Genomic DNA, 115343 nt, shown 5'->3' on the forward strand with positions numbered 1-115343 from the left:
TTGGTTGTTGGGTGTGTGGTAACCTCAATTATCCAAAGAATTTAGGGGGTGGCAATTTTTTTGCCTATAAAGCCCTCTATGGAGATATTTTATAACCTATTTCTTATAGAAGTTTTGACAATACGGAAGAATCAAAAGGGGGAAAAAGAATGAAACCTTATACACATGAACCATTTACTAATTTTTCGATTGAAAAGAATAAACAAGACTTTCAAGAAGCACTAATTTATGTTCAAACACAATTAGGAAAAGATTACCCAGTGATCATTGGAAATGAAGAAATTACAACAGAAGAGAAAATTGTTTCAATTAATCCAGCGAATAAGGAAGAGATGATTGGAACCGTATCTATGGCCAATCAAGAACTAGCGGAGAAGGCAATGCAGGCTGCTTTGACAGCATTTGAAAGCTGGAAAAAGTGGAAACCTGAGCATCGTGCAAACATATTATTCCGTGCTGCTGCCATCATGCGCCGACGTAAACATGAATTTTCTAGCTATCTAGTAAAAGAAGCAGGTAAACCATGGAACGAAGCGGATGCGGACACAGCAGAAGCAATAGATTTTCTTGAGTATTACGCTCGTCAAATGCTGAAGCTGAAAAACGGCATGGATGTGCAAAGTCGTGACGGTGAGTACAATCAATTTCATTATATTCCACTTGGAGTAGGAGTCATTATTTCACCATTTAATTTTCCGCTTGCAATTATGGCGGGAACAACGGTTGCAGCGATTGTTACAGGAAATACGGTGTTATTAAAACCAGCCAATTCAACACCAGTCATTGCGGCAAAATTTGTAGAGTTAATGTATGAGGCGGGATTGCCTAAGGGAGTATTGAATTACGTACCTGGTAGTGGTGCGCAAATCGGAGATTATCTTGTTGATCATCCGAAAACTCGCTTTGTGTCGTTCACGGGTTCTCGTGAAGTAGGGTGCCGAATCAACGAGCGTGCAGCCAAAGTTCATCCTGGACAAATTTGGATCAAGCGAGTGATCGCTGAAATGGGTGGGAAAGACACGGTAGTCGTTGATAACGAGGCAGATTTAGATCTTGCTGCTGCTTCGATTGTTTACTCCGCATTTGGTTTTTCAGGACAAAAATGCTCTGCAGGATCACGAGCAGTAGTCCACCAAGATGTGTATGAGGAAGTGCTAGAAAAAGCGGTTGCCTTAACAGGTCAGCTGACGGTAGGAAGTCCAGAATTAAAAGAAACCTATATGGGACCTGTTATTGATGAAAAAGCATACAAAAAAATCATGGAGTATATTGAAATCGGCAAACAAGAGGGCATGTTAATGGCTGGTGGTGAAGGAGATGATTCTAAAGGTTTCTTCATTAAGCCAACCATATTTGCCGATGTAGATGAAAAAGCCCGCTTAATGCAAGAAGAAATCTTTGGTCCCGTTCTAGCATTCTGTAAAGCTCGTGACTTTGACCATATGATGGAGATCGCAAATAACACGGATTACGGACTAACTGGTGCCCTCATTTCCAACAACAGAGAGCATATCGAAAGAGCTAGAGAAGAATTTCATGTTGGAAATCTTTACTTCAACCGTACGTGTACAGGTGCTATTGTTGGCTATCAACCGTTTGGAGGTTTTAATATGTCAGGAACCGACTCTAAAGCTGGTGGCCCTGATTATTTACTATTGCATATGCAAGCAAAAACAACTTCAGAAACTCTATAAAATAAGGAGGCAACACAATGAATCAAACAACTTCAAAAACTACTAACATTATTGCACAAACTCAAAAATTTGGAGCAAACAACTATCACCCACTACCAATCGTTATTGAAAAGGCAGAAGGTGTATGGGTGGAAAATCCGGAAGGCGATCGTTATATGGATATGCTGAGTGCTTATTCAGCAGTGAATCAAGGTCATCGTCATCCGAAAATCATTCAAGCTCTAAAGGATCAAGCAGATAAAGTTACACTAACGTCACGTGCCTTTCATAATGATCAGTTAGGTCCTTGGTACGAAAAGATTTGTAAGATAACCAAAAAAGACATGGCACTTCCAATGAACACAGGGGCAGAGGCGGTGGAAACAGCTCTAAAAGCAGCACGTCGTTGGGGGTACGATGTAAAAGGGATTGTAGAGAATCAAGCAGAAATCATCGCTTGTACAGGCAACTTTCATGGAAGAACTCTTGGGGCAGTGTCCTTATCATCGGATCCAGAATACAAGCGTGGCTTCGGTCCGCTTTTACCAGGGATTAAGTTAATTCCTTACGGGGATCTAGAAGCTCTAAAGGAAGCCATCACTCCAAACACTGCTGCATTCTTAATGGAACCAATTCAAGGAGAAGCGGGAATTCTTTTACCACCAGAAGGATTCTTAAAGGCTGCATCAGATTTATGTAAAGAACAGAATGTATTGTTTATTGCAGACGAAATTCAAGTAGGATTAGCGCGTACAGGGAAAATGTTTGCATGTGATTGGGAGGAAGTAGATCCAGATATTCTTATTTTAGGAAAAGCACTTGGCGGCGGAGTATTCCCAATCTCTTGTGTGGTCGCGAACTCTGATGTACTAGGAGTATTCAACCCAGGTTCACACGGATCTACATTTGGAGGAAATCCTCTAGCTTGTGCTGTGTCGCTTGCTTCTCTTGAAGTAATTGAGGAAGAAAAACTAGCTGAACGTTCCCTAAAGTTAGGAGAGTATTTCCTGAATCAACTAAAAACAATCAACAATTCGAAGATAAAAGAAATTAGAGGAAAAGGATTGTTTATCGGTTTAGAACTTACTGAGGCTGCTAGACCATACTGTGAGCAACTAAAAGAAGCTGGTTTATTGTGTAAAGAAACGCATGAAACGGTGATTCGTTTTGCACCACCATTAATTATAACAAAGGAAGAAATCGATTGGGCGTTGGAAAAAATTCAAAACGTGTTAGGTTCTTAATTGTTAATCGGTAACTAAAATTATTAATTCGACGAGGGGTAGAATGATGCCTAATAATACTGTGGTAAATGCGATCGAAAAGGAACATCAAAAGGAACAAGAATCTCTTAACTTGTTTTACTCAACGCAAACGGTTATCCAAAAAGCCTTAAATAAGCTAGGCTATACACATGAAATGTATGAATTGTTAAAAGATCCAATCAGAATGCTAACAGTTCGTATTCCAGTCCGTATGGATGATGGGACGGTTCAAATTTTTACAGGATACCGTTCACAGCACAATGATGCCGTAGGACCGACAAAAGGTGGAGTTCGTTTTCATCCGGAAGTAGATGAGGAAGAGGTAAAAGCATTATCCATCTGGATGAGTTTGAAATGTGGGATCACGGATCTTCCTTATGGAGGCGGAAAAGGTGGAATTATTTGTGATCCACGAAAGATGTCCTTCAGAGAACTTGAGAGATTAAGTCGTGGGTATGTCCGTGCTATCAGCCAAATTGTTGGACCAACAAAGGATATTCCAGCACCAGATGTGTACACGAATTCTCAAATTATGGCGTGGATGATGGATGAGTATAGCCGTTTGCGTGAGTTTGATTCTCCCGGTTTTATCACAGGAAAACCAATCGTATTAGGCGGATCAAAGGGCAGAGAAACAGCTACTGCCCGAGGAGTAACGATTTGCGTCGAAGAAGCGGTAAAGAAAAAAGGCTTTGAATTACAAGGAGCAAGAGTGGTTATTCAAGGGTTTGGAAATGCAGGAAGCTATTTAGCGAAATTTATGCACGATGCTGGGGCAAAGGTGGTCGCCGTTTCAGATGTATATGGGGGAGTTCACGATCCAAATGGGCTCGATATCGATTATCTTCTCGATCGTCGCGATAGTTTTGGAACCTTTTCTAAAATCTTTGAAAACACGATAAGTAATTCTGAGTTATTAGAACTTGACTGTGATATTTTAGTACCTGCAGCTATTTCAAATCAAATTACCGCTCAAAATGCAGCCAATATTAAAGCGGAAATTGTGGTTGAAGCAGCTAATGGCCCAACCACTCTTGAAGCAACAACCATCTTAACAGAACGTGGAATATTGTTAGTGCCAGATATATTGGCAAGTGCAGGAGGAGTTACGGTTTCTTACTTTGAATGGGTGCAAAATAATCAAGGTTATTATTGGTCAGAAGAAGAGGTCGATGAAAAACTATCTAAGGTGATGATCCATTCCTTTGAAAATATATATCAAACAGCTGAGCTCCATCGAGTAGATATGCGCTTAGCAGCATATATGGTTGGAATTAAAAAGATGGCAGAAGCGGCTAGATTCCGTGGATGGGTATAAGGTGAGCAGTCTTTACATGTGAAAGAAGGCGAAGTTGTGGATCCTTTGACTGTTCTAGCTACCATTCAGGATGACCTAATAATTACCGGATCTGATTAGAATTCAAAACTCTTTCCGATCAAACGGAAAGAGTTTTTTTGCATCCCTAATGCAAAATTCAATTTTGAGGCAAAAATACTTGGCATAACAAGTTCGAAAAAAGTTCACAATTAAAGCTTTTCCATTTTGGCATAAAATTTGCATTGTATATATGTAAACGCATACTTACAAGGGGAAAAGGGGGATATAATGCATTTGTCGGAAAACAACACTTCTCATGAATTAAAAAGAACAATGAAGACTCGCCACTTATTTATGATCTCACTAGGAGGGGTAATAGGATCAGGATTGTTCTTAGGGTCTGGCTACACGATTAGTGAAGCGGGTCCGATGGGAGCAATACTATCTTATCTAGTGGGTGGATTTATTATGTTTTTAACGATGCTGTGCCTTGGAGAATTATCTGTCGCCATGCCAGTATCAGGCTCCTTTCAAACATACACGACCAAGTTTATCGGACCAGGAACGGGTTTTGCCCTTGGTTGGTTATATTGGCTCGGGTGGTCTGTAACGGTTGCGTTAGAGTTCCTAGCAGCAGGGCAGTTAATGGAGAGGTGGTTCCCAGATGTTCCGGTTTGGATATGGAGTGGGATCTTTGCTGTCGTCTTGTTCTCCTTGAATTCATTGTCAGCTAGAGTTTTTGCGGAAGCAGAATTCTGGTTTTCTAGTATTAAAATATTAGCCATTTTACTGTTCGTTGTGTTAGGTGGAGCAGCCTTGTTCGGATTCATCGATTTAAAAGGTGGACAAGAAGCACCGTTTTTATCTAATTTCACAGCTCATGGCTTGCTTCCGAACGGATTTTCCGCGTTAATTATAACGATGATCGCTGTGAACTTTTCTTTTCAAGGTACAGAATTAATTGGGATTGCTGCTGGGGAAAGTGAAAACCCAGAGAAAACCATTCCTAGATCGATCAAGCAAACGGTATGGAGAACTCTTGTATTCTTTGTCCTGGCAATTTTTGTGGTTGCTGGATTAATTCCGATGGAAAAAGCGGGAGTGATTGAGAGTCCGTTTGTTGTCGTCTTTGATAGCATCGGGATTCCATATGCGGCAGATATTATGAATTTTGTTATTTTAACAGCCTTACTGTCAGTTGGAAATTCAGGTTTGTATGCGGCTACTCGTATGTTATATGCGATGTCAAAAGAAAAAATGGCAAGTCCAATTTTAACAAAAGTAAACAAAAAGGGTGTACCGATGAATGCATTGATTTTAACAATGGGAATTTCTCTATTGTCACTTCTTTCAGGATTTTTCGCAGCAGAGACGGTGTTTGTATGGCTGCTTTCCATTGCTGGACTAGGTGCACAAGTTGGTTGGATTTCAATTACTGCTTCTCAAATTGCTTTCCGTAGAAAATACATGCGAGACGGAGGTAAGCTAGAGGATCTAAAATTTAAAACACCGTTTTTCCCAGTACTTCCAATCATCGCACTAACATTAAATATTATTGTCCTGGCTAGTTTAGCATTTGACTCAGAGCAACGATTAGCCCTATATCTAGGCGTTCCGTTTGTCATTTCATGCTACTTGATTTATCACTTTAAGATAAAAGATCAACATGAAAATAAGGAAGAAGCAAATTACCAAGTACGAAAAGTACAGTAATCATAAAAAAACAAGAAACCTTTATAATCCCTACACCGTATTTAATTGTAAGGAGCCAAAAATGCCGAGTCTTACAATGAAAGGGGAAAGTGTGATGGGTGTATACGTAGCTGTAGGGATTATAGGGGCTTATATTGTATTATCATTATTACTAGTACCGGTGCAGTATAAGTATATAAAACAATTAAAAGAGACTCAGAAAAGAAACAAGGAAAGAGGAGTTTCTGTAGAAGACCACTATGATCAAATGAGCTTTGAAACACAGCAGTTACATTTTAATGCGCAAGGAAATCTCTTGTTCATAGGAGCTAATCTGTTAGCAACCCTTGTTTATAATTTGAAGTCTAATGGAAAGAAGTAAAACAGCTCCATCACAGTGGATTATGTGCTGCCATTTTTGGCAGTTTTTTTAATTAGTTTGTACTATTCATAATATTAGAAATGAAAAAATACATTTTTTGCATTATACTAAACTTACTACGTATTGGTGAGGTATTTATGGAAAATAAAATTGTACCTTTAACGAATTTGATAGACTTAAAAAATCATGCACATATATTGTATACATACAATAAGGTTGATAATTATATTGAAAATGCCATCTCATATATCGTATCGGGGATTGACCAAGGTCATCACATCATTATGATTGAAAGCAAAGATACATATGAACATATGAAGGTAATATTAAAAGGGATGTTGACACAGGATGCTCTTGACTGTATCCATTTTCTTGATAATTATGAGTTTTATCGCCTATATGATGATTTTCATTGTGACTTAATCGTGAGTCATTTTTCAGATGTCATTACTCATTTTCAAGAAAAACATATGACCGTAAGAACGTGGGCAAATGTTTGCTGGAATAATGAAAGGGAAATTGAGTTGAAACTTGAGAGCTTTGAAAGAACCGCTGATCAATGTGTTCGACATTCCAATCTAATATCGGTCTGCGCGTATAACGGGAACAAAATAACCGCCTCTCTCCAAAACAGCATGCTAAAATCCCACGAGTACATTATGACCGATCAAGAATTAGTAAAATCTTATTTTTATAAAAATAATTCTGTTCCATTACCTTCTTTAACTATCGCAAAAGAAACCCAGCTAGAAGAAAAATTAATTGCTACAAAGCATCAATTGCAATCTTTTATCTTTCAAAATTTAGATCCAGTGGTCATCATGGATAAGAGCGACAAAGTCATTACAGTAAATGCTGCTTTTCAGACTACCTTTGGTTTCACTGCAAATGAAGTGTTAGGTCTAGACGCTAGTGAACTTCCTATCCTACCCGATGATAGAAAATTCGAAGTGATACTTAATAGAAGTTTTACTGTTCTCGGCGAAAAGGTAAAAGGGTATGAAACAATAAGAAAAACAAAAGATGGCAAAGTGCTTCAGGTTCAGTTGTCTTGTTTCCCCTTGCTTGATGAAAAGAATGAGTTGGATGGCTGGGCTGTAATCATACGGGATATTACCGAAAGAAAGCAAGCTCATGAGTTATTAATTAAGTCAGAAAAATTGTCCATTGCTGGAGAGCTAGCTGCTGGCATTGCACATGAGATTAGGAATCCAATTACTTCTATTAAAGGATTCCTTCAGTTGATGGAATCAAGTAACTTTGAAAAGCAGATTTATTATGACATTATGTCCTCTGAAATAACCCGGATAGAGCAAATTCTTAGTGAACTTCTTATGTTAGCAAAACCACAAGCCGTTCATTTTGCGCGCAAGGATGTTATGGTACTAATCAAAGATGTGGTTACGTTATTAGGACCTCAAGCAACGCTCAATAATGTTCAAATCATCATTGATATCAAAACAAAAGTAGCACAGATTATGTGTGAGGAAAATCAGATCAAACAGGTTTGTATCAATTTTATCAAAAATGCAATAGATGCGATGCCGGACGGAGGAAACTTAATCATACAACTGATTTCTAGTACAAAGCAGGAGTTAATTATTCGTTTTATAGATGAAGGGAACGGAATTCCTGATGAACTGATTTCAAAGCTTGGTCAACCATTCTATACGACAAAGGAAAAAGGGACAGGTCTTGGTTTTATGGTGAGTAAAAGGATTGTAGAGAATCATCTAGGTACTGTCACCATAAGTAGTGAAGTAGGGAAAGGGACTACCGTTGAAGTGAAATTGCCAATTTAACTAACATGATCGGACATATTTCGGATGCTGAACGAATCATGGGATATAGGCTATTATCTTTTGTTAGGGGTGAAAAAGCAGAGCTTCCAGGTTATGATGATAATAAATATGTAAAAAATGCTTCATTTAATTCACAACCCTTACGAGAATTGCTTGAAAACTTTAAAATCATTCGGAAATCTACCTTGCAGTTAATAAGAAGTTTACCGAGTGAAGCGATCCCAAGTAGGGGTAACGCTAATGGCTCAGCGGTTAGCGTTCGGGCTTTAATCTACATTATTGCTGGGCAGGAACTACATCATCGAAAACTTATTTTTGAGCGCTATTTGAGTTCTGATGGCTACCCTAATATCCTCTAAGTTATTACAAGGCATATTTTCGAACACAATGGGTAACGATACAGTTATTATTGTATTTTAAAGGATGATTCAATTGTCTAATGCCCGCCTTGAACAATTTGATAAAGCTGTACAACTCAGAGGAGATTCTACTGATTTATTTATTAAAATTTGGAAAGAGTATCATTTGTATTCTACTTTGGAGTTCTGGATAATGGTGTCGGTACTTGTCGTTCCATTATTTATATTATTTTTAAAAATTGATAAAAGTAAAATCTTTTTAATTGGATTTTATGGGTATAGTGTTCATGTAATTCTTGCTTATGGTGATATTTATGGTATGAATTCAGGTTATTGGCACTATCCATTTCAATTAGTACCTGCCTTGCCAAGTTTATCAGTGGATGCCAGTATTGTCCCGGTAGTTTGTATGCTTATGTACCAATGGACGTTAAATCATAATAAGAACTACTATTTATATGCTATTTTAACTGCAGGTGCTTTTGCACTTGTATTCAAACCATTACTTGTTGGCCTTGGATTATTTAAACTTTATGGAAAGGTTAATTATATCTATTTGTTTGTAGGGTACGTTTTAATCTTACTTACAGCAAAATTCATAACCAATGTATTTTTGTGGACCCAAAAAAAATATGGACCTCCAACTAAATAGCATTGACCAAACCTTTACAAAAAGTAAAGGTTTTTTTGTATGGGAAAGTGTGTAAAAGAAGGAATAATATACATCCCTGTAGAATTAGTTAAACTTGTGTTTCTGCAAACAATAAAAGAAGAGGAAAGGGAAGTTTATCATCCACTAGATAAAGTAGTGGAACTGTTAAATAGGGGGATTTAATAAATGGATGTATCATTATTGTTACAATATGGTTGGGTTTTGCTTATCTTGATTGTTCTAGAAGGATTATTATCTGCTGATAATGCCCTAGTTTTAGCGATTATGGCAAAGCATTTACCTGAAGAACAACAGAAAAAAGCGATAAATATTGGATTGCTTTTAGCATTTGTGTTTAGAATAGGAGCCATTTTCATCATTTCGTACCTGTTTCATGTGTGGCAAGTACAAGCAATTGGAGCAGCGTACTTAATTTATATTGCTTTAAAACATTTGTTCACGAAACACGAACGTGAAAAGGATGCGAAAGGGAAAAGTTATCGTGCAACTGTAGCTTCCATTGCTTTAGCCGATATTGCCTTTGCAGTGGATTCGATTTTGGCTGCCGTTGCTCTTGTTCTTGCGCTTCCAGACACGCCACTTGGAGATATTGGTGGAATGGACGCAGCTCAATTCATTGTAATCTTAATTGGTGCGATTGCTGGTTTAATTGTTATTCGATTTGCTGCAGCATTCTTTGTTAAGATCTTAACGGAACGTCCAAGTCTAGAGCGTGCTGCCATGCTACTAGTTGGTTGGGTAGGGATAAAACTCCTTATGCACACTCTTGCCCATCCATCGGTCCATATCATTTCACATGATTTTGTTGAAGGTCCGATTTGGAATACCATCTTTTGGTCTGTCATGTTAATAATCGCTCTTGGTGGTTGGTTCATGTCGGGCAAACAAAAAGCAGTTGGTCACTAAAATAAAGAGGTGCATGAATCCTTATTGGATTTGTGCACCTTTTACATGTATTAATGCAAGTGTTGAAAAGCTTCTTCTATGCTTACATATCCTTTTTTATCTTCGTAATTTGGTTCATCTGATTCAATGGTCCATTCCTTAGTAATGAGTGCAAATTGCCCATCAGAATTCGTCTTATATGTTTGATGAAGCATGTATGTCCCACCATTTTGATTAATGGTATAGCCCATATAATATTCTCCATTAGAACCTTGCTCTTCAAAAAGACCAATATCTTCCAACTGATATGTATTCATTAACGAGTGAAAAGATTGTTGTAATGTGTTCATGATCTCCTCACGTGTACCATATTCCAAATTAATCATCCTTTCGTGGTGTATGTAAAATAAATCCTCTATCAGTAGTAATATCCTACAAAGTTCAATTTATTAGGAAAAAAGTGAAATAACGAACCTTACCTAATAAATGCAATAGATATATGGAAAGATAAAATAACTACTCAAACATAAAGGGTGTTATGTGTAATGGATGACAAGACGAAAATCCGGTTAACTGCAGCAGAAATGGCAATGTTATGGACTCAATTCATCAACGATACAGCTTCCATTTGTGTACTTAGTTATTTTTTAGAAAAAGTAGAAGATCCGGAAGTTAAGCCTGTCATAGAATTTGCTTTAAACGGTTCAAAACATAATATCTCTTTTTTAAAGGAGCTGTTTACAAAAGAAAGTTTTCCGATCCCAATCGGTTTTACTGAAAGAGATGTACACGTAAGCGCACCGAGACTCTTCTCAGATACGTATTTTTTAATGTATTTAAGAAATATGTCTGTACTTGGTATGGCTGCGGGAGCCGTGTCTCTTGGTATTGCCACAAGACCAGAGGTTGTAAAATTTTTCAAAAGTGTTTTGAAAACGGCTGTAGGATTACAGGACTTAACACGAGATTTAATGCTAAAGCAGGGTACGTATGTCCGACCACCCTTTATCTCCACACCTGATAAAGTAGATTTTGTTGAAAGGCAGAGCTTTTTAACTGGATTTTTAGGAGAAAAAAGATCGCTTGTAGCACCAGAAATTACGATGTTATTTAATAATATCCAAACAAATGCGATTGGAAAAACATTAATTACAGGTTTTGCACAGACAGCTCAATCAAAAGAGGTAAAAGACTACTTTATTAGAGGTAAACGAATTGCTCAAAAGCATATCGATATATTTAGTGACATTCTAAAAAAGGAAGATTTACCTGCTCCGATGACTTGGGATACAGCTCTTTCGGATTCGACCATACCTGTTTTTTCAGAAAAGCTAATGATGTTCCATGTATCTGGGATGATTGCGGCTGGTATTGGAAATTATGGTGCTTCTATGTCAGGGAGCCCTCGAAGAGATTTAGGTTTAAAATATGCATCTCTTATTCCTGAAATCGCCCTGTATGCAGAGGATGGAGCAAATATCATGATTAAGCATGGCTGGTTAGAGGAACCGCCTCAATCGGACAATCGAGAGAAACTAATAAATGGGGAATAAAAAAGACCAAATGTAGGACCATACATTTGGTCTTTTGGTAGTTGTAGATTATTTACTACTTTTTTCAAAGTGAAAAAAGATATTTGTGACCCACTTGGATAATATCCCACCACTAATATACCAAAGGAACAAATGAAAGTAAGTAGAACCTTTTGATAGCTGAAATAAATCAAAATAAGATAAAATCGGTTTAAAAACAAATGCAAATAGAGCAGCAACAACCAATACAGCAATATAATAATTTTTTTTTCGATTTAATGTCCATTGATAAACCAGCATGATTACAACGGGGATTAAAGATGTATCCAGCCCCATATTTATTGGTAATAAAGGAATAATTTTATAAGGATACTCCCAGTGTCCAAATCTTGTTGAGTAACCATCGATATATGTAGACAATATATGAGCGCTGTATCCGAAAAAACCGATATGAAAGGCCTTTGAGCGATCGAGTTTAAAATAGAGAACGATTAAAGGAATAATTAAAAAGGCAATATTTAGCCAAAATTGCCATGTATCAAAACTAGAATACTCCTTCCAATAATCGACCCAATCGTGAGCTAACTTACTAGACGAACTTTTTAGATTTTCCAAACTTTTGGACTGTTCTTCATTCATGTAGATCCCTCATTATAGTTATATAATTACCATCAAGTATAGTTTGTTAATAAATGTAAATTAAAATACTAAAAATGAAAAAAGAAGTCGCGTGATTTGAAAAAAGGACCAGCCACTGGCATAGTCCTTTGAAAATTTATATAAGTGTCATGAGTGCTCCACCAATTACACCCGTCACAACAACGATCCATGGAGGTAGCTTCCAGTAAACAAGCATACTGAATAAAATAGCCGCAAATGCAAAATCAATTGGAGCTAATATGGAACTCGTCCAAATAGGTTGATAGAAGGCAGAAATTAGAATGCCTACCACGGCTGCATTCACCCCCATTAATGCTCCTTTTATTTTAGGGTTACGACGTAAGGAGTCCCAAAATGGTAAAGCTCCCAGCACTAGAAGAAAGGCAGGTAAGAAGATGGCAAAAGTGGCTAATAATCCACCTTGCGGGCCGCTTATAACCGTTCCTAAATAAGCAGCAAAGGTAAAGAGAGGACCAGGTACTGCTTGTGTAGCACCATAACCCGCTAAAAATGCCTCTTCCGTTAACATTCCAGTTGGAACAAATTCGCGTTCTAGTAGTGGTAACACCACATGTCCACCACCAAATACTAAAGAACCTGATCGATAAAAACTATCAAACATAGCAACCCAATGAAGTGATGTGGCCTCTCTTAAAATTGGGAGCAATAGTAAAAGACTAAAAAATACTAGTAAGGTAAGGACTCCAAAACGACGACTAATTGGAAATGCCATCTTTTGTTCATGTGTATCTGTTTGTTGTCTGTAAAGAAAAAAACCAAGAATTCCCGCAATGAAGATTACTCCAACCTGAGTAAAGGCTGTTTGCCAAAGGAGAGTTACAACAAGAGCAAATATTGCTAGTGCTTTTCTTTTTAAATCAGGAGTTAAATTGTTTGCCATACCTACTATCGCATGTGCAACGACTGCAACAGCAACAATTTTTAATCCATGTATCCAGCCTGCTTCACCCACTTCAAATTCACGAAGTAAAAGGGCAAATATCATAAGGGCTACAACCGAGGGAAGAGTAAAACCGATAAATGATACAATTCCTCCAAGAACTCCAGCCCTCATGACACCAATCCCAATACCAACTTGGCTACTTGCTGGACCAGGTAGGAATTGACATAGTGCGACTAAATCAGCATAACTTTTTTCATCCAGCCACTTTCTTTTGCGAATATATTCATTGTGGAAATAACCTAAATGGGCGATTGGCCCCCCAAAGGATGTTAATCCTAATTTGGTAGAAACAATTAGGATTTCCAATAATGATTTTAGTTGATTCATTATCTCACCTCTAAATTTAATCTTTGATTTCTTTGAATAATTCATAAGCCTTTTTTCTAGCTTCGTCTAAAATTTGTATGCCCTTCTCGGTTGTTGAATAATACTTTCGTATTTTCCCTTGAACGTTTTTCTCTTCTTTTGATAGTAATCCATCTTCTTCCATGGAATGAAGAATAGGGTAGAGAGTACCAGAGCTAATATTGTAGCCATGTTCCTTTAGCTCCTCTAGCATCCACACACCAAAGATAGGTTTTTCCTTGGCATGATGCAAAATATGAATGTGAATAAATCCAAGAAAAAGTTTCCTTAATACTTTGTCTTCCAAAGGTTCACCTCCAAATTATCAATATAGGAAACCGATATTGACTTTCGATACCGATTATAACAGTAATCCCTAGTATTTCTTTTCATCACAAATAATATTTACAAAATCTTAACATTGTTAGGATGCTTGCTAGCTTGATAAGTTATTATTTGCGGATAGGCAATGCCACACAAAATAACCAGAACACCTGACCATTGTATCCATGTCACTTGTTCTTGAAGTACCCAAACAGAAGCCATTACCGCTACAGGGAGTTCTCCTGCACTAAGAATACTAGTAAGTGTGGGGCTAATCTTAGGTGCACCTAAAGAGAAAAGTAGGATTGGAATAACTGTTCCGAAAGCACCTAAAAGGAAACTGTAATACCCTATACCATCACCGAATGAAGATAATAATATTTTAGGTGTGAAAATGGTTAATAGGATTAATAAACCACCAGTAGATATGTAGAAGCTTCGTGTAATTAAAGGGAGTTGAGTTTCAACTTTTCCACTTAATAATATAAATAAGGTCATCATTACAGCAGCAAGTAAACCAAAAAATATTCCTAGCATATTTATTTCATCAATATTACCTCCAACCATTCCACCTGCTAAAAAAGTGCCGGCTAATAATAATACGATAGATACAAGGGTGGATTTGGTCGGCCATTTTTTTGTGGCTATGGAATGAATCAATATTCCCATCCATGTGAATTGAAAAAGTAAAATAATTGCTATTGAGGCTGGAATCGTTTGTAGAGAATAGTAGTAAAAAACTCCAGTCAATGCCGTACATGCTCCAACTGCAGCCAGACGAATAAACTGTTTCAAACTTATTTTTTGTCTGGAGAAGATAATCATTAAGATAAGCATAATTGCCCACCCAAAACCATATTGGCCGGTTGTTACTTCACGAAAAGTAAACCCTTCTTTATAAGCCAATTTCACAATCGTTGATAATATACCGAAGGAACATGCTCCTAGAAAAACATAAACAGAATTCAGGACCAAACGTAACAAGTTAGAACCCCTCCTAAAAAAATATAAAGAACCCATCTTTATTGTTTTAGTTTCCAGAAAACAATAAAAATGGGTTCTTTGAGTTAACAAAATTATACTTTTTATATAGGGATTGTGACAAGGAATATACTTCTATTTTTATAGATTATGAGGAGGAAACAAGCTTTTATCATTCATATCAAACGGTAATTACTACTTTACCTTGTGCATGACCTTCAGAAAAATAATTAAAAGCATCAGTAATCTCACTTAACGTATATGTTCTATCGATAACTGGCTTCACGCTACCTGCTTCCAGTAATTTTTTCATATAGATTAAGTCGTTTTTATTGGCTCTCTGAAGCATATTTCCAACTTTCTTCTTTCCTATGATCGATGTCCAAGGTGCTTGTAGCATGGTTTGAAATAACTGTTCTTCAGAACCTCCGACATGAAGAAAGAAGCCTTGTGGATTCAATGCTCTCTTATATACAGATAAGGGTTGACCTCCATTCACACCTAATATCAAATCATACTTTTCCTGAGATTGGGAGAAATTCTCTTTCTGATAATCGATGACATGGTCAGCGCCTATCAACCGTAGAATTTCCACATTTCTTGAGCTACATACTCCGGTAACCTCTGCGCCAAGAGATTTTGCTAATTGCACAGCAAATGTTCCGACACCACCCGATGCACCGTAAATCAACACTTTTTGTCCGGGTTGAATTTTCCCTTTATTACGTAAAGCTTGCAAAGCAGTAACTCCAGCCATAGGAACTGCTGCTGCTTCCTCAAAGGTCATATTTTTCGGTTTTAACACAAGAGCTCCTTCAGGAACGCATACATATTCAGCAAATCCACCCCAGCCGTAGGCAGATAGATCACCGAACACCTCATCACCAGGTTGAAATTGTTTTACTCCAGTGCCTACAGACTCAACTACACCAGCAATGTCGCCTCCAGGTATGGAGTATTTCGGTTTGAATAAACCAAAAGCTAATCGAGCCAAATACGGTTCGCCTTTTAGAAGAACTAGGTTTCCATAATTTACGGAAGAGGCATGTATTTTCACTAACACTTCCTCGTCCTTAGGAACAGGTTTATGTACCTCTTTTAATAAAAGTACATCAGAGTCACCATATTTTGTACAAACAACTGCCTTCATATAAATTCCTCCCATTAATCAATCAAACAAACTAAGGTAAAAAATCTATAACTAAATGATATTCCAATAGAAAGGTATTAAAAACCAAACCGGTTCTTTTTAACAAACAAATGGAGCGGAATTAAAAAAATTCAAATTTTTATAAATCCCTAGTTTACAGGTAGGGATAGTGTGGATTATAGTATAGGAACTAAGTTACTTAAAAAAGTTGGAGGCTATGAAATGAAAAAATTTATTGTTTTTGCGTTTATTGGTTTATTTGCACAACTAATTGACGGCGCATTAGGAATGGCGTACGGGGTGACGTCCTCATCGATGTTACTTGCCTTTGGTATTGCACCAGCTGTTGCATCCGCATCGGTTCATTTAGCAGAAGTGGTAACAACGGCTGCATCTGGAGCTTCTCACATTAAATTTGGGAATGTTGATAAACAAACTGTAATCAGACTTGTCATACCTGGATCGATTGGAGCATTTTTAGGTGCTACATTTTTGAGTAATATTCCTGGTGACCTTGCAAAACCCTATATTTCTATTTTTTTACTTGCCCTAGGGGTATATGTTTTAGCTAGATTTCTATTTATGTTTAAAGTTGGAGAACAGAAAAATAATATTGGATTATCAAGAAAAAAATCCATTCCACTAGGATTGATCGCAGGTTTTGCTGATGCAACTGGTGGAGGAGGCTGGGGGCCCATTGCAACTCCTGTATTACTATCTCAAAAAGGAATCAGTGCACGTAAAGTAGTTGGTACAGTTGATACTAGTGAATTTGCAATTGCTGTATCTGCCACACTTGGATTTTTACTCTCTCTAGGATGGGAGCAAGTAAACTGGCTGTGGGTTGGAGCATTGATGTTGGGTGGATTAATTGCTGCACCGATTGCTGCCTGGTTAGTACAAAAAATACATGCGCAACTAATGGGTGTACTTGTAGGTGGATTTATTATCCTTGTTAACTCTAGAACTCTTGTAACAACATGGATTGATCAAACAAGTGTTTATCCATTTGTTTACGCAGGTATTTCTGGTATTTGGATTGCTTCTATTGTATATATCGTATATAAAATCAAAAATACAAATACAAATGCAAGTGAAGTATTAAATTAAGTTTTGTCCCCCTAAAAGACTACAAAGTATTCATTTTTATAGGCAAAAGTCGACTGATTTAATCAACAATTCATTTTTTATGATAATATGTTGACTAGAACACTCGACTATTTAAATGAATGAATAAGGATGAATGAGGGGGCAAACAGTATGAAAGTTTCAAGTAAGGGAGAATATGCCCTAAGAGCATTACTAGTTCTTGGAGAACATCATGGGAAAGTAATATCGATTCAAGAAATTTCAGATAAAACTCTAGTTACAGTAAGTTATTTAGAACAAATTTTATTAAAGCTAAAAAAATTAGGGTATTTAGAAAGTAAAAGAGGTACAAATGGCGGATATATCCTAAAACGGGAAACAAGGGACATAAACATTGGTGAAGTCATTCGGGTGTTAGAGGGGCCACTTTCTCCTATGGGATGTGCATCCATTACGAAATATGAACCATGTCAATTAGAACCTGCATGTCAACTAAAACCGCTCTGGTCGCTTGTAAGAGACACCATCGCGTACGTGTTAGATCAAACAACTTTAGAGGATTTATTGGAGAATCGATTAACTTTGAACAAAGGGGATGATTTTCTTGCTTTCAAAAGGACAAATTGATGAGCAAGTACTAGAAAAAGTGAAGATTTCACTCGAGAACCTATAAATACATGCCGATCGGACAACCGTAGGCTCCTGTTAGTTAACTGTTCATGAACATGGACGTTTCTAAGGGGGCTTTTTATTTTATTCATAAAAACTTCAGTTTAGTTTTCTAAAACACAGTAGTAAGACTTGTTGGTAAATGAATAAACTAAACTGGAGGTATGGAGGATGTCAAAACAATTAAGATTAGCAGTAGAAAAAAGAAAGAATTATTTAATTAATTATTTAATCAAAGCAGGAATCTACAAAAAGAACGAGCAACATTTATTTGAACTAACACTTACAGACTTAGAGTTAGAGTATAAAAAGTGGAACCGAAATCGTAAGGAATAAGTATGGACCTTCGTTAAGCGAAGGTCTATATTTTTTGAGATAACTCATTAGTGAATGATCATGGGTAACACGCCTATAGGAATTGAATATTATTTAATATACAACAGTAAGGAGTATGTTATGGACGATCAGGTTAAAGAAATATATGGAGCGGTGGTAGCGGCAATAGGTACCATACTGTCAGCGGTTGCAAGCTACCCATCGGAAAGCACTAGGATTATTGACTTATATAAAGATTTTGATATTGTTGGAAATACTCTACAAGCAGTGGGTAATGCACTTCAAGCAGATGGCCAAAAGGAGCCTTCTCTTGAGAAACTGGGAAATGAAATTCAGTCAATTGGAAATAGCACAGTACTTGCTGGACTTGTATGGAATATAGAAGATGATATTGAAGAGAAACTAGTCATTACAGGTAATTGGCTGCAAGCGCTAGGTGGGGCAGTGGCTTTGGGGGATGAATTTAAAGATCCAACTGCAGCTGGTCAAATTTACAATATAAATGGGAACTTACTACAGTCTATAGGGAACTCTCTTCAAGCTATCGGTGGTAGCATTAATCTTAAGGAAAAGCAGCTTTCAAAAGGGGAGGTGTCGACTTCCTCGGGAGATTCTATTATTTTTGCAGGAAGTTGGATTCAAGCAGTTGGTTCCGTTCTCTCGGTAATTGGTCAAGTAAAGGAGGAAAGTTAGAGAAATAAGATAAGGGGTGTTCAGTTAACTTGACACCCCCAGTATTTTTTGGGATTACCTACTTAAAAGTAGTAATTTAATCCCCAATCCAGCAAAAATAGTTCCTTTAAAGTAATTTATAATGTTAGATACCAAAGCATTTCCACTCAATTTGTCTCTTAAACGTGAAGAGAATAATGAAACAATAAAAAAGACAATAAAAGTTTCAATAATAAAGATCATCCCTAAGTAAAAGATTTGAAACGATTCATCCCCCGTACCTACGTGCACAAACTGTGGTAAAAAGGTTAAAAAGAAAATAGGCATTTTTGGATTAGCAATATTCGTTATAAAACCTTTTCTAAAAAAGCCCTTTAATGGAACACCATCAGGTTCCAATTGCGTAGGTTCACTTTTTTCACGAAAAGATTGAATAGCTAAGAATAGTAAATAAACGGCTCCACCATATTTGATTACCTCAAAAACAAAGGGTGATTTTTGAACAATAATGGACAAGCCAAACGCAGCAAGTAAGGTATGAATAAATGTTCCCGTTAAAGAACCTAATATCGTACGGACTCCTGCTTTTATACCTGATGAAATACTTTGTGTAAGAACAAAGATCATATCGGGACCAGGTATTAGAATGATAGATAACGACATGCAAATATAGAAAAACATCGTATTACTCCTTCAATTTTCTTTTTTACATATTAAAACATAGAAAAAGAAAATCTCTCAAGAGAGTCTACTAATGTGTTAGCAATCTACCAAACTAAAGAAAGTGTCTAGCTTTGCCTATGTACCTCACGTGCGAGAGATTCTAAAATATACACGACAGGCACTTGAGTGGTAATATTGGCTTTTTCATAAATTTCTTCTGTCACGTAATAGGCAATGTTTACATCAGATATTTTGGCAATCGTTGAACGTGTGTTATTAGTAAGGCTAATAATGGTACTTCCTTCTTGCTTTAATTGGTTCAAGTGTTCAATTGTAAAAAAGTTTTCACCAGACACGGATAGCGCGATCGTCACGCTTTTATCGTGGTGTTTGGAATGAAGCTGTAAGAAGGGATCCTTTATATAAAGTGAAAATTTCCCTAAACTCGAGAAATATCGAGCTCCATATTCAGCAACAATCCCTGAACTACCACTTCCGATAAAAAGAACATGATCCGCTTCTGCAATTAGCTTTGCTGCCTCGATAATTTTATCTTCTAAATCACGATTTAATGTCCGCTCGAAAAACTCAACTACTAAATGGTCTGAGTTCTTTAATGTTGCTTTTTTCTCTTCGCCTAGATGCATTTTAAGCTTCACTTTAAACTCTGAAAAACCTTCACAATGTAGTTTACGGCAAAAACGTAATATGGTTGCTGTAGAAACATGTGTTTCATCGGCTAATTCACGTATTCTCATATAGGCAACTTTCTCACCATGTTGGCAAACATAATTATATATAGATGTTTCTAATTCATTGAATGATTTAATGACCTCATTTGTAAACATGAAAGGGGACCTCTCCTTAGAAAAAGCAACTTTAAAATCATACTTTATTAAATGTAACATAGTGTTACAAGTTTGTAACGTTTAACAACCGTTGTTATTAAAAACTAGATACTCCACAAATATTTACTATCAGACTAATTAAAATTACTATATTCCTATAAACTAACTAATGTCATTTTAGAGAACAGGCTAGGAGGAACAATCATGAAAAACAATCAATTCCCAGAAGGGTTTTTATGGGGTGGAGCTACGGCTGCAAACCAATTAGAAGGTGCATACAACGAAGGTGGCAAAGGATTATCTATTTTTGATATGGTACAATTTGTACCAAAAGAAGAACGTGGTAATGATATCGAGATGGACGTGAAAAGCAAAAAAGAACTAGAAAATCTTTTATCAGGTAAAGGTGGAGATAACTTCCCTAAACGTCGTGGAATCGACTTCTACCATCGTTATAAAGAAGATATTGCTTTGTTTGCGGAAATGGGCTTTAAAACATTCCGTATGTCTATCTCTTGGCCTCGTATATTTCCAAACGGTGATGATAGAGAGCCAAATGAAGAAGGACTAGCTTTCTATGACAAGGTATTTGATGAGTTATTAAAGTATGGAATTGAGCCACTTGTCACTTTATCACATTACGAAATTCCACTTAGCTTAGTACAAAATTACAATGGTTGGGCAGATCGTCGTGTAGTTGATTTATTTGTAAATTATGCTGAAACTGTATTCAATCGTTATAAAGGAAAAGTAAAATACTGGTTAACTTTTAATGAGATCAATATCTCTACACTTTCTCCGTATATCGGAAGCGGAATCTTAATTGACGAAGTGGAGCATAAGGAACAAACGGTATATCAAGCTCTACATCATCAATTTGTTGCTAGTGCAAGAGCGGTTAAAGCATGTCATGAAATTATTCCTGAAGCTATGATTGGATGTATGTTAGCTCGTATGGAAGTATATCCTGAAACATGTAGTCCAGATGATGTGTTAGAAGCACAAAAAGAAGATCAAATGAACTTATTCTTCACTGATGTTCAAGTTCGTGGGTACTATCCAAGCTATATGTTGAGCTATTTTGAAGAAAATGATATTAAAATTAACATGCTTCCTGGAGACGAAGAAATTTTACTACAACATCCAGTAGACTACCTATCATTCAGCTACTATATGTCTATGGTTGCTAGTGGGGCACCAGGCAAGAAAAAGGAAAAAGGAAATTTCTTTAGTGGAGTGAAAAATCCTTACTTAGAGTCTTCGGATTGGGGATGGCAAATCGATCCTAAGGGCTTACGTATCACGTTAAAGAAAATGTACGATCGCTATCAGGTACCTTTATTTATTGTTGAGAATGGTCTTGGCGCATACGATAAAGTAGAAGAAGATGGTTCTATTAACGATGATTACCGTATTGATTATTTACGTGCTCATATTGAGCAAATGAAAGAAGCTATTAAAGAGGGCGTAGATCTAATTGGTTACACAAGCTGGGGCTGTATTGATTTAATTAGTGCAAGTACATCAGAAATGTCTAAACGATATGGTTTTATCTACGTAGACCAAGATGATTACGGCAATGGTACATTAGCAAGAAGCAAGAAGAAATCGTTTGATTGGTATAAAAAGGTGATTGCTTCCAATGGGGAACAATTATAAAACCAATACTATATTAAAGATAAGGCATCTCAATTTTGGGATGTCTATTTTTATATCATACATTCTTTTCTTTACTTTTATTCAGTGAAAGAACGTTTTTTGGGTATTATTTCATCTTATATATTATGAGCTTCTGCCAAAAATACTTTGTGACAGGATCAAAAGAAATAGGGGGATGTAAATGTTCTACCATATAAAAGAACTGCAATATAACGCAAAACCAAGTCAGCCAGACCCAGTTTATGCAAAAAAATTACAAGAGATACTCGGTGGACAATTTGGAGAAATCTCTGTTATGATGCAATATTTATTCCAAGGATGGAACTGTCGCGCAGAAAGTAAGTATCGAGATATGTTATTAGATATTGGAACCGAAGAAATTGCGCATGTAGAAATGATTGCAACAATGATTGCACAATTATTAGACGGCGCACCGGCACATGACCAGGAACAAGCAGCAAAGGATCCAGTAATAGAAGCTGTACTTGGTGGGATGAATCCTCAACATGCCATTGTAAATGGACTGGGCGCGCAACCAAACGACAGTGTCGGATATCCATGGACAGCTCGTTACACGATAGCAAGTGGAAACTTGTTAGCAGACTTTCGTGCAAACTTAAATGCAGAGTCACAAGGAAGGCTTCAGGTGTGCCGTCTGTACGAAATGACAACAGACCCTGGAGTCCGTGATATGCTATCTTTCTTGATTGCTCGTGATACCATGCACCAAAATCAATGGATGGCAGCAATTGAAGAGTTAGAAAAAACTCAGGGAGCAATAGTTCCAAGTACTTTTAATCAAGAATATGAAAAACAAGAAGTATCCTACTCATTCATGAACTTCTCTGAGGGAGAAGATAGTCGGTCAGGTAGATGGGCAAATGGCCCAACATTTGATGGACAGGCTAGTTTTGAATATGTTCAAAATCCGCAAGCAATGGGTCAAAAACCAGAACTTAAACCAGGACCAGCCTATATACATGGAACACCTCCACTAGATATGAGAATCATTCAAGGTGCCGGAAAAATGGAGCCAAACACCTTTATGAATAACCAACCTCTTCAGTAAAAGTACTAAGAATTAAACTTTATTTTAGCATGGGTCTGGTGTGACACCGGGCCCTTGCTTTTTATTTTGCCCAGAATATTACTATTTCTCATTTCAAAAAAGGAATAAAATGGTATGATAAAAGCGAATAATTAACCAAAAGGAGTAATGATGACATATCTTTTAGATCAAAAAAATAATGTATCAGCAGTTTTATTTCTTGTAGGTATTATTTTTATCTCATATGGTATGTGGCTTTGGACTGGAACAGTACTATTGCTGTTATTGATAGTTTCGAAGAACACAAATTTCCGGTTTTTAGCGTCCATTTTTATATGTTTTCTTGTTAGTTTAGTTATTTATCAATTAATGAATATGGTGATTGGCCAGTATGATTTTCAGAGTGAAACAAGAATTATTTTAAACCGGAGTTTATTGTTGATAATGGTAACGGGTTTATACACTGCTCATCGATTAAGTAAAAAGGAGTTCTTTTTTTACCATCACCGTCCTCAGTGGAGTCAAGTGATACAATTACCTTTTCACTCGATAAAGCTATCCAATTTATTGGTTGTCGTGGTTGTATCTTCTGGAGCAGCGTTTCTCCCATTTGTTTTACAAAAAGATCTGCTTACAAATAATTCATTCATTGTTTTTTGTATTTTATTTTCTCTTATTAACGCTACACTTGAGGAATGGATATGGAGGGGGATTTTATTATCATCCTTAGTTAAATATGTTGGGGTTTCTTATGCGCTGGTTGTTACAAGTATTGGATTTGGACTCATGCATCTGATCATTGGCATTCCATTTATTCTTTGTCTCTTCTTTTCATTAGGAGGACTTTTTTATGGAGTGATAGTTTTAAAAACAAATAGCCTTTTCCCATCTATTATTTTTCATATCGTGATCAATATAGGCATGGTGTTTAGTGGTTTTATTCTTTAATTTATTGGGGAATTTTATTAAAAAAGACTTTTAAATCGGATGGGCGATTGCTTATTGAGTAATCGTCTTTTTTTGTGAAATTATGGTAGAATAGTGGTGTTAAGTAAAAACTATTGGATTTGATAGTATTACATAGAAGAATTAAAACGGAGTGACAATATGACAACAATTGCAGATATTGCTCGTATCGCTGGTGTTGCGAAGAGTACTGTTTCACGTTATTTAAACGGTGGATCGATTGGAGATGCGACAAAACTGAAAATAGAGAGAGTGATAAACGAGACGGGGTATGTTCCGAATACGTTTGCTCAAAGTTTAAAAGCAAAGAAGACAAGTATTATTGGAACCGTTGTTCCTCGGTTAGATTCTTTTGCTTCTGCAAGAACACTTATTGGGATTGACGAACAACTCCGAGAAGCTGGATGCCAGTTGGTCATCTCGAACACAAGTCAAGATGAAGAAAGAGAAATAGAGAGTCTTTATAGCTTTGCAAGACAAAAGGTAGCAGGAGTTATTTTGTTGGCGACTAAAATAACCGATCAGCATCTAGAAGCTTTTGAAAAAATTGATATTCCGATCCTACTAGTAGGCCAACAGCATGATGAAGTTTATAGTATCATTCATCAAGATTACGAAGCAGCAAAAACAATGGGAAAGCATGTTTTGGAGAAGGGCCATAGAAAAATAGCTTATTTAGGTGTAACTCCGAAAGATATTTCTGTTGGAGTTCAACGGAGAGATGGCTTCAAAGATGCAGTTTCGGGTATTGAAGGGTGCGAGGTCAAATATTATGAAACAGGGTTTGGAATGGGTGATGCTCTTTACCAAGCCACGCGAATTATTGACGATTTTAAGCCATCAATCATTGTTTGTGCGACAGATAATATTGCCCTAGGTGTTTGTAAAGCAGCCTTTATAAAGGGATTAGATATTCCAAAGGATTTATCTGTTACGGGGTTTGGGGGATATGAGGTAACAGAGTACATTCATCCAAGCCTCACGACTGTCAAATACGAATTTAAACATGCAGGAAAAATAGCTGCACAAAAAATGCTTAAATTGATTGAAGGGGAACAAATAGAAAAAATCACATACACAAATTTTAAATTAATTTCTCGTGGAAGCGTTGACAGTTTCATAAAACATGAATTATAATCAACTCATCGGAACCGGTTCCAAAACAAACACCTAGGAACCGGTGAAATAATACTTAAAAAAGGAACCGGTTCCATATTTTTTTAATCAATATTGGAATCGGTTCCACAATAGAATAAGGAGGAAATACCAATGAATTATTCATTAATTGCTGAGGAAATTCTTAAAGCTATTGGCGGCAAAGAAAATGTTTCAGCTGCTGCACATTGTGCAACAAGACTTCGACTAGTATTAGAGGATGAAAGCTTAGTAGATACAAATGTTCTTGAAGAAATGGATGTAGTAAAGGGAACGTTCTCAACTGGAGGTCAGTATCAGATTATCCTTGGTTCCGGAACGGTAAATGAAGTATATAAGGAGTTTACTAGATTAACAAATATAGAAGAAATGTCTACTAGCGACGTAAAGGACGCTGGATCAAAGAAAATGAATCCGCTTCAACGTTTTGTAAAGATGCTTTCGGATATCTTTGTACCTATTATCCCAGCGATTGTAGCTGGCGGTTTATTGATGGGGATTAACAATCTATTAACGGCTCAAGACTTATTTATCGCTGGAAAATCGCTTGTTGAAGCAAAGCCTGAACTTGCTGATTTAGCCGCACTTATTAATACGTTTGCGAATGCTGCATTTGTTTTCTTACCAATTTTAATTGGATTTTCAGCCACAAAACGTTTTGGTGGGAATCAGTATTTAGGGGCAGCTCTTGGAATGCTGATGGTTCACCCAGATTTATTGAATGGGTATGGTTACGGAGATGCTTTGTTAAATGGAACGATTCCGGTTTGGAATATTTTTGGATTAGAAATTGAAAAGGTCGGTTATCAAGGAAGTGTTTTACCAGTTCTTGCAGCATCGTTTATTTTAGCAAAGATTGAAAACGGTTTACGAAAAGTCATTCCATCTGCATTAGATAACTTATTAACGCCATTATTAACGATATTTGTTACAGGACTTTTAACTTTCACAGCAGTTGGACCGATTACACGTTCAGCAGGGAACTTACTAACGGATGGGTTAATTTGGTTGTATGACACGACTGGATTTATCGGGGGTGCGATCTTTGGACTTCTGTATGCGCCGATCGTTATCACAGGTATGCACCATAGCTTTATTGCGGTAGAAACGCAACTTCTAGCAGATATGGCTAAAACAGGCGGTTCTTTTATCTTCGTTATTGCTGCCATGTCAAATATTGCTCAAGGTGCATCAACACTGGCGGTTCTGTTAATTACGAAAAATGCCAAGACAAAAGGTGTTGCTTCAGCTGCAGGTATCTCAGCGTTACTCGGAATTACTGAGCCTGCTATGTTCGGAGTGAATTTAAAGCTGCGTTTTCCGTTTATCGGTGCCATTATTGGTTCAGCAGTAGGAGCAGCGTTTGTGACTCTATTTAAAGTAAAAGCGGTTGCTCTTGGTGCGGCGGGACTTCCTGGCATTATCTCTATTAAGCCGGGATCCATTATCTCTTATATCATCGGTATGGCTATTGCCTTTTCAGTAGCCTTTGCTATGACCTATGTATTAGGGAAGCGTGAGGAAAAGAAAGAAAAGAAAAAAAACGGGCTTAAAGCAGCTTAAGAGTGAAAAATGAGGAGGGCGAATCACGATTCTGATTCCCCTCTGTTTGCATAAGGAGAAGACTAACATGGAATGGACAAAAGAACGAAGATATCGAACGTTAGAAGAAGCAAGCCAGGAAGAAGTACTTGAATTGGAACAAAAAGTGAATAATTCAGTCTGGCGACAAACTTTCCATATACAACCGAATACAGGATTGTTAAACGATCCAAACGGTTTTTCCTACTTTAACGGAGAATATCATTTATTTTATCAGTGGTTCCCATTAGGACCGGTACACGGGTTGAAATATTGGTATCATGTGAAATCAAAGGATTTGGTGAACTGGGAAGATGCAGGAATTGGGATCAAGCCAGGTGACTATTTTGATAGTCATGGTGCTTACTCTGGGAGTGCTATCGAACATGAGGGGAATTTATATTTACTTTATACAGGAAACACGCGTGATAAGGACTGGGGAAGGAACCCCTATCAATGTTTAGCCGTGATGAATCAAGAGGGGGAAATAACAAAACTCCCTCCGGTTCTCTCTGAGGTACCAGAAGGATATACCGATCATTTTCGTGATCCGAAAATATGGAAAAAAGACAATCAGTTTTTTATGGTGATTGGAGCGCAAAGAACAAATGAAACAGGGTGTATCATCCTTTATCAATCAAATGATTTATTGAGTTGGTCCTTTAAAGGTGAAATGAAAACAGAGCTTCCTCAATTCGGTTATATGTGGGAATGTCCCGATTATTTTGAACTGGGAGATCAAGGAATTCTAGTTTTTTCACCACAAGGAATTGCTCCAAATGGTGATTGGTATCAAAATATTTATCAATCTGGATACTTGATAGGAAATCCACTTGATGTGGAGAATGGTTTATTTTCCCACGGAGAGTTTCAAGAACTGGATCGTGGCTTTGATTTCTACGCACCACAAACGATGGAGGATCATAAAGGGAGACGTATCTTAGTTGGATGGGTGGGGCTTCCGGAAATCGACTATCCGACGGATGTGGATGGTTGGGCTCATTGTCTATCCTTACCAAGAGAGCTAACCGAAAAAAATGGGAAACTACTTCAAAATCCAGTAAAAGAATTACAAGAGTTAAGAAAAAATGAAAAAAATATAGAGGATAATCTTCATGATGAAGGTAAATCCTACGTTGGATTCACCGGGACGACTTATGAGCTAATTACTGAATTTCAAAACCAAGATGCAAAAACATTTGGGATTGAATTTCGATCAGGAAAAAATGAAAAAACGATCATTACTTATGATACGATAGAAAAGAAGCTAGTCCTCGATCGAACACATTCAGGAACATCCTTTGCTACGTCTTATGGGTCAGTGAGAAAATGTATGCTGGACAGTAAGAGAATAAAGCTTCAGATGTTTGTTGATGTGTCCTCAGTTGAAATTTTCGTTAATGATGGAGAAGAAGTTTTTACCAGTAGGATCTTTCCTAGCGAAAAGAGTCAGGGAATCCGCTTTTTTGCTACAGGAGGGAAGGTTTCTTTTCAGGCAAAGAAATGGGATTTACAAACAAATCAGTAGAAAGAGGTAGCAAAATGGGGAAGTTATTTTCTATCGGAGAAGTATTAATTGATTTTATCCCTTTGGAAAAAGGAAAAGCATTAAAGGATGTTATTTCTTTTGAACGTGCACCAGGAGGAGCTCCAGCTAACGTAGCGGCAGCCGTTGCGAAATATGGTGGTTCCTCTTCTATGATTACTAAGCTTGGAGTAGATGCGTTTGGTGATTTTTTAGTAGAGAAGTTGGAGGAAGCCGGCGTAGAGACAGATAAGGTCAGCAGGACGTCAGAGGCCAATACAGGTCTTGCCTTTGTTTCTCTTCGACTGGACGGAGAGAGGGATTTTTCTTTTTACCGTAATCCATCTGCTGATTTACTGTTAGATGAAGCAGAAATTGATGAAAAGTGGTTCAATAAGGGAGACATTCTCCATTTTTGTTCAGTTGACTTAGTTGAAAGCCCAATGAAGCTGGCGCATACGAAAGCAATTCGGGCGATGAAAGAAAAAGGCGGGCTTGTTAGTTTTGACCCTAATGTAAGACTTCCTCTCTGGAAGGATGCAGAAGAATGCAAAAATACCATTTTGGCATTTATTCCAGAGGCTCATATCGTCAAAATTTCGGATGAAGAGCTCGAATTCATAACAGGAATAGCTGACGAAAAAACGGCCATTTCTTCTCTATTTCAAGGAGAGGTAAAAGCGATTATTTATACAAAAGGTGCTAACGGTGCAGAACTTTATGTAAATGGCAAAAAGTATGAATCTCAGGGGTTTAAGGCAAATGTTCAAGATACAACAGGTGCTGGAGATGCTTTTATTGGTGGATTCTTATACAAGCTTTTAGAAAATAACGCAAGCATTGAAGAATTAGGACAACTACTTGAGACAAAAGCAGAGGAATTACTTACTTTTGCGAATGCAAGTGGGGCGTTAACTACAGAAGGAAAGGGAGCGATCTCTGCTCTTCCTACAGTAGAGGATATTAATAAATTAATCAATAATTAGCGAAAAGGAGCTTGCTGTGGAATAGCAAGCTCCTTTTTGAATAGTGATTGAACATATTAAATTATCGAGTAATGACGATCGGTCCATTCTTAGTAAGAATGATGGTATGCTCACATTGAGCAACAAAGCTTTTTTCTGTGACGTATGTCCAGTCATCTCCTTCGTTTTGGAACACTTCCTCTTCTTGTGTGGAGATGAATGGTTCAAAAGCGATAACCATTCCATCTTTTAATAGTTCATCATCCCAAGTTTCATTGTAATTATAAATATGATCTGGGGCTTCATGAATTCTCCGTCCGATGCCATGACCAGTAAGATTTTTAATAACTGTTAATCCGTTCTTTCTGGCTACAGACATTACTGCTTTTCCGAGTCCACTCTTCTTTGAGCCAGGTTTTGCTTTCTTCAAGCCCATTTCGAATGCTTCTTTTGCTGTTTCACAAATCTTCGTAAGAATAGGGTCTCCCTCACCAACAACAAAGGAAATACCTGTATCGGCGAAATAGCCATTTTTAGAGCCGGACACATCAATGTTAACAATATCTCCTTCTTGTATCACACGCTTGCCAGGAATTCCATGTGCCACTTCTTCATTCACACTTATGCAAGTGTAGCCAGGAAAGTTATATTCACCCTTTGGTGCAGAAATAGCTCCGAGCTCTTCAAAAAGAACACCAGCCATATCATCAAGTTCTTGTGTAGTAATCCCTGGAACCGTCTTTTTTACCAATTCCTCACGAATCAAAGAAACAATTCTCCCAATTTCCTTCAATCCATTTATATCTTGATCTGTTTTTGCAATCATAATAAATCCCCTTCGATAAGATTAAATAAAAGTTCGATTGTTCTAGAATACCCTTTTCTCGCGGGAAAATCCACTTTTACTAATCGGAAGGCTAGTGAAAAAAGTTCTCTAAGAATACATAAAGTTAGCACCAGATACTAATAGTTAGTTATAATGAGTGTATATCTATTAATGAGGTGAAGGAATGAACGACTCGAGAGCACAAATCACTGCAGTGGGTTCATACGTACCAGAGAAAATACTAACAAATGAAGATTTAGAGCGGATGGTTGACACAAACAATGAATGGATCGTCAAACGCACGGGTATTAAGGAAAGAAGAATTGCAAGCGAACATGAGTATACCAGTGATATTTGTGTAAAAGCGGTAGAAAATTTAATCGAAAAAAATAACAAGTCTGTTCATGATGTAGACATGATTATTGTATGTACCATGACTCCGGATTTTAAAACTCCTAGTGTTGCTGCATTAGTCCAAGCTAAGCTTGGAATTCCTCATACCGGAGCGATTGATTTGAATGCGGCATGCGCAGGATTTACCTATGGTTTACACGTTGCCAATGGTTTAGTTACCGCTGGTTTGAATAAAAAGGTGTTGGTTATTGGTGCCGAAACGATGTCAAAGATAACTGATTTTACTGATAGAACCACTTGTGTTTTATTTGGTGATGGTGGGGGAGCGGTTCTTGTGGAATATAATGAAGATAGTCCAAGTTTCCTCTCCTCACATTTAGGTTCACAAGGGGAACTAGGGAAGAACTTATACTGTACCGATCTATCTGAGAGTATAAACGGAGAAAGCCTAACGGCAACAGGAAACATTACACAAAATGGGCGAGAAGTATATAAATGGGCTGTTAATACGGTTCCAAAAGGGATGTTGTCCGTACTAGAAAAAACAGAAATAAGCTTACAAGAAATTGATTGGTTTGTACCACACAGTGCGAATCTTAGAATCATTGAGTCCATTTGTGAAAGAAGCCAATTTCCGATAGAAAAAACACTAAAAAGCTTAGTGGAATACGGGAATACTTCTGCAGCAACAATCCCTCTTGCACTGGATAAAGGGGTAACGGAGGGGAAAATTAAACAGGGTGACATAATTTTGTTATATGGCTTCGGTGGAGGATTAACTCACGCCGGGGTGTTATTGGAATGGACGATTTAACAGGTTTCAGTTTGGGACGTTAATCTTAGGAGCTATGTAATTACATGAATGCTTTATTATTATTGAGGGAAGATATGTTGTAGGATGTCGAATCCTATTTGAGCACATGCTTAATAAAATTAAAAGTAGCATGGAGGGATTAACATGGGAAAAAAACATCGTGCACAAGCGAATCGCCCGAAAAAAAATAACCATATTCCAGCTGAAGCTATCGTTGCTGAACACGAAGCACATGCAAAAGAAAATTCTGCAAAAGGCAGAAAAAATACGTAGGGAGGCAATAGCCTCCCCAACATAATTAATCATTTGCTTCTGAAGTAAGAATAACCAGTTCATCATGATCTTTACTAGTCAGGTTGTCTGAGTAGACAAGATTTGTATGAAATCGATAGGTAATATTACTTGTGGTTGGTTGGAATTTATCTGTTATGACAAAAGTGAAAGGAAATTCGAGCGTTTCATTTTCACTTAATTGTTTAGACATTAAGATGGTTGTCACTTCTTCAACCGTATCGAAGCTTCCATCGTCGTATTCTTTAACTAAACTACATTCAAGCCTCTTAATTTTTTGAGTTTTTCGGCCCCCATGTAAATAAAAACAACCTGATATCGTCTCACCGATTTGTGCAGATGGCTGCTTGATTTTTAGGTCAACAGTAGGTGAACCGGCTTTAAGTAGAGTAGTAAATATATTAAACAATTGATACCCTCCATTTTATGGATAAACTAAAGTAAATAAAAGCCTCTATCATAAATGATAAAGGCTGGGTTTCATATATTTCCTTTACCAGATGGCAAAGGTCTCGCAAACAACAAATTCGTTGCCAGTTAGGCCGGTGATTGTAATCACGTAATGTCGACATAACTGTTAGCTACTCCCCTTTGGAGTAAATAAATTATTGTTCAGTTGTAACTAAGATGACTGTATAAGTATGATAATATATCAACTTAATTCGCGTCAATAGGATTTATTTTAGTCTGACCAATACGGTTATATATAAATTGATCAATGTATAATTCTTTGTATGTTCATACGTTAGAAAAATAAATTAGTTTCATTAATTTCTAAAAAATATTAGTTTTGAGATTAGATAAGAAGCCTTTAAAAAAAGACCATCTTCCTACTTAGATGGTCTACTGTTGTAGTAATTGTTTTAAAAAGTCAGCATGTCTTCGATTAGTATCAATGACTTCTTTAACAATTTGTTTGCTTTCTGGATCTAAGTCTCCTCTTACAAGTTCTTCTGAATAGTGTACACCATAATCATCTACACCTTTTAAGGCATCCTCAAGGATATCTTTAGGGTCCTCTGAAAGCATCATGCGATGTAGATAGCCTTGCATGGCTCCTGTTATCCCTTCGCTATCAGCTGGTACACCACTTAAATTTTGAATCCGTTCAGCAAGTATTTGGGCATTGTGCTTTGTTTCCTGTTGCATTGACTGAAAATGCCTTCTGAGTTCCTCATCAGCGACCTTTTCAATATAGTGCTCCATCGAGCGGATCCCCATGTAAGAACCCTTTAATAGGGCATTTAGTTCTGCAATTACTGTCTCATTTTTCATAAAAGCACATCCTTTCATTCTATTTTTAGGAGTTCCTCTTGAAATATTCGTCTTTTTACTAAAAAAGGATAACTTATCCTTATCAACGAATTTGTGTGCTTTTATAGAATATATTTTAATAAGGTATTGGCAACTAGCTCCACTTCTTAATGCGTTCAATATTGTCTAAATAATGGGAGACAATGTCTAAAAACGAATAGCGAGAATCACCAATTAGGTATTCAATTGAGTTCTCATCTCCGATGTCATTGTTTCTTGTGTGACTGAAACGTGGCTTCACATGGTTATTTTGAATTAATGCTTTTGCAAGCTCAATGGCTAATTTTTTATTTTCGTTCACTCAAACCACCTCCAAGATAATAAATACCTATTAACGGGTTGTCCATTATATGACAGGTCAAAATATTTTATTAACTTGAATGATTGTGATACCCTAACAAAATAGATTTCAAGATAGATAGGGGGCTGAATATGGAAAAAGAATGTGAAATTGTTGATGAGCTCCTGTCCCATATAACTATTACTTCGAATCCAAATAATCAACCCGTTTCAATTCATGGGAATGTTAAAGAATTGAAGTGTATTGGTGTTGGTACGGATGCAGCTGTTTTTCAATATATTCAAGCACCAGCCTATGCATATAAACTGTTTGCTGATGATAAATTAGAAAAAATTCAGATAGAAGCAAAGGTGTATGAAAAACTGGGATCTTCTCCTTATTTTTCGACCTGCTATGAGGCTAGAGACCGGTATTTAGTTGTAAGTTATGAATCAGGCATCACACTTTACGAATGTCTTCAGCAAGGGATTCATATTCCATCACAGGTGATTCAAGAGGTGGATAAAGCGAGAGCTTACGCAAAAAACAAAGGATTAAATCCTCGAGATATTCACTTGAAAAATATTCTATTACAAGATGGTAAAGTAAAAATTATCGATGTATCTGAATATTTATTACCTGGAGATGATGGTCGTTGGGAGCATTTAAAAAGAGGATACGAGGAATATTATCGTTTAATAGATGGAAAAACCATTCCGGCCTGGTTGTTAGAAACGGTTAGAAAAAGCTATAACAATAGACAAACAACAAGTATTGAAGATTTCTTTAAGGATGTATTGAAGTTGAAGTGGTTTTAGGAGGAAGCATGAGCTTTCTCTTTTTTTATGAAGTAGTTTAAAAGAAATTTTGTGGAATATGAGTAAAATACGAACAATAAATGTTTACGGATGTTAAAAGTTCGTATATAATACATTTTGTTGTGATTTTTCATTCGTATATTCTTAGAAATATGGTCTAAGAGTCTCTACTAGGAACCGTTAATTCCTAACTACGAATGGGTAGGAGAAGTCTACCCATTTATAGTTAGGAATTTTTATTTTTTAGGAGGATTTATGGAACGCTTTTTTCAGTTAAAGGAATTAGGAACAAATGTAAAAACAGAGGTTCTCGCAGGAATCACTACCTTTTTTACGATGGTGTATATCATTTTTGTAAACCCTGCAATTCTCTCAGCGGCAGGAGTACCTTTTAATCAAGTGTTTGTGGCGACAATTGCCTCAGCCGTTATCGGTACGTTGATCATGGCTCTTTTTGCAAAATATCCTATCGCCATTGCTCCAGGGATGGGGATGAATGCTTACTTCACAAGTGTAGTAGCTGTTCATGGGATCAGTTATCAAGTTGTTTTTGGAACTGTGTTTTTAGCAGGTGTGTTATTTCTATTATTATCTTTTACGAAGTTGCGAGAAACATTAATTCATTCCATTCCGGCTTCTTTAAAATATGGGATTACATCAGGAATTGGTCTTTTCATTGCCTTTATCGGATTAAAAATGGCGGGAATTGTCGTTGCGAATCCAGGTAATTTAGTAGCTTTTGGGGATCTTCATCAACCGGTAACGATTTTATCTATCGTCGGATTGTTTGTAACACTTATTTTGATTGCACGAAAAGTGAATGGTGCATTGTTCATTGGAATGCTTGTAACAGCTGTGATTGGTTACTTTACAGGCGAATTAAAATTTGATGGAGTGGTTGCAACTCCACCACCAATGGTCTTTTTTGATATAGATATCATGGGTGTTTTCTCAAACGGATTGTATACGGTAGTTTTTGCCTTTTTACTTGTGACAATTTTTGATACAACTGGCACGATGATTGGTGTTGCAGAACAAGCTGGACTGATGAAGAACGGTAATCTTCCAAAGGTAAAATCTGCTCTAATGGCAGATGCGGTAGCTACAACAGTAGGATCAACCTTAGGAACAAGTCCATCAAGCGCGTATATTGAGTCATCAACTGGGGTAGCTGCTGGTGGGCGATCTGGTTTAACTTCAATGGTAGTGGCCATTCTGTTTTTATTGGCATTATTCTTTTCGCCTATTGTGTCTGCGATTTCATCACTACCTGCGATAACAGCTCCTACATTAATTATCGTTGGCTGTTATATGATGGAGGGGTTATCAAAAATCAACTGGAAGATCTTTGATGAAGCCTTTCCTGCGTTTGCCATCATTCTCACGATGCCATTAACAGCTAGTATTGCGACAGGGATCTCCATTGGATTCATTACGTATCCATTAATGAAATTGGTAAGCGGCAAAGGTAAAGAAGTTCATCCGATTTTATATGTTTTTGGAGTAATATTTATTGTGCAAATGATTTTCTTTCCTTCCCATTAATATACTAAATGAGTTGCTTTAGGTAACTCATTTTTGTGTTTCTAGTGAAAAAGGACGTTGAAATGATGGTTTAACGTCCTTTTTCAAATATAGGGCAAACACTTATTTTACACATCTGAAGAGTCATCATAATCATATCGGATACCATCTTCTTGTGCTGAAGTGTTTCGGTCGGTGTTTATTTCGTTTTTAGTTTGTAATTCTTGTTTATCATTGTTCAACGAAGAGTTTTGTTGATTTTTATTTTCATTCATCTAATTTTGCCTCCCATGCTTGATGATTCTTCACATATTGTTCCAGTATTTCTCTTTCTTATTCAGTTTAGAATCTTATGTTTAAACATAAAATTTGTACATTAAAGGAGTTTCTTTAGGTTAAACTGTGAACAAACACTTGAGAGGATAATGGGTATGCACGTTACTATTGCGATACTAACGATCTTGGCAGCGATGAAGTGGGGGAAAGGGAAAAATTGGCGTGAATATCATCCCAGTATGTTATTTGTTTCTACAGGTGGTTTGCTGTATGAATATATCGTACAAGAAAATACATTGTGGAAATTTCATCCTGATTTTCTTTATAGTCATGGAATGGTTGTCATTATTTATGCAATAAACACGATGCCTTTAAGTATCTTTTTATTTCTTTCCCACTTCCCTGAGAAATGGCTTCACCGTATCCTTTACATATTTGTTTGGTCAGGAATTTATATTTTCGTTGAATGGATTTTACACATGTTTGACAGAATATCGTATCAAAATGATTGGACCTTACTATATTCATTTCTATTTGACATTGTGATGTTTTCGGTTATTGCTTTACATCATAATAAACCACTTCCAGCATACATTATCTCTTTGTTAATTATCATTTTGTTAATTGCGCAGTTTGATATTCCATTTAAATACGCAAAATAGCCAAAGTTATATGAACTTTAGTTCAGTACATCTTTGGCTATTATGTTATAAAAGCTCTTGACTTAAAATATTTTCTATTTTATTATATCTTTAAATCGAGATATTTAATTTCAAGTTATTTTATCTGGTGGTAGTAGGTGACGGTCAAGTTGGGTTACTTCCTATGTAGTACATCGGTAACATGATTGATTTAAAACAAATACCAATTGGGCGTGGGCAAATGGGTACGACTTCCGTTTGAAGTAAGAGAGCTAAAATAAGACGAGGGGATTGATTACATGCTTTCCATTGATCCGTCAGCATTGTCCGAAAGGGAAAATTACAAGTTATTAATCGGTAGTATTATCCCAAGACCGATTGCATTTGTTACCTCATTATCGGAAAAGGGAGTGCTAAACGGTGCTCCTTTCAGCTACTTTAACATTGTATCCTCCAATCCTCCTATGATTTCCTTGTCGATACAAAGATCTGGTGGAAAACAAAAGGATACAGCAAGAAACATTCATCAATCAAAGGAATTTGTCATTCATGTGGTTGATGAAGAAAATGTACAAAAAATAAACGAAACTGCAGCATCTGTTCCTCCAGATGAAAGTGAAATTGAACTTGCTCAATTAACTCCAGTGAACAGTGTAAAAGTTGCTGTGCCAGGAATAACGGAGGCGAAAATCCGGTTCGAGTGTACGTTGGAGCAGTCGCTTGAGTTAGGGGGAGGAGAGGCACCTGGGTGTGATTTGATTATTGGAAAAATCGTTCAGTTTCACATCGATCCTGCCATTTATCACGAGGGGAAGATTGATCCACGAGCCCTGGGAGCGGTAAGTCGGCTAGCCGGAACCAATTATGCCAAAATAGGTGACATCTTTTCGATGGAAAGACCAAAATAACATGGTGTGTTGAAAGGAGAAAAACGAATGAAACATATTTATCAAAAAGGGAAAGACCCACAAAAACCAACTTTGTTATTGCTTCACGGTACAGGGGGAAATGAATTAGATTTACTGCCTATTGCTGGGATGATTGATGATTCTGCGGGTGTGTTAAGTGTGCGAGGAAATATTCTAGAGAATGGCATGCCCCGATTCTTTAAACGTTTAGCTGAAGGGGTTTTTGATATTGAAGATTTAATTTTTCGTACAAAAGAGTTAAAAGATTTCCTAGATGAAGCGGCTGAAAAATACGATTTTGACCGTAACAACATCGTAGCCATTGGATATTCAAATGGTGCGAACATTGCGGCCAGTATGTTATTCCACTATGAAAATGCCTTGAAGGCTGCCGTATTACACCATCCAATGGTCCCTCTTAGAGGAATCGAGCTTCCTAATTTGGAAGGAACATCGGTGTTTATCGGTGCGGGAACTAATGACCCTATTTGCTCACCGGAAGAATCAACTGAGCTTCAAAAGCTATTAGAAGGTGCAAATGCAAAAGTAGAGCTTCACTGGGAGAATCGTGGACACCAGCTTACGGCAGATGAAGTAGAAGCAGCGGCTGAATGGTATCGTAAATTGTAAAAATACGATAATCATTTTAAGGGGATACTAACGTATCGAACTTTGAGGAGTGAAGATATGTTTTTGAATGGTACCATTATCGATGGAGTCTTTGATTCTACTGTTAATAAATTTACTTTACAAAGAGTGAAAAACTTCGATACACAATCGGTTCTTAATGAAACACAAATTAATAATATTTATCAATACTTACGATTGCATTGGGATAATGAGGACGGACAAATCATTACCTTATATGATCAAATGCCCCTACGTCTCTCCAGAGAGGAAAGTAGCCAATTAATTGATGATATAGAGAAAGTGATGTCTATGTATCACTAATGGATACCTTAAAGTGGGTAAGTTAGGGAAAATCTTATACAAAGACCGCATCCATCTCTTCGGAATAGTTGCGGTCTTTACATGTTTTATAGAAACTTCTTTATATCTAAAATCGTTTGCATATGTAAGCCTTCATGGAAGATCGTTCGAATAAGTACTTGTTCAATCGTAACTCACTTCGATGGCTTTCCAATTGAGTAAACAACACCACATAACGTGGATTCATTATATATACCCCCTTATTTTAGATAGGTAAATATTCGATAAAATGGGCAATTGTCCTGCAAACAGAAGAAAAAAATGGTAGGTATATGCTATAATTGTAATATATTTCATATTAGTAGATTAGCTATATAATAAACATAGAAACAATTTGAAGGAATAGAATGTATGCGCATACAATTTGATTAGGGAGTGAATGAATAGAGACGATAGAAGATAAAAGGGTAATTGGTATTTATGCCGATAAGCTTGAACAAATCTGGAAAAATGAAAATAACCTCAATAAAGAGGTTATTTTCTGTTCGCTTGACGTCCACTTTTTTTCTGACTTTGTGATTTTGAGTTTCCAATTTGAAAATCATCGCCTAGCTCTACATCATTACGCTTATCCTGCTTTTCAATTTGTTCTCTAGTTTGATCTTTGTTTTGCATTCCTTGATGAGACATTTCATTCAACTCACTTTCAAGTAGTATCGGTAGTAGTATGTGCACGGTTGGAAGAATTATTAAATAAAAATAACGGAGGTGAAACATGCGATCTCAACATGCAAACCGCTTTTGGTTACATTCTTGTAAACTGTTTAAATAACTGTATGTTTTTGATTTCCTCTAAGTGGATTTCTGATAATTTTTCCAGTATCTCTAGTCCTTTAGTGGTCACACGAATAAGCACGCTCCGGCCATCCTCTGGATTACTCGCTCTTTCAACAAGACCAGCTTCCTCACAGCGATCGATCAGTCCAACACATGCATGATGAGTTATTTGAAGTCTTTCTGCTAACTCGCCTGTCGTAACAATGCTTTTTCCAGGGAACCCTTGAATGGCTAATATTAATTGATGCTGTTGAGGGGTAATCCCTTGTTCTTTGGCTGCCGACTCACTAAATTTAAGAAATTTACGGAGCTGGTAACGAAATTCACCTAAATATTCATATACTTCTTTCGATAAAAGAGAACTCAACTATTTTCAACCTTTCTCATCTGATTGATATTTATATCTTAACATGATATAATCAAAATACAAAATAATATCTTAATACGATATAAATAACAAAGAGCAAGACAAGCTAACTTGAGGTGATATGGATGCATGAAGAAGTAGGAAAATGTAAGAAATGTGGGAAGACGATTTTCTGCTTGGATGGTTTTCTTAATGGGGTAGTGGATACTAATGGCGATATCGAATGTTTTCCGTGTTCACGGGAAAAGGCAAGGATGTAATCTTCAATTTGAAAGGGAGAACAAAAATGAGTGAAACATTAATCAGGGTAGGAACGACGTATTTACCAGTAAAAAATGTAGAGCACTCTGCCGACTGGTACGTGACTAATCTAGCTGCAGAAAGAAGCTATCAAGACGCAGACAAAGCGATTATTAATCTCGCAAACCAGAGTTTTTTCTTAGTTAAGGCAAGTGAAAATCAAAGTTCTAATTTCTTAGATTATAAAGGGGAGAAGTGGTTCTCAGTCACATTTGAAGTGGATGGAATGGATTCCTTACAGAAATTACATCAAGATCTTAAAGAAAAAGGGGTGGAAGTTGGAGAAATCCAAAATCGTGGGCATGCAGGAAGAAACTTTGTCTTTTACGACCTTGATGGAAATGCATTTGATGTGTGGAGCGAATTGAGTCCTGCATTTAAAAAATAAATTTCTTATGACCCGTGCAGATGAAAAAATATCTCCTTCGAGTCATAAAGCATGTTTTATAACCCGAAGAGAGAGGAAAAAAGATCTTTCGAGTCATAAAAAGTCTTTTATAACCCGAGCTTAGATATTATAGGTTGTTAAAGGTCATAAACTTAATAAACTAAATTTACAATCCATACTTCTTCATCTTATTATATAAAGTCACGCGTGACCAGCCGAGCATTTTGGCAGCTGCGGATTTATTTCCATATGTTTGATGAAGAACTTGAGATATTTTGGATCGTTCATCCTCAAACGATTCCTCACGCAACACATTGACGGTTGGCTGGGCTCTGCTTTTAAAAAGGGCGTTTGGCAGTTCGGCAACGGTGATGATATTGTCATCAGCCAAAATCATCATTCGTTCCACCGTGTTTTTGAGCTGACGGATATTTCCGTTCCATGTAGAATGCATGAATGTGACCATTACCTCTGGCGCAACAACGGGAACAGGCTTGTCGTATTTAGCAGAGAACTCTTTTAAAAATAATTGCACGAGCTCAGGTAAATCCTCGATCCGCTCGCGTAAAGGAGGAAGAGGCACGACAACGACATTTAATCGGTAATACAGATCTTCACGGAACAATCCATCTTCTACCATCTTTTCTAAATCTCGATTGGTTGCAGCGATAATTCTAACATCAATGGGGATGGGCTCATTCCCACCCACTCGATAGTATTGCTTTTCTTGTAATACGCGAAGTAGTTTCACTTGCAACTCAAGTGGGAGTTCGCCAATTTCATCTAAAAACAATGTTCCATTCTTCGCTGCTCCAATTTTCCCAAGTTTCCCTTCCTTCACTGCACCCGTAAATGCTCCTTTTTCATATCCAAACAATTCACTTTCAAAAAGGGCAGCAGGGATCGCTCCACAGTTCAAGTCCACAAATGGTCCCTCAGCACGTGTACTCGCTTTATGAATGGCTTGTGCAAATAACTCTTTCCCAACACCACTTTCCCCTGTAATCATGACGGTTGCGTCTGTGCGTGCTACTTTTTTCGCAAGGGTTATAGTCGTATTCAGGGCTTGACTGCGACCTTTAATTTTATAAAAAGGGTCGTCGATTTCATTTGGCTCAATTTGACTTTCCAAATCCTGAATATACGCAGCAGTCGTTGTTAACCCATCATTTAGTTTTACGATGTCAGTAATATCTCGTTCTACTGAAATTCCACCAACAATCTCTCCATTACTTATCAAAGGAAGGGAGTTAATAAGCACATGTACATCTTGTTTTGGCTGGTTGTATTGTCGAGTAACCGTTGAACCGTCTGTTAATGTCTTCATTAATACGACCGATTCTTTTTGGAAAAAGTTCGTAATGGGGTAACCGATGATGGTTTCAGCAGCTGTTTCGTAAAGTTCCTCTGCCTTTGGATTCCAGGCGACAACCTCCCCCGATTGATCGACGATTGTAATGGCATCATCGACCGCCCTTAATAGTGTTTCGTACGTATTGGACAAGTTTTTCCATTCTTGAAAAATGACTTCGAAAAGTGCTGATTTCGGAACAACAAAAGCTGGAGCACCAGTATCATCTACTAAAAGGACATCCTCTAAAGCTTTTACATCTGACAATCGAGCATGTAGGGGATAGGTTTGCATTTCTTCGATATAAATAGCTCCGTCAATCGGTTGGGAAAGAGTTTGAAGTAACATATTTTTATTTATCATATAGTCACCTACTGTTGTTAATGTGATTTACAAAACTGTAAAGACTTTACACGTATTTTACAATGTTGTAAACGGTCTGTACACACAATTTTCACATATTCGTACATTTTCAAGTTGGCACGCTACTTGCATATAAAATGGTATACGAACAAAGAGGAGGATGTTTATGTATAGTTACAAACATGAACCATTTACAAATTTTTCACTTGAGGAAAATCAACAAGCTTTTAAAAAGGCTTTGGAATTAGTTAATTCGCAATTAGGCAAAGAGTATCCACTAACGATTGGTGGTAAAAAAATTACGACAGATTCAAAAATCATTTCTTTTAATCCTGCAAATAAAGAAGAAGTAGTTGGAACAGTTTCAAAAGCGAGCAAGGAAGTTGCAGAAGAGGCCATGCAAGCTGCATTAGCAGCATTTGAATCTTGGAAAAGTGTAGACCCAGCCACTCGTGCCAATGTGTTATTCCGTGCGGCTAACATCATGCGTAGACGTAAGCATGAATTTTCTGCCTATCTAGTTAAAGAAGCTGGGAAGCCGTGGAAAGAAGCGGATGCTGATACAGCGGAAGCAATCGACTTCTTAGAGTTTTACGGAAGACAAATGAATCAGCTTTCTGCAGGTGTACCCGTTCAAAGCCGTGACGGAGAATTTAACCAATACAATTATATTCCACTTGGTGTAGGTGTCATAATTTCTCCTTTTAACTTTCCGTTAGCCATCATGGCTGGTACAACCGTAGCGGCAATTGTTGCAGGAAACTCTGTTTTACTAAAACCAGCCAATAACACACCTGTGGTGGCAGCTAAATTTGTGGAATTAATGGAAGAAGCAGGACTACCTGAAGGCGTTCTTAACTTCGTCCCTGGTAGTGGAGCAGAAATTGGTGACTATTTAGTTGATCATCCAAAAACTCGTTTCGTTTCCTTCACAGGTTCACGCGAAGTAGGTTGCCGTATTTATGAGCGTGCTGCTAAAGTACAACCAAGTCAAATTTGGTTAAAGCGTGTGATTGCTGAGATGGGTGGAAAAGACACAGTTGTTGTAGATAAAGATGCTGATCTAGATTTAGCTGCAACATCTATCGTGTACTCTGCATTTGGATTCTCTGGTCAAAAATGCTCTGCAGGTTCACGTGCGGTCATCCATGAAGATGTTTACGATATTGTGTTAGAAAAAGCGGTTGCTCTTACAAAAACTTTATCACTTGGAAACCCAGAAGATGTGAACACATACATGGGACCAGTGATTGATAAGGCAGCTTTCGATAAAATTATGAGCTATATTGCTGTAGGAAAAGAAGAAGGGCGCATTGTTGCTGGTGGAAATGGTGATGATTCAAAAGGATACTTCATCGAACCAACCATTGTAGCGGATGTGAAGGAAAAGGACCGTCTAATGCAAGAAGAGATCTTTGGACCTGTCGTGGCATTCTGTAAAGCTCGTGACTTCGACCATATGATGACGATTGCCAATAACACAGATTATGGTTTAACAGGAGCTCTTATTTCTAATAACCGTGCCCATATCGAAAGAGCCCGAAAAGAGTTCCACGTAGGAAATCTTTACTTTAATCGTACGTGTACAGGAGCGATTGTTGGTTACCAGCCATTTGGTGGATTCAATATGTCAGGTACTGACTCAAAAGCAGGCGGACCAGACTATCTAGTATTACACATGCAAGCGAAAACAACTTCTGAAATGTTCTAATTGAATTCTGGCTCGGGCTGCACGTACCAATGTGCAGCCCCGATATAATGGGGGAGAAAGAGAATGATAGAGGCGATTTCAAAAAATTTCTTTTTAAAGGTGTCTCAAAACAAGTCGATGAACAAAGCTGCCCGAAAATGGGGTCTTCGCTTTGGTGCTAGCCAGGTCGTTGCTGGAGAAACGATTGAAACAGCGATTGCAGCGGTGAAAAAGTTAAATGAAAATGGAATCGTTGCCACACTGGATCATCTTGGTGAATTTGTATCGAACAAAACAGAAGCTAGTGAAGCAACTGATTATTGTGTTCGAACATTACATGCAATGGCTTCTGCGAAAGTAGATGGCAATCTTTCAGTAAAAATGACACAATTAGGCTTAGACATTGATAAACAATTTTGTTTAGACAATATGAGAAAAATCGTCTCCACGGCCAAACAATACAACAACTTCGTTCGGATTGACATGGAGGATTCAACACGTACTCAAATTACACTAGATATATTAAAGGAATTACGCAAAGAGTATGACAATGTGGGAACGGTTATTCAAGCGTATTTGTATCGATCGGAGGAAGATGTAAAAGGATTAGCGGGAGTTCCTCTTCGTCTTGTTAAAGGAGCGTACAAGGAGCCTGCAGAAGTTGCGTATCAAGACAAGATTGACGTGGACAAGAACTATTTGACGATCATTAAAGAGCATTTGAACAGTGGAAGTTACACGGCAATTGCTAGCCATGATCACAATATCATTGCGAAAGTGAAGGAATTTGCTAAACAAGAAAACATTCCTACTACTCAATTTGAATTCCAATTTTTATACGGCTTTCGTAACGAACTTCAGCAAAGTCTCGTAAAAGAAGGCTACAAAGTTCGTGTATATGTTCCGTTTGGGGATGACTGGTTCGGCTACTTTATGCGTCGGTTGGCAGAAAGACCGCAAAACATTGCCTTTGCTTTTAAAGGTTTCTTTTTAAAATAAAGTGTGATTAGAAGAGAAGCGTGAATGTTGGATTCAGGCTTCTTTTTTGCTGAAAGTTTCCTTTCTTGATATCTCCCTTTTTAGACGTGTAAATGCGATAAAATCAATCATTTCTTCCTTTGATAATGATACTCCGTCAAGTGTTAGTGAGATTGATTCCTGACCATTTAATTTGGTTAGCTCTAACGATTGCTCACTTCGCCCAAGAATATGGTCCACACTAGTTTCAAATAAATCGGCGATAACAGACAACGCCTGTAAAGATGGCTCTCTATAACCATACTCATATCCTGCGTATGTACTTTTTGCGATTTCTAGACGATCTGCCGTTTCCTGCATCGACCACTTTCTACTTTTTCTCAAAGTTACTAATCGAGATAACACGGTTCATTCTTCCTCCAGTGACTGTTTGTTTTGTTCATTATAGCATGTTAGTCATATCAAGAATACAAAAATGTGCGCGAAACGAAAACAAATATTGCTTTATTTAATGAATTAATTATAATAAGCTTATAATAAATTGCAAATCGCGTACATATACGTAGAGGAGAAGAGAAACCATGAAAAAAATATTACTGCTCGCAACTGGTGGGACCATTGCATCGTTAGAGGGAAAGGACGGATTGGTTCCAGGACTAGCTCCAGTAGACCTCTTAAGCTATTCTTCCGATGTATCTTTAGCTGCTGATGTGACTTGTGAGATATTAATGAATAGAGACAGTACGAATATGCAGCCGGAGCACTGGATTGAAATGGCGTCTAAAATTGCAGATAACTACGATCAATATGATGGATTTGTTATTACGCATGGAACTGACACACTCGGGTACACATCATCTGCATTATCCTATATGATACAGGGCTTAAATAAACCTGTTGTAGTAACTGGATCTCAAGTTCCGATTAGTTTCAAAAGAACAGATGCGATAAAAAATCTAAACGACGCTATCTGCTTTGCTTGTGAAAACGTAGGTGGAGTTTATGTCGTTTTCGATGGACGAGTGATCATTGGAACAAGAGCAGTTAAAATGAGAACAAAAAGTTTCGATGCGTTCGAAAGTATTAATCATCCATACGTGGCACAAGTAAGAGAGAACAAGGTTACGTATTACTGGAGACCGGAGCAAACAATACAGTCATTAAAACTAGATGTAAGTCTTTGCCCGGATGTATTCGTTCTTACCTTACATCCTGGTACGAAGCCTGAAGTTTTTGATTGTTTAAAAGGGTTGTATAAGGGAATTATAATCGAAAGCTATGGAAACGGTGGGGTTCCTTTCGAAGATCGAAGCTTGTTGCCAAAGATAAAAGAACTAACAGAAGCAGGTGTTGCGGTTCTCATCTCTACTCAGTGTTTAGAAGAAGGTGGAGACCTATATATATATGAAGTCGGACGGAAAGTAAGTCAGTATAATGTGATCGTCTCTGGAGATATGAATAAAGAAGCAATCGTACCGAAACTAATGTGGGCCATAGGTCAAACGAACGATCTGTCTCAGGTGAAAGAAATGATGGAAACACCGATTTCTTATGATCTATCCGTTGAGTGGGGTCAAGAAGAGTGAGACAAGCCTATCATTTAATAAATCTACATGTAGGTATAGCACTAGTAGCGATAAATATTCACTTTTTCCTAGCACCTAATCAGTTCGCTGCCGGAGGATTAGGTGGTTTGACCATTGTGATGCATCATTTTTTTCCTAACGTTTCAATTGGTTTGTTAATGTTATGTTTTAATGTGGTATTGTTTGGATTAGGATTCATGTTTCTCGGTTTTAGCTTTGGTCTAAAGACCATATACTCCAGTTTTATGTTATCGTTTATGGTTTGGTTGTTTGGGGAAGTTGCTCCAATGGATAATCCGCTAAGTGAAGACAAGTTGATTCAACTGATGGTAGGTGTATTAATTGCTGCACTTGGATTGGTCATCGTGATGAAAGAAGGAGCGTCTACCGGCGGAATGGACCTCATTGGCATGATATTAAATAAATACTTTTCGATTGATATTGGTAAAGCCGTGTTGTTTTCCGATATGATCATCGTGCTGTTGTCGATTGTTGCCTTTGGGGTGGAAAATGGGTTATATGCGCTATTTGGAATTGTGTTAAGAGGAGTCGTTATCGACTATTTAATTCAACAGTTTAGCTTAACGAAGGAAGTTGTCATTATTAGTTATAAATGCGATTTAATTAAGAATTTTATTATAGAAAATTTAGGCCGCAGCGCTACCGTACATGAAGCAAAAGGAGCCTTTAGCAACGAGCAAAAGGAAGTCATCACGATCGTGTTAAAACGAAGCGAGTTTCATTCGCTGAAAAAATATATCAATGAAATCGACAAACGAGCTTTTATTAGTGTACATAATATGAGTGAGGTCGTCGGAAATGGATTTAAGAGTATTGTTTAGGTGGGAAAATCTCATGTTACATTCCTGAAATATATGTAATAAACAAAAATGCAAACATTATTTTCTTAAGCAAACATGGTAATTCCACCCATCATATTGGTGGTTAAAGCCCGGTCTATCAATATATTGTGTCAACAAAAATTATCTGTCCAATAATTGGAACATGCACAGGTATATTACATCTGGTAACCTTCTTGTTATCGAAAGCAAGGAGGTATTTTTTATGAACATTCTAAAAAAACTACTTGTTCTCTCTACTCTATCGTTCACATTGGTTGGTTTCGAAACTACTTCGAGCGCAGCTGAACAAACTCTTTCAGTGAAAAGTGGAGAAACATCTTGGAAAGTAGTTAGTAAAACTGACAATTCTGCTCTTGAATTAATGAAAGAGAATCATGATAAATTCCCAACATTATATGAAAAGGAAATTGATGTTACAGATCAGGAAAAGGAATTAATGGCCCGACTTGTAACTGCGGAAGCAAAAGGTGAGCCGTATAAAGGGAAAGTGGCTGTTGCAGAGGTTATTATTAACCGTGTAGAGCATGAGGAATTCCCTGATACTGTCAAAGAAGTTGTATATGAGCAGGTATCTGGTACGTATGCATTTTCTCCAGTACAAAATGGTGAGATTAACAAGCCGGCGGATGAGGAATCAATGGAAGCTGTAGAAGAAGCCTTGGTTGACAAAGAGAATGATTCAGAGGCTATATATTTTTATAATCCTGAAATTGCAACGGATACATGGATTTTAACAAGACAAGTGACTGAAACAATTGGTAACCATCGATTTGCGATATAGAAACCAGGGAATAAACCCCTGGTTTTTTTACTGAACAAAATATTGCCTTAATGCTTGTTGCAATGTTCCTAATGTTTTTGTTTTCTTAAAGAATGCTGAAACATCTAAATGAATCATTTTTTTCACAACTTCTGCACGTAAACCGGTGATAATCGAGTGGCAACCCATCATAGAAGTGCCGTCGATAATTTTCATAAGATGATCGATAACGTCAGGTTCCATATCGCCAATTCCGGATAAATCAATGATTAACGTTTGTATACGAAGTCTTCCAATCTCTGTTAGAACCTTTTCTTCTAATATCTCAGTTCGGAAGGAGTCTACCGACCCAATTAAAGGTAAAATACATACAGAAGAAGTGATTGGAATAATAGGTACTGATAGATTTTCAACTAGTTGTCTTTGTGCAACAATCAGGGAATCTTTGTATTTTGAATAACTTATAAAGAAAGTGTTCAGAAACTGGTCGACTCGGTTATTGATTTGTAGCTCTAGCTGAAAGAAGTCATCTAACTCGTATTTTTTGGAAAGAGTGTTAAACGATTGAATAAACATCCAAATTGTTCGTCGTATCGCTTGAACCCATTCCAGTTTGAAGGATAATTCAATTGAATGAGTAGCCCATACAATTCCTTCTTTCTTGGCAAAAGCTTTCAGTTCATCCTCATTGCCATCGATAATGTCGATTACTAGCTTTTGAGCATTCGAAACTAAATTGATATTACCGATTCTTAGTATTTCATCAATCCGACCTTTTACATTTACAGCCTCTAAAAGAAGTGAGTTCTTAAATTTTTCTTTATTTTCTTCAATAAAGTGTTTTAAGTCAAAAGAAGCTTGATATGTAAATTCCAAGAGATGTTCCCCCTTTACAATTCCCCAAGAACTTATACCCTTAAAATATATTTGATAAACATGTTTTTAAGCAAAAATTATAATCAGATAATTAATAGGGATAAAGAATGATTTTTGATAAAAAACAGTGACTTTTATCATAGTTATCGACTATTTTCGACAAAACTTCTATAATGGGTTTGCTAAAATAAAAATAAAATTGAAAAAGGCAAACCCATTGAAAGGTGGGGACGCAAAGCTACAGATCTAAGGTTCTAAAGGAACTATGATGGCTGAGTTGCCAAGGGAATAATTGGAAGACCTATATCCCTTTGGGTGTAGGTCTTTTCTATATTTCACAAAGTATGGACCATACCCCTTTAACATTTCAAAAGAAATATAAAAGAAGAAGGTAATGTCATGAGCAACCAAAAATTCGATTTATTGGAGAAAGTGTTTCATACAAGTAGTGATTATTTAATTGTAAAAGATGTGAATGGACGATGGATTGAAGCAAATCAAAAGACCCTGCAACTATTTGAAATTGAGGAAGGGGCATATATAGGGAAAACGGATGAACAGCTGGCACAGGAATACAAAAAGTATGAGAATTATGGACCTATTTGTGTTCATTCAGACAATCAAGCATGGTTAAGTAAAAAAGAATATCAATTAAAAGAATCGTTTCGAATGGATGGGAATGACTATACGTTCCATGTAAGAAAGATTCCTATGTACGATGAGAACGGACATGAGGATAGTTTAGTTGTAGTAGGTAGAAATATTACTGAGCAAGAAAAATACCAAGCCATTAGTGATAAACAGTATAAAGCCCTACAAATGATTGCGTCAGGTGAACCCTTAACTAATGTTTTTCAAAATATTGTGAATGCTGTGGAGGCACTATCTAGTAACAGTATTTGCTCCATTATGTTTTATGAAGAGAGTGAGAATTGGTTACGTAATGGGTATTCACATAGTTTTCCAGAAAGCTTTTTAAAGAAAATCGACCGATTTCCAGTTGGCTTGAACTTTGCATCTTGTGGACATGCAGCTTTTACGAAAGAGATAGCTATTGTCTCGGATATAGAAACTGACCCATCTTGGTCCAACTGGAAGACGATCCCTTTGAGCTATCAATTGCATTCCTGTTGGTCAATTCCGATCTTATCGTCGCAAGGAGAATTATTCGGTACATTTGCGATCTATCATCCTGATGTACGGAAACCAAAATCTTATGAAATCGAATTACTTAAAGTATTCAGTTACTTAACCGGTGTAGCGATTGAAAGGGATAATCAAGTAAAGGAAATCCAATACTTGGCTTCGCATGATACGTTAACGAATCTTCCGAATATCCGATTTTTAAAAGATGTTATCGACCGATTAATTACTAGACAAGATGAGTTTGCGATTTTATTTATTGATTTAGACCGCTTTAAGCCTATTAATGATACTTTCGGACATGCGGTAGGCGATAAGGTTTTAAGTGAAGTAGCAAGGCGGATTCAGTCAAATATTCCGAAGAAAGGGATCGTAACCCGCATGGGTGGTGATGAATTTGTCATCCTTTTGAAAAAGATGAAAAATGAGAAACAACCCAAAGCAGTGGCTGAACAAATATTACAAGCAATAAAAGACCCGATTGTTATTAATGACCGAGAGTTTTATGTATCAGCTAGTATTGGAATTAGTATGTATCCGTGCCATGGTCATACAGGGGACATATTAATTAGAAATGCAGATGTCGCGATGTATAGTGTAAAAGGGGACGATGGACAATCCATCCAAATGTTCAATGATGTCCTCACGAAGCATGGTACTGAATTATTTATGTTACAAGGTGAGCTTCGTGAAGCAATCAAGCAAAATCAATTTTTCATACAATATCAACCGAAAATTCAGTTGGCAACAGGTAAGTTTACTGGTCTAGAAGCACTTATCCGATGGAAACATCCGGAGAAAGGGATCATCAGTCCTGACACATTTATACCTCTAGCAGAGGAAAGTGGATTTATTGGTGTGCTAGGAGAATGGGTTCTTCGGGAAGTGTGTTTACAGGTAAAGAAGTGGAGGGAGTCGAACCTCACTCATTTGCCTGTTGCTGTGAATGTGTCTGTGAGACAATTTGTTTTAAATGATATCCCTAGTTTGGTGGAAGCGATTCTAGCAGAATTTGATCTACCATCTGAATCCATTGAGATTGAAATTACAGAAAGTGTGCTAAGTAAACATGAATATTTAATTCAAAATGCAGTTAGTAAGCTTCAAGAAATCGGAGTGAAAGTCTCGATTGACGATTTTGGAACAGGCTATGCTTCAATGACCTATTTAAAGCAATTTCGTGCAAATAAAATCAAAATTGATCGTTCTTTTATTAGCTCTCTTCCGCATGATCTAAACGAAGCGGCCATCGTTTCGGCTGTTATTACGTTAGCAAGAGATTTATCTATGGATGTTATAGCAGAGGGAATTGAGACGAAGGAACAACTCGACTTTTTATTAGAAAAAGGCTGTTCGGAAGGCCAAGGGTACTATTTCAGTCGGCCGGTATCTTCAAATGAAATCGAAGAACTAATTCAAAGAGTAAATAAATTTTTTTAATTAAGGAGTGAAGACATTGAAGGTTGGATTAATCGGCTTGGGCAGTATGGGGTTACCGATGGCGGAAAATCTATTGCAAAATGGCTATGAATTAGTGGTATACAACCGGACGATAAGCAAATGCCAAGAATTAGCCCAAAAAGGAGCCTTTATAGCAAATACTCCTGCAGAAGCAGCCAGTCATACGGACATCGTTTTTACCATACTTTCCGATGATACAGCTGTAGAGAATGTTGTGTTTGGAGATGACGGTATAATTGCTGGGTTACAACCAGGTGGCATTCATGTGTCAATCAGCACCATCAGCGTGCATTTGGCAAAGAAATTAACGAATGAACATGAAAATGCAAGTCAACATTTTGTTTCTTCCACTGTTTTAGGTCGCCCTGAGGCTGTTGCAGCCGCTGCTTTGCGCTTTATTGTTGCAGGTCCAGAAGAGGCAAGGGAGAAAGTAATACCTATCCTGCAAATGTTAGGGCAAGATGTTTTTACAGTTGGTGATCAAGGGTATTTATCAAATGTGGCTAAGCTGGGAAATAACTTCTTACTTGTGTCCATGTTAGAATCCTTATCAGAAATACTCGTTATGGTGCAGAAACACGGCGTTGAACCAAAGCAGTTTTTAGAAATTATTAATTCCCTGTTTGCTTCACCAGTTTATAATACTTATGGAAAAATGATTATAAATGAACGTTTTGATCCTGCTGGCTTTAAGTTGAAGCTAGGGTTAAAGGATGTGAATTTAATGATCGATGCAGCAAATGAGGTATCAACGGAGCTGCCAATTGCCAATCTCGCACAATCTCACTACAGTTATGCGATTGAGAAAGGATGGGGAGACTTAGATTGGGCAGCTATCATGAAGGTACTAAAGGATATTAATTAAGTAGAGTCAATCGGCTCTACTTTTTTTATTTGTGTAGAGGTAAATTAGTGGTCAAAAATGAGGGGCAATTGGTATTTTACTAAAAAAGCTTGTCATCATTCAGTAATATGTTTGTAATATCAATCTAATCAAGAAAAAAACGATTAAAAAATGCTGGGAATTCCACCCTTTTTAAAGTGTATGAACCGTTGACACTATTGCTATTGGAAAGATTAACTAGTTGTAGGGAAAATTTGGTTCATGAAACGGTATGTTACATCTGGTAATCTACTAGTTGTTCGAGAAAACAGCAATCGGAGGTACAAACTATGAAAATGCTAAAAAAGTTACTAGTGATCTCAACTCTATCATTTACATTGGTTGGATTCGGAACAGCAGCCGGTGCTGCTACCCAAACACATGTAGTACAAAAAGGAGACACGTTCTGGAATATCGGTTCAAAGTATGGTGTATCTGTTCTTAAGTTAATGAAGCAAAATAACAAGACCACTTCACTATTATATCCAGGTGAAAAGCTAGTGATTCCGACAACTACTTTGACAGCAGCTGATAAGGATCTATTAGCGAGACTCGTAAGTGCAGAAGCTAAAGGGGAATCTTATGCGGGAAAAGTAGCAGTTGCGACAGTTATTTTAAATCGTGTGAACCACCCGGATTTTCCTAACACAGTAAGTGAAGTTATTTATCAAATTGACCAAGGGTATTATGCGTTTACACCGGTTAAAAATGGAACCATTAACCAAGCTGCAGATGAAGAATCAAAGCGTGCAGTTGATGAGGCACTAGCGTTCCAAGGGCAAGGACAAGGTTCATTATACTTTTACAATCCACAAACAGCGGCAAGTGACTGGGTGTTCTCTCGTGAAACAACAATTACGATTGGAAACCATAGATTTGCGAAATAAATAATAGCAAGAGGGGATTGTTCCCTCTTGCATACATATAGTTACTACCCATAAATAGCCACTTGATCTCTACCGTTGTTCTTTGCATAATATTCGAAATAAATGGTAAATTGCCATCATACAAAAGGCAGGAACTCAACTCCTGCCTTTTGCATTTACTTTTGCTTTTTCTGCTGGCTCTTCATTTTATTACTTGTTAATTCTGCAGCGTATTCCTCCTGCGACATTCCTCGCTTTGCGCTTTCAGACTCAATCTTTCTGGTCTTGTTATCATTACGATTTGGCATAGTAACACCTCCCTTTAAACAAAGATATTTTATACAAAATTTACACTTCTATTCAAAGGAGAATACGTACGGGAAAAATAAGTAAACTAAAACCGTATTCCCAATCAAACATAAGGAAGGTGACAGGATGGCGAAAAATAAAGATAAGCAATTTAAGAATAATAAAAATGCTTTACCAAAAGCGGCTGTAGAATTTTCTTCTGAAAATGGGTTGGAAAGAAAAGCGTTGAAGGCTTTGAAGAATGTGAATAAGTAAAGATGAAAAAGTCGAATTCCAGTATCTTAGGAATTCGACTTTTTTAATTAGTAGAGACTCATCCAACTATTTCTTATAAACTATAAGAAATAGCATCAGGAGGAGTTATCATGTTTGAAGCAATTATTCATGGTTTTATTTTAGCATTTGGGTTAATTTTGCCTTTAGGTGTTCAAAATGTTTTTGTTTTTAACCAAGGGGCCACACAGCCTCGATTTTTAGGGGCGTTACCAGTCATTATTACTGCTGCTATTTGTGATACGTTACTCATTTCTTTAGCAGTCTTAGGAGTATCCGTTGTGGTTCTTGAATATGATTGGTTAAGATTACTTTTACTTTTTGCTGGTATTATTTTTCTTATTTATATGGGATTTGTTACATGGAATAGTAAGGCAACAATGGATGAAGGAGAGAGTAGAATTTCGTTTTCTCCGAAAAAACAAGTTATTTTTGCTATGTCTGTATCTTTACTAAATCCTCATGCTATTTTGGATACAATTGGAGTAATTGGATCAAGCTCCTTAGCGTATGTAGGTGTGGAGAAAGTTGCATTTGCCGGTGCTTGCATACTTGTCTCATGGTTGTGGTTCCTAGGCTTAGGAATTGTCGGAAGAATGACTGGAAATCTTGATCAATCAGGTCACTTCTTATTGGTTTTAAATAAAATCTCAGCAATCGTCATGTGGGGAACTGCTGTTTATATTGTTGTTACCCTATAAAAACCAAGGATCTTTATAAGCTGGTCGATAAAAAGCTGCTGATTCCCACATCTAGGGTCAAAAGGGTCCGCACTTATCGGTTGGGGGATCAGATTAAGTACCCGAGCTGAAATAGACGGAGAAATTCCGCTTATTTAGAAATTATTATTAAAAAAGGGTTAAATAAACGGAGGGATTCCGACTATTGGCTCGAAAACTTTGAAAATAAGAGATTTTACATTGCCTAACCGGAAAACCTCCCCTTATTTACCCCCAAACGAGGCTCCATTCTGCATCTAATCGGAAATTCTCCGCTTATTTGACATTGGCACGTATTTTAAGAAAAGCACTTCAAAAAAACGGCCCCCCTAGGCTTAGTTCTCATACTTTGTTGCTTACAGTCATCATCTATGAATAGTTGGAAGAATTACCATCCGATAATCCATTGGTATTTCCTGCTATTCTACTCTATCGAGATGTAAACATACCTCTACTCATACTCATAAATGGTTTTCAAATTGACAAGAATGGCTTGAAAAAAAGGGAACATGAAGGAAGAGGTTTTAGTTATCCTAAACCTCTCTCGATTTTGATTAATACTTATCTGGGAACTGCTTTATGATGCCAACGTATAGTCATTCATGAGGCGCTTGAGATCTAGATAATTTTCTAATCATCCCCATTAAGCCACGAACAAAAAGAAAACTAAAGGCAATTGACAGAAAACTATAGAAAGAATTCCAAGATTTTTTATAGGCTATTAATTTTGTTTTTCTTTCTAGAAAGTGTTCAGTAATAGCAGATGGAACACTAAAATAAAGGGATTTTTTTAGTATGTCAAAAACATTAGATGATCGCGTGATTTGGTTAAAATACACGCATGAAATCGGAAATAGAATATAACTAAATAAAACACTGATATCAAACCCGCTGATTAGATTCACTGGATATTTAAGAAACCCTTTTCTTACAAGTAGATTATCAATAAAGGTTGCGAAATAACTCTTAATTAAAAATACCAGTAACCAATCTTTAATCGGAGGTTTTCTTATTAAATTAATGAACAATCCAAGACTGATGACTAGTAAAGCTTTTAAGATATTCATCTCTAATTTATTCTTCACATCATGTCCCCCTTACTTCCTTACTTCAGATAGTGTTTAACCAAAGGAAAAAAATAGATGAGTGGTTATCCATCAGCCTTTTTCAAAAGGTATTTGTTATGGATGCTAGTAAGGAGAACCAAAGCAATAATGGAGCCTGCAAAGGTAAGAGACATATCCCACTGCGAATCCCATATATCACCTTGAGTACCTAAAAAATCCTTCGATGCTTTTCCTCTATGCGTGATGACTGAAACGAGCCATTCAATGATTTCATATAAGGCTGCAATAGCAAGGGATACACTTAAGGATAGGATGATTAGCCATTTTCCTTTTGAAAGTGGTGAGGTTCGGATCAAGATTTCTCTTATAACAATGATTAATAGTCCCTTTAGGAAATGGCCGAACCGATCAAAGTGATTCCTCTCAAAATCAAAATCATCTTTAATCCAATCAAAAAGGGGGACTTCAGAGTAGGTATAGTGACCTCCTATAAACGTGTAATTGGATAGAATAACAATTATTAAATAGGAAAGAGTTGTGAGTTGAAATTTCTTATAGATAGTTATCACTACAAGTAGTCCAATAACTGCTGGCAGTACCTCCAATGTCCAGATTCTATACCCAACAGGTTTAATGGCGGACCATATTAAAACAGCCAAAACAATTAGTAGCAAGATAAAATGAATCTTTATTCCAGCCTTATTACTCATCATTTTCACCTCCACTTATAGTATTTACCATCAATATTGGGGAAATGCAGTTATATAGGTTCGCGAGAAGAACTAATCAAATGAAATGTATATATTTTACAGTTAAAAACAAACTAAACTTAAAATAACTAAAGGGGTTTACCATGGCTAATCAGAGTGATCACATTGAGAAAATAAAAGACAAGCAGTTAGACTTTAGCGATTCACATGCTATTTATTGGCATGAGTATTCGAGCTATGATACTTGGCAGTTTTGGGTATGTGTGGCTGCCTTAGTATTGCCCTTAATCGTCCTTTATTTTAAAATCGACCGAACTAAAGCACTTCTTCTTGGTTTCTATGGTTATAGCGTTCATATATTCTTTACATACGAAGATATTATTGGGGCGAATAAAACGTTTTGGTTCTATCCTTATAAAATTTTGCCGGTATTATCAGCTAATCTTTCACTGGATGTCTCATTAATTCCGGTCACTTACATGCTGGTCTATCAATGGGTCATTAAGAATCATAAAAATTATTATCTTTATATGATTGCGTTATCAGCCTTTTTTGCATTTCTATTTAAACCATTATGTGAAACACTAGGTTTGTTTCAGTTAGATAGGGGAGCCAATTATTTTCATATATTTTTAGCAAAGTTCCTAGTATCTGTCATTGCCAAAAAAATTACTGACCTCTTTATCCATTTTGAAAAGAAGGCGAATATCTAAAAATAAGGGTAGGTAAACAGAATTATTTCTGTAACCTACCTTTTTTATTGGTTAAGATGTGGAAATCTGTTTTTTAAACAAAGAGTACTGTTTTTTCGCTACAATAATTTTCTGAAAATAAATACAATTCTACGTGTAAGCGATTTCATATTGGTGGGGAGGTGAAAAATTACCATCCTAGATTGACAGAATCAATAAGAAAAATGAAGGAGGAAGCTTATTGATTACAAAGCGTAAGGGAAAAGGAATTATTTCTATAGTTTTAAGTGCATTGATGGTGATTTGCAGTATTCCTTTTAATCCTCAAGGAACCAGTGCCGCTGAAGAGGATTCATCGATTGTAAAGAAATTTGATTTTGGTATGAAGGACAGTCCCACATTGAGCGGTTATACTCAGGTGACGCCTGAAACGGCTTATACAACGGAATTAAAGTACGGATTTACAGATGTAACGAAAGTAACCGCAACGAATCGAAACACATCGGATGAATTAAAGTCTGATTTTATTTCAGCGATTGAAACCTCCTTTCAAGTAGATCTAGAGCCTGGAGACTACAGCATTACGGCTATTGCTGGAGATTCTGAGGAGGCAACAAGTGTTGGTGTGAAGGCTGAAAATATCCAAAAGGTGCAAAATACGAACGTCGCAAAAGGGGAGTATATGGAGCGTACCTTTAACCTTGCATTGGTTGATAGCCAAGTAAGCTTTGAGCTTACTGGTGATAATCCAAAAATAAATGCATTGGTTATTTCCAAACTACCAAAACGATCAGCAACAGAGGTACCAACTGTCTATATTGCAGGTGATTCAACGGTTCAAACCTATGATGAATATTGGAAGCCTGAAGCTGGATGGGGACAGATGATTTCTCGCTTTTTTAGTAGTGATGTGTCGTTCAAAAATCATGCCATCGGAGGCAGAAGTACGAAATCATTTATTAACGAAGGAAGATTGGATACGATCCTTCAGGAAATAAAACCAAGTGATTACTTTTTAGTTCAATTTGGACACAACGATGCAACCATCAGTATTCCAGAGCGTTATGCATCGGTTCCTGATTATAAAAACTATTTAAAGACGTATATTAACGGAGCTCGTCAACGAGGAGCGACTCCAATCCTTGTCACACCTGTAGGCCGACGTGATTTTAATGCACAAACAGGAAAATTTAATGTCAGCTTTCCGGAGTATGTCCAAGGAATGAAAGAAGTAGCAGAGGAATTAGACGTTGCTTTAGTAGATTTGAGCGCATTAAGTGTGGCTTTCTATGATTCAATTGGACCGGAGGGAACATTATCAGTCTTCCTACATACGGAACCTGGCATTTATCAGGCATTCCCAAATGGCTCACAGGATAATACACATTTCCAGGAGTACGGGGCTATTCAGCTTGCACGACTTGTCTCTAGTGGAATTAAAGAATTGAATCTTCCTTTGTCATCGTATGTACAAGATATTGCACCACCTGCACAAGTTCCTGACAAACCAACAGGGTTAACCGCAAGCAGCATTAGTAATGCGGGAGCGAAAATTACTTGGGATAAAGTAGAAGGTGCTGATATTTATAAGGTGTATAGAAGATTAGCAGGTGACAGTGACTATTCCGTTGTTGGAACTTCGACTTTACCAAGCTTAAATATTTCTGGGATGGAAGAAGGAAAAACATATCAAGTAGTTGTTTCTGCTGTCAATGGAAAAGGTGAGTCAGAAAGATCCGAAAGTGTAGACATAAAGACAAAATCGGCGACTATGAAGTACGATTTTGGTCTAGCTGGAAGTGTAATTGCCGATGGATATACAGGAGTAAATCTTTCTACTCTTTATACACCAGAAAGAGGATACGGAATTGTTGATTCTACTGGAATGATCGGGAGAGACCGTTCATCAGGTGGTGATCTTATCCGTGATTGGCTAGGGTATTTTGCTGTTGGTTGGAAATTTAATGTGGATGTACCGAATGGACTTTACTCTGTGAAAGTCTATGTTGGAGATATGCTAGGAAGTGCAAGAACCACTCTAGCAGTTGAAGGTCAAGATTATGGATCCATCTCTGCGTCTAGAAATAACTACACAACAAAAATTGTACCTGAGGTGTCGGTAAAAGACGGCCAAATGAACTTTACATTTGCTGGTTCAACCGGAATTGTGAATGGACTTGAAATCACACCGATTCTAGCGGCACCATCAGGAGTAAAGGTATCCGACCTTTCCCTTGATCCAGAGCAACCTTCCGTTTCACTCACATGGAATACAGTTGAAGAAGCGAAGGAATATAATATTTATCGAAAAACAGAAGGGGCAGCTGACTATGTAAAACTAGGAAGCTCAAACACAAATACATTCACTGATCAAACGGTGGATGTTGGAATGGAATATCATTACACAGTGACAACAGTGGATCATGCAAATGTAGAAACGGTACCTTCCGCCCCATTAAAAGTGGCGATGATTGATCCGAATCAACCTGTACCACAAACGCCAACTGACCTAAAAGTGGGAGAAGTGAATAAAAACGATCTTACGATTAGTTGGGATCAATCAGAAGGTACAACTTCTTATAATGTTTATCGCTCAAAGAAACAAGATGGTACGTTTGAATTTATCGGTAAAACAAAACAGAATTCTTTTAAAGATGAGACCGTGTTAACTACCATCCCTTATTTTTATAAAGTAGCAGCAGTTAACGCAGGTGGAGTGTCTAAGCTTTCTGAAAGCGTTGAGACACCAGCTGTTACAAAACTAAAAAGACAGATGGAGGATTTAGATCGTGCACCAACAGCCGTGAAAACTGAGGAAGGTGTTATGGTTAGCTGGAGAATGGTCGGCACAGATCCAAAAGAAATCAGCTTTAACGTATATAGAGATGGAGAAAAAATTACGAAAGAGCCCATTTCGACTAGTACGAATGTGGTTGATGAAGATGGAACGGTCGATTCAAAATACGAAATCCGATCATTTATTGATGGAAAAGAAAAGAAAATAGCTGGAAACATCAAAGTATGGAGCAATAACTATTTTGATATTCCTCTAAAAAAACCAGCAGATGGTGTAACCCCACAGGGAGATCCTTACTCGTATCGTGCAAATGATGCTAGTGTTGGTGACTTAGATGGGGATGGAGAGTATGAACTAGTTCTAAAATGGGATCCAACCAATTCGAAGGATAATTCTCAAGCTGGTTATACAGGCAATGTGTACTTGGATGCCTATAAACTAGATGGAACACTACTTTGGAGAATTGATTTGGGCAAAAACATTCGTGCAGGAGCTCACTACTCACCATTTTTAGTATATGACTTTGATGGTGACAGTAAGGCTGAAATTGCTATCAAAACAGCGGATGGAACGATTGATGGTGCTGGTAATGTGATTGGCAGAGCAGCCGCTGACCATAGAAATAGCACAGGGTATGTACTTCAAGGTTCAGAATATTTAACGGTGTTTGAAGGGCAAACAGGGAAGGCTCTTGTGACAACGGACTATGAACCACCACGTGGAGATGTGGCTTCATGGGGAGATAGCTACGGAAACCGTGTAGACCGTTTCCTAGCTGCTGTTGCATATCTGGATGGTGAAACACCAAGTATTGTGATGGCAAGAGGTTATTACACACGGACTGTACTTGCAGCATATAGCTTTAAAGACGGAAAATTAACCAAGCAATGGACGTTTGATACGAATCAAGAAGAGTATCGAAACTATGTTGGGCAAGGTTATCATAGCCTGAGTGTCAATGATGTGGACCATGATGGTAAAGATGAAATCGTCTATGGTCAAATTGTTATTGATGATGATGGAAAAGGCTTATACAACACAGGCTTAGGTCATGGTGATGCGCTACATGTTAGCGATTTAATCCCTGATCGACCTGGTCTTGAAGCGTTTGCTGTACAAGAACATAAAGACGGCCCATACGGCTACGATATGCGTGATGCAGAAACGGGTGAAATCCTTTGGGGTGTAAAAACGGGTCAAGATACAGGTAGAGGTCTAGCAGCCGATATTGATCCTAGATACAGTGGTGCTGAAGCATGGGCGATTTCCGGTGCATGGAATAGTAGAGAAGGGGGACTTCATTCATCTTCAGGAGAGAAAATCTCTGACAATATCCCAAGCTCGAACTTTGCGATCTGGTGGGATGGAGATCTACTTCGTGAATTAGCGGACCATAGCTGGAATCAGGAAACTTCCACAGGAGTAGGAACGATTGATAAATGGGACTTCAAAGAAAACAAATTAGTCAATTTGTTAACAGCAGAAGGAACTCAGTCCAATAACAGTACAAAAGGAAATCCTACCCTTCAAGCCGATCTATTTGGTGACTGGCGTGAAGAAATCATCTGGCGAACAGATGACAGCAGTGCCTTACGAGTGTATATGACAACGGAAAAAACGGATCATCGTATTTTTACATTAATGCATGATCCACAATATCGATTATCTGTAGCATGGCAGAATGTTGGTTACAATCAGCCTCCACATACAAGCTTTTTCCTTGGTGAAGGTATGAAGACACCACCAGCACCTAGCATTAGTATTGTGGAAATAGCGGATAAAGTGGCACCAGAAACCACAGCAGAATTGGAAGGAACCACAACGAATGAGTGGTACAACAAACCAGTTACAGTACAGTTCACAGCGGAAGATAACAAATCAGGTGTGGAAGCCACATACTATTCAATAAATGACGGTGAAGCACAGGTAGGGAATACAGCAACCATTGAAACAGATGGAGAACATATTCTTAGTTATTGGAGTAAGGATTACGCTGGTAATGTAGAAGATAAAAAGACCATTGAGATTAAACTAGATCAAACAGGCCCAGTTATTACATTCTCTGTTGAGGATGGTGTCGAATTTGGAGTAGACGAAATGGTGGAAATCACTTCTAAAACAGAAGATGCTTTATCAGGAGTCGATACTTCTACAGAGACAAAAATATCTACTCCTGCCTACAAGTTAGGCTTGGGTACTCATTCGTTCTCTGCTGAAGCAATGGATGGGGCTGGAAATCGTTCGAGTCAATCCATCAACATTGTGGTGATCGTAGATTATGATCGATTAACTAGCTTAACCGGTCAATTCCTAACAGAAAATGGAAGTGTTGAAAATCTTAACTCCTTTGAATCAAAACTAATGGCAGCTAAACAATCAGAAGCAAAAGGTAACACCTCTGCTATCAACGGTCAGATTCAAGCATTTATGAACCAAGTTAAAGCGCAAAATGGCAAAGCGTTTACAGAAGGGCAATTAAATATATTAATTGAGCTTGCAGAATATTTGAAGAAGTAATGTAAAGCTGGATGGATCTTATATAGGTCTATCCAGTTTTTTTTGCATTATTAAAGAGATAATACAAATAATAGAAAATATACGTTGCGGTTTTGTGAAGGGAAATGGTGTCTGCATGTGGAAGGATTGGGGAGTAGCAAAGAAAGCAGCATTACACTTTGTCATTTTGTATATCACCATAAGCTGCTTGTGGGTTTCATTATCCGATTATTTTTTCACAAGGAACCTAAGTTATATTCCTGAATGGATGAATACGTCAAAAGGCTTGGTTTTTATCATTTTTAGCGGTTTTGTTTTTTATAATTTATTGAAAAAAATGATTAAAGAAATTATTAAAGATGAGCGTTATTACAGGCTTATTGTTGAAAATGCTTCTGATTTAATATTGGTGATTGATCGGAAGGGTAAATTGGAGTACATTTCTCCATCGCTCCAAGCTATTGTTGGCTATCAGCCACAGGATTACATAGGAAAAACAGTAAAAGAAATATTCAGCCAAGAAGAGATAACAAAATTAAGGTACAGCTATATACAAAAAAATCATAATGTACCAATAAAATTTAAAATCAAGAGCAAAAGTGGTAGAACCATTCTTCTTGCAGGAAAAGGTGTGTCCATAGCTGACGAAAAGGATACAGGCCGTTATATCGTTATTGTTCAAGATATTACCGAACGTGATAGAGCTGAAAGAGATTTATTAGAAAGCGAAGAACGGTACCGGAAACTAGTAGAATTTTCTCCTGAAACAACATTGATTCATATAAATAGAGAAATCATTTATGTAAATCAAGCAGGCGTAGAGTTAATTGGAGCTCATAACTCTGAGCAAGTCATCGGGAGAGATGTCCTAGATTTTATATATCCTGAGGATATAAACCAGGCTATTGAAAAAATGAAACAAGTGAGAAAGGGCATATCGGAAATTAGTGAATATCGTATCCTTAAACTAGATGGAACAGTAATTTTTACGGATATTATGGCATTTTTAACAACATATGAAGGGGAAGAAGCCGTTCAGGTCATCATAAGAGATATTTCAAAACGGAAAAAGGCAGAGGAACAAGTACAATTATTAGCATACTATGATTCATTAACCGGCATGGCCAACCGCAATCTTCTCTATGAACATTTAAATGAAGTAGTAACAAGAAACGAAAAGAGCGGACAAAGCTTTGCTGTCATGTTTTTGGATTTAGATCGTTTTAAGATGATTAATGATACGTATGGACATAGTTTTGGGGATCTATTATTGCAGAAAGTTTCTACAAGACTTACGAACTCTGTAGGTGAAGAAGGAAGAATCTTCCGTTATGGAGGAGATGAGTTTATTATTGTCCTCGAAACTGATAAACGGTCTAAAGTGTCTGAAACAGCAGAAAAAATCATCTTTATGTTAGCCTCTCCCTTCATCATTAAAGGCCGACAAATGTTCATATCAACCAGTATCGGAATCAGTATTTATCCAAAGGATGGAGAAAATGTAGAGGCGCTAATCCAAAATTCAGATATTGCTATGTACAATGCAAAGGAAAATGGAAAAAGTAATTATCAATATTACACATCTTCTCTGAATTTAAGTCATCGATGGAGAATGGAATTAGAAAATGGATTGCGTAATGCCTTGAACAATAATGAATTGAGCCTACATTATCAACCTCAGGTAGATCTTGTATCTAATCAAGTCATCGGATTAGAAGCATTGATTCGGTGGAAGCACCCTGAATATGGGTTTATCTCTCCAGCAGAATTTATCCCACTTGCCGAAGAGACAGGCCTCATTTTCTCGATTGGAAAGTGGGTATTAAAAACCGCATGTGCTCAGTGTAAGCAATGGATTGACCTAGGTTTACCGATTGATAGTGTATCAGTTAATGTGTCTCCCTTACAATTTCGTGAGAAAAACTTTGTTGCATCCGTCAATCAGATACTAGAAGAGTCTGATCTATCCCCTAGATATCTTGAACTAGAAATTACCGAAAGTGTAACTAGCAATGTGGATCAAGCATTAAGTATTATGAAAGAAATTAAAGAGCTAGGGGTAAAATTTGCAATAGATGACTTTGGGACGGGGTATTCTTCGCTAAACTACTTAAGACATTTTCCAATAGATAAATTAAAAATTGATAAATCCTTCATTGATGAAATCAATCAGCATAAGGACGGAGAAGAAATTGTAAAAACAATTATCGAGCTGGGCAATCGGTTACGTTTTCAAGTCATTGCTGAAGGAGTAGAACATGAACAACAAATGTCCTTTTTAAAAGAAAATAAGTGTTATTTTGCGCAAGGATATTTCTTTAGTAAGCCACTTCCAGCTAAGGAGATAGAAGTCTTTTTAACAAAGAAAATCGTGGATTAAAGACCTTCCAAAATTAATTAGTTGGAAGGTTTTTTTAATTATTAATAAAATTTTCCAAATGATCTTCCCTTCGATTGGAAATAAAGTTATAATTAGTGTAAAAATACACTATTTGTAATCAGGAGGGAATTATGAGGGTATTTGGAGCGTTTGTAGTTGTACTCGTTTTTGGATTTATAGGATTTTATGGAACCATTATTCTAACAATTTCAAGATCTTCTGAATTTTATCCTATTTTCACACCGATTGTGGTACTTGGTTTGATCGTTATTTCGATACTCGGTATATATGATCAATTGAAGAAAAAGGGAGTAAAACGAATCTCTATTGGATTTCTGGCTCTTACTCTATGTACGGTTGGTGGCTTTGAAGGGTATCAATACTATTTGAAGAATCTGGAAGTGGTAAGTGCACAAGATGTGGATTTGTCTCAGTATCGTCCGTTTGTTGAAAACTCCAAGGTTGTAACGTTAGATGAGGCTTCTATGTTTCAAATTGAAGGAGATCTTCCAACACTTGATGGGGCAACTGCCCTTTATCCGGTTTATGCAGGATTTGTTCAAGCCGTTTACCCGGAAAAAGAGTATTCGTTAGATGAAAGTGAAGTGGTTTCCACTCAAACGAGTTATGCGTTTGAGCGTTTAGTTAATGGAGAGGTTGATATGGTTTTTATGGCTCACCCGTCTGAGGAACAAATGGACTATGCTAGACTTCAAGAAGTGGAACTAACTTTAACTCCGATTGGAAGAGAAGCCTTTGTGTTTTTTGTTCACAAAGACAATCCAGTAGAAGAGCTATCAATTAAGGAGCTTCAAGGAATTTATGCAGGAGAAATCACCAACTGGAAGGAAGTAGGAGGGAAAGACGAAGAAATTCGTGCCTTCCAACGACCAGAAGGAAGTGGCAGCCAATCAGCATTAATCAATTTTATGGGAGAAACACCCATTATGGATCCTCCATCAAAAGATATCGTCTCAGGTATGGGAGGCATCATTCGTGAAACAAGTAATTATCAAAATCGTCCAAACGCTATCGGTTACTCTTTCAGACATTTTTCTGAGTATATGGTACAAAATGGTAAAATTAAAAATATTGCCGTTAATGGAGTGCTACCGACAAAAGAAAATATTCAAAAAGAGAAGTATCCAATTGTCGCCAATTTCTTCGCAATTACAAGTAACAGCCAAAACCCTCATCTTGAAGAATTTCTTCAATGGATACTATCAAAACAGGGGCAGGAAATTGTTGAGCGTTCAGGGTATGTACCGGTAGAGTAGTTTTTTTGGTTCTCAAAGTAGCTACTAAAACAGTTCCCCTCTATTTAACAAAGAAATTACAAATATTTGCATCGGAAATTTAGCTAAATTGATATACTTATAATCAACTAATCTTGCTTTAGGGGGGAATTGTTTGGAAGCTTTCTCATTGTTTAGGATTTTACATATTGCTGCTGGTTTTTTAGCATTAATTCTATTTTGGATCCCGTTAGTTACGAAAAAAGGTGGGAAGGTACATAATAAAGTCGGATGGGTGTATGTGTTTGCCATGGCATTCGTTTCGTTTTCTGCTTTTTATATGGGTTGTTACCGTGTCCTATTTGATGAAACTGCAGATGCTACAAGAGTCTCCTTTTCATGGTTTTTAATTTTTATTTCTGTATTAAGCGGGTCTACTTGTTGGTATGGAATTAGGGTGCTTCGCTTTAAAAAGAGGAAGGAACGACATCGAAGTTGGATCGACTTATTCGTCAGTTCTTTATTATTGATTTCAGGTATAGGTATCGCATGGTACGGGTTTAAGATTGGAACTTCATTGATTACATATTTTCCTCTATTAGGTGTATTTCTAGGGGGTTCGCAACTTTATTATTGGTTACGAAAACCGGTTAAAAACATGCATTGGCTTTTTGAACATTTAAGTGGAATGATTGCCTGCAGTATTTCGACAGTAACAGCATTTACTGTTTTTGGCGCTCCAAGACTATTAAACATCCCGTCATCGAGTCTTTTCCTGTGGTTTCTTCCAACGGTAATCCTTGTCCCTGTATTAATGTTATTTACTATAAAATACGAAAAGAAATATAATAAACATTCATAATAAAAAACAGGAAGTGGTTCCAATCATCAGTGCAATCATTTTGTTTATATGTGCAGGAGTAGCTGAAATAGGTGGTGGCTACTTAATATGGCTTTGGCTACGGGAGGGAAAGCCTGCGTATTGGGGGGTAGTTGGTGGAATTGCATTAGCTCTGTATGGGGTAATTGCTGCATTTCAATCTTTTCCTTCTTTTGGTCGAATCTATGCCGCGTATGGAGGAGTGTTTATCGTTCTTTCCGTGCTATGGGGGTGGGGAGTGGATAAAAAAACACCTGATTTATATGATTGGGTAGGAGCTGGCATATGCTTATTAGGTGCTTCAATTATCTTATTCGCCCCGCGTCAATAAGAAAGCGTATTGCTTATCCCACAGCAATACGCTTTCTTGTTTAAAGTAATGATTGTGTTAAATTTTTTATCATTAAAACATGAGGGATGTCTGCTTCCATAAAAACATCGGAGGCGGTGTGATAGCCTAGTTTTTTATAAAAGCCCTCTGCTTGTGTTTGACCATGCAATTTTGCGTGTGTCATGTCTTTTTTTAGAGCGATCTCTTCTAGTGCTGAAATAATTACTTTTCCTAGTCCATATTTCCGATATTCTTCTAATATACAAATTCTTTCTAATTTGCCAAAATGGTCGACAAATCTGATGCGTCCAGTACCTACGGCTTCTTTTTGAAAATATACTAAAATATGTACACAATCTGCCCCTAAAGTATCAAACTGATCAAATTCTTCCTCATGTGGCACACCTTGTTCTTCAACAAAAACCTTTTCTCTAATAGAAAAAGCCTTTTGTAATTCCTCCTGATGGGTAATACTTTTTGAAAGCATATTCTCATTCCTTTTCATTATTGTTTTGAATTTAATATAACAAATACTAATTACTTGCAGTAAACCTAACATGTGCTGAAGAAGTCATTTTTATAAAGAAGGAAAGGAAAAAACCAACCAGCACAATACATCCTAATGCACTAAAGGATAACAAGTAAATTCCTGTATTAATTAAGCTCAGTGCCAAAATGGGTCCAGTACTCGCTCCAACAAATAAAATAAAGGCATTGAACGAAACGGCACTGCCTCTTGCATGTCCGGATAGTTGGCTAATAACGGAGATAACAATGGGATTGGCAGTTGCAATTCCTAAAACAAAAATGATACTGGAAAAAATAATGAACGGGAGGGACGGACTTACTCCTATTCCGAACAATCCGGCAGCAGCAAGAGCCAATCCTATTTTCAGGATCATCGTTGTTCCTAGTTTTTGTGCCAGTCTTCCTGCAAAAAGTGATAAGAGCATTCCTATGATTCCAGCGGCACGAACATATAAGATTTCTTTTTCTGTAAGGCCAAATTGAACAGACAAATAGCTACCTAGAATTGTATACATACCAACTAATGATAACAATAGGGAGAATGTAATACAAAAGGCGAGTAAAAGCTGAGGTTGCTTTCCTAATAAGCTCATTTTTTTGAATGCTTCAAGCATATGTACATGAGGTCTGGTCATCTCATCTTTTGGCAAGAAGACAATAATGAGAATAAGTGTTAGGAAATAAAGAATCCCCAACAGGAAAAATATAGCCTGCCAACCCCAAATTTCATTGACTAATCCACTATAAACTTGCCCCACAACTCCTGCCATCAAAAGGCCAGAACTGACAAATCCAACAGCTGTTAACCTTTTTTCTGGTGGAAACATTTCCCCTGCATACACCAAGGAGATTGGAGCAAAGGCAGCAGAAATAAGTCCTTGTAACCCCCGCAGTAGGAGTAGTATATAAAAATTGTCTACAAAACCTATCGCAAAGGTGATCACTGTTAAAAGACTAATGCTCGACACTAAAAATATTTTTCGCCCATAACGATCGGAAAATGGACCGTAAAGTAAACATCCAATCGCATAACAAATCGAATAGCAACTTGCGAGCCAAGCAACCTCAGTCATGCTTTTGTTAAACGTATCAGACAATACAGTGGATAAAGGGATGGTCACGTACATACTTGACAACACGACTAACCCACACCAGAACAAAATGCTGGTCATTAATGGATAGTTAGAAGAACGTTTGTTTGGCTGTGACATTTTCTGAACCTCCTGTTCACAAATTGGATAAATATTATACTAATCATTTTAGTAGTTAAACCGATATACATAGTGACATTAATAAAATAGATCATCTTGGAGGGTTTACCTTGTTGAAGAAATTAGTCTCACTAAAAATTAGAACGAAACTCATATTGTTTTCGTTAGGTATTCTTTTATTACCATCAACCATTATTGGTACGCTTGCGTATTCAAGTGCTAAGCAGGAAATTGAAAAACAAATGATGTCTACTTCCATAGAAAGTATTATGTTACTAGACTCATTTATTACAAGTTCCATCAGTTTAAAAGTACATGATGCGGAGTTTTTTGCCAAAACGGTCACATCTGCGTTAGTTAACGGCGAAGATAGCCCCGAATTACGAAAGAAATTAGAACAATATTCAAATCTACATCCTGAAACAGTCAGTATTTATTTAGGGACAACAGACGGATTGATGATTCAAAATCCAAGGAAAGAACTTGCTGCAGATTATGACCCCAGACAACGTCCGTGGTATCAAGAAGCGATGGCGAATAAAGGGCAAGTTATCATCACAGATCCATATGAAGCTTCTTCAGGTGGAATGGTCATTACTGTAGCAAGAACCACAGATGACGGTAGTGGTGTTATCGGAATTAACTTGATGATTGGGAATATTACACAGTCAGCCAGTAAAATTAAAATCGGAAATGAAGGCTATGTAATTCTTCTTGGAAGAGAAAAGAATATGATTTACCACCCAGTGGTAGAGCCTGGAACACTCATGGAGCAAGCTTATTATCAAAAAATGTACGAAGGCACTAAAGGTGAGTTTGAATATGAATTAGACTCCCAAGATAAAAAGATGAGTTTTACAACAAACGAACTTACAGGCTGGAAAATCGGTGGCACGATGTATACTAGTGAAATAAAAGATAGTGCCTCACCAATTTTTAACAAAACATTAATCACCGTGGTGATTGCTCTAATAATCGGTGCAGTCGTAACCTTTTTCATCACCCGCTCTATTGTACAACCAATTCGTCGTTTAGTTGGCAGTACATTGGCGATAAGCGAAGGGGACCTAACACACGAGATTGAAGTTAAAGGCAAGGATGAAATAGCAGAGTTGGCTGCTTCATTCAAAAATATGACTGACAATCTAAAAGAAATCATTACCCAAGTGGATATGAACACAGAGCAAGTAGCGGCAGCAGCAGAAGAATTAACGGCATCCTCTGATGAGACAACGATGGCTACGAAACAGGTGGCATACTCTATCCAACAAGTAGCGAGTGGAGCGGAAAGTCAAACAATCGGAATCGATAAAACGGTAAGTACGATGAATGAAATTAGTCAAGGAATGGAAACCATGACAACCAACTTTGTTCAGGTAAATGCACTTACACAACAAGCGGTGAAACATGCTGAAGAAGGTGGAGAGTCGGTTCAACATACGGTAAAACAAATGAACGAGATTCATAGGCAAGTAGAAAGTTCAGATGAGATTATTAAATCACTTTACGACCGTTCGAAGCAAGTAAATGAGATTATTGGTGTGATAAGTGATATTGCTAATCAAACGAACTTGTTAGCGTTAAATGCAGCAATTGAAGCAGCAAGAGCTGGTGAGCAAGGGAAGGGCTTTGCTGTAGTAGCAGATGAAGTTCGTAAACTGGCTGATCAATCGCAAAGCTCAGCAAGTCAAATAGCTGAACTCATTCAAGCGATTCAAGAAGATACAGAGAAATCGGTAGAAACGATGCAACTCGCAACAAAGAGTGTGCAAGACGGAATACTCGTGTCTAATAAAACGATTGAGAAGTTTGACGAGATTCTCAATGGGGTCAGAGTCATGGCACCTCAAATTGAAGAAGTATCTCAAATAGCAGAACAAATCACTGCAGAAGTCAAAAATGTAACAGACACATCTTATGAATTATCTGAAATCGCAAAGGAAAACGCGTCCTCTTCAGAAAATGTGGCCGCGTCCACTGAGGAACAACTGGCATCTCTTGAAGAAGTAAGCTTATCAGCCAAATCACTATCAGAAATGGCGGAAAACCTTCAGGAGCTCGTTAGAAAGTTTAAGATTTAATAAATAGAAGGAGTCCTAAAAACTTTAGGGCTCCTATTTTAATGAGGAAATAAGAAAATCCCTTACAAATGATTAGTAAGGGATTCTCAGATTATGCTTCTTGATGAAGTGGATTTGTTTTTTTGTTAAATGCTTTGCGGATGATAGGCAGTACATAATAATCTAAACCAAATCTTCCTGCGTTGTAACCAGCTACGATAAGAATGAAGCCCATTAAGATATCAGTTGGGTTATGAGATACAGTTCCAGCAAGGATGAAAGCAAAGTTCATTAATACTCCGAAAAAGGCAGCTGTAGTTGTGAAACATCCAAGGATTAAACCTAAACCAACTAAGAATTCTCCCCAAGGTACTAAGAAGTTAAATAAATCAATATTTGGTAATGCAACGCCTTCTAGGAAAGTTACATACCAGCCATACACAACACCATCTGGACCTGCTACCGGATTAGCGATTGCGCCTTTTAGAAATCCTGCAGCATCAAAACCACCACTAGTTATTTTTCCCCAGCCAGCGGTCATCCAAGCAAATCCGAGGTATACACGTAATACTGTCAATAGACCAGCAGCAATCTTATTTTCTCTTAATAATTGATTAAACATAAATGATTCCTTCTTTCGAATAAATGTTTTTGTGTTTCTATATTCATAATATACACCGTGACTATAAAGAAAAACATAGGTTTGTGATGTTGTTCACAAAGTGTTAAAGGCTTATTGAATATAATGTGAACACAAGGGAAACAACCGGTATAGTGAAGATATTATGTATTTCAAAAATTTTATAAAATAGTAGATTAATTTTAAAATAAATGTTTAAAAAATAGTATAAAGGGTATATATCTAAGAAATCTCATTTTATCAACTAGGAGGGGATGTTCTTTGGAAGGAACAAAGGTCGTACATAGAAATCAAGATTACATAATTATGCACGATTACAAGAACGGAATGGTAGAGATACGCAATAGAAATTATAAGTTTGATATCCGATTGGTTTCTATTCATGAGCTACTTTTTTCTAGTGGACAACAAGATGGGTACGGCCAAACGGGTTGATAATGCGATTTTGGGAAGCCTTCACGCACAAGGGAGCGTGAAGGCTTTTTTCCTATTATTTCAGAAACCACTTTAATTTTTTCAAACCATCCTTTACATGCGGATAGCGGAAGGGTAGATCAAATTTCGTTGTTTGCTTTAGAACACTTTTTCGATGAGAAAACGTGTCAAAGCTTCCTTTTCCATGGTATGCACCGATTCCGCTTGATCCCACTCCGCCAAAAGGAAGATAAGGTGAGGCGAGATGGTAGACGGTATCATTAATACAGCCACCTCCGAAAGAAATATGATGTAATACCTCTTGTTGTACGCTCTCATTCTCAGAGAAAAGATAAAGTGCTAAAGGGTTCGGGTGTTTATGTATACCTTCAATAACCTCTGTAAGCTCACGATACGGAAGGACTGGTAGAATCGGACCAAATATTTCATCTTGCATAATGGGATTATCCCATGTGATTTCTGTCAAAACAGTCGGTTCAATCGATAGAGTTTCCTCATTAGAACCACCGCCCATAAACGTATTTCCATTATCCAAAAAGGTATGCAATCGATCAAAATGTCGTTGGCTCACGATACGCGTGTAATCAGGATTTTCAAGTGCTTTTTCCCCATACAGCTCATGAGTTGCCAATTGAAATTCCTGTAAAAATTCATCTCTAATGCTCTCATGAACATACAAGTAATCGGGGGCAACACAGGTTTGACCAGCATTTATAAATTTCCCCCAAGCAATTCGTTTGGCAGCGATTTTGATATTTGCATCATGATGGACGATACAAGGGCTTTTTCCACCTAACTCGAGTGTAACAGGAGTTAAATTTTTGGCTGCTGCTTCCATAATGACTTTTCCAACAGGAACGCTTCCGGTAAAGAAAATGTAGTCAACATCCTCTGCAAGTAGTGCTTGACTTACTTCGACACCGCCTTCCACTACGGCAATATAATCTTCGGGAAAAAGTTCAGTAATAATCCTTTTTAACAATGCAGAGGTTTTGGGTGTTAACTCCGAAGGTTTTAAAATCGCACAGTTCCCTGCAGCAATGGCTCCCATAAGTGGAGCAATCGCCAGTTGAAACGGATAATTCCACGGTGAAATAATGAGAGCGACACCGTAAGGCTCTGAGTAAATATAGCTGGTTGAACCAATATGGCTAACAGGAGTTTTTACTCTTTCTGGCTTGAGCCAGTCGTTTATATGTTTAAGAGTAAAACGAATTTCCTCAAGGACGACCCCAATTTCGGTTGCATAAGCTTCAAATTCAGATTTATTTAAATCCTCTTTTAAGGTTTGAAAAAGGGACTGTTCATTTTTACGAATGGCCTCTCGAAGTGCTTCTAATGCCTGAATTCGATAGTTCAATTCCTTTGTTGCTCCAGAACGAAAAAACGCTTTTTGTTTTAAGATGAGTGAGTGGTAGTTCTCCATATGTGCAACTCCTACTTATTCCTTAATCATTTCATATAATCTGAACAAATCGTGTTTGTCTAATATTTTTGGAACCGGATATAGCGGGTTTGCTTCACGAAACGCTCGATCCACCATGATCGGAAGGTCCCGATTTTGTAGACAATCGAATGTATTGGGGATATTCATGTCCCGGTTTAGTTTTCTAATAACATCAATGAATTTTTGGGCTTTAAGAGAGTCCGTTTCGTTTTCTGTGGTAATGCCGATCAAATCAGCTAATTCTGCTAACGGTTGATGCACGCTCTCTCCATAATACTCTAGCACATAAGGGAGTATGATGGCATTCGCTAGGCCATGAGGTACTGAGTAAAATCCACCTAATGTATGAGCGATGGCGTGAACATAGCCAACATACGCACGAGTGAACGCAACGCCAGCCAAATACGACGCTTTTTGCATGTTTTTTCGAGCCTCGATATTTGATCCATTCGAATATGCCGTATATAGATTTTCAAAAATTAATTGAACCGCTTCTTTGCTGCATTGAACCGTTTCCTCTGTATTGCTTCTGCCAATGTATGCTTCCACCGCATGAGTGAGTGCATCCATACCCGTCGTCGAGGTGATATGTGGGGGAAGCTTCGTAGTAAGCAACGGATCGAGAACGGCCAGATCCGGAATCAATACATGGTCATTAATCGCATATTTTTCGTGTGTTTCACTGTTGGAAATAACCGCAGCTACCGTTGCTTCGCTCCCAGTTCCGGAAGTCGTTGGTACCGCAATGAGTGGAGGAGTCGGCTTTCTTACTTTCAGTTGTCCTTTCATTTCAGGTATCGTTTTACCTGGTCGTGCCACTCGAGCCGCCACTCCTTTTGCACAGTCAATTGGAGAGCCACCCCCAAAGCCGATAATTCCATGACATTGATGGTCTTTATATAATTGTAAAGCTTCTTCAATATTTTCAATCGTTGGATTGGGAATGGTTTCGTCATAAATAACATAGTCAATTTCTTTTCCTTCTAACCCAGGCAGTAAACGATCGAGCAATCCCATGGATGTTATCCCTTTATCTGTCACAATTAGAACGCTCCCAATTCCTTTTAGCTTTAGGAGTGGTGGAAGCTTAATCAGACTGTTTTCTCCTTCTAAAAGTTCAGGCTTTCTCCAATTAAACAAGGGAGAAGCAGTTTTATAGGCGAACTGATATATTCGACAATAGAGGTTGTACATCGCAATTTCCTCATTTCTAAAAAGGTCTACTAATATTAAATGAGGAAATATTTGGAGAAATGCCTAAAACCTCCAAGCTTGTTTTAGCAACTTCACACCTAATTGGATTTGGTCGATTGATAAATTACTAAAACCAAGCTTTAGTATGGTTCTTTGTTCGTTTGTTATATAGTAATTGGAGGTAGGATATACTTTTACTCCGTGTGAAAGAGCTTGTTTAATCAATTGTTCCTCCTCTGCTGGTCCTCGAAATCTAATTAGTACATATAATCCTGATTCAGAACCAATGATTTCGATCTTCTCTCCGAATGTATTCTGTAGGCAGGTGATAAGTGTGTGCATCTTCCGTTTGTATGTGGTTCGCATTTTTCGTATATGTGAATCCCAAAACCCTTGTTCCATGAAGCGTGCCATCGTTCGCTGATGAATGCTAGAGGTACCTTGCTCAAGACCGGAGAACTTGTATACATATGGTTTGATTAGAAAAGAGGGCAAAACCATGTAGCTTAAACGGATTGAAGGGATAAATGCTTTTGAAAAAGTACCAAGGTAAATTACACGAGCACCTGGCTGTAAGGATAATAAGGCTGGAATAGGCTGTTGCTTGTAGCGAAATTCACTATCATAATCGTCTTCAATAATAAAACCATTCTTTGTTTCTGCCCATTTCAGTAAGAGCTGACGTTCTGGAACAGGCATGGTGACACCGGTTGGAAACTGGTGCGACGGAGTGATGTATACAAGCTTGGAGTCCGTCTTTTCAAGCTGATTTAGTGAAAGCCCTTTTGCACCTACCTCTATGGGATGAAGGTGATACCCATGAAGTTGAAAGACTACCCGAGCTCCGTCATATCCGGGATTTTCAACGGCAATGCTAGAAAAATCTTTTTTTAGAAAAAGGGATAAGTGCATCAGTAGTTGTTGCGTGCTGCTACCGATGATGATTTGTTCTGGTGTGGTTTGAATTCCCCTTGATTGAAGTAAATAGCTAGAAATTTGACACCTAAGGAGGGGATCACCCTGAATTTCCCCGTAAGTATAAATCATGTCTTCCCTTAACACATCGTTACTACATCTTCGCCAAGCTTTTATGGGGAAAGCCTGTTGATCTACGGTTCCGACACGGAAATTGACTTTTATTGATGTCTCGTTAGCGCGAAGGTTCTCCTCTATTGAAATAGAGTGCTGTAAATCAATTGGCTCAAACGATTCGACAAAGTATCCTTTTTTCTCTTCACTTCGTATATAACCCTCAGCTATTAATTGTTCATACGCAATAAGAGTGGTGTTTCTGCTCACATGTAAAATCATAGCTAACTGACGAATGGACGGAAGCTTTGTATCTTTGGTGATCACTCCATCTTCAATAAGGGAGCGAATTTTTTCATAAATTTGTTTATATTTAGGACTATTATTGTTTAGTTGTAAGACTAACTCTTTCATCAATAACTCCCATCTGACATATGTATTTGATAAAAACTGTTCCTTTTATTATGTCAGATTGATTGTAAGATAGAAATAGATTTATTGAAAGAAGGGAAGAGGAATATGGATATTATTAAGGCAGATATAACTTCACTAGAGCAAATAACCATACTATTCAATGCCTATCGAATGTTTTACGATCAAACTAACAATCTTGAAGGAGCAAGACAATTTCTTCAAGAAAGAATAGTCAATCAAGAGTCGATCATTTTTCTAGCAATGGAGGGAGAAACGGCAGTTGGATTCACGCAACTTTATCCAACCTTTTCGTCTGTTGGTATGAAAAAAGGATACATTCTAAACGATTTGTTTGTGGATGTATCCTATAGAAAAAAAGGCATCGGAAGAGCATTAATTCAGGAAGTTTTTCAGTTTTGTGAAGAGAGAAATGCCCATTTTGTTCAATTAGAAACGGCTCCAGATAATGTTCAGGCTAAGACCTTATATGAAGAGATGGGAATGCAGTTATCAAATGAGTATGATGGTTATGTGAAAAGGTTCTAGAAATAGGGGGAAAAGTGAACCATAGCTTGGATTCAGAGCTTTGGTTTTTTTTATTACTTTTTAACAGTGATAATTGTACAAACGTGTTATTATATATCTATTAATGGTAAAAATGGCTATCATAGTCATTTGAGAAGGGAATATGGATTAGAAGCTAGGAGGGAAAAGAATGCTTAACTCGCCAATCGCAAAATTTCGGCTAATGGGTCTACTAGAGGGTGTATCTCTGCTCGTTTTGATATTTATTGCTATGCCCCTTAAATACTTCGCTGGGTTTCCGGAAGTAGTTACATTGGTGGGTTCGATTCACGGTATGTTATTTGTCATGTATGTGTTTATGATTGCGTATGTCACTATTAAAATTAGATGGTCTTTTGTATGGATTACATCGGCATTTGCTGTTGCGTTTATTCCTTTCGGTAATCTAGTCCTTGATGCAAAACTTCGTAAGTCACGGTACAGTTAATTTGTATGTGGTAATTATAAACCTTTCTAAAAGAGTGACTGCCAAATATTGGTAGCTTTTTTTACGATTGCGATAACTTAATCATTATTTTTTCTACAGTTTCTTTTTCAGTTGATGATCTTATAATCGTTGCAATGTCAGAAAGTACTTTATTATATTGATCGGCCTCTTTCGCTAAAGATACGAGATGTTTAAGATCGCTGTAGGATAATTCATTTACTAAAGCTTCCCATTTGTACCCATCCTCGTAATCTCGTAAAATTCCTTCCACATTGCCTATCACCGAATTCTTCATACTTCGCATTGGAACTCCTCCTTGATATTTCATTTTATTTAATTATAAAAGAGAAACATGAAGTTAGTTTTAACGTTTTGTAAATATCATGAAATTGTTTTCAAATAAAAACAGAAGATAGTTCGTGCCAAAAATTAGAGTATAATAATCAAAAAGAAGAAGTGAGGAAGAGCGATGACAGATAGAATAACAAAAACATGTTCACAGTCCAGAGTGATTAAGACAAGCAGGGTATTTCCACTTGATACCAATAACCATGGGACATTATTTGGTGGAAAATTGATGAGCATGATCGACGATGTCGCATCTATTTCTGCCTCAAGACATGCACGATGTGAGATCGTGACGGCTTCAACCGATTCGGTCGATTTTCTTTTTCCCATCCAAAAGGATCATTCAGTCTGCTTGGAATCATATGTTACATGGGTCGGTAAATCCTCCATGGAAGTGTTCGTTAAAGTGATCTCAGAAAACCTCATGACAGGGGAAAGGCAATTAGCTGCTACCTCATTTCTAACATTCGTGGCCCTTTCTAAAGAAGGAAAAGCATTGACGGTACCTTATGTAAAACCTGTAAGTGAAGAAGAAATCATGATGAATGAGAGTGCACCGATGAGGGCGGAAAATCGAAAGAAACGAAGAGAACATAGCAAAACCTTAGGGGAAAAAATTAATGTGAACGTACCTTGGGGTTGATAATTATTTTGACTATGTATAAAAGACTCTCAACCAGAAAAAAAGTTGAGAGTCTTTTTAAGATTTATTAATTATTTTCTAACATGGAGATAACGATTTGAGCTTTATTCGACAAGTTCAGTTTTCCAGCAGAAGACAGATATTTTTCATTATTCTTCTTGTCGATCGCTTTTACGAATTTATCCAAGAAGTCGCTGGCTTTTCTCTCTGATCCTTTTTCTAAATGGTGCTTTGCTTGTTTCAAAGAGTTTTCTAGTTGGTTGCTAAGTGGACCAGTTAACTCCTTGTTCGCTTGAAGCTCAACTAGCTCCGACTCTAACGCTGTTAGGGCTCCAGGCATGATAAATGTTGGAGCAGGAACCTTCGACCAGTCTGTATCACTTCCGAAGTAGAAGCTTGTATAAGAAGGCTGATTATATGTCGTACTTTGTCTAGCAACCTCTGCTCGATATTGAGTATCATGCATGAGTGTGTATAATTTATGGTCGGTTACCTCTGTACTCATGTACATTCTGATAGCAGTACTATCGGCAGTGCGGACGAACAATTCTTCTCTCCAGTCACCAAAAATATCAGCTACTAAGCTAGGATTTCCTTTTGTTCCATTATTCGTTCTTGTTCCTTCCGCCGTGAGAATAGTGCCTTTTTTCCAATCCTGAATCGTCGGTGTAACGTTAAGGGCGCCATCGACAATTTGTGTCGTCATATCGGCAGACCACTTGATGTTCATATTTGTACCAGGAGCACTTGAACCTAGCTTTTGACCGGCTGCTGTCCATAAGCCCACCCCTGTATTCGCCCAAGTTTCTAATCCAGGCTGAGTAGGGTCAATATCTCCGACCATTCCTCGGCCTGTATCACGGCCCGTATAACCACCGTATATCAATTCACCGGTTTTGGCATCTCGTAGTGTGTAGCCGTAAGGTGCCCAAGTTCCACCTTCGTGGACCATATAAATCTCCATTCCCGGACGGTTCGGATCGATATCTGTCACATGCATGGCATCTCCGTGTCCAAGCCTTGCAGTCTGACCAGGAATGGCACTTCCTTCAGGCATTACGTCCATAGAACTATATAATAAGGATCCATCATCATCAATCGTGGCACTTCCATAGACGATTTCTTGCTTGCCGTCACCATCCACATCTGCTGCACTTAAGGAATGTGCTCCTTGTGTGGTAAGAGTACCATATTCTGGGTCGGTACCATCTACGCCGTGAGGACTATCGTTAAATGGATTTGACATAGGAGTCCAGCCACTGTCCACGGCCCAGTTTTCTTTTAAATTCTTTCCATCCCAGCTATATGTAACTAGATTGGATCTTGTATAATATCCCCGAGCAAACATGGCATAAGGTTTTTCTCCATCTAGATAAGCGACACCAGAAAGGAATCGATCTACACGGTTGCCAGGTTCAATTCTAGCCATCGCATAATCTCCCCACATGAGACCATCATCATGTCGTTCTGGATTGTAATCAATGGTGTCCATTTCTTCACCTGTTTCCCCGTTGAATACAGTTAAATATTCGGGCCCTTTGACGATGAATCCTTCGAAAGCTCTTAAATTATTCCGAGAGCTTCTACTAGGTGCATAAACATCCATGAAATAATCAGTTAAACTTTGGGCATCCTCTTTAGATAATGGATAGCTATATTGTTTTTCTGCTCCGAACGCTTCTTCAATTGTACTTGGCCAATTGCCATTTACGACTTCTTCATGTTCATGCCAATTCATAAACATGTTCACTACATGATTATAATAGTCATCACTGCTCATTCGGTAGTCATCTTGATTGCTGTAACCTGCATCGATGTCTTTTTGAGGCATGGTAATGTAATTCTCTGATATTACCTGACCGTTTTTATCATACTTAATGATCTTTGTACCTGGAGCGGTTTTGAACATCATCTCTGATTTTCCATCACCGTCAAAGTCATATACTAAAAATTGAGTGTAATGAGCACCTGAGCGTATGTTCAGGCCTAAATCAATTCGGTAGAGAAGGGTGCCATCCATTCGATAACTATCAATATACGTGTTTCCGGTATATCCAACCTGTGAAACATCCTTCGAGTTGGAAGGGTCCCATTTGACAAAAAACTCATATTGGCCGTCGCCATCGACATCTCCAACACTCATATCATTAGCTGAATACGTATAGCTCTCACCAACAGGTGTGACACCGTCTGCTGGTTTGTTAAGCTTCAAATCGACGTAGGATTGTGTCCAAGGGGAAACAGAGGAACTTTGATCTAGCTCTTTACCATTCAACACAGACCGAACGTAATACTTAGAATTACTGCTGCCGTTGGGATCTAAAAAGTTTGTACTATCCTCGACACTGGCTAGGAATTTCCCATCGCGATACACATGAAAGTTGACACCCGTTAACCCTGTTTCTGAATAACCGGTCACTTCATTGCCTAACAGTCTCCAGCTTACAAAAACTCCTTCTGAAGTGGTCGCTGCTACAAGCCCTCGATCAAGATACTCTAATTGAACTCCTTGAATATTGTAGGGAAGCTTGTTTTGTTGGGTTTTATCTGCAGCTACTGATGATGCACCTGATAAAAGAAGTGGGACGGCTAATGCACTGGTTAGAACTCTTCTACGTAGGGATGTTTTTTTCAAGATAAAATAACCTCCTAGATTTTTTAAAAGTTGTACTCCGCGAGTGAATACGCTTACAAAATAGCCGAAACACCTCCGTAAAATAGGTTAGTAGAAACACGTAACCTATTATATTTGAAATATTCTGAACTAAAAATGCAATATTCAGACGTTTTCATATAAAAATCAGTGTTGTTGGTGTGGTGTTTATGGTGGAATTGGACTGAGCAGAGGGGAAAGGAGCTCGAGAAGTCCGAATGAGGGGTGGATTTGGACAGAGGGGAGGGAAAAGCAAGTGTTAGAGTCTCAATTAGTACTAGATTTCGACAGACTAGCTTAGTTAATAAAAACAGGTGATTTTTATTCTAATGTCGATTCAACCGTATTGTTTACTACGAATAAATGGGCACGTCATTGGAATAAGGGGCTGTAAAACTCAGTTGCACACAACTCTATTGAAAAATAAAGACTTAAATATGAGTTGATTTTCTTGTATGGTTGAGTAATGAAAAGTATTTGAGAGGTATTGAGGTGTAGTATGACAAAAACATTTAAAATGGATCGTCCAAAGATTTCAACAGATTTGCCCCAAGCTAATTTTCAAGATGTTTTTTATGAAGAAGAAGCGGAGTTAGTTAACTGTTCGGTGATAAATGCTCGAGTTGAGAATGAAATAATTGAAAGGCTGATTCTCTCAAAAGTTATTTTTAGAAACGTTACGTTTTTAAGCAGTTCCTTTGTCAATATAGATGTTACCGATGTGGTTTTTGAGAATTGTAATTTATCAAATGTGCGTTTTTGTGGAGGAAATCTACATCGAGTGGAGTTTAAAGATTGCAAACTTTTAGGGTTAGATTTGTCTGATGCGATCTTAGGGAATGTTCTTTTTGAAAACTGTGATTTGAACCTGAGTAATTTTGTTGATACTCGTTTAAAACAAGTGAATTATGAGCAGTCCACATTGAGAAGTGCAAATTTTTTCAACTCTAAATTTACTAAAGTAGGTCTGAACCGGTGTGATCTAAATGATGCTGACTTTACCAATACAATCCTTAAAGGGGTTGATATTAGCACCTGTACATTCGAACAAATCAATGTCTCAACAGAAAGTTTGGTGGGCTGCGAGGTTTCTCCCAATCAAGCAATTGGGTTCTCAAGATTATTAGGCTTGAAGATTAGAGAGTAAATTCATCGTATTTGGCGTTTAACCATTCGTGATGGTAGAAAGTGTCTATTTTATTTAACAAATTTCGAAAGAACCTGTATCAAGCCGTATTTGATACAGGTTTTTTATGGGGAAAATATTTGATAGAGTAATACTACTTATAGCTAGGGGGGAATCACTACTTTCCTGCTGTTTTGTTTTTTAGAGTACCAATTTACTATTGAACTTATTAGCGATTTAGGTGGTGATCTAGGAAAAGAGACTCAAGGATCTATCGGTATCCCTGGTTAAATCAATATACAAACACCATCATTATTCACGTTTATACACTAGGATTAATGATCTCAGGAATCACTATTTTTATATCTTTTATTAGAAAAAAATAGTTAGGTGGCCTTAAGGAGCGTTAATAAAAAATTAACCTCTTTTTTTTTGTGAAAACTATTTGTGTCTAAATTTCGAACAAAGTTATAAACATTGATAATTTTAGGCCGATAGTAGTGATAGTAGAAGTTCCTTTTTTTATATGTAATAGGACAGGAGAGAGCAACAATGGGGAAAAACATCATAAGAATAAATCTTAAGCTAGGAACAAAGATCAATTTAATTGTGATATCAATTATCACTGTTCTATCCTTAGTGATTGGATTTGTAGTAAACGAAGAGATTACAAGAGGAATTAAAGAGTTTGCTACTGAGAAAGCAAAAGGAGATTTAGGACTCGCGTATAGATATGTTGATAGTACGTATCCTGGAGAATGGGAAGTCAAAGAGAATAGCCTCTATAAGGGATCAACTCTTATCAACGATAATTATGACATAGTAGATACCATTGGAGAAGATACGGGAGACACCGTTACGATTTTCCTCGGAGATACACGCGTGACAACCAATGTAAAGATTGATGGAGAGCGTGCGATTGGTACACAGGCTTCAGCTGAGGTAGTCGCTACGGTTCTTACAAAAGGTGAGTCTTTTTACGGGGAAGCAAATGTAGCGGGGAATATGTATCAAACAGCATATATGCCAATAGAAGATGCATCTGGAGAAGTGATCGGAATCATGTATGTCGGTGCTTCAGAAGAAATTATTCATAATATTTTATCTTCTTTTCTAACGAAATTTATTATTGTTTTAGTGATTATGATCGGAATAGCCTCTGGAGCTGTGTATTGGTTTACATGGAAAATGAAAAGAAGACTTTCGAATCTTACTAAGGCACTTGATATGGCCGGAAATGGTGATTTCACTGCAAAGGTAGAAGATCATTCAAACGATGAGTTAGGTGTTTTATCAGATAGCTATAACAAAATGTCAGGAAGTCTTAAAGACATGATGAATGAGGTGATTTCCACTTCTGAACTTCTTGCTTCTTCATCAGAAGAATTAACAGCAAGCTCGGAACAAACAAGTAAAGCAACGGAGACAATCACAGAATCTATTCAACAAGTAGCAGATGGTGCAGAACAATCCACATCAAGTGTACAAGAGAGTGCAATAGCATTAGAAGAAGTCACGAAGGGGATACAGTCTATTGCTGATAATGCGTCGATCGTTTCAGAAGTAAGTGTACATGCCACTGAAAAGGCTAAGGAGGGTGGATTGTTTGTTGATAAGACCGTTAATCAGATCAATGAAATCAATCATTCTGTTGTGGCAAGTGGAGAGGTAATAAAAACACTTGAGCATCGTTCACAGGAAATTGAGAAAATCACGAATGTAATCACAGCAATTGCCAATCAAACAAATTTATTGGCGTTAAACGCGGCCATTGAAGCGGCAAGAGCAGGGGAACATGGAAAAGGATTTGCGGTTGTTGCGGATGAAGTTCGAAAGCTTGCTGAACAATCACAGCAATCTTCTTCACAAATCTCAGCATTAATTAAAACCATTCAAGAAGACATGACTCAATCTTCGCAGTCCATTGAACAGGTTTCGGTCGACGTAAAAGAGGGATTGATGATTGTTAACCAAACAAAAGAGACTTTTAAGGAAATTCTTGAGTTTATGGCGAATTTAACAGGACAAATCAATGATATGGCAGCAACCTCTGAAGAAATATCAGCAAGCACACAAGAGGTTTCTGCTACTGTATCTGGAATCATTCATATATCTGAGCAAACCTCGATGCATTCGCAGAATGTAGCAGCTTCAGCAGAAGAACAACTTGCATCTATGGAGGAAATCGCGACGTCTGCTTCGGCATTATCTAATCTAGCAGATGATTTAAAAGTTTTAATTGGTAAGTTCAAGGTTTAAATTAATCATTCATATAAAATGACTGGCCAGTATGGTCAGTCATTTTTGGTTTAATGTTTCAATTATTCAGTTATTTATAGAGAAAAGTACGGCGGTTTTTTGAAAATAAACGTTGGTAGATGGTGAGATAACTGTCTAGTCTTTGACTGATACGAATGGTATTTTGGCTGCCAAACCCTTCTTGCATTCCAGTGTAAATCAATTCCCCACGGATAAGTTCAATTTTAATATATAAGTATACTTCATCATTTTCAAAAATAATCGGCGGCATATCAATGACTCCTATGGCTATAATTTCTCTAGGTCGTATTATGTTATTATTACATATTTTTAAAAGAAAAGGGAATATTTGATAGCAATTTTAATAAAATGTTTATTTTTTGTAAAGAAGTTTATTATTTCCTGAATATTTGAAAAATAGTGAATGAATGATTGACACTCAACTAGGTAGAACCTTTATTCTAGATATGTAAACCAAACAAAGGGAGTGGTTAGATGTATCGGTGGGATGGAGGATTTATAATGGTTCAACCTGATCATTTTGAGGAGGCCATTCAGTGGTATCAGGACGTATTTGGCTGGGAATGTGTGGATCAAATTACAAGTAAGGTTGGAAGAAAAGCATTTATGAAGCTGCCTAGAGCTGGAATGGTGACGATAAAATCGTTCGAAGGAGATTATGATCATTTGCAGTTTACAGAATCAGAAGGAAAAGTGAAGCTCGGATTTGCCACGTACAATTTGGATCAAACCCTTTCTTATTTACAAGGTAGAAAGATAGAATCGAAGGACACTAATATGCTCCCAAATGGACAAAGATACTGTGATATCGTAGCCTTTGACAACACGAGGCTAACGTTAGTAGAGGAAAACAAAGGAGAGGGCGAAAAGGAGTATCCTCCATCAGGAGTTCTAGGGTTTGGCTCAGTGAATACCATTATTCATGTCAAGGATCCAATATTTTCAGCCTCCTGGTATAAAGAGCAACTTGGGTTTGTAATAGAGGAAATAAATGAGGAGAAAGGCTTTGCTCATCTTAAGACAGAGGATGCCTATGATCGAAATGTATTAAACGAATGTTTTTGGGATCATATTTGGCTTTTGAAAAGCGAAGACACCGTTCCAAAGCCGAATGATAATCGTGTAAGAACCTATTACGATATACGGCCTGAGCATGTTTTTGAAGAATATCATAAGCTGATAAAAAATGGATTGGAACCTTCTGAAATGGCAGGTGACCCAATAAATGGTTGGGGTGGTTTTCACTTTTATGATCCGGACCATAATCGAATCAATGTGTGGTCCTATAAATAAACAGGCAGACAAAATTTAAGTTTTTAATAGTAGGTATTAAATTTTTTATGTGAGAGCGTTATAATTATAGAAGTAAGTGAATGTCTTAAAAATCCATCTAAAAGGGGTAGAGTGAATGATTAACAAAGTTGGTCAAATCATGCTGTATGTTACTAACCAAGATGAGGCAAAAGCTTTTTGGACAAAAAAAGTAGGGTTTCAGGTCGTTTCTGAAGAAGATAACGGTCAAGGATTTAGATGGATTGAGGTGGCTCCAAAGGACGCTGAGACAAGTATTATTTTACATAACAAGGAATTTGTAGCGAAAATGTCACCTGAATTGAATTTGGGTACACCTTCCTTAATGTTTTTCACCGAAAATCTTGAAGATTTTTATAAAGATTTATCAAATAAAAACGTTACAGTTGGGGAATTGGTCAATATGCCTTTTGGAAAAGTCTTTAACTTTTCAGATGATGAAGGAAATTATTTTGCGGTTATGGAGAAGAAGTAAGCTTGGGAGATACAACGGATTTTCGTTTTAGTAAAGAGGGTCTTTGCTCATTTTAAGAGCAAAGACCCTCTTTTTATAAGGTGTGGTCGACCTATTTAGCTAATTGTTGCAGTCGTTGTCTATCTACAATCAAAAATCCTCGAGCATGTTTTTGTACGACCCCTTCTTCACATAGCTTTGCAAATACATGCAATAAGTGACGGTACGACACGCCTAAGTATTCACATACTTCGGTGTGTTTTTCTTTGTAAAAATCATGATCCGCTGAAACGAGTATAAAAGCAGCCAGTCGGTTAATTAAGGGATATACCTGATTTTCGGTGTACTTCGCGGAAATGGTTGTTGCTTTTTGACTTAGAAAAATACATAAATGCCTTAAGAAGATAGCGTCCGTGAGCAGCTTCTCTTTGCAAGCCTGAATGGGAATGGCAAGACAAGTAACCTTCGTGACGGTTTGAATCGCTTTGGATATACGTTCTTCATTTAAAAGTTCAATTTCTCCCATAAAAGTAGGGGCTTGTAAAAAATTGATCAGTGATACTTTCCCATTCTCATGTGTCACATAGAGCTTAGCTTTGCCCTCAACAAGATAAAATAAGTACTCAGGATACGAGCCTTCTTTGAAGATAAATTCACCTCGTTCAAATTGACACACTTGTATATACGGTGTGATGGGAAAGGAGAACAAGGATTCTATTGGGTATTGTGTAAGATAGTAATTACGTAAAGGTTCAACTAAAAATTGCATGAATTCCTCCGAGAAAATATGAGATATCTCATATTATTGTATGTATGTTCGTGTTATTATGCAAGAATCACGGAGGTATAAAAATGAATATACAACATTGGCTTTCACGAAATTTCTTTGTGTTTTTTATTACATGGGGTGCATTCTTACCCTATTGGACAGGATGGCTCGTACAAGATAAAGGATTAAGCGTTTCTGAAGCAAGTCTAATTATGGGAGTAGGATTAGTGGCAAGAGGACTTTCAACGCTGTTCGCTTTTCCTTTTGCGTCAAGGTTTTTAAGTGCTCATAAGGTGATTCTGAGTTTGACGGTTATCTCACTCATTTCCACCGTTCTTTATATTCCATCTTCTTCGTTTACAACCTTATTCGTTGTAACGATCCTATTTAGTGCTGTTTATCCGACACTTTTGCCTGCTGTCGAAAGTGCCGCGGCAGTGTTAGTAAGTCAACATGGAATACATTATGGAAAAAGTCGTAAATACGGATCGATTGGATTTGTTGTTTCTGTTTTTATTATTAGTATGTTAACAGGGCAGTGGGGAGAGCAAGCCATATTGTGGAGTATGTTTGTTGGTCTTGGTTTCATGCTAATTATGTCTTTTTTACCAACACCGCCTATTTTATTAGAGGCACCATCGAAACAAAATCGAAAAGGGGCATTATCTGTCCAGAAACTATTAGAAGTTAAAAGCTTTCCGATCGTATTACTCATTGTTGTGTTATTACAAGGAGCACATGCTTCTTATTACAACTATGGATATATTTATTTACAAGACTTACAAGTGAATCAATATTATATCGGTTTGATTATTAACATAGCGGTCATTTTTGAAATCTTTTACTTTATGAAAGCAGATTCCTTGTTTCAAAAATGGAATACATCCTCCTTATTATTGCTAGCGGCAGCTGGTTCGACTTTAAGGTGGATCCTTTTGTTTTTGTTCCCCAATATCTGGGTATTTATTCTTTCTCAAGGTTTACATGCTTTATCCTTTGGAGTGGCACATTACGCGTTTATTACTTATATCACTAAGAATCTACCAAAGGAACAAATTCCAAATGCTCAAGGAATTTATTCTGCGATTGCATTAAGCTTGAGCACGGCTGTATTAACACTGATAGGTGGATTCTTGTATGAGATTTCCCCGAATCTTGCCTTTTTAGGTATGATTATTTGTACCATTCCGGCGATTTTAGTTATTGTTGGTTCAAGAAGGCGGTTTAATTATTAAAAAAGTTTGTGGGGAGCATGGACCTATTAAAGTTCATGCTCTTTTTGCATAACTTATGACGCGAAAGTTTCTGATTTTTCAGCCTACATGTCATAAACGAGTTTTTATGACATGTAGGCTTCTTATTTTTAAACTCTAATGTCATAAACGAGTTCTTATGACGCGTAGGCTTCTGATTTTTCGACTCTCAAGTCATAAACTTTTTCTTATGACGCACTATATAAACATATTAAGATTTGGAGGTACATCATGACGAAAGAAAACAGTGAGTACAAAAGCCTTTTATCAATTAGTGAAGAGAATGAGCAAAAATTAGAAATAAGCTCAACAGGTTATGGGCTTGTAAGTACTTCAGATGAAACAGAACAAAATCATCAGAATAATCATGGACAGAAATAAGTGGGTTGGAAAAAGCAGTGAATTTTCACTGCTTTTTCATTTAAAAAAACGTAAAGTAGCCACTGAATAATCAGTGGCTGACAGATTAATCTTTGTTCTTTTCGTTACTTTTGCTTTGTTGCTCGGCTTGACGTTTCGCTTCTTCTCTTTGCTTCTCGGAGGCTTTACGCTGTTCTTCCGCTAGTCGTTTGGCTTCTTCTTTTTGCTTCTCGGCAGCTTTACGCTGTTCTTCTGCTAGACGTTTGGCTTCTTCTTTTTGCTTCTCGGCAGCTTTACGCTGTTCTTCTTCTAAGCGATTTGCTTCTTCTTTTTGCTTTTCCGCTGCTTTGCGTTGTTCTTCTTCTAAGCGATTTGTTTCTTCTTTTTGTTGTTCTGAAGGTTGCTGAACAGAATTTTCCTTTTTTGCAACAGATGCTAACTGAACCTCAGTGCTATCCGAAATTGCTTCTGTCTTTACATCATCGGTTTCCGTCTTTTCTTCGTCAGTTCCTTCTACATCTGGGTTTATTTGTTCCTCTTGTTCTATAGTGGACACGGTTTGTTTAGGAGCCTTCTTTTTTCCATTCGATAGTTCAGACGGATGGATGCCTAGTTCCTTTGCAACATCTCCAAATCCCTTGTCTTCACCATTAAAAAGAGCGCCAACTTCCTCAACGGTCTTATCTGTTGCATTAGCTAGGATAAATACCTGTACAATTTGGCCATATCCCAAACCGGAATCACGTAACTCTTTTACTTTTGTTTCATCAAGTCCATTTACAATCGAAGGGAGTTTGGCTAGAACTTGTTGTTTCTCCTCAACGTCTTCTAGTAAGCTTTCATCTAGTAGTTCGCCAACTTCTTCATTTAATTCAGTTGAATCTTCAAGCTTTTCATCTAATTCTAAAACCTGTTCCTCATTCATCTTTTCATTTATTATCATTTCAGCAATTGTTTCTTCAGCATCTGTAAGTATTTTTAGATAGTCTTCAATAGCTTCTTGAACAAATTCTTGTTTTTCTTCTTCGGACATGGCCTTTGCCTCTGCGATACGTTCTTCCGCAAATTGAAGGAGTAAATCTGTTTCTTCGGAGCCATTAGATGCAAGGAATAGTTGAATGTCTTCTACTAATCGATCCATGCTATAGATAAATTGGTCAGGCGTTGTTCCTGGATCGTAACTGTCAGCGGTTTCCTCGGCAAGTACAGAGTTACCAAACAAAAACATACTTGAGATAACGAGTGGAGCGGTCCATTTTCTTTTCATCCATTTTTCTCCCTGGAATAAATTTAGAAATCTTTATCCAAAAGACTTTTATTGAAACAAAAAGGACTAGTCCCGAAGAATAGTCCTGTAGTCCTACATTCTCTTCGGTAACTGGCAGGCGTAGTTCATTTGACCTTAGCCCCTGTAGTTTTGCGTCCTTATATTTCTATAAGTTTGCCCTTATCGGATATTTCCTGCTTCTATCTTACTATCGGGAAGGATTTTAATATACAGGTAAAAATTCACTGTGAGGAGTATCTAGAAATGAAGTAGTATAAACCTTCAAGCTGTTTTTTATAAGATAATCCAGACATTTTATTTTTAATAAATCGGGTATAACATAATAGTTAACTTTTTAAGCAAAAGGTGGGAGATTTTTTCGTGGGAAGAATGGAAAGACGACAACAAAGAAGGTCATCAAAGTTTTCTTGGAGTACCTTTACTTCAAAGAGCGCAAAAATCAAGTTACTTTCGGCAATTATAGGTATGGCTCTCGTTTTCTTTATGATTTTTAACATCTTAATCTGGACAACAGACGTGAGCAAGTTAGAAGAACCAGCACCACAACCGACCATCATTTTTGATCAAAGGGGAGAGGTCGCAAGTAAAATTGCATCATCTAATATTGAAGGCGTTAGTATTGAGAAAATACCGGACACTGTTGTACATGCGGTGATTGCAACAGAGGACCAGAGGTTTTATAAGCATGATGGAATTAACTATTTTGCCATTGCGAAGGCATTGATAAAAAACACCTTGAGTGGAGAAATCGTGGCTGGAGGTAGTACATTAACACAGCAGCTAGCTAAAAATGCTTTTTTAACACAAGAACGAACATATACTAGAAAGTTTAAAGAACTTATTATTACAAAAAGAATTGAACAAAAGTATTCAAAAGATGAAATTATGGAGAGATACTTAAACCAAATCTACTTTGGTGAAGGGGCATGGGGAATCCAACGTGCTGCCCAGACGTACTTTGGAAAGGATGTTAGTGAATTAACTCTTGGGGAATCAGCTATGATAGCGGGATTAATAAAAGCCCCGTCCATTTTGTCTCCATTTAAGGATATGGACCGATCGGTAGAACGAAGAGATCTTGTTTTATCACTTATGGAAGAAGAAGGCTATATTACGGAAGCGGAACGAAACGAGGCAAAAGAACAGACAATCGTTTTAGAAGGAAAAAAAATCGATGGTTATAAAGGGAAATACCCTTATTATGTCGACCATATCATTGCAGAAGCGATTGAACAATATGAACTAACTGAAAACGAGATTCTTTCAGGTGGTCTGAGAATTTATACAGAACTAAATCCAGTCATTCAAAATGCGGCTGAAGAAGTGTATAACGATAATAGCCTATTTCCTGAAAGTACGTCTGATCAGCTGCTTCAAAGTGGGGCAGCCTTTATCGACCCCGCTACAGGAGGAATCACCGCCCTTGTCGGAGGTAGAGGGGAACATGTGTTTAGAGGCTTTAACCATGCGACTCAATTAGAGCGTCAGCCAGGATCTACAATGAAGCCATTAGCTGCGTATACACCTGCCCTTGAACAAGGATATGACATATTTGATAAACTGCAGGATCGCCCTATCGACATTAATGGATATCAACCATTGAATTATGATAAACGTTTCCGTGGAGAGGTAACGATGTATGATGCCTTGGTAAACTCTTATAATGTACCTCCCGTATGGCTCCTTCAGAAAATGGGAGTGAAATATGGGGTCAATGCCGTGGTACGCTTTGGTATTTCGTTGGAGGAAGAAGACCAAACAGCTGGTATGACACTTGGCGGCCTACACAAAGGAGTATCACCTTTAGCAATGGCACAGGCTTATTCTACATTTGCCAACAAAGGGGTACGAATCACAGCCCATTCGATTACCCGAATTGAAGATGCAGAAGGAAAAGTGATTGCACAATGGAAAAATCATGCGATCAAGGTGACGGACCCAGAAGTTGCTGAGAAAATGACGTATATGTTAAAAGGAGTTGTTGATGAAGGGACAGGAGAAAATGCGAAGGTAAGTGGTTGGGATATTGCTGGAAAAACAGGAACGACCGAACTTCCTTTTGCAATCGATGCTGGAACAAAGGATCACTGGTTTGTAGGGTATTCACCTGAAATGGTGGGAGCGGTATGGATGGGGTACGATCAAACTGACGAAAATCATTATCTGACCACATCAAGTAGTTCTACCGTAACGATTTTATTTAAAGAAATTTTTAGTAGGTCCTCCTCTGTGTTTACTGAAAAGGAATTTGACCTTTCTTCCATTGAAAAAGAGTATCGTGATATGAGAAAAGAAGAAGAAGAGGACGAAGACGAAAAAGAGGAAGAGGAAGAGGAAGAAAACGAAGACGAAGAGAAGGAGAAAGAAAAAGAGGGAAAAGAAAGAGAGAAGGAACAGAAGGAAAGAGAAAAGGAAAGAGAAAAGGAACAAAAAGAGAGAGAGAAAGAAAAGAATAAAGGTAAGAATGATGATTAGCGTTTATAAAGACAAAGGCATCTACTGCGACATTTTCACAGTAGGTGCCTTTCTTCTTATACTTAAATTTTCACTCCATGACGCTCAAAGGCAGCTGCTTCAAGAACTGAAATTCCTTGGCTTTCGGCGAATGCTGTTAATTTATCAGACACTTGAGGAGCAAACAGCTTGCCAGGGGACGAGTAAGACATTTCTCTAGCACGTGCTGAGTTGCTGCGTGCAAATGGTCCCCAAATGGCAAATGTTTTACCTGGAGATTGAATGTTAACAAATAATGTCTTTCCATCAGGTGAGAATATTGGTCCTGCTAATTCTGAGCCGCTTAAACGGTTATTGGCAAAAGGATAGATGTTTCCTTCTGGTGTAATCCCCATGATACGGTCGTTTCCGGATCCATCTTCTGCAAACCACAAATCTCCCCAAGGTGTCATGCAGATATTATCTGGTGATTCCATTAGTTCTCGATCGGTTGCTTCATAGAAAAGCTCCAAGGAATTGGTAGCTGGTATGTAGCGGTAAATACGTCCAAGATTTTTCTCGCCAGCAGAGCTGTCATCAAACCAGAACACACCGGCTTGGAAAAATGCTCCTTCTAGCTTTTTAAATTCAATACATCCTTGTGCTTTTGCGTCTTCACGACATAAATCCGGATTCAATTCCTTCCACACAATTCCTATCGTTTGTCCCGTTTTAAAGGTACTTGCTTTTGGAGAAGCGATTTCTTCGATAGCAGCTGCGTATAACTTACCACCTTTTTGCAGGGCACCTGGTTTTTTGCTCGAGTCATTTGGAATGAAACGGTATAAATAACTTGGGCTTGCATCTTCAGTTAAGTATACATAACCAGTTGCTGGATCGATCGCACATGCTTCATGAGAGAAGCGGCCCATGTCTTTGATTGGCGTTCTTGACAGTTCATTTTCAGGATCTAATGGATCGACTTCGAATACATAGCCATGCGTGGAGGAACGTGTTTCTTCACAAGTTAACCAAGTTCCCCAAAGAGTTGCCCCACCTGCACAATTTCGGATGGTTCCTGAAGAACTAACATATTCTTTTAATACGTTTCTAGCATTATTAATAATCAGTGTCGTTGTACCTCCTACTGCTGCAGAGCTATACGGGTTTGTTCCAATAACCGGATTGGCGGCGCTTGTCCCTAATTCGTGGTTACGAACAAGAACAGTCGTGTTGTTTGGTCCTTCGAAAGCGGCCATTCCATCAAATGCTCCTGGAATCGCTGTTCCGTTAGTCATTGGCTTTCCTTCTTCGGAAATGATCTTATAATGAAAGCCTTGTGGAAGATCAAGAATACCATTTGGATCCGGAACTAATGGTCCGTAGCCTCCAAATCCGCTTGTCGGATTATCGGTAGAATCAGCTAATACCTTTGATCCTAAAGATAAAATTCCAGTGGATCCTAGAGTTAGGGCAAGTGTTCCCACACCTCCAGCTTTTAGAAAATCACGTCGGTTTAATCCGTTTTGAGTTGTTTCTTTTTTCATAAAAAATTCCTCCCTCAAATGGTTAGTTTTCAAAAACTAGTTTTATAGTAAAGGTAGAGGATTAAGTTGAAATGGAGAGCTTGTAAGAATTTTATGAATATTACTAATGAAATGTAAAAGATTTCTTGTTACTTATTTCCTAAAGTGCTGTTGAGAAGAGGTATATTCTATTTTCACTATTAATAATTTCTTAACACTTTTTTACAGTAGCTTCATTGGCTTTGGTTTTTTACTCGCCTATAATCAAAACTATTAATAAAACAAACTACTAGTGAATAGGGAGGTTTTTCAATTGTTCCAAAATATAGGAGTACCTGGCTTAATCCTTTTGCTTGTGATTGCACTAATTATTTTTGGTCCTTCTAAGCTGCCTGAATTAGGCCGTGCAGTGGGATCAACATTAAAAGAGTTTAAAAAATCCACTCGAGAGTTAGTATCAGATGATGCACCAGTGAAAAAAGAGGAAAAAACAAATTAAAAGGATCTGTAAGATGTAAGTGGTTATTCCTACTTACATCTTATTTTATGGAACGAATAAGAGGGGGCAAACAGATGCACAACAAGGATATCCATTTAGTAGAGCATTTAGAAGAGCTTCGGAAACGACTCATTATCACATTAGGTGCCTTCATGATATTCCTTATGGGCGCTTTTATATTTGTAAAAGACTTATATAATTGGTTAATAAGGGACTTAGATGAGAAGCTTGCCGTACTTGGGCCAAGCGATATTTTGTGGGTGTATATGATACTATCAGGTGTTTGTGCTTTCGCATGCACCATTCCTGTAGCAGCTTTTCAAGTGTGGAGGTTTGTCACGCCCGCATTACATAAGAAGGAAAGGGAGGTAACACTCCGGTTTATCCCTGGCTTTTTTCTATTATTTATTTTAGGAATCAGCTTCGGGTACTTTGTTTTATTTCCTATCGTATTAGGGTTTTTGATGGGACTATCTGAGGGACAATTTCAGACCATGTTTACGGCAGAAAAATACTTTAGCTTCTTAATCAATCTCACATTGCCCTTTGGCTTTCTGTTTGAAATGCCACTCGTCGTCTTGTTTTTAACAAGATTAGGAATTCTCAATCCAATGAGACTAGTAAAAGCGAGAAAGCTCTCGTACTTTGTTCTTATCGTTGTATCGATTCTTATCACACCACCGGACTTTATTTCTGATTTTCTAGTGATCATTCCCTTGCTTACACTTTATGAGGTAAGTTTAACTCTCTCCAAAATCGTTTATAAAAAGAAGCTGAAAGAGGAGGCCAAGGTGGAAGAGGTAGATTTTAGTGAAGTAAGCTAGTGAAGATCAAAGTACAATAATTGAAACTGTAGAAGAGTAATCATCTTGGTGATTGCTCTTTTTTATGTCTGATTCTGTTCCCTTAGTACAAAAATGAAACGAATTTGTTAGCTTTTTTTGTCGGAAAAAGGAATTTGATGTTTTTTATCGAATAATTGATAGAGAAAAAAATTATTATAAGGAAAGTATTTTACAGGGGGACGTGCTCCATGCTTCATGGGATTGAACTCATCTTAAATCAAGTGCTAATGGTGCTTTTTCCTATTTGGACGTACCATTTGTTATTTCAGAAAAAAGGGTCTAGACAAGGGTTTAAACCAACGCTAGTGTTGGTTCTTATCATTTCTCTCTTACTTACCTTAACATTTTCAATTAATTATTATGATACATATTACTTTGACTTAAAAATGGTCCCGATCATTATTGCTTTTCTATACGGAAGCAATCCATGTGGATTACTGATAATCGGCATTACTGTCGTTTATGAAATATTCATTCATAATGATAACCCAATAATAACTGTGATGAATTTTGGAATCATAAGTGGATTACTCATTCTTGTAACAAAGAAATTTCGTACATATAGTGATTTAAAAAAGATACTTTTAGTTAGCACTCTGTATGGACTCATAACGATTACGAGGGGAGTTTTGCTTGTTTATACGAATCACTCTCAGGAAATTGGAATCGTCTTTATTTTCTCATTCATTTCTTGGCTTACTTTGTTGTCGGCTATGTTTATTTTTGAAAATATGAACAAGCAAATGGAATTAGAGTCTAAGGTACTACGGGCAGAAAAATTTGATGTGGTTGGTCAACTTGCAGCGTCTGTAGCGCATGAGGTGAGAAACCCGATGACCGCTGTTCGAGGGTTTTTACAGCTAATGAGTGATGATGATAATTTAACGGAATCTCAAAGAAGGTACATAAATATTTCAATGGAAGAGCTAGATCACTCGCAGGTCATCTTAACGGAGTACCTGTCCTTAGCCAAGCCTGCTACGACCGATTTGAAAATCCTTAACTTAAAGTCGGACTTAGAAAATATTATTGAACTGATGAGGTCATTTACAAACCTTCAAACCATTTCGATCGTTTCTTCTATAGATGATAGACTTCTGATCAAAGGCGACAGTTCTGAAATCAAGCAAGTATTTGTGAATCTTCTCAAGAACAGTATTGAAGCGATTGGAGAAAAAGGCGAAATTATGGTTAGTGCCTATCAAAATGGAAAACATGTAATAGTAGAGATTGAGGATAATGGTCAAGGCATGTCAGAAACTCAACTGAAATATCTCGGTACCCCTTTTTATTCGACGAAAGATAAAGGAACAGGAGTAGGACTGTCTCTGTGCTATAAGATCGTACACTCGATGAAGGGTACGATAATGGTGAGAAGTAAACAAGGAAGAGGTACCAGGTTTACGATCCAATTTCCAACGGTAGAGTAAAAATTTCTCACACAAATAAAAACCCGAATAGTTCCCACTTATTACTAAGTGGAGAGCTATTCGGGTTTTTAACTAAACGTAAATTTATAACCTTCTCCAACGATAAGCTGTTTTCCAATATGAATAGGTGCGTGATTTTGATCAAAAATCACCGTTTTCATTAAAAACAAAGGCTCACCGGATGGGACTTCTAGCAACTGAGCTTCTTCTTCCAATGCACGGACGATTTCTAGTGTGGTTTCACCTGGATTAGAAGGATGAATATTATGTTTTTCTTTTAGTGTTTGATACAGGGAGCCCTCTAAGTTTTCATTTAATAAGAATTTATATTTGTTATAAGGAAAGTAGTTGTTTTCTAGCATTAACGGATTTTCACCAGCCAATCTCACACGTTGAATATAGATGACCAGATCATCAGGGGCCAACTGAAGTAATTGCATGACATCCGGTTCTGGTTGGAGAATTTCTCGTTTGATCACCTTGCTGCTCGCTTTTAATCCATTTGCTTCACAGGCTGCTGAAAAACTAATGAAGTGGACGATCTTTCTTTCGATTTTCGGTTTGCTAACAAAAGTTCCTTTTCCTTGTTTTTTAATCAAGTAACCTTCTTCAACTAATTCGGTAATCGCTTTTCTAACGGTGACTCTACTAATATCATATTTCTCGCTCAATTCCACTTCTGTGGGGATTTTTTCTCCAGATTTCAGCTTCTTATTTACAATTTCACTACGAATCGATTCTTTTAATTGTAGGTAAAGAGGAATCTTGTTCTCCTGGCTAAGCATTTATATCACCTTCTTTTAAATATGTATACGCTGTCTTTGTAAAACGTATTGTATCATCTTACCAAGCGAAGTGCCAATCATTTAACCTTTTAAAAGTGAAGATTTCAGAAAATACTAAAAAGTATTGACGAGTGTTCTTTTTGTATAGTATATTTTCATAAAACGTTTTAATACGTTTTGTTTTGCAGGATAGATTCATTGATTTTAATTTTACTATAAAAAGGGAGGAGTGAACCGATTATGGATTTGGATTTTACTCAAATAGGACCATCAATTCCATACATCTTAGAAGGGTTACGGATTACGATTCAAATTGTATTAGCTGCCGCTCTCCTTGGTTTTACCCTAGGGATTATCCTTACTTTATTTAAAATTAGTAAGTTTCGGCTGTTACGCTGGTTTGCCGATGGTTATACCTCTGTATTTAGAGGAACACCGATGGTTTTACAATTATTGATTATTTATTACGGATTGCCTCAGATCATCGGGTTCGAAATCACGGCATTTCCTGCAGCAGTCATTGCATTTGGAATGAACTCAGCCGCTTATATTTCTGAAATTATTCGTGCTGGTATTCTAGCTGTTGACAAAGGACAAAGTGAGGCATCACTTGCACTTGGTATTCCATACCGTCCCATGATGAAGGATATCATCCTCCCGCAGGCAATGAAGAACATCTTGCCCGCTCTTATGAATGAATTCATAACTCTTACGAAGGAATCAGCAGTCGTAACGGTAATTGGTGCGATGGATGTGATGAGACGAGCATATATCGTTGGTGGTCAAACCTATCGTTATTTTGAGCCACTTCTGATCGCGGGTATCATTTATTACATATTGGTCATGGTTCTTACGATTCTTGGAAAAGCGATCGAGAGGAGAATGAGAAAAAGTGATTAAGATAACAAACCTCGAAAAATCGTTTGGAAGCAATACCGTTTTAAAGGGGATATCAACAGAAATTAAAGAAGGAGAAGTTGTAGCCATTATTGGACCCTCTGGATCTGGAAAGTCGACGTTTCTTCGATGTATGAATTTATTAGAAACACCAACTAAAGGAGAGATCTGGTACCGACAAATAGAGGTGACCAATCCAAAAGTAGATCTTATGAGTGTCAGACAGAACATTGGCATGGTCTTTCAGCATTTTCATTTGTTTCCACATAAAACGGTTTTAGAAAATCTAACGTATGCGCCAATGAAAGTAAAAGGGCTGTCTAAGGAAGAGGCTGATAAGATTGGGTTAAACCTACTTAGTAAAGTAGGCTTAGCGGAAAAAGCAGTTGAATATCCGAATCGACTATCTGGTGGTCAAAAGCAAAGGGTGGCTATCGCAAGAGCATTAGCGATGTCACCAGAAGTGATGCTTTTTGATGAACCCACTTCGGCATTAGATCCAGAGATGGTGAAGGAAGTGCTGGATGTGATGAAATCCCTTGTACAAACAGGGATGACCATGGCAATCGTCACCCATGAAATGGGATTTGCACGTGAGGTAGCGGATCGTGTGTTATTTTTGGATGATGGTAGATTAATAGAAGATTCACCGCCAGCACAGTTTTTCTCCTCGCCAAGAAGTAGTCGAGCAAAGGAATTTTTAGAAAAAATGCTATAAAAATATTCGTCCTGTACTTCTTCAGTAGAGGATGAATGTTAACTATAAAAAGATACGTTTTAATACGTATTAAATGAACAAAAGGAGAGGACATAATGAATATTCAAGAAATCGTGAAGCAAATTCATTCAGCAAAACAAGAGGGGATTAAGGAAGTCTATTTAGTTGCTTGTGGCGGATCACTGGTCGATATGTATGCATCTAAATACTTGCTAGAAAGTGAAGCAAGAGAGTTACGCGTGGGATTTTATACGAGCAATGAGTTTGTTCATGCATTACCGAAAGCCTTAGGTGAAAGTTCCGTAACAATTGTTTGTTCACACGGTGGTAATACACCGGAATCTGTTGAGGCAGCTAGACTTGCAAGAGCGCATGGCTCCACAACCATCACCTTAACACATAATGAACAGGCAAATCTTATTCAACATGCAGACCATAATATTTTATATATGTGGGGAGCCGAATCAAATGTGAAAAACAACCCAATGGCCATCATCTTGCACATTACTTTTGAGATTTTGCATGCGACTGAAGGATTTGACTACTATGACAAGGTACTAGAAGGGTTAGAGCGAATCAATGGCATTATTGAAAAAGCGAAGGTGCTTGTGGCGGATCGTGCAAAAGCATTTGCAGAAAGATATGAGCGTGAGGATTTATTTTATGTAATGAGTAGCGGTGCCTCCTACGGTCATGCGTATGGATTTTCAATTTGTTCGTTAATGGAGATGCAATGGGTAAATGCTTCCGCCATTCATTCAGGTGAATACTTCCATGGCCCATTTGAGGTAACCGATAAAGAAACACCATATATCCTTTTAGTCAATGAAGGAAGAACGAGACCCCTTGATGAACGAGCGCTAAAATTTTTGAACACATACGCTGAAAAGGTAGAAGTCATTGATAGCAAGGAACTAGGAATTAGTACAATAGATGATACGGTTGTTGAATACTTCAACCCGATTCTTTTTTACAGTATTTTAGATGTATATCGTACAGAGCTTTCGAACATTCGCAAGCATCCATTAGAAACAAGAAGATATATGGGGAAAGTCGCTTATTAAAAAAATAGAGAAGAGGGGTTTATCAATGAAAAAGTTCTTTTCAGTATTTATGTTGGTTACGTTAGTGATGAGTGTATTAGTTGCATGTGGAACTTCCAATCCTTCAACGTCTGGAAGTGAGGAGCAGACAGAAACAGAATCGAAAAAAGTGCTAGTGATGGGAACGTCGGCTGATTTTCCGCCATTTGAATACATTGATACAGCAAAAAGTGAGGAGATCATTGGGTTTGACGTGGACATTATTCATGCTCTAGCCGACAAACTAGGTTATGAAGTCGAGATTAGAGACATGGATTTTAGCGGATTAATTGCTGCGCTGCAGGCTGGGAAGGTTGATTTCGTCATGTCTGGAATGGCACCAACCGAAGAGCGAAAGCAAAATGTTGACTTTACAGACAGCTATTATCGTTCCGATTTGGTTTTATTATTTGAAGAAGATAGTAAGATCACAAGTGCAGACGACTTGAGTGGGAAGGTATTGGGCGCTCAAGTGAATTCCTTCCAGGAGGAAGTAGCAAAAGAGCTAAATGGCACGGTGGATTTTACCCTTGAAACACGTGACCGCACACCTGACTTAATACAAGAACTAAAATCAAAGCGATTTGACGCAGTAATCATGGAAGAAGCTGTAGCAATTGGCTATATGAGCACGAATGAAAATCTCAAAACAATTTCAGTTCCAAATGGAGAAACACCTGGTACAGCCATTGCTTTTCCAAAGGGCAGCGAGCTAACAGAAGAATTTAACACTGCATTAAAGGAAATGATGGATAGCGGAGAAATTGATGAATTGGTTGTGAAATGGTTTGTTGAATAATAGGTGAAAAAAGACTGACTTCAAAAGTGGGTTCAATCTTACTTTTGAGGTCAGTTTTTTTATTAACTATAATTATATTATGTAAACTAACTGCACGAAGGGACGAATCTTTATATCTTTCTTCCCTTGTAAAATGCTACTTTCTAAATTCATTCAATCTTTCAAATGTTTCAAGCAAGAAATCATAAAACAATGCTTCGGTGGGGAGTAGTTTCCGTTGAGTGGGATAAATCACTCCGACTGTTCGGGTTACACTTGTATCTGATAAGGGTATCATAACGGTGGATCGCGGGGTGTTATCCACCAATGTCATTTCTGGCATTAAGGCGACACCTAATCCAGCAGAAACCAACCCTTTTAATGCATCAATATCCTTTCCTTCGAACGCAATTTTTGGAGAAAAACCTGCATCATGACAGGCTTGAACCACTTGTTCGCGAAAGATAAACCCTTCAGGTAAGACACAGAAGGAGTCATCCTTTAAGTCACGCAGGCGAATGGACTCTCGGTCTGAAAGTGGGTGGTGAAGAGGGATGAGGGCAACGATATTTTCTGTGAAAAGAATGTCTCCTTTGATTTTGTTCTCCTTCTCCTGATTGGGCATGGGAGCAATCATGGCTAAGTTGTACTCCCCATTTACGACACCATCGATTAAGTCAGAATAAAGGGCATTGCTCATATGAAACTTAGCCTCAGGGTATCTATTGCGGAATGCATAGATAATGGAAGGCAAGGTATGAGCAGCCATACTAATCGGAAACGCGATTCGAACGGTTCCTTTTTCCGGATTAAGATATTCTTCCACTTCTCGCTTTGCATCCTCCATCATGTTCCACACTTGCTTCATTCGTTCGTAAAAGATTCTACCTAAAGGGGTTAACCGTACACTTCTGCCTTCACGAATAAATAATTCGACCCCTAATTCGTCTTCTAAATTAAATATTTGTCTGCTAACCGAAGACTGGGCAACATGCAAAGCATCTGCTGCTTCTGTTACATGCTCTCTTTTTGCTACTTCTAAGAAATATTGAATTTGCCTTGTTTCCATTTTTACCCGCTCCTGATTCATGCGTTTTACGCATGGATTTCATCGAATTTTGATATTGGAACTATTAATTACAAAATTATAAAATGAAAACACATTTAAGAAAAGAAAATATTCTTAACTTTATAATAGATTAGGGGCGGAATTTTTATGAAAGTGTTAGAAAAAGTAGAAGAGAGCCAAATGCAAATGGTAAAAGAGTATGTAAACCGTTTATTTACAAAGGTTCAAGAGAATAATCCAAATGAAGGAGAGTTTCAGCAGGCAGTAAAAGAAGTGCTGGAATCTTTAGTACCTGTTCTTGTGAAAAATCCGATTTATATCAAACAAGCGGTTTTAGAAAGAATGATTGAACCTGAGCGCTTGATTTCCTTCCGAGTGCCATGGGTAGATGACAATGGAAATGTAAAAGTCAATCGCGGGTATCGTGTTCAGTTTAATAGTGCCATTGGACCTTATAAAGGAGGACTTAGATTTCACCCTTCTGTGAACGCGAGCATTATTAAATTCCTTGGCTTTGAACAAATCTTTAAGAACTCTTTAACAGGGCAGCCAATTGGTGGTGGTAAAGGTGGGTCTGACTTTGATCCAAAAGGAAAATCGGATTTTGAAATTATGCGTTTTTGTCAGAGCTTTATGACAGAGCTAAGTAAATATATCGGTCCAGACACAGATGTTCCGGCTGGAGATATCGGGGTAGGAGCGAGAGAGATCAGTTATATGTTCGGACAATATAAGAAACTAAGAGGCGCTTATGAGGCCGGTGTATTAACGGGAAAAGGAATTGGATATGGAGGAAGCTTAGGCCGAAAAGAAGCAACTGGTTATGGTACGGTTTACTTTGTAGATGAAATGTTAAAAAGTAAGGGCTTCAGCTTTGATGGTAGTACGGTGGTCGTATCTGGATCAGGCAATGTTTCCATTTATGCGATGGAAAAAGCGATCCAATTCGGTGCAAAAGTGGTCGCATGTAGTGATTCATCAGGCTATGTTTACGACCCAAATGGAATTCATTTAGATACCGTAAAAAGCTTAAAAGAGGTAGAAAATAAAAGGATTTCTGAATATGTGAAGGAACATTCTGGTGCAATCTATCAAGAAGGTTGTTCAGGTATTTGGACCATTCCTTGCGATATTGCATTGCCATGTGCGACTCAAAATGAATTAAATAAAGAAGCAGCAGAATTGCTAGTTTCGAATGGAGTAAAAGCGGTAGGTGAGGGAGCAAACATGCCTTCCACATTAGAAGCCGTTGAAATTTTTAGCGAGAATCAAGTATTATTTGCTCCTGCTAAAGCAGCCAATGCTGGTGGAGTGGCTGTGTCGGCATTAGAAATGGCACAAAATAGTGCAAGGTTAGCTTGGACACAAGAAGAAGTGGATCTCAAATTACAACAGATCATGAAAGATATTTATACTAAGAGTCAGAAGGCAGCAGAAGAATATGATGCTCCAGGGAATCTGGTAGTCGGTGCGAATATCGCTGGGTTTGTAAAAGTAGCGGATGCGATGATCGCACAGGGAGTTATCTAACTACAATAGACAAAAGGTCACTATTTGGTGGCCTTTTTCTGTTTTAAGTGATGGAAAAAGAATATTCTTAGCAGATGCAAAATATATAAGAAGTAATAGAAAAATGGATCCTTAAGGTGCTGATTCTTTGTATAGAAATAAAAATGTTAATTTAATCATTATTTTGCTGTTTTGCTTATTTATCGTTCTCTTAGTTCATGTAATTCTTCATGTTAAAGTTTATATAGTTTACAGCGCTAGTATTGGTTCTATTTTCATGATTGGACTTGTCATTTTTCTTATGGTTTTACTTTATTTAAGAGGATAATAGAATGAAGAAAACTCGCTGACTATGAGCGAGTTTTTTGCGTCTTCCTATTCTTCATATTTCAATCCGTACCCAAACGCGCCTTCTACCATGCAGGTTGTTGCGGCAAACTCGGCTGCTTTACTTAAGGATTGTTGGATCAATACTTCCTCTTCTAAATTCTCCGAATGACCAACATAGTTTAACAAAAACGCTGTAATAAATGAATCTCCCGCACCCAATGTGTCGACTGCTTCTACAAGCTTTGGAGCTTGAGCGTAAAAGCCTGTCCCGTTATATAAAAGTGCTCCCTTTGAGCCAAGGGTTCCAATGACAATTTGACTACCTAGTGAGTGTACTTTTTTAAGCAATTCCTTCACTTCAGTTTCGTTTAGATGGCTGCATGATAGAAAGCTATAATCTACAAACGGGGCAACTTGCTCGATGTATTCGTCTGTAAAATCATCAGAAAAATCAAAAGAGATTGGAACGCCAGTCGATTTTATTTTTGGTAACTCACTTTCTATGTAGCTATATTTACTGGAGTGAAGGAGCTGAAAGCTTTTAATATATTCCAGATCATCGACTGATAATTGATACTTGCTTGTATTGCTGATGCCACCTTTATTACTACGAAGGAAAACGCGATCTCCATCTACAAGGTCAACCATGGCATAACCATTTTCACCTTCTAATACCTTACTATGAGAAATGTCGACGCCGATTTTTTTCAACGTGTCTTGGTTATGCGCAGCCGCCAAATCTGTGCCGAATATGCCCATAAAAGAAGAATCGCTTCCAAGCTGTTTCGCATAAACCGTAAAATTTAATGTGTTGCCACCAGGATACATTGTTTGTATATCAACATACTTATCTACAACATTATCTCCAAAACCAATGACTTTCATTATAGTAACCCCCTGAGACACAATATAAAGAAACGTTATAAAACGTATTATATTACATTTGAACAGAAATTTCAGTAAATTTAAGATAGAAATTTCTTAATATATATAAAGAGGGACTCACCTGGTTGGTAAGCCCCTTAGTTATGCGTGAAAAACAAATCGGCAGTGGTCATCTCCATCTGTTTTGCAGCAAATTCGATCTACTTGTTCGGTACCTACCACGTTTTTGAACATGTCTGTTTCACATCGGCAAGCGATTTTAAATTCTTTGGCTACCGCATAGATTGGACAGTTATACTCAATCATTTCATAGGAGTGTTCGTCCACTTGGTTTACTTCGGTCATATAGCCTTTGTCATTTTGTAGCGATGCGAGCTCTTTTATTTTTTCAGACAAGTTCTTTTTCTCTTGTACCTTTAATTTATATTCATCCGTAATGCGTTTTTCTCTTTTATTAAATAAGAGCTGAATCGTTTCTGCCCCGTGGAGTTCTTGGATATCTCGAAGAAACTCGACACTAATGCTTTCATAATTTTTCGGAAAAAGCTGTTCTCCTTTTTCCGTTAAGGAGTACATTTGGAGGGGACGGCCCATGGGCTGCTTGACCTCTACCGAGCGGATCAGATGATCTTTTTCAAGAATATTTAAGTGCTTTCTGACAGCCATATGGGTAATGTTTAACCGTTTGGTCAGTTCATTAACAGCCAGTGACACTTCCTTCTTCAGCAAATCCAATATCTGTTCTCTGGTGTTTTTACTCATAGACTGCAACACCTCATTTCTATCTTAATATAAGACTTATTATACTATATAGTATAAATAATGAAAAGAAACGCTTCTGTTTTAAAAAATATAAGAAAAAAGATGAAGAAAATTCATTGAATAATTTGAAAGATTGAGGTAAATTTAAAATATACTTTTTAAACCATAAAGTATAAAAAAAGAACGATTAAAGGGGATTGTTACGATGACAACTTACACATTACCAACATTAGCTTACGATTTTAACGCATTAGAGCCTCACATTGACCAGCAAACAATGGAAATTCATTACGGAAAGCATCACCAAACATATGTAAATAACTTAAATGCTGCACTGGAAGGAAAAGCTGACCTTCAAGGAAAAGATTTAGAAAGCTTGTTGAAAAACCTAAACGACGTACCTGAAGCGATTCGAGGAGCGGTTAGAAATAACGGTGGTGGTCATTTAAACCACACATTATTCTGGGAAGTGATTTCGCCAGCAGGGAATGTTGCACCAAGCAGTGAATTAGGAGCAGCGATTGAAAAAGCATTTGGTAGCTTCGACAACTTTAAAGCAGAATTTACAAAAGCCGCACTTACTCGTTTTGGATCCGGTTGGGCTTGGCTGGTTGTAAACGAACAAGGCGCTCTTGAAGTAACAAGTACACCTAATCAAGACAACCCAATTATGGAAGGCAAAGTGGCGATCCTTGGCCTTGATGTGTGGGAGCATGCCTATTACTTAAATTATCAAAACAGAAGACCAGATTATATTGAAAGCTTCTTCAAGATTATTAACTGGGATGCGGTTTCTAGTAAGTTTGAGCAAGCAAGTAAGTAAATAAGAACGTAGGAAAGGGACAATAAAAATTATTGTCCCTTTTTAACCATGTCCGCAATGGATACCACACGTCGCGCTTGGTGTACGATGGCTTTTTTAAAGGTTTCTTTGTCCCCAACGATTTCATTGTTTTGGTCTACTGATACACTTGTTCCATAAGGGTTTCCGCCAGCGGCAAATAGTGACGCGTCCGTATAACCTGGAGCTACAACGATCGCACCCCAATGATACATAGATGTATAAAGACTAAGGATGGTTGCCTCTTGACCGCCATGGGAATTTTGTGCCGAAGTCATCGCACTTACGACTTTATTGACTGTTTTTCCATGGAACCAAATTCCACCAGTGGTATCCAAAAATTGCTTCATTTGTGCGGCCATATTTCCAAAACGAGTAGGCGTACTAAAAATAATGGCATCAGAATTTTCGATATCAGCAGGTGTAATAACAGGAATATCTTTTGTAGCTTCAACATGTGCTTTCCAGGCAGGGTTCCCATCAATCACAGTTTGTGGGGCCGTCTCTTGTACTTTGTAAATGGTCACATCCGCACCAGCCTCCAATGCCCCATCAGCAGCCCACTTTGCTAATTGATAGTTCGTACCGGTAGAGCTGTAGTAAACAATCGCTAATTTTACAGTCATGATTCATCCACCCTTTATATTAATAGCTAATACAAAGCTACTATTCCCATTGGTCAGAGTGTTTATACCAATCCTTTCCTTTAGTTCCTCCAGGACAAACTCAGCTACTTAAATATTTTTTGTTTTGATGGAAAAGAATATGAAAAGTGAGGTGTGATATGAGAAACTTTTCTTTATATATCATAATAGGAATTCTTACTTTTCTTTTCATTCTTCCTGTAGAATCTAAAGCAAATGTAATGAAGTTTGATGATGATGACCTTCCCATTAGCTTTGAAATTGAAATCCTACCCTGGGAAACGGCTAAAGATCTCCTTCCGAAGTGGAAGAAATTCACAGTGATTGATGTTGAAACAGGAAAACAATTCAAGGTTCAAAGACGAGCGGGGAGCAGACATGCAGATGTTCAGCCTTTAACGACAAAAGACACGAAGATCATGAAGAAAATCTATGATGGAAAATGGAGTTGGAAGAGAAGAGCGATTATCGTGAAGGTGGGAGATCAATTTATTGCGGCTTCTATGCATGGAATGCCTCACGGAGCAGGAGCACTCCAAAATGGTTTTCCGGGCCATTTTTGCATCCACTTTTTTGGAAGTACCACCCATCGCTCAGGAAAAATGGATAAACTCCATCATTTAATGATTTTAAAAGCCGGGGGAAAAGAAGAAGAGTACTTACATACCGTTGATCCGTATGAAATGATTGAGTTTTTTGTTACAGGCATAAATTATCAAGATCCTCATTTACTAAAAGTAACTAGTATTGAGAATCAAGATCCTAAAAAATTAAAGAAATGGACAAAGACATTTACTTACTTTCGAATTACATCTATGTCCTATCTACCAGTGGAAGATCTAGAAGGTCAGCTAGTTTTAGAAGTTCCAGTAGAAGCCAAATATCACACCGATAAAAGCGGGAAAGTAACAAAGAACATGACATTTATTTTAAGAAAAAATAGTCTATTGGATCGGTGGAAAATTGACACGGAGCATTTTTTAAATCAATTACAGGGAAATAGTTGAAAACCTATATGATTAGGTTTTCTTTTTTTGCTATACTTAAAAACAAAACAATTTAAAATTGTAGTATAGTTTTGATAATAAGGAGACAACTTGAAATGAAATTACAGGCATCAGCTAAGATGGACAAACTAACAACATCCATTTTTTTGGACTTAGCCAATCGAAAAAGTGAACTTATGAATCAGGGATTGGATGTAATAGATTTAAGTGTCGGTAGTCCCGATTTACCTCCATCGTCATTAGTTATGGATACGATTAGTGCATACAGTAAAGATCCTGCAAATTATGGATATACGTTAACAGGGACGGCTGAGTTTAGTGAAGCGGTTTGCTATTTTTATAAAACCCGTTATGGAGTGGAACTTAACCCGAAGGATGAGGTTCTACAGCTTATGGGTTCGCAGGATGGACTATCACACTTGGCAACGGCCATGGTGAACCCAGGTGAATATGTACTTGTGCCTGACCCAGGATATCCGATTTACGAGGCGAGTGTCACGATTGCGGGGGGAATCGTATATCCGATGCCATTATTTGAAGAAAATGATTTCCTGCCCATTTTAGAGGACATTCCTGAAGAAGTTTTAGTGAAAACAAAAATGATGATCTTGAGTTATCCAGGAAATCCAGTGACTGCTATTGCCGATAGAACCTTTTTTGAAAAGTTAGTAATTTTTGCAAAGAAGCATAACATTTTAGTGGTACACGATTTCGCTTATTCGGAACTTATTTTTGATAATCATCCTCAATTGAGCTTTATGTCTATTGAAGGGGCTAAGGAAGTTGGTATCGAGTTCAATTCTTTATCAAAAACCTTTAATATGGCTGGCTGCCGAATTGGCTATGTGGTCGGAAATCCTCAAGCATTACAAATACTAGCTTCTCTAAAGTCACATATGGATTACGGAGTGTTTTTACCGATTCAAAAAGCAGCAGTAGCCGTGTTAACTTCCGATTTTTTGATGCTTGCTGAACAGAAAAAAATATACGAAGACCGAAGAAATACATTAATTAACGGACTTAATCAGGGCGGTTGGGAAGTAAAAACTACCCCGGCTACGATGTTCATTTGGACAAAGATTCCTCCAGGCTGGACCTCTCGTCAATTTGCTTTTGAATTACTTGAACACGCGGGTGTGGCAGTTGTACCAGGTGACGCATTTGGTGCAGGGGGAGAAGGATACGTGCGAATCGCATTAGTACAGCCTTCCGAAAGATTAGCAGTAGCTGCAGAGCGCATTCAGAAGTTTTTACATACCTATCGACCAGAAACCAATTAATATAAATCCCTTTCATCGTAGGAACTTTACTACTTTGATAGGGATTTTTTTTGTGTCTGAAAAGGGATATGTACGAGTTTTTATCATTAGGAGAAAAAAATTTTAACTTGTTTGTGGGTAATTGTAAGAGTTGTAGTAAACAAAAAAGAGGAAAGTGTCCTGGCGGCTCGGCTACCATAGCGATTGCGTTAGGTCCGTGGCTTTGCGTCTCTTATTTTCATAAGGTTTGCCTTTGCAGGAGGGTGGTTATTTGATCTGTTCGGTGGCTAATTCAATGACAGAACGTAAAAGTTCAATGTCCATCCATATTTGCTCTCTTATTGCAGCATTAGTACATTTCGTTTGTTCATATTGTAAAAGCTCTAATTCTTTTTTGAAATAAATTACATCAAGGGCATCTTGAAGACTTTGCTTGGAAATGAGATCATGCTGTGAATAGGTCAACCTTCGTATCGCCTCATTTTTTAAAAATTGGATAAAATCTGCTTCTAAGTTAAACTTTATGGCTCGAATAATGGTAGTAGATAATTGTTCATCTTCTAGTCTTTGTAGCGAATACATACGAAAATCCTTTCTTACATTCTACTTAAATTAGTATATATAGGTTAAGTTCAATAGTCCAAAGGTAACTGCATACACCATAAGATATTTTTCGACAAAATTCGTAATGCCTGATTATTTGTGTACTGACGTATATCAATACCCGCTATGGAAGAGATGTAGTCATAAAAAAGCAAAAAAATTGTAGGGAAATTATGGTTGGAGTAAAATGGGTATGGTTATGGAATATTTTCACAAAGGGAGGAATGTATATGGCGGAATTACAATCAAAACAAGTTCGTCAAGCTGAGTATAACATTGATCCAATCTACTTAAATCGGTGGTCCCCTCGTTCGTTTTTAGAAAAGGAAGTATCTGAGGACGTTCTTATGAGTGTATTAGAAGCAGCACATTGGGCTCCGTCTGCTAATAACTCTCAGCCTTGGAGATTTGTGATTGCACGTTCACAAGAGGATCGTGAAAAATTCCATTCTTTTATCAAGGAAGGAAATCGTAAATGGTGTGAAAAGGCTCCTGTTTTTGTGGCGATTTTGTCGGATAAAAATTTCGGATATCATGCATTTGATTCTGGTTCGGCTTGGGGGTATTTAGCACTACAGGCAAGCCAAAAAGGGATGATCACTCACCCGATGGCTGGATTTTATCAAGATCAAGCTCGAGAAGCGCTAAATGTCCCGGATGACTTCGACATTCAAGTAATTGTCGCAATGGGATATCAGGGTGAGAAAGAAGCCCTACCATCAGAATTACAAGACCGTGAGCAACCATCGGGCAGACGGCCTCTTAAAGAGTTAATATTTGAAGGTGAATATAAGTAGATAGGTAGTTGAGCAAATCACTGTGTGGTTTGCTTTTTTTGCTTATGGTGGGTGGGTGAACAATTAGGCGTACTTAGTGCTTGTGGATTCCAGGAGGGGACAAAGTTGGGATTTAGGACCCGTGATTTCCAGGAATTAAAGAAACTATACATCGGGCCTATCCCCACAATACCAACCCCATTCAAAGCAAAGCCTCAGCCAACAATGTATACGTCTCCATTTTATCTTGAAAGTCATATACATTATTAATAATCATAAATTCATCTGTACGATACCGCTCGCTAAATCTGAGAATGTCCTCTTTCACCTTCTGTGGTGTACCTATGATCATGCGTTTGCGGTTTTCTTGGATTTTTACTATGTCAGCACTTGTTAGTGGAATTCTTTTTGCCTCTTCTACAGACATAATCCGAGTATCCAGTCCTTTTTCGATAGCTAAAAGCCACATGTCCTGGCTCAAAGCCAATTCTTCTGCTTTTGCCTGTGAGGACGCACATACCACGAATACGCAAACATTCGCTTGTGGCTTTGGTAGCAGGGGGGAGGGGTGGAAGTTTTCATAATAATAGTCCAAAGCCCGCTGTCCATTTGCCGGAGTAATAAAATGTCCATACGTAAAGGCTGTCCCATGTTCTGCAGCCAACCTTGCACCCCGATGTGTGATACCAAGCATCCAGATGTGGGGGAAACTCGAAGAAATAGGGTAGGCTTTTACCAACTCATAAGGATGGTCGGCAGGTAAGTCATTACTTAGAAAGGCTTGCAAATCTCTCACTTGCCGTGGGAATTCATTTAGAGTTTTTCTTGATCCATCTGTTAATGCTATTCTGGTGGTTGCCGCACCTCCTGGAGAGCGGCCAATTCCTAGATCGATTCGGTTGGGAAATAGAGCTTCTAATACTTTAAAGTTTTCGGCAATTTTATATGGACTGTATTGTGGGAGTAAAACACCGCCAGATCCTACTCGGATTTTTTTCGTGCTTGATGCAATATGAGAAATTAGTACTTCCGGAGAAGAGCCTGCGATTCCGTTTGAATTATGATGTTCAGCAACCCAAAAGCGGGTGTATCCTAATTCCTCGGATAATTGCGCGAGTTTCACGGTGTTTTGTAGTGCAGTCGAGGCGGTTGCTCCTTTACTGATAACTGATTGATCAAGAACACTAAGTTTCAAGACATACCCTCCAACAAAAAAAATAATAGACATTTCCACTTTAATTTATGTGTTTCCATGAAGCAAGAAAAGTAACCTATCTATTACTTTAGGTGGTCTCCAGTTATGCTTTTATGATTGTAGTAAAATGAAATTGTATCCGAATTGTTCTATAATGAGATAAAAATCAATGTAACAAAAAGGAAGATTCTTTAATGAAAAAATACGAAAACCAAATACCAACCTTTATGAATATGAATCTAAAGTCGATGATCAGCATGATGAAGGATTCTATAACAAGTAAAAGTATTCGAAGGCCAAGCAGTCCAATCCAGGTAGAAAATTTTGTAGAGGGAACTACTTCTCATTCAAGGGTTACCTGGTTTGGGCACTCGACTTTTCTTCTTGAACTTGAAGGGAAAAGACTCTTCTTTGATCCGATGCTTGGTAACCGTCCGTCACCGGTTTCATGGGCTGGTACGAAACGTTTTAGCACAAACTTGCCGATTGAACCTGAAGAGCTTTTCCGTATTGATGCAATAGTGATCTCCCATGATCATTATGATCATCTGGATTATTCATCTATTCGTAGATTAAAGGATAAAACAGAAAGATTTATTGTACCGTTAGGGGTACGACGATATTTAGTCAATTGGGGTGTTCCTTCAGAAAAAATTACTGAGCATGCTTGGGGCGACGAAGTCCAGCTTGAGGATCTCACCCTAGCTTGTATGCCTGCTAGACATTTTTCCGGAAGAGGTTTATTTAATCGAAATTCTACCTTGTGGTGTTCATGGGTAATAGCAGGACGTGAAACAAAGGTATACTACAGTGGCGACAGCGGTTATGGTCCACATTTCAAGGAAATCGGTGATAGCTACGGACCTTTTGACGTAACTTTAATGGAATGCGGTCAATATGATGAGCGTTGGTCCCATATCCATATGCTACCGGAAGAAACGGTACAAGCCCATCTTGATGTTCGCGGTGATTTGTTAATACCTGTTCATTGGGGAGCCTTTACCCTTGCTTTCCATTCGTGGATTGATCCAGTAGAACGAGTAACAAAAGCGGCAGCTCTGCATCAGGTATCCATTTCTACGCCGAAAATCGGGGAAACCGTTTGCATTGGTATGGATGATTGTCCGAAAACTCCTTGGTGGAGGGAAATTTGGAAGAAGTAGACGTAAGTTTGCTTCTTTTTTAGTGCAATCCTTTATTGTAACCGATCTATTTGACCCTCGTGGACGAGGAGAACTTCATCCAAGCATAATATTTCGAGATTTCCATTTCCATAATCAAATACCACATTACACTTTAGACCTTTATAAAGGACTATTTCATAAATCAATTTCCACACACCTTTCAACTTATTATTTTTCAACACAAAATCTATTTTAACAACATCAGTCTGTAAATAAAACCATTTATTACCAACATTTTTAGTCAAGTTACAACAAATTTCAACGATTCTTTGTCGACACTCGTTCGTCTACCTTCTTTTATCCTTTTTTATAAACAAGACTTTTGGTGTATTCAAATCTCTTGATGATGCGAGTAATATATGAGGATGTATGTTGTGAATTACAAAGAGAGAAGGTAAGTAAGATGGATTTTTTTTCATTCCAACTCGAATATGATATGTTAAAAGATTTAGGGATCTCTATAGGAATCTTGCTTTTGTTTATTCTATTTAGAAACCTATTTACGAAATATGTATTTCAGTTGATATTAAAATTGTCTAGAAAAACACCCACTGATTTTTTTACGCAAATTTGCTTAAGTTTTGAACGCCCGATCGGCTGGTTGTTTATTATTATCGGTTTATATGTAGCGATGGATTATTTCCCGTTTATCGAACAGCACAATGCACTATTTTTAAAATTTCTACGATCTATGGTGATTGTAACCATTACGTGGGGATTATTTAATCTTTCTTCACCAACTACTGGAATTATCATGAGTGTGAATCAAAAAATTAATAATAAGATAGATTTAATTTTGATTCCTTTTATCTCAAGGACGATTCGAGTGATCCTTGTTGCCATCAGTATTAGTATTATTGGTCAGGAGTTTGATTATGACGTTAATGGCTTGGTTGCTGGACTAGGACTGGGCGGTCTTGCCTTTGCACTCGCTGCCAAAGAAGCGGTTGGCAACTTGATTGGTGGTATCGTTATAGTAACCGAAAAACCTTTTTCGATTGGAGATTGGATTTTAACTCCTAGCGTTGAGGGAACGGTAGAGGATATTAATTTCCGAAGCACGAAGGTACGAACGTTTAGCCAGGCTTTAGTAACGGTTCCGAATTCAACTCTAGCGAACGAACCAATTACAAACTGGAGTCGTATGGGGAAAAGACGAATTACATTTCACTTAGGATTAAACTATAAATCTACTAAAGATCAAATTCAAAGAGTCGTTCAGCGGGTGGAGTATCTGCTGCGAAATCATGAGGACGTTCATCCGGATACGATTATGGTGGCATTCGATCAGTATAATGATAGTAGCCTTGATATCCTCTTATACTTTTTCACGAACACAACCGTTTGGGGAGAGCATGTGAAAATTAAACATGAAATCAACATAGCGATTATGGCGATTTTAGAAGAAGAGGGTGTCGAAGTGGCATTCCCAAGTAGAACGATTTACGTATCACAGGAATCGAGTGATATGCTTCAAACTATGGGTTCTTTTGATTGACCTGTTAAGAGACCAACCGTTTATTTTAGCGGTGGGCTCTTTTTTTTATAGTACACAATCCACAAAGAAGGATTCTATCTGCTGGATGTTGAAATAATTTATATTGCCCTATAGACAAGGAGACTACGAATGTGAAGAAAGAATTACGTTATATTGGGGAAAAGATTGTAAAAAATGAGGATATATTAGCTACCAGAATATCGGAGTTAATCGATTCAGATTATTCATCAAGTCTGAGTAAGGCTGGGGCCCCTGACCAAGAGCTACATGCATACAGAGCAGAACTCGTCAGATACTTTGGACAGGCCTTATACGAGGAAAAGGAAGTCATTCTTGAACATGTGATTGGTTGGGGGAAAAAGTCCGCTATATTTGCGATGAAATATCAGGTCTCACTAAGCAATGCCTTACGCGCAGTGAGCTTTTACCGAACCATTCTATGGGATGTATTTACCGACGAATTGGCGGAAAAACAATTTGCGGCCATTACGATGCTTGATGTGTCTAAAATCATTGATCCTTTAATAGATAGAGTACTGCAAGTGATAAGTGAAGTGTATGAAAAAAGAAACACCGAATTAATGAAAATTGCTTATTCCGCTGTTGAAGAGTTATCCGTTCCCGTTGTGGTAATCACCAAGGGGATTGCGGTGATTCCACTGATCGGGACGATAGACACCAATCGAGCGCAATTAATCATGGAAGCTGTACTCAATGAAGGCTCACGCCTTCAGTTAGATTCACTAATTATGGATGTATCGGGTGTACCTATCATTGATACGATGGTAGCTGACCAGCTTTATAAGATTATTACTGCTCTAAAGCTTAGCGGAATTGAACCTTTAATCACAGGTATTCGTCCAGAACTAGCACAAACAATTGTGAATATTGGCTTGCACTTTAATGATGTGACAACTAATTCATCATTGGAGAATGCATTGAAACAATTAGGTTTCTCAGTAAAAAGAAGCAGGTAACATCATTGCGAATTCAATGGTCCTGATTGATTTTTCCATCAATCAGGACCATTTTTCTTTCATGACTTTTCTTCACCCGTTCATACTAAGGAAAAAGGAGGAAAAGAAGATGGGACAGCTTACATATAAGCAATCGTGGTTCGGGAATGTAAAAGGCGACCTATTATCAGGTATCGTTGTTGCCCTAGCATTGATTCCAGAGGCGATTGCTTTTTCAATTATTGCAGGTGTTGACCCGATGGTGGGGTTATATGCTTCTTTTACGATTGCTGTGACGATTTCGTTTCTTGGCGGAAGGCCTGGTATGATCTCTGCCGCAACCGGGGCGATGGCCTTGGTGTTTATTGATTTAGTGGCTAATTACGGTGTGGAGTACATGTTAGCGGCAACGATCCTCACGGGTATCATTCAAATTCTATTTGGTGTGTTTAAGCTAGCAAGATATATGAAATTTATTCCGAGGTCTGTCATGGTTGGCTTCGTGAACGCGTTGGCCATTCTTATATTTATTTCGCAGCTTCAACATTTTCAAGGTGAAAATTTAATCATCTTTGTATTGGTTGGATTAACCCTTGTGATCATCTACTTATTTCCTTAT

General features: G+C 37.7%; 113 protein-coding genes, 2 pseudogenes and 4 riboswitches (1 of these 119 running past the window's edge). Of the genes and pseudogenes, 74 read left to right on the plus strand and 41 right to left on the minus strand.

The features are described from left to right. The first annotated feature begins 149 nt into the window (after positions 1-149). The 9 genes and pseudogenes from pruA (ACVBAX_RS18605) to ACVBAX_RS18645 all read left to right on the plus strand — a co-directional run bounded on the left by pruA (ACVBAX_RS18605) (position 150) and on the right by ACVBAX_RS18645 (position 10070). Positions 150-1694: an L-glutamate gamma-semialdehyde dehydrogenase gene (gene pruA, locus ACVBAX_RS18605; protein WP_447118335.1), complete on the plus strand. Its 1545-nt coding sequence runs from the start codon at positions 150-152 to the stop codon at positions 1692-1694. A gap of 17 nt (positions 1695-1711) precedes the next feature. Continuing rightward, complete coding sequence (locus tag ACVBAX_RS18610; RefSeq protein WP_447118336.1) at positions 1712-2917, plus strand: ornithine--oxo-acid transaminase; 1206 nt, start codon at positions 1712-1714, stop codon at positions 2915-2917. A gap of 43 nt (positions 2918-2960) precedes the next feature. Next, positions 2961-4256 carry a Glu/Leu/Phe/Val family dehydrogenase gene (locus tag ACVBAX_RS18615; RefSeq protein WP_447118337.1) on the plus strand — a complete coding sequence of 432 codons (1296 nt, stop codon included), beginning with the start codon at positions 2961-2963 and terminating at the stop codon, positions 4254-4256. A gap of 288 nt (positions 4257-4544) precedes the next feature. Then, on the plus strand, positions 4545-5969 hold the full coding sequence (locus ACVBAX_RS18620) for an amino acid permease (RefSeq protein WP_447118338.1): 1425 nt from the start codon (positions 4545-4547) through the stop codon (positions 5967-5969). A gap of 61 nt (positions 5970-6030) precedes the next feature. Then, positions 6031-6330 carry a DUF3949 domain-containing protein gene (locus tag ACVBAX_RS18625; protein WP_447118339.1) on the plus strand — a complete coding sequence of 100 codons (300 nt, stop codon included), beginning with the start codon at positions 6031-6033 and terminating at the stop codon, positions 6328-6330. 137 nt (positions 6331-6467) lie between these two features. After that, positions 6468-8132: an ATP-binding protein gene (locus ACVBAX_RS18630; RefSeq protein WP_447118340.1), complete on the plus strand. Its 1665-nt coding sequence runs from the start codon at positions 6468-6470 to the stop codon at positions 8130-8132. Further along, positions 8126-8491, plus strand: a pseudogene (locus ACVBAX_RS18635) (DinB family protein); the annotation flags it as partial. The gene ACVBAX_RS18630 and the pseudogene ACVBAX_RS18635, both read left to right, overlap by 7 nt. A gap of 73 nt (positions 8492-8564) precedes the next feature. Continuing rightward, the gene (locus ACVBAX_RS18640) at positions 8565-9143 is read left to right on the plus strand and encodes a CBO0543 family protein (RefSeq protein WP_447118341.1); all 579 of its coding nucleotides are present in this window, start codon (positions 8565-8567) and stop codon (positions 9141-9143) included. 186 nt (positions 9144-9329) lie between these two features. Further along, positions 9330-10070 (plus strand): TerC family protein, encoded by a 741-nt coding sequence (locus ACVBAX_RS18645; protein WP_447118342.1) that lies wholly within the window; start codon positions 9330-9332, stop codon positions 10068-10070. Positions 10071-10120: 50 nt separating this feature from the next. Here the strand turns inward: ACVBAX_RS18645 and ACVBAX_RS18650 are convergent, their stop codons facing one another. Next, on the minus strand, positions 10121-10426 hold the full coding sequence (locus ACVBAX_RS18650) for a DUF5634 family protein (RefSeq protein WP_447118343.1): 306 nt from the start codon (positions 10424-10426) through the stop codon (positions 10121-10123). Positions 10427-10594: 168 nt separating this feature from the next. Here ACVBAX_RS18650 and ACVBAX_RS18655 point away from each other — a divergent pair, with 168 nt between their 5' ends. Then, the gene (locus tag ACVBAX_RS18655) at positions 10595-11602 is read left to right on the plus strand and encodes a DUF3231 family protein (RefSeq protein ID WP_447118344.1); all 1008 of its coding nucleotides are present in this window, start codon (positions 10595-10597) and stop codon (positions 11600-11602) included. Between the two features lie 48 nt (positions 11603-11650). Here the strand turns inward: ACVBAX_RS18655 and ACVBAX_RS18660 are convergent, their stop codons facing one another. The 5 genes from ACVBAX_RS18660 to ACVBAX_RS18680 form a co-directional block, all read right to left on the minus strand. Then, positions 11651-12220 carry a CBO0543 family protein gene (locus tag ACVBAX_RS18660; protein ID WP_447118345.1) on the minus strand — a complete coding sequence of 190 codons (570 nt, stop codon included), beginning with the start codon at positions 12218-12220 and terminating at the stop codon, positions 11651-11653. Between the two features lie 136 nt (positions 12221-12356). Then, complete coding sequence (chrA, locus tag ACVBAX_RS18665) at positions 12357-13532, minus strand: chromate efflux transporter (RefSeq protein WP_447118346.1); 1176 nt, start codon at positions 13530-13532, stop codon at positions 12357-12359. A gap of 16 nt (positions 13533-13548) precedes the next feature. Further along, positions 13549-13857: a PadR family transcriptional regulator gene (locus ACVBAX_RS18670; protein WP_447118347.1), complete on the minus strand. Its 309-nt coding sequence runs from the start codon at positions 13855-13857 to the stop codon at positions 13549-13551. Positions 13858-13955: 98 nt separating this feature from the next. After that, positions 13956-14858: an EamA family transporter gene (locus ACVBAX_RS18675; RefSeq protein WP_447118348.1), complete on the minus strand. Its 903-nt coding sequence runs from the start codon at positions 14856-14858 to the stop codon at positions 13956-13958. 178 nt (positions 14859-15036) lie between these two features. Then, positions 15037-16005 carry an NAD(P)-dependent alcohol dehydrogenase gene (locus ACVBAX_RS18680; protein ID WP_447118349.1) on the minus strand — a complete coding sequence of 323 codons (969 nt, stop codon included), beginning with the start codon at positions 16003-16005 and terminating at the stop codon, positions 15037-15039. A gap of 222 nt (positions 16006-16227) precedes the next feature. Here ACVBAX_RS18680 and ACVBAX_RS18685 point away from each other — a divergent pair, with 222 nt between their 5' ends. The 4 genes from ACVBAX_RS18685 to ACVBAX_RS18700 all read left to right on the plus strand — a co-directional run bounded on the left by ACVBAX_RS18685 (position 16228) and on the right by ACVBAX_RS18700 (position 18792). Beyond that, positions 16228-17115 (plus strand): sulfite exporter TauE/SafE family protein, encoded by an 888-nt coding sequence (locus ACVBAX_RS18685; protein WP_447118350.1) that lies wholly within the window; start codon positions 16228-16230, stop codon positions 17113-17115. A 150-nt stretch (positions 17116-17265) separates the two neighbouring features. Beyond that, complete coding sequence (locus ACVBAX_RS18690; RefSeq protein ID WP_447118351.1) at positions 17266-17721, plus strand: RrF2 family transcriptional regulator; 456 nt, start codon at positions 17266-17268, stop codon at positions 17719-17721. A gap of 213 nt (positions 17722-17934) precedes the next feature. Continuing rightward, positions 17935-18099 (plus strand): Fur-regulated basic protein FbpA, encoded by a 165-nt coding sequence (locus ACVBAX_RS18695; RefSeq protein WP_119707909.1) that lies wholly within the window; start codon positions 17935-17937, stop codon positions 18097-18099. A gap of 120 nt (positions 18100-18219) precedes the next feature. Next, positions 18220-18792, plus strand: a complete 573-nt coding sequence (locus tag ACVBAX_RS18700) for a DUF6944 family repetitive protein (protein ID WP_447118352.1) — start codon at positions 18220-18222, stop codon at positions 18790-18792. A 54-nt stretch (positions 18793-18846) separates the two neighbouring features. Here ACVBAX_RS18700 and ACVBAX_RS18705 read toward each other — a convergent pair whose 3' ends face one another. Continuing rightward, positions 18847-19452, minus strand: coding sequence for a LysE family translocator (locus ACVBAX_RS18705; protein ID WP_447118353.1), 606 nt, complete (start codon positions 19450-19452; stop codon positions 18847-18849). Between the two features lie 107 nt (positions 19453-19559). Continuing rightward, on the minus strand, positions 19560-20282 hold the full coding sequence (locus ACVBAX_RS18710) for a MurR/RpiR family transcriptional regulator (protein WP_447118354.1): 723 nt from the start codon (positions 20280-20282) through the stop codon (positions 19560-19562). 204 nt (positions 20283-20486) lie between these two features. Here ACVBAX_RS18710 and ACVBAX_RS18715 point away from each other — a divergent pair, with 204 nt between their 5' ends. The 7 genes from ACVBAX_RS18715 to ACVBAX_RS18745 all read left to right on the plus strand — a co-directional run bounded on the left by ACVBAX_RS18715 (position 20487) and on the right by ACVBAX_RS18745 (position 29202). Continuing rightward, on the plus strand, positions 20487-21941 hold the full coding sequence (locus tag ACVBAX_RS18715) for a glycoside hydrolase family 1 protein (protein WP_447118355.1): 1455 nt from the start codon (positions 20487-20489) through the stop codon (positions 21939-21941). A 181-nt stretch (positions 21942-22122) separates the two neighbouring features. After that, positions 22123-23010, plus strand: coding sequence for a manganese catalase family protein (locus ACVBAX_RS18720; RefSeq protein ID WP_447118356.1), 888 nt, complete (start codon positions 22123-22125; stop codon positions 23008-23010). A 147-nt stretch (positions 23011-23157) separates the two neighbouring features. Beyond that, on the plus strand, positions 23158-23937 hold the full coding sequence (locus ACVBAX_RS18725; protein WP_447118357.1) for a CPBP family intramembrane glutamic endopeptidase: 780 nt from the start codon (positions 23158-23160) through the stop codon (positions 23935-23937). Between the two features lie 159 nt (positions 23938-24096). Continuing rightward, complete coding sequence (locus tag ACVBAX_RS18730) at positions 24097-25092, plus strand: LacI family DNA-binding transcriptional regulator (protein ID WP_447118358.1); 996 nt, start codon at positions 24097-24099, stop codon at positions 25090-25092. Between the two features lie 132 nt (positions 25093-25224). Then, positions 25225-26673, plus strand: a complete 1449-nt coding sequence (locus ACVBAX_RS18735) for a sucrose-specific PTS transporter subunit IIBC (protein ID WP_447118359.1) — start codon at positions 25225-25227, stop codon at positions 26671-26673. A gap of 67 nt (positions 26674-26740) precedes the next feature. Next, positions 26741-28219 (plus strand): glycoside hydrolase family 32 protein, encoded by a 1479-nt coding sequence (locus tag ACVBAX_RS18740; RefSeq protein WP_447118360.1) that lies wholly within the window; start codon positions 26741-26743, stop codon positions 28217-28219. A 14-nt stretch (positions 28220-28233) separates the two neighbouring features. Next, positions 28234-29202, plus strand: coding sequence for a carbohydrate kinase family protein (locus tag ACVBAX_RS18745; protein ID WP_447118361.1), 969 nt, complete (start codon positions 28234-28236; stop codon positions 29200-29202). 61 nt (positions 29203-29263) lie between these two features. On the opposite strand, the gene map is transcribed toward ACVBAX_RS18745, so the two are convergent. Beyond that, entirely contained in the window at positions 29264-30007 is a 744-nt protein-coding gene (gene map, locus ACVBAX_RS18750) for a type I methionyl aminopeptidase (RefSeq protein WP_447118362.1), read from the minus strand. Positions 30008-30191: 184 nt separating this feature from the next. Between map and ACVBAX_RS18755 the strand changes: the two genes are divergently transcribed. Both ACVBAX_RS18755 and ACVBAX_RS18760 read left to right on the plus strand, forming a co-directional pair. Further along, positions 30192-31175: a beta-ketoacyl-ACP synthase 3 gene (locus ACVBAX_RS18755; protein ID WP_447118363.1), complete on the plus strand. Its 984-nt coding sequence runs from the start codon at positions 30192-30194 to the stop codon at positions 31173-31175. A 144-nt stretch (positions 31176-31319) separates the two neighbouring features. Beyond that, on the plus strand, positions 31320-31448 hold the full coding sequence (locus tag ACVBAX_RS18760) for a hypothetical protein (protein WP_276131208.1): 129 nt from the start codon (positions 31320-31322) through the stop codon (positions 31446-31448). Positions 31449-31473: 25 nt separating this feature from the next. Here ACVBAX_RS18760 and ACVBAX_RS18765 read toward each other — a convergent pair whose 3' ends face one another. The 3 genes from ACVBAX_RS18765 to ACVBAX_RS18775 form a co-directional block, all read right to left on the minus strand. Next, complete coding sequence (locus tag ACVBAX_RS18765; RefSeq protein WP_447118364.1) at positions 31474-31875, minus strand: sporulation protein; 402 nt, start codon at positions 31873-31875, stop codon at positions 31474-31476. Positions 31876-32309: 434 nt separating this feature from the next. Beyond that, positions 32310-32741: a DUF2383 domain-containing protein gene (locus ACVBAX_RS18770; protein WP_447118365.1), complete on the minus strand. Its 432-nt coding sequence runs from the start codon at positions 32739-32741 to the stop codon at positions 32310-32312. 133 nt (positions 32742-32874) lie between these two features. After that, on the minus strand, positions 32875-33081 hold the full coding sequence (locus ACVBAX_RS18775) for a hypothetical protein (RefSeq protein ID WP_430775494.1): 207 nt from the start codon (positions 33079-33081) through the stop codon (positions 32875-32877). Positions 33082-33212: 131 nt separating this feature from the next. Here ACVBAX_RS18775 and ACVBAX_RS18780 point away from each other — a divergent pair, with 131 nt between their 5' ends. Together ACVBAX_RS18780 and ACVBAX_RS18785 are read left to right on the plus strand one after the other, a co-directional pair. After that, a complete protein-coding gene (locus tag ACVBAX_RS18780; protein ID WP_430775495.1) occupies positions 33213-33878 on the plus strand; it encodes a serine/threonine protein kinase in 666 nt (221 codons plus the stop codon). 114 nt (positions 33879-33992) lie between these two features. Then, positions 33993-34092: riboswitch (purine riboswitch) on the plus strand. A 41-nt stretch (positions 34093-34133) separates the two neighbouring features. Next, a complete protein-coding gene (locus tag ACVBAX_RS18785; protein ID WP_430775496.1) occupies positions 34134-35423 on the plus strand; it encodes an NCS2 family permease in 1290 nt (429 codons plus the stop codon). A 107-nt stretch (positions 35424-35530) separates the two neighbouring features. Here ACVBAX_RS18785 and ACVBAX_RS18790 read toward each other — a convergent pair whose 3' ends face one another. Continuing rightward, on the minus strand, positions 35531-35677 hold the full coding sequence (locus ACVBAX_RS18790) for a hypothetical protein (RefSeq protein WP_447118366.1): 147 nt from the start codon (positions 35675-35677) through the stop codon (positions 35531-35533). Between the two features lie 156 nt (positions 35678-35833). On the opposite strand from ACVBAX_RS18790, the gene ACVBAX_RS18795 reads away from it, so the two are divergent. The 4 genes from ACVBAX_RS18795 to ACVBAX_RS18810 all read left to right on the plus strand — a co-directional run bounded on the left by ACVBAX_RS18795 (position 35834) and on the right by ACVBAX_RS18810 (position 38178). Further along, a complete protein-coding gene (locus ACVBAX_RS18795) occupies positions 35834-36340 on the plus strand; it encodes a CBO0543 family protein (protein WP_447118367.1) in 507 nt (168 codons plus the stop codon). 278 nt (positions 36341-36618) lie between these two features. Next, the gene (locus ACVBAX_RS18800) at positions 36619-37227 is read left to right on the plus strand and encodes a flavin reductase family protein (RefSeq protein ID WP_447118368.1); all 609 of its coding nucleotides are present in this window, start codon (positions 36619-36621) and stop codon (positions 37225-37227) included. 27 nt (positions 37228-37254) lie between these two features. Next, positions 37255-37857 (plus strand): alpha/beta hydrolase, encoded by a 603-nt coding sequence (locus ACVBAX_RS18805; RefSeq protein ID WP_447118369.1) that lies wholly within the window; start codon positions 37255-37257, stop codon positions 37855-37857. Positions 37858-37914: 57 nt separating this feature from the next. Continuing rightward, positions 37915-38178: a hypothetical protein gene (locus ACVBAX_RS18810; RefSeq protein WP_447118370.1), complete on the plus strand. Its 264-nt coding sequence runs from the start codon at positions 37915-37917 to the stop codon at positions 38176-38178. Between the two features lie 86 nt (positions 38179-38264). Here ACVBAX_RS18810 and ACVBAX_RS18815 read toward each other — a convergent pair. From ACVBAX_RS18815 to ACVBAX_RS18825, 3 genes and pseudogenes are all read right to left on the minus strand, one after another. After that, a pseudogene (locus ACVBAX_RS18815) lies at positions 38265-38348 on the minus strand (DinB family protein); the annotation flags it as partial. Positions 38349-38691: 343 nt separating this feature from the next. After that, positions 38692-38847 (minus strand): hypothetical protein, encoded by a 156-nt coding sequence (locus ACVBAX_RS18820; protein WP_198158786.1) that lies wholly within the window; start codon positions 38845-38847, stop codon positions 38692-38694. 115 nt (positions 38848-38962) lie between these two features. Then, complete coding sequence (locus ACVBAX_RS18825; protein WP_447118371.1) at positions 38963-39361, minus strand: MarR family winged helix-turn-helix transcriptional regulator; 399 nt, start codon at positions 39359-39361, stop codon at positions 38963-38965. A gap of 286 nt (positions 39362-39647) precedes the next feature. On the opposite strand from ACVBAX_RS18825, the gene ACVBAX_RS18830 reads away from it, so the two are divergent. After that, positions 39648-40049: a VOC family protein gene (locus tag ACVBAX_RS18830; RefSeq protein WP_447118372.1), complete on the plus strand. Its 402-nt coding sequence runs from the start codon at positions 39648-39650 to the stop codon at positions 40047-40049. 166 nt (positions 40050-40215) lie between these two features. Here the strand turns inward: ACVBAX_RS18830 and ACVBAX_RS18835 are convergent, their stop codons facing one another. Further along, entirely contained in the window at positions 40216-41763 is a 1548-nt protein-coding gene (locus tag ACVBAX_RS18835; RefSeq protein ID WP_447118373.1) for a sigma-54 interaction domain-containing protein, read from the minus strand. A gap of 166 nt (positions 41764-41929) precedes the next feature. On the opposite strand from ACVBAX_RS18835, the gene pruA (ACVBAX_RS18840) reads away from it, so the two are divergent. Together pruA (ACVBAX_RS18840) and ACVBAX_RS18845 are read left to right on the plus strand one after the other, a co-directional pair. Continuing rightward, positions 41930-43474, plus strand: coding sequence for an L-glutamate gamma-semialdehyde dehydrogenase (gene pruA, locus ACVBAX_RS18840; RefSeq protein WP_447118374.1), 1545 nt, complete (start codon positions 41930-41932; stop codon positions 43472-43474). A 63-nt stretch (positions 43475-43537) separates the two neighbouring features. Further along, the gene (locus tag ACVBAX_RS18845) at positions 43538-44452 is read left to right on the plus strand and encodes a proline dehydrogenase family protein (protein WP_447118375.1); all 915 of its coding nucleotides are present in this window, start codon (positions 43538-43540) and stop codon (positions 44450-44452) included. Between the two features lie 33 nt (positions 44453-44485). Here ACVBAX_RS18845 and ACVBAX_RS18850 read toward each other — a convergent pair whose 3' ends face one another. Beyond that, complete coding sequence (locus ACVBAX_RS18850; protein ID WP_447118376.1) at positions 44486-44836, minus strand: helix-turn-helix domain-containing protein; 351 nt, start codon at positions 44834-44836, stop codon at positions 44486-44488. Positions 44837-45012: 176 nt separating this feature from the next. Here ACVBAX_RS18850 and ACVBAX_RS18855 point away from each other — a divergent pair, with 176 nt between their 5' ends. From ACVBAX_RS18855 to ACVBAX_RS18865, 3 genes are all read left to right on the plus strand, one after another. Further along, positions 45013-46017: an asparaginase gene (locus tag ACVBAX_RS18855; RefSeq protein WP_447118377.1), complete on the plus strand. Its 1005-nt coding sequence runs from the start codon at positions 45013-45015 to the stop codon at positions 46015-46017. Further along, positions 46014-46859, plus strand: coding sequence for a YitT family protein (locus ACVBAX_RS18860; RefSeq protein WP_430776672.1), 846 nt, complete (start codon positions 46014-46016; stop codon positions 46857-46859). The genes ACVBAX_RS18855 and ACVBAX_RS18860 overlap by 4 nt, the downstream gene beginning before the upstream one ends. Before the next feature lie 223 nt (positions 46860-47082). After that, positions 47083-47661: a cell wall hydrolase gene (locus tag ACVBAX_RS18865; RefSeq protein ID WP_447118378.1), complete on the plus strand. Its 579-nt coding sequence runs from the start codon at positions 47083-47085 to the stop codon at positions 47659-47661. Between the two features lie 27 nt (positions 47662-47688). Here the strand turns inward: ACVBAX_RS18865 and ACVBAX_RS18870 are convergent, their stop codons facing one another. Then, positions 47689-48516 carry an STAS domain-containing protein gene (locus tag ACVBAX_RS18870; RefSeq protein WP_447118379.1) on the minus strand — a complete coding sequence of 276 codons (828 nt, stop codon included), beginning with the start codon at positions 48514-48516 and terminating at the stop codon, positions 47689-47691. 197 nt (positions 48517-48713) lie between these two features. Then, positions 48714-48801: riboswitch (cyclic di-GMP riboswitch) on the plus strand. 114 nt (positions 48802-48915) lie between these two features. Between ACVBAX_RS18870 and ACVBAX_RS18875 the strand changes: the two genes are divergently transcribed. The 3 genes from ACVBAX_RS18875 (at position 48916) to ACVBAX_RS18885 (ending at position 52890) form a co-directional block, all read left to right on the plus strand. Beyond that, positions 48916-51099, plus strand: coding sequence for an EAL domain-containing protein (locus ACVBAX_RS18875; RefSeq protein ID WP_447118380.1), 2184 nt, complete (start codon positions 48916-48918; stop codon positions 51097-51099). A gap of 16 nt (positions 51100-51115) precedes the next feature. Next, positions 51116-51985, plus strand: a complete 870-nt coding sequence (locus ACVBAX_RS18880; protein WP_447118381.1) for an NAD(P)-dependent oxidoreductase — start codon at positions 51116-51118, stop codon at positions 51983-51985. A gap of 308 nt (positions 51986-52293) precedes the next feature. Further along, positions 52294-52890: a cell wall hydrolase gene (locus ACVBAX_RS18885; RefSeq protein WP_447118382.1), complete on the plus strand. Its 597-nt coding sequence runs from the start codon at positions 52294-52296 to the stop codon at positions 52888-52890. Positions 52891-53045: 155 nt separating this feature from the next. Here the strand turns inward: ACVBAX_RS18885 and ACVBAX_RS18890 are convergent, their stop codons facing one another. Beyond that, positions 53046-53177: a hypothetical protein gene (locus ACVBAX_RS18890; protein ID WP_285852229.1), complete on the minus strand. Its 132-nt coding sequence runs from the start codon at positions 53175-53177 to the stop codon at positions 53046-53048. 127 nt (positions 53178-53304) lie between these two features. Here ACVBAX_RS18890 and ACVBAX_RS18895 point away from each other — a divergent pair, with 127 nt between their 5' ends. Further along, the gene (locus ACVBAX_RS18895; RefSeq protein ID WP_430776665.1) at positions 53305-53433 is read left to right on the plus strand and encodes a hypothetical protein; all 129 of its coding nucleotides are present in this window, start codon (positions 53305-53307) and stop codon (positions 53431-53433) included. Positions 53434-53543: 110 nt separating this feature from the next. Then, positions 53544-54152, plus strand: coding sequence for a LysE/ArgO family amino acid transporter (locus ACVBAX_RS18900; RefSeq protein ID WP_447118383.1), 609 nt, complete (start codon positions 53544-53546; stop codon positions 54150-54152). Between the two features lie 614 nt (positions 54153-54766). Here ACVBAX_RS18900 and ACVBAX_RS18905 read toward each other — a convergent pair. Then, a complete protein-coding gene (locus ACVBAX_RS18905; protein ID WP_447118384.1) occupies positions 54767-55255 on the minus strand; it encodes a CBO0543 family protein in 489 nt (162 codons plus the stop codon). A 65-nt stretch (positions 55256-55320) separates the two neighbouring features. After that, positions 55321-55947, minus strand: a complete 627-nt coding sequence (locus ACVBAX_RS18910) for a DUF2238 domain-containing protein (protein ID WP_447118434.1) — start codon at positions 55945-55947, stop codon at positions 55321-55323. A 143-nt stretch (positions 55948-56090) separates the two neighbouring features. Here ACVBAX_RS18910 and ACVBAX_RS18915 point away from each other — a divergent pair, with 143 nt between their 5' ends. The 6 genes from ACVBAX_RS18915 (at position 56091) to ACVBAX_RS18940 (ending at position 66758) form a co-directional block, all read left to right on the plus strand. After that, positions 56091-56660 carry a CBO0543 family protein gene (locus ACVBAX_RS18915; protein WP_447118385.1) on the plus strand — a complete coding sequence of 190 codons (570 nt, stop codon included), beginning with the start codon at positions 56091-56093 and terminating at the stop codon, positions 56658-56660. Between the two features lie 220 nt (positions 56661-56880). After that, a complete protein-coding gene (locus ACVBAX_RS18920) occupies positions 56881-61953 on the plus strand; it encodes a rhamnogalacturonan lyase family protein (RefSeq protein ID WP_447118386.1) in 5073 nt (1690 codons plus the stop codon). Positions 61954-62068: 115 nt separating this feature from the next. Beyond that, positions 62069-64312, plus strand: a complete 2244-nt coding sequence (locus ACVBAX_RS18925) for an EAL domain-containing protein (protein WP_447118387.1) — start codon at positions 62069-62071, stop codon at positions 64310-64312. Between the two features lie 131 nt (positions 64313-64443). Continuing rightward, positions 64444-65589, plus strand: a complete 1146-nt coding sequence (locus tag ACVBAX_RS18930) for a PstS family phosphate ABC transporter substrate-binding protein (RefSeq protein ID WP_447118388.1) — start codon at positions 64444-64446, stop codon at positions 65587-65589. 133 nt (positions 65590-65722) lie between these two features. Further along, a complete protein-coding gene (locus ACVBAX_RS18935) occupies positions 65723-66409 on the plus strand; it encodes a DUF2306 domain-containing protein (RefSeq protein ID WP_447118389.1) in 687 nt (228 codons plus the stop codon). Positions 66410-66431: 22 nt separating this feature from the next. After that, entirely contained in the window at positions 66432-66758 is a 327-nt protein-coding gene (locus ACVBAX_RS18940) for a YnfA family protein (protein ID WP_447118435.1), read from the plus strand. 40 nt (positions 66759-66798) lie between these two features. On the opposite strand, the gene ACVBAX_RS18945 is transcribed toward ACVBAX_RS18940, so the two are convergent. After that, positions 66799-67245, minus strand: coding sequence for a GNAT family N-acetyltransferase (locus tag ACVBAX_RS18945; RefSeq protein ID WP_447118390.1), 447 nt, complete (start codon positions 67243-67245; stop codon positions 66799-66801). Between the two features lie 46 nt (positions 67246-67291). Beyond that, on the minus strand, positions 67292-68497 hold the full coding sequence (locus ACVBAX_RS18950) for an MFS transporter (RefSeq protein WP_447118391.1): 1206 nt from the start codon (positions 68495-68497) through the stop codon (positions 67292-67294). Positions 68498-68607: 110 nt separating this feature from the next. On the opposite strand from ACVBAX_RS18950, the gene ACVBAX_RS18955 reads away from it, so the two are divergent. Further along, a complete protein-coding gene (locus ACVBAX_RS18955; protein ID WP_447118392.1) occupies positions 68608-70578 on the plus strand; it encodes a methyl-accepting chemotaxis protein in 1971 nt (656 codons plus the stop codon). Positions 70579-70669: 91 nt separating this feature from the next. Here ACVBAX_RS18955 and ACVBAX_RS18960 read toward each other — a convergent pair whose 3' ends face one another. Beyond that, on the minus strand, positions 70670-71179 hold the full coding sequence (locus tag ACVBAX_RS18960; protein ID WP_447118393.1) for a DoxX family membrane protein: 510 nt from the start codon (positions 71177-71179) through the stop codon (positions 70670-70672). A 279-nt stretch (positions 71180-71458) separates the two neighbouring features. On the opposite strand from ACVBAX_RS18960, the gene ACVBAX_RS18965 reads away from it, so the two are divergent. Further along, a complete protein-coding gene (locus ACVBAX_RS18965; RefSeq protein WP_430776654.1) occupies positions 71459-71632 on the plus strand; it encodes a hypothetical protein in 174 nt (57 codons plus the stop codon). 55 nt (positions 71633-71687) lie between these two features. Here ACVBAX_RS18965 and ACVBAX_RS18970 read toward each other — a convergent pair whose 3' ends face one another. From ACVBAX_RS18970 to pdxR, 3 genes are all read right to left on the minus strand, one after another. Further along, positions 71688-73058, minus strand: coding sequence for an aldehyde dehydrogenase (locus ACVBAX_RS18970; protein WP_447118394.1), 1371 nt, complete (start codon positions 73056-73058; stop codon positions 71688-71690). 15 nt (positions 73059-73073) lie between these two features. Beyond that, the gene (locus ACVBAX_RS18975; protein ID WP_447118395.1) at positions 73074-74273 is read right to left on the minus strand and encodes an iron-containing alcohol dehydrogenase; all 1200 of its coding nucleotides are present in this window, start codon (positions 74271-74273) and stop codon (positions 73074-73076) included. 63 nt (positions 74274-74336) lie between these two features. Continuing rightward, positions 74337-75716, minus strand: coding sequence for a MocR-like pyridoxine biosynthesis transcription factor PdxR (gene pdxR / locus ACVBAX_RS18980; protein ID WP_447118396.1), 1380 nt, complete (start codon positions 75714-75716; stop codon positions 74337-74339). Between the two features lie 105 nt (positions 75717-75821). Between pdxR and ACVBAX_RS18985 the strand changes: the two genes are divergently transcribed. Together ACVBAX_RS18985 and ACVBAX_RS18990 are read left to right on the plus strand one after the other, a co-directional pair. Further along, the gene (locus ACVBAX_RS18985; protein ID WP_447118397.1) at positions 75822-76262 is read left to right on the plus strand and encodes a GNAT family N-acetyltransferase; all 441 of its coding nucleotides are present in this window, start codon (positions 75822-75824) and stop codon (positions 76260-76262) included. Positions 76263-76431: 169 nt separating this feature from the next. Then, positions 76432-76728 carry a DUF3817 domain-containing protein gene (locus tag ACVBAX_RS18990; protein ID WP_447118398.1) on the plus strand — a complete coding sequence of 99 codons (297 nt, stop codon included), beginning with the start codon at positions 76432-76434 and terminating at the stop codon, positions 76726-76728. A gap of 61 nt (positions 76729-76789) precedes the next feature. Here ACVBAX_RS18990 and ACVBAX_RS18995 read toward each other — a convergent pair whose 3' ends face one another. Continuing rightward, positions 76790-77032: a hypothetical protein gene (locus ACVBAX_RS18995; RefSeq protein ID WP_430776648.1), complete on the minus strand. Its 243-nt coding sequence runs from the start codon at positions 77030-77032 to the stop codon at positions 76790-76792. A 165-nt stretch (positions 77033-77197) separates the two neighbouring features. Between ACVBAX_RS18995 and ACVBAX_RS19000 the strand changes: the two genes are divergently transcribed. After that, a complete protein-coding gene (locus tag ACVBAX_RS19000) occupies positions 77198-77719 on the plus strand; it encodes an acyl-CoA thioesterase (protein WP_430776647.1) in 522 nt (173 codons plus the stop codon). A 67-nt stretch (positions 77720-77786) separates the two neighbouring features. On the opposite strand, the gene ACVBAX_RS19005 is transcribed toward ACVBAX_RS19000, so the two are convergent. Next, a complete protein-coding gene (locus ACVBAX_RS19005; protein WP_447118399.1) occupies positions 77787-80354 on the minus strand; it encodes a rhamnogalacturonan lyase in 2568 nt (855 codons plus the stop codon). Positions 80355-80871: 517 nt separating this feature from the next. Between ACVBAX_RS19005 and ACVBAX_RS19010 the strand changes: the two genes are divergently transcribed. Then, a complete protein-coding gene (locus ACVBAX_RS19010) occupies positions 80872-81519 on the plus strand; it encodes a pentapeptide repeat-containing protein (RefSeq protein WP_447118400.1) in 648 nt (215 codons plus the stop codon). Positions 81520-82050: 531 nt separating this feature from the next. After that, on the plus strand, positions 82051-83757 hold the full coding sequence (locus tag ACVBAX_RS19015; RefSeq protein WP_447118401.1) for a methyl-accepting chemotaxis protein: 1707 nt from the start codon (positions 82051-82053) through the stop codon (positions 83755-83757). 70 nt (positions 83758-83827) lie between these two features. Here the strand turns inward: ACVBAX_RS19015 and ACVBAX_RS19020 are convergent, their stop codons facing one another. Then, the gene (locus ACVBAX_RS19020; RefSeq protein WP_160546738.1) at positions 83828-84028 is read right to left on the minus strand and encodes an aspartyl-phosphate phosphatase Spo0E family protein; all 201 of its coding nucleotides are present in this window, start codon (positions 84026-84028) and stop codon (positions 83828-83830) included. A 251-nt stretch (positions 84029-84279) separates the two neighbouring features. On the opposite strand from ACVBAX_RS19020, the gene ACVBAX_RS19025 reads away from it, so the two are divergent. Next, positions 84280-85071 (plus strand): VOC family protein, encoded by a 792-nt coding sequence (locus ACVBAX_RS19025; RefSeq protein ID WP_447118402.1) that lies wholly within the window; start codon positions 84280-84282, stop codon positions 85069-85071. A gap of 115 nt (positions 85072-85186) precedes the next feature. Beyond that, entirely contained in the window at positions 85187-85564 is a 378-nt protein-coding gene (locus ACVBAX_RS19030) for a VOC family protein (protein WP_447118403.1), read from the plus strand. A gap of 91 nt (positions 85565-85655) precedes the next feature. Here the strand turns inward: ACVBAX_RS19030 and yeiL are convergent, their stop codons facing one another. Then, positions 85656-86312: a transcriptional regulator YeiL gene (yeiL, locus tag ACVBAX_RS19035; protein WP_447118404.1), complete on the minus strand. Its 657-nt coding sequence runs from the start codon at positions 86310-86312 to the stop codon at positions 85656-85658. Between the two features lie 83 nt (positions 86313-86395). Between yeiL and ACVBAX_RS19040 the strand changes: the two genes are divergently transcribed. Both ACVBAX_RS19040 and ACVBAX_RS19045 read left to right on the plus strand, forming a co-directional pair. Further along, the gene (locus ACVBAX_RS19040; protein ID WP_447118405.1) at positions 86396-87547 is read left to right on the plus strand and encodes a 3-phenylpropionate MFS transporter; all 1152 of its coding nucleotides are present in this window, start codon (positions 86396-86398) and stop codon (positions 87545-87547) included. Between the two features lie 249 nt (positions 87548-87796). Beyond that, complete coding sequence (locus tag ACVBAX_RS19045) at positions 87797-87946, plus strand: hypothetical protein (protein WP_447118406.1); 150 nt, start codon at positions 87797-87799, stop codon at positions 87944-87946. 85 nt (positions 87947-88031) lie between these two features. On the opposite strand, the gene ACVBAX_RS19050 is transcribed toward ACVBAX_RS19045, so the two are convergent. Continuing rightward, positions 88032-89192: a DUF5667 domain-containing protein gene (locus ACVBAX_RS19050; protein WP_447118407.1), complete on the minus strand. Its 1161-nt coding sequence runs from the start codon at positions 89190-89192 to the stop codon at positions 88032-88034. 103 nt (positions 89193-89295) lie between these two features. After that, a riboswitch (cyclic di-GMP riboswitch) is annotated at positions 89296-89381 on the minus strand. Positions 89382-89582: 201 nt separating this feature from the next. Here ACVBAX_RS19050 and ACVBAX_RS19055 point away from each other — a divergent pair. Beyond that, a complete protein-coding gene (locus ACVBAX_RS19055; protein ID WP_447118436.1) occupies positions 89583-91688 on the plus strand; it encodes a transglycosylase domain-containing protein in 2106 nt (701 codons plus the stop codon). A 62-nt stretch (positions 91689-91750) separates the two neighbouring features. Here ACVBAX_RS19055 and ACVBAX_RS19060 read toward each other — a convergent pair whose 3' ends face one another. Next, complete coding sequence (locus ACVBAX_RS19060) at positions 91751-93193, minus strand: alkaline phosphatase PhoX (protein WP_447118408.1); 1443 nt, start codon at positions 93191-93193, stop codon at positions 91751-91753. Between the two features lie 292 nt (positions 93194-93485). Between ACVBAX_RS19060 and ACVBAX_RS19065 the strand changes: the two genes are divergently transcribed. From ACVBAX_RS19065 to ACVBAX_RS19075, 3 genes are all read left to right on the plus strand, one after another. Then, positions 93486-93671 carry a twin-arginine translocase TatA/TatE family subunit gene (locus tag ACVBAX_RS19065; protein ID WP_430776637.1) on the plus strand — a complete coding sequence of 62 codons (186 nt, stop codon included), beginning with the start codon at positions 93486-93488 and terminating at the stop codon, positions 93669-93671. A 74-nt stretch (positions 93672-93745) separates the two neighbouring features. After that, the gene (gene tatC / locus ACVBAX_RS19070) at positions 93746-94495 is read left to right on the plus strand and encodes a twin-arginine translocase subunit TatC (protein ID WP_447118409.1); all 750 of its coding nucleotides are present in this window, start codon (positions 93746-93748) and stop codon (positions 94493-94495) included. 209 nt (positions 94496-94704) lie between these two features. Beyond that, the gene (locus tag ACVBAX_RS19075) at positions 94705-95946 is read left to right on the plus strand and encodes an ATP-binding protein (protein ID WP_447118410.1); all 1242 of its coding nucleotides are present in this window, start codon (positions 94705-94707) and stop codon (positions 95944-95946) included. Between the two features lie 68 nt (positions 95947-96014). Here ACVBAX_RS19075 and ACVBAX_RS19080 read toward each other — a convergent pair whose 3' ends face one another. After that, positions 96015-96731, minus strand: a complete 717-nt coding sequence (locus ACVBAX_RS19080) for a GntR family transcriptional regulator (protein ID WP_447118411.1) — start codon at positions 96729-96731, stop codon at positions 96015-96017. A 240-nt stretch (positions 96732-96971) separates the two neighbouring features. On the opposite strand from ACVBAX_RS19080, the gene ACVBAX_RS19085 reads away from it, so the two are divergent. The 4 genes from ACVBAX_RS19085 (at position 96972) to ACVBAX_RS19100 (ending at position 100227) form a co-directional block, all read left to right on the plus strand. Next, positions 96972-97631: an amino acid ABC transporter permease gene (locus ACVBAX_RS19085; RefSeq protein WP_447118412.1), complete on the plus strand. Its 660-nt coding sequence runs from the start codon at positions 96972-96974 to the stop codon at positions 97629-97631. After that, entirely contained in the window at positions 97624-98346 is a 723-nt protein-coding gene (locus tag ACVBAX_RS19090) for an amino acid ABC transporter ATP-binding protein (protein ID WP_447118413.1), read from the plus strand. Before ACVBAX_RS19085 ends, ACVBAX_RS19090 begins: the two co-directional genes overlap by 8 nt. 95 nt (positions 98347-98441) lie before the next feature. Next, positions 98442-99410, plus strand: a complete 969-nt coding sequence (locus ACVBAX_RS19095; RefSeq protein WP_447118414.1) for an SIS domain-containing protein — start codon at positions 98442-98444, stop codon at positions 99408-99410. Between the two features lie 25 nt (positions 99411-99435). Next, the gene (locus ACVBAX_RS19100; protein WP_447118415.1) at positions 99436-100227 is read left to right on the plus strand and encodes a transporter substrate-binding domain-containing protein; all 792 of its coding nucleotides are present in this window, start codon (positions 99436-99438) and stop codon (positions 100225-100227) included. Positions 100228-100363: 136 nt separating this feature from the next. Here ACVBAX_RS19100 and ACVBAX_RS19105 read toward each other — a convergent pair whose 3' ends face one another. Next, on the minus strand, positions 100364-101275 hold the full coding sequence (locus tag ACVBAX_RS19105; RefSeq protein WP_430776629.1) for a LysR family transcriptional regulator: 912 nt from the start codon (positions 101273-101275) through the stop codon (positions 100364-100366). A 147-nt stretch (positions 101276-101422) separates the two neighbouring features. Here ACVBAX_RS19105 and gdhA point away from each other — a divergent pair, with 147 nt between their 5' ends. Continuing rightward, a complete protein-coding gene (gene gdhA, locus ACVBAX_RS19110) occupies positions 101423-102805 on the plus strand; it encodes an NADP-specific glutamate dehydrogenase (protein ID WP_447118416.1) in 1383 nt (460 codons plus the stop codon). A 354-nt stretch (positions 102806-103159) separates the two neighbouring features. Here gdhA and ACVBAX_RS19115 read toward each other — a convergent pair whose 3' ends face one another. Both ACVBAX_RS19115 and ACVBAX_RS19120 read right to left on the minus strand, forming a co-directional pair. Next, complete coding sequence (locus ACVBAX_RS19115) at positions 103160-104020, minus strand: fructoselysine 6-kinase (protein WP_447118417.1); 861 nt, start codon at positions 104018-104020, stop codon at positions 103160-103162. A gap of 120 nt (positions 104021-104140) precedes the next feature. After that, on the minus strand, positions 104141-104761 hold the full coding sequence (locus ACVBAX_RS19120; protein ID WP_447118418.1) for a helix-turn-helix transcriptional regulator: 621 nt from the start codon (positions 104759-104761) through the stop codon (positions 104141-104143). A gap of 205 nt (positions 104762-104966) precedes the next feature. Between ACVBAX_RS19120 and ACVBAX_RS19125 the strand changes: the two genes are divergently transcribed. Continuing rightward, positions 104967-105584: a superoxide dismutase gene (locus ACVBAX_RS19125; protein ID WP_447118419.1), complete on the plus strand. Its 618-nt coding sequence runs from the start codon at positions 104967-104969 to the stop codon at positions 105582-105584. Positions 105585-105613: 29 nt separating this feature from the next. Here ACVBAX_RS19125 and wrbA read toward each other — a convergent pair whose 3' ends face one another. Next, on the minus strand, positions 105614-106231 hold the full coding sequence (wrbA, locus tag ACVBAX_RS19130; RefSeq protein ID WP_430776680.1) for an NAD(P)H:quinone oxidoreductase: 618 nt from the start codon (positions 106229-106231) through the stop codon (positions 105614-105616). Positions 106232-106386: 155 nt separating this feature from the next. Here wrbA and ACVBAX_RS19135 point away from each other — a divergent pair, with 155 nt between their 5' ends. Beyond that, entirely contained in the window at positions 106387-107253 is an 867-nt protein-coding gene (locus tag ACVBAX_RS19135) for a hypothetical protein (protein WP_447118420.1), read from the plus strand. A 95-nt stretch (positions 107254-107348) separates the two neighbouring features. Next, the gene (locus ACVBAX_RS19140; protein WP_447118421.1) at positions 107349-108533 is read left to right on the plus strand and encodes an LL-diaminopimelate aminotransferase; all 1185 of its coding nucleotides are present in this window, start codon (positions 107349-107351) and stop codon (positions 108531-108533) included. A 158-nt stretch (positions 108534-108691) separates the two neighbouring features. Next, positions 108692-108774, minus strand: a riboswitch (cyclic di-GMP riboswitch). A gap of 5 nt (positions 108775-108779) precedes the next feature. Here the strand turns inward: ACVBAX_RS19140 and sda are convergent. Next, complete coding sequence (gene sda, locus ACVBAX_RS19145; protein WP_447118422.1) at positions 108780-109094, minus strand: sporulation histidine kinase inhibitor Sda; 315 nt, start codon at positions 109092-109094, stop codon at positions 108780-108782. A 251-nt stretch (positions 109095-109345) separates the two neighbouring features. On the opposite strand from sda, the gene ACVBAX_RS19150 reads away from it, so the two are divergent. Beyond that, positions 109346-109912 carry a nitroreductase family protein gene (locus ACVBAX_RS19150; protein WP_447118423.1) on the plus strand — a complete coding sequence of 189 codons (567 nt, stop codon included), beginning with the start codon at positions 109346-109348 and terminating at the stop codon, positions 109910-109912. 181 nt (positions 109913-110093) lie between these two features. Here ACVBAX_RS19150 and ACVBAX_RS19155 read toward each other — a convergent pair whose 3' ends face one another. Continuing rightward, complete coding sequence (locus tag ACVBAX_RS19155; protein WP_447118425.1) at positions 110094-111086, minus strand: LLM class flavin-dependent oxidoreductase; 993 nt, start codon at positions 111084-111086, stop codon at positions 110094-110096. Between the two features lie 194 nt (positions 111087-111280). Between ACVBAX_RS19155 and ACVBAX_RS19160 the strand changes: the two genes are divergently transcribed. From ACVBAX_RS19160 to ACVBAX_RS19175, 4 genes are all read left to right on the plus strand, one after another. After that, on the plus strand, positions 111281-112249 hold the full coding sequence (locus ACVBAX_RS19160; RefSeq protein WP_447118426.1) for an MBL fold metallo-hydrolase: 969 nt from the start codon (positions 111281-111283) through the stop codon (positions 112247-112249). A gap of 424 nt (positions 112250-112673) precedes the next feature. Continuing rightward, a complete protein-coding gene (locus ACVBAX_RS19165; protein ID WP_447118427.1) occupies positions 112674-113768 on the plus strand; it encodes a mechanosensitive ion channel family protein in 1095 nt (364 codons plus the stop codon). Between the two features lie 131 nt (positions 113769-113899). After that, positions 113900-114745: an STAS domain-containing protein gene (locus ACVBAX_RS19170; RefSeq protein ID WP_447118428.1), complete on the plus strand. Its 846-nt coding sequence runs from the start codon at positions 113900-113902 to the stop codon at positions 114743-114745. 109 nt (positions 114746-114854) lie between these two features. Then, positions 114855-115343, plus strand: the beginning of a protein-coding gene (locus ACVBAX_RS19175) for a SulP family inorganic anion transporter (protein WP_447118429.1). It continues 960 nt past the right edge of the window; 489 of the gene's 1449 nt are visible here — the first part of the coding sequence; the start codon lies at positions 114855-114857; the stop codon falls past the right edge of the window.

The organism is Robertmurraya sp. GLU-23 (assembly GCF_052983275.1).

What these genes read in the sequence shown, in the direction of transcription:
- ACVBAX_RS18790 (WP_447118366.1), bottom strand. Translation starts at nt 35,677, where the DNA reads ATGAATGAAAATAAAAATCAACAAAACTCTTCGTTGAACAATGATAAA.
- ACVBAX_RS18985 (WP_447118397.1), top strand. Translation starts at nt 75,822, where the DNA reads ATGGATATTATTAAGGCAGATATAACTTCACTAGAGCAAATAACCATA.
- ACVBAX_RS18725 (WP_447118357.1), top strand. Translation starts at nt 23,158, where the DNA reads ATGATGACATATCTTTTAGATCAAAAAAATAATGTATCAGCAGTTTTA.
- ACVBAX_RS18625 (WP_447118339.1), top strand. Translation starts at nt 6,031, where the DNA reads ATGCCGAGTCTTACAATGAAAGGGGAAAGTGTGATGGGTGTATACGTA.
- ACVBAX_RS18800 (WP_447118368.1), top strand. Translation starts at nt 36,619, where the DNA reads ATGCTTTCCATTGATCCGTCAGCATTGTCCGAAAGGGAAAATTACAAG.
- sda (WP_447118422.1), bottom strand. Translation starts at nt 109,094, where the DNA reads ATGTATTCGCTACAAAGACTAGAAGATGAACAATTATCTACTACCATT.
- ACVBAX_RS18705 (WP_447118353.1), bottom strand. Translation starts at nt 19,452, where the DNA reads ATGTTTTTCTATATTTGCATGTCGTTATCTATCATTCTAATACCTGGT.
- ACVBAX_RS18715 (WP_447118355.1), top strand. Translation starts at nt 20,487, where the DNA reads ATGAAAAACAATCAATTCCCAGAAGGGTTTTTATGGGGTGGAGCTACG.
- gdhA (WP_447118416.1), top strand. Translation starts at nt 101,423, where the DNA reads ATGAAAGTGTTAGAAAAAGTAGAAGAGAGCCAAATGCAAATGGTAAAA.
- ACVBAX_RS18865 (WP_447118378.1), top strand. Translation starts at nt 47,083, where the DNA reads ATGAACATTCTAAAAAAACTACTTGTTCTCTCTACTCTATCGTTCACA.
- ACVBAX_RS19030 (WP_447118403.1), top strand. Translation starts at nt 85,187, where the DNA reads ATGATTAACAAAGTTGGTCAAATCATGCTGTATGTTACTAACCAAGAT.
- ACVBAX_RS18820 (WP_198158786.1), bottom strand. Translation starts at nt 38,847, where the DNA reads ATGTCTCATCAAGGAATGCAAAACAAAGATCAAACTAGAGAACAAATT.
- ACVBAX_RS19135 (WP_447118420.1), top strand. Translation starts at nt 106,387, where the DNA reads ATGAGAAACTTTTCTTTATATATCATAATAGGAATTCTTACTTTTCTT.
- ACVBAX_RS18730 (WP_447118358.1), top strand. Translation starts at nt 24,097, where the DNA reads ATGACAACAATTGCAGATATTGCTCGTATCGCTGGTGTTGCGAAGAGT.
- ACVBAX_RS19100 (WP_447118415.1), top strand. Translation starts at nt 99,436, where the DNA reads ATGAAAAAGTTCTTTTCAGTATTTATGTTGGTTACGTTAGTGATGAGT.
- pdxR (WP_447118396.1), bottom strand. Translation starts at nt 75,716, where the DNA reads ATGAAAGAGTTAGTCTTACAACTAAACAATAATAGTCCTAAATATAAA.
- ACVBAX_RS19080 (WP_447118411.1), bottom strand. Translation starts at nt 96,731, where the DNA reads ATGCTTAGCCAGGAGAACAAGATTCCTCTTTACCTACAATTAAAAGAA.
- ACVBAX_RS19055 (WP_447118436.1), top strand. Translation starts at nt 89,583, where the DNA reads ATGGAAAGACGACAACAAAGAAGGTCATCAAAGTTTTCTTGGAGTACC.
- ACVBAX_RS19120 (WP_447118418.1), bottom strand. Translation starts at nt 104,761, where the DNA reads ATGAGTAAAAACACCAGAGAACAGATATTGGATTTGCTGAAGAAGGAA.
- ACVBAX_RS18740 (WP_447118360.1), top strand. Translation starts at nt 26,741, where the DNA reads ATGGAATGGACAAAAGAACGAAGATATCGAACGTTAGAAGAAGCAAGC.
- ACVBAX_RS18930 (WP_447118388.1), top strand. Translation starts at nt 64,444, where the DNA reads ATGAGGGTATTTGGAGCGTTTGTAGTTGTACTCGTTTTTGGATTTATA.
- ACVBAX_RS18960 (WP_447118393.1), bottom strand. Translation starts at nt 71,179, where the DNA reads ATGTTTAATCAATTATTAAGAGAAAATAAGATTGCTGCTGGTCTATTG.
- ACVBAX_RS18620 (WP_447118338.1), top strand. Translation starts at nt 4,545, where the DNA reads ATGCATTTGTCGGAAAACAACACTTCTCATGAATTAAAAAGAACAATG.
- ACVBAX_RS18945 (WP_447118390.1), bottom strand. Translation starts at nt 67,245, where the DNA reads ATGCTTTCAAAAAGTATTACCCATCAGGAGGAATTACAAAAGGCTTTT.
- ACVBAX_RS18680 (WP_447118349.1), bottom strand. Translation starts at nt 16,005, where the DNA reads ATGAAGGCAGTTGTTTGTACAAAATATGGTGACTCTGATGTACTTTTA.
- ACVBAX_RS19095 (WP_447118414.1), top strand. Translation starts at nt 98,442, where the DNA reads ATGAATATTCAAGAAATCGTGAAGCAAATTCATTCAGCAAAACAAGAG.
- ACVBAX_RS18855 (WP_447118377.1), top strand. Translation starts at nt 45,013, where the DNA reads ATGAAAAAAATATTACTGCTCGCAACTGGTGGGACCATTGCATCGTTA.
- ACVBAX_RS19015 (WP_447118401.1), top strand. Translation starts at nt 82,051, where the DNA reads ATGGGGAAAAACATCATAAGAATAAATCTTAAGCTAGGAACAAAGATC.
- ACVBAX_RS19125 (WP_447118419.1), top strand. Translation starts at nt 104,967, where the DNA reads ATGACAACTTACACATTACCAACATTAGCTTACGATTTTAACGCATTA.
- ACVBAX_RS19160 (WP_447118426.1), top strand. Translation starts at nt 111,281, where the DNA reads ATGAAAAAATACGAAAACCAAATACCAACCTTTATGAATATGAATCTA.
- ACVBAX_RS18755 (WP_447118363.1), top strand. Translation starts at nt 30,192, where the DNA reads ATGAACGACTCGAGAGCACAAATCACTGCAGTGGGTTCATACGTACCA.
- ACVBAX_RS18630 (WP_447118340.1), top strand. Translation starts at nt 6,468, where the DNA reads ATGGAAAATAAAATTGTACCTTTAACGAATTTGATAGACTTAAAAAAT.
- ACVBAX_RS18745 (WP_447118361.1), top strand. Translation starts at nt 28,234, where the DNA reads ATGGGGAAGTTATTTTCTATCGGAGAAGTATTAATTGATTTTATCCCT.
- ACVBAX_RS18910 (WP_447118434.1), bottom strand. Translation starts at nt 55,947, where the DNA reads ATGAGTAATAAGGCTGGAATAAAGATTCATTTTATCTTGCTACTAATT.
- ACVBAX_RS18760 (WP_276131208.1), top strand. Translation starts at nt 31,320, where the DNA reads ATGGGAAAAAAACATCGTGCACAAGCGAATCGCCCGAAAAAAAATAAC.
- ACVBAX_RS18900 (WP_447118383.1), top strand. Translation starts at nt 53,544, where the DNA reads ATGTTTGAAGCAATTATTCATGGTTTTATTTTAGCATTTGGGTTAATT.
- ACVBAX_RS19045 (WP_447118406.1), top strand. Translation starts at nt 87,797, where the DNA reads ATGACGAAAGAAAACAGTGAGTACAAAAGCCTTTTATCAATTAGTGAA.
- ACVBAX_RS18975 (WP_447118395.1), bottom strand. Translation starts at nt 74,273, where the DNA reads ATGTACAACCTCTATTGTCGAATATATCAGTTCGCCTATAAAACTGCT.
- chrA (WP_447118346.1), bottom strand. Translation starts at nt 13,532, where the DNA reads ATGAATCAACTAAAATCATTATTGGAAATCCTAATTGTTTCTACCAAA.
- ACVBAX_RS18710 (WP_447118354.1), bottom strand. Translation starts at nt 20,282, where the DNA reads ATGTTTACAAATGAGGTCATTAAATCATTCAATGAATTAGAAACATCT.
- ACVBAX_RS19020 (WP_160546738.1), bottom strand. Translation starts at nt 84,028, where the DNA reads ATGCCGCCGATTATTTTTGAAAATGATGAAGTATACTTATATATTAAA.
- ACVBAX_RS18610 (WP_447118336.1), top strand. Translation starts at nt 1,712, where the DNA reads ATGAATCAAACAACTTCAAAAACTACTAACATTATTGCACAAACTCAA.
- ACVBAX_RS18770 (WP_447118365.1), bottom strand. Translation starts at nt 32,741, where the DNA reads ATGAAAAATGAGACAGTAATTGCAGAACTAAATGCCCTATTAAAGGGT.
- ACVBAX_RS18925 (WP_447118387.1), top strand. Translation starts at nt 62,069, where the DNA reads ATGTGGAAGGATTGGGGAGTAGCAAAGAAAGCAGCATTACACTTTGTC.
- ACVBAX_RS18695 (WP_119707909.1), top strand. Translation starts at nt 17,935, where the DNA reads ATGTCAAAACAATTAAGATTAGCAGTAGAAAAAAGAAAGAATTATTTA.
- ACVBAX_RS19150 (WP_447118423.1), top strand. Translation starts at nt 109,346, where the DNA reads ATGGCGGAATTACAATCAAAACAAGTTCGTCAAGCTGAGTATAACATT.
- pruA (WP_447118335.1), top strand. Translation starts at nt 150, where the DNA reads ATGAAACCTTATACACATGAACCATTTACTAATTTTTCGATTGAAAAG.
- ACVBAX_RS18915 (WP_447118385.1), top strand. Translation starts at nt 56,091, where the DNA reads ATGGCTAATCAGAGTGATCACATTGAGAAAATAAAAGACAAGCAGTTA.
- ACVBAX_RS18885 (WP_447118382.1), top strand. Translation starts at nt 52,294, where the DNA reads ATGAAAATGCTAAAAAAGTTACTAGTGATCTCAACTCTATCATTTACA.
- ACVBAX_RS18780 (WP_430775495.1), top strand. Translation starts at nt 33,213, where the DNA reads ATGGAAAAAGAATGTGAAATTGTTGATGAGCTCCTGTCCCATATAACT.
- ACVBAX_RS18685 (WP_447118350.1), top strand. Translation starts at nt 16,228, where the DNA reads ATGAAAAAATTTATTGTTTTTGCGTTTATTGGTTTATTTGCACAACTA.
- ACVBAX_RS18720 (WP_447118356.1), top strand. Translation starts at nt 22,123, where the DNA reads ATGTTCTACCATATAAAAGAACTGCAATATAACGCAAAACCAAGTCAG.
- tatC (WP_447118409.1), top strand. Translation starts at nt 93,746, where the DNA reads ATGCACAACAAGGATATCCATTTAGTAGAGCATTTAGAAGAGCTTCGG.
- ACVBAX_RS18810 (WP_447118370.1), top strand. Translation starts at nt 37,915, where the DNA reads ATGTTTTTGAATGGTACCATTATCGATGGAGTCTTTGATTCTACTGTT.
- ACVBAX_RS19025 (WP_447118402.1), top strand. Translation starts at nt 84,280, where the DNA reads ATGGTTCAACCTGATCATTTTGAGGAGGCCATTCAGTGGTATCAGGAC.
- ACVBAX_RS18785 (WP_430775496.1), top strand. Translation starts at nt 34,134, where the DNA reads ATGGAACGCTTTTTTCAGTTAAAGGAATTAGGAACAAATGTAAAAACA.
- ACVBAX_RS19050 (WP_447118407.1), bottom strand. Translation starts at nt 89,192, where the DNA reads ATGAAAAGAAAATGGACCGCTCCACTCGTTATCTCAAGTATGTTTTTG.
- ACVBAX_RS19040 (WP_447118405.1), top strand. Translation starts at nt 86,396, where the DNA reads ATGAATATACAACATTGGCTTTCACGAAATTTCTTTGTGTTTTTTATT.
- ACVBAX_RS18995 (WP_430776648.1), bottom strand. Translation starts at nt 77,032, where the DNA reads ATGCGAAGTATGAAGAATTCGGTGATAGGCAATGTGGAAGGAATTTTA.
- ACVBAX_RS18645 (WP_447118342.1), top strand. Translation starts at nt 9,330, where the DNA reads ATGGATGTATCATTATTGTTACAATATGGTTGGGTTTTGCTTATCTTG.
- ACVBAX_RS18735 (WP_447118359.1), top strand. Translation starts at nt 25,225, where the DNA reads ATGAATTATTCATTAATTGCTGAGGAAATTCTTAAAGCTATTGGCGGC.
- yeiL (WP_447118404.1), bottom strand. Translation starts at nt 86,312, where the DNA reads ATGCAATTTTTAGTTGAACCTTTACGTAATTACTATCTTACACAATAC.
- ACVBAX_RS18895 (WP_430776665.1), top strand. Translation starts at nt 53,305, where the DNA reads ATGGCGAAAAATAAAGATAAGCAATTTAAGAATAATAAAAATGCTTTA.
- pruA (WP_447118374.1), top strand. Translation starts at nt 41,930, where the DNA reads ATGTATAGTTACAAACATGAACCATTTACAAATTTTTCACTTGAGGAA.
- ACVBAX_RS18845 (WP_447118375.1), top strand. Translation starts at nt 43,538, where the DNA reads ATGATAGAGGCGATTTCAAAAAATTTCTTTTTAAAGGTGTCTCAAAAC.
- ACVBAX_RS19140 (WP_447118421.1), top strand. Translation starts at nt 107,349, where the DNA reads ATGAAATTACAGGCATCAGCTAAGATGGACAAACTAACAACATCCATT.
- ACVBAX_RS18700 (WP_447118352.1), top strand. Translation starts at nt 18,220, where the DNA reads ATGGACGATCAGGTTAAAGAAATATATGGAGCGGTGGTAGCGGCAATA.
- ACVBAX_RS18890 (WP_285852229.1), bottom strand. Translation starts at nt 53,177, where the DNA reads ATGCCAAATCGTAATGATAACAAGACCAGAAAGATTGAGTCTGAAAGC.
- ACVBAX_RS18875 (WP_447118380.1), top strand. Translation starts at nt 48,916, where the DNA reads ATGAGCAACCAAAAATTCGATTTATTGGAGAAAGTGTTTCATACAAGT.
- ACVBAX_RS19085 (WP_447118412.1), top strand. Translation starts at nt 96,972, where the DNA reads ATGGATTTGGATTTTACTCAAATAGGACCATCAATTCCATACATCTTA.
- ACVBAX_RS19075 (WP_447118410.1), top strand. Translation starts at nt 94,705, where the DNA reads ATGCTTCATGGGATTGAACTCATCTTAAATCAAGTGCTAATGGTGCTT.
- ACVBAX_RS18830 (WP_447118372.1), top strand. Translation starts at nt 39,648, where the DNA reads ATGAGTGAAACATTAATCAGGGTAGGAACGACGTATTTACCAGTAAAA.
- ACVBAX_RS19165 (WP_447118427.1), top strand. Translation starts at nt 112,674, where the DNA reads ATGGATTTTTTTTCATTCCAACTCGAATATGATATGTTAAAAGATTTA.
- ACVBAX_RS18655 (WP_447118344.1), top strand. Translation starts at nt 10,595, where the DNA reads ATGGATGACAAGACGAAAATCCGGTTAACTGCAGCAGAAATGGCAATG.
- ACVBAX_RS18690 (WP_447118351.1), top strand. Translation starts at nt 17,266, where the DNA reads ATGAAAGTTTCAAGTAAGGGAGAATATGCCCTAAGAGCATTACTAGTT.
- map (WP_447118362.1), bottom strand. Translation starts at nt 30,007, where the DNA reads ATGATTGCAAAAACAGATCAAGATATAAATGGATTGAAGGAAATTGGG.
- ACVBAX_RS19010 (WP_447118400.1), top strand. Translation starts at nt 80,872, where the DNA reads ATGACAAAAACATTTAAAATGGATCGTCCAAAGATTTCAACAGATTTG.
- ACVBAX_RS18950 (WP_447118391.1), bottom strand. Translation starts at nt 68,497, where the DNA reads ATGTCACAGCCAAACAAACGTTCTTCTAACTATCCATTAATGACCAGC.
- ACVBAX_RS18835 (WP_447118373.1), bottom strand. Translation starts at nt 41,763, where the DNA reads ATGATAAATAAAAATATGTTACTTCAAACTCTTTCCCAACCGATTGAC.
- ACVBAX_RS19000 (WP_430776647.1), top strand. Translation starts at nt 77,198, where the DNA reads ATGACAGATAGAATAACAAAAACATGTTCACAGTCCAGAGTGATTAAG.
- ACVBAX_RS18970 (WP_447118394.1), bottom strand. Translation starts at nt 73,058, where the DNA reads ATGGAGAACTACCACTCACTCATCTTAAAACAAAAAGCGTTTTTTCGT.
- ACVBAX_RS18990 (WP_447118398.1), top strand. Translation starts at nt 76,432, where the DNA reads ATGCTTAACTCGCCAATCGCAAAATTTCGGCTAATGGGTCTACTAGAG.
- ACVBAX_RS18805 (WP_447118369.1), top strand. Translation starts at nt 37,255, where the DNA reads ATGAAACATATTTATCAAAAAGGGAAAGACCCACAAAAACCAACTTTG.
- ACVBAX_RS18795 (WP_447118367.1), top strand. Translation starts at nt 35,834, where the DNA reads ATGCACGTTACTATTGCGATACTAACGATCTTGGCAGCGATGAAGTGG.
- ACVBAX_RS19060 (WP_447118408.1), bottom strand. Translation starts at nt 93,193, where the DNA reads ATGAAAAAAGAAACAACTCAAAACGGATTAAACCGACGTGATTTTCTA.
- ACVBAX_RS18660 (WP_447118345.1), bottom strand. Translation starts at nt 12,220, where the DNA reads ATGAATGAAGAACAGTCCAAAAGTTTGGAAAATCTAAAAAGTTCGTCT.
- ACVBAX_RS18615 (WP_447118337.1), top strand. Translation starts at nt 2,961, where the DNA reads ATGATGCCTAATAATACTGTGGTAAATGCGATCGAAAAGGAACATCAA.
- ACVBAX_RS19105 (WP_430776629.1), bottom strand. Translation starts at nt 101,275, where the DNA reads ATGGAAACAAGGCAAATTCAATATTTCTTAGAAGTAGCAAAAAGAGAG.